Here is a 115,343-nt window from a genome sequence, read left to right on the forward strand (position 1 = left end):
AAGACTGCACTCAGCTAATAATGATCAGTCACCAGTAGAGTATGAAAATTCTTTAGGAAAAGTGTCCGGCTGGAGTTGACCAGAACAGGTAACCTCTTTTAATTTCATATGCATCCTGCAATTGATTCATTCGGGAATAATATCTTGCCTGTAGATCAAACTTTGATCAACCCACCTAAAACCATAACCACATGAAAAACAACATTTTTGTGTTGCAACAGCAACCTGAACAGCATCAGAATTGTGCAAGTGAAAATTGAATTAAATCAACGCAAGTTTTTTGACTAAAAATAAGTTTTTGAATTGGAAATGGAAACAATAATTTTGTTGTGAGATATTTTGGGGCTTTAAAAATTGAAATATTTCAACGCAAGATAAACAAATATTTTTAAGGCATGATCAAAATTAAATAAATATTTTATAAAATAATTTTTAACCGCTCAAAAATACAACAAAATAAGATCGATTGCGATCAATTGCTAATTCCTCAATTTTCTCATACTATCAATTTGTTCACATACAGAGATTAAACATGGCCGATGAAATTTTGACCATTCAAGAAGTCGCAACCTACTTAAAGCTAAATGAAAAGACGGCTTATCGTCTTGCAAGTGAAGGCAAATTACCCGGTTTTAAGGTGGGTGGAAGTTGGCGATTTAAGCGCGTAGATTTGGAAAAGTGGATTGAAGAACAAAAACAAAAATAAGGACGTTATATGATCCCTAGTTATCAAGAATTCATGCGCCCTTTTTTCGAAGTTGCTCATCAGGCTGCTCCCAAAGAAGTTAGATTAAGAAAAATAATAAGTCAGTTGGTTAATCAGGAAAATTAGCAAGGAGGTTAGATGAATATTTTAGTTGATCAAGTTCGGATTGCTGGATTTAGAGGGATTGCTAATTTAGAAATTTCTTTACCCAGAGTGGCAGTGCTTATTGGTACAAATAACTCAGGTAAAACTTCAATCATAAAAGCGCTACAACTCGCCTTGGGCGATTATTCGCGCTCTTTAACTGAGGAAGACTTTCATATTGATGGGGAAGATCATGGCAGTGAATCTATTATTGTCGATGTCAGAATTGTCGCAACAGACGAACATGGTAATAGAGTTCAAGCATTTGAAGCTGAATGGATAGAAGAGTTTGAAGACATTATTCAATCTGAAGCTGACGGCCATCAATTTGTTATTATTAGAACAAAATGTGAGAGAGACAAAGTAAAAGGCGGATTTTTAACCTCTCGATTCTGGATGGGAACATGGCCCGATTTTGAAGGTTGGGCAGATGTAAAAGTGATATCTAAACGACAAATTAGAAAACGTTACGATGCACTGCCTTTTATTTCCATTGATGCCCAGCGCGATATCCATCAAGAGTTAAGAGAGAAAACATCTTACATAGGCAAAGTACTTTCAAGTATTGAGTATGATGAGAAAGATGTTGAAGAACTTGAAAAGATGGTCGCTGACATTAATGAAAAGGCAGTTGCTAAAAGTGAACCTTTATCTGAACTTAAAACTCACCTCGACTCATTGAGTCAGTCATTTGAAGGCAATGGTCAAACAGAAATTACGCCTTTCCCTAAAAAAATTAGAGACTTGTCTAAGCGTTTTACAGTCCACTTTGGAGAACATGCAAGTAACTCTTTCTCAATGGAATACCACGGCATGGGCACGCGAAGCTGGGCATCAATGCTAACGGTTAAAGCATTTACCGAGCTTTCGGCTAAAAAGCATGCGGAAGAAGTTGAACCGTTTTTTCCAATCATTGCAGCGGAAGAGCCAGAAGCGCACTTGCACCCGAATGCACAAAGAACTCTTTATCAGCAGTTAGCAGATTCTAGGGGACAGGTCCTCGTTAGCACTCATTCGCCATTTCTTGCAGCTATGGCGAACCTTCCAGACCTTCGTTCTATGGTGAAAGTTGATGGAAAAAATTGCGTTAAGCAGCTTTCCAACGCCTTTGACCCTGAGGACCTACTGATACTTCAACGCGAAGTTATGAGATTTCGGGGGGAAGTATTATTTGCAAGAGCAATTGTACTATTTGAAGGTGTCACAGAAGAACAAATTGTTCCTGCTATGTTTGAGCACTATTTCGGTTTTTCATCCTTTGTTGCTGGCGTCACATGTATCAGCGTTGCAGGTAAAAACTATGCTCCATTCATTAAGTTGGGGTGTAGTTTAGGTATACCTGTATGTGTTGTTAGTGACAATGACGGCAATACCAAGTCTTCTGTTGAATCGCAAATTGCTAATATTAAGAAAGATACTGGGTTAGAACTAAACGCCCAAGAGTTCCAAATTTACTTCTTATCCGATGGTAATGATGTTGAGGCTGAGTTAGTTAATATTCTAAAAATCAACCCTGAGTTGATTGAAGCCTTAGTTCTTTCCGAAACAAAAGGTTCAAATAACCCCAGATATGTAGAGGCGAAGCAGAAGGAGCTTTCTACTCTTGATAGTGAAGCCTTGTTGGAAAAACTTAGGGGTGCCAAAGCATCTTATGCAGGTTTTCTTGCTGATGTTATTTTTAGGAATCCACAGAAAAGAGAAAAAGATACTCTCGTACCAAATGCTTTTAAAGCAGCATTTGAGCAAGTTAAAGGTTGGATATCAGTATGATAAGTCTTTCACCAGCACAAGCGAATATTGTCAAATCTCCAATAGGCACTCCTATACAAATACTAGCATCTGCTGGTTCAGGTAAAACAAGAGTATTGACTGAGCGAATTCGGTTTATTCTGGAAAACACCAAAAAAGATAGAGTGATTGCCCTTACTTTTACTAATAAAGCTGCTGAAGAAATGCAGGAGCGCTTAGTTGAAGTGGATGACATTGAAGATCGAACTTGGATTTCTACCGTTCATTCCGTTGCTCAGAGAATACTGGAGCAATATGGGCATACCCTAGGCTTACCTTCTGAGTTACACATTTACGACAGAGATAAAGACCGCATGGAAGTGTTTCTTCAATCACTAAGAGATGAAGGTGTCGATATTGACACGTATCTCAACATTGAAGATTCGAAAGAAAAGAAAAACCGCCAACAAGTCATGCAAAATTATATGGATACTTTTTCCATAATAAAAAGAGAACTGTTAAGCCAAGGGGAAGCAGATGAACGCTTTGGTGTAGAAAGTGGCGTTTGGAAAATTTATCAGGATTACCAAAATGCATTGTTAGCAAGCGGTGGTATTGATTACGATGATATCCTCATCTATGCCCATAAACTACTACTGACCCAAGAGTGGATTGCTGACTTATACCGCACAAAGTATAAACATATTTGTGTGGATGAAGCGCAAGACCTTAACAAAGCTCAATACGAATTTATAAATGCGTTTTGTGGTGAAAAAATTAAAAGCATCTTAATGGTGGGTGATCCTAATCAAATGATTTATGGGTTTAATGGCTCATCGGAAAAGTATCTCTTAACGCGATTTGTTGAAGACTATCAGCCCACTCAATATCAACTTACAGAAAATTATCGAAGCACAAAAGCGGTAATTAATGTTGCTAATAAGATCAAACCGCTTTCACAAACAGAACATGAAATGGCGTTAAATGGCGTGTTTCATAAGCAATCGTGTGATGATGAATATGTTGAAGCGCTATGGGTCGTTAATCAAATTAATGAGTTGTTAAAGCTGGGCATACACCCAGAGATTGAAGGAAAAATATCTCTTAAGAATATGGTTGTAATAGCAAGAAACCGATTCGTATTTAAAGCTATTACTGAGGAACTTGAGCAAAAGAATATACCTTACCATTTCAAAAAAGGTGAACGCCAAACAGAACCAACGTCGCTATTTGGCAAAGTGCTCGATTTTGCACTTCGTCTAAAACTAAACCCTAAAGATTGGGTTGATGGTAAAAAGCTATGCGCCATTCTCAAAGTAACCCCACCTGAAGATTGGGGTAATGAAAACTATTTGAGTGTATGGGCAAACGATGTACTAAATTCAGAAATACTGTTTTCTGATCTTCAATCAAAGCTGTTGACTCAAATCCAGAATCTAGATGCTGATGAACCAAACATTCCAAAGTTTCACAAAGAGTTAGTGGCTGAACTTAATGTATTAGCCAACGATGAAGCCTTAGAAGATAAAAAACCAGAAATTGAACGTAGCTTAGCTGAGCTAGAAGAATTTAGAAATTCTTGGACTCGCTTCAAATCAAAGGGGCTTGGTAATTCACTACAAGCATTTAGAAATGCGCTTGCTTTAGGGCAATTGGCAGAAACAGCTCAGGGAGAAGGAATAACACTGAGCACAGTTCATACGATGAAGGGACTAGAAAAGGACATTGTATTCCTAATTGGTATGGTTGAGGGCGTTTTCCCTGACTATAGAGCCAAGACAGCGCAAGAAATAGAAGAAGAGAAAAACAGCGCTTTTGTAGCAGTAACAAGAGCTAAAAGGTGGCTTTATATCACTTATCCTCAAAAAAGGACGATGCCTTGGGGTGATATTAAATTTCAGTCGCCATCTCGATTTATAAGGGAATTATAAAAATGAATATTCTAAGCAAAGCAATTTTTGAGAAAAGAGCCTGATGAGCAAACAGATCGATAAGGAAATCATAACGGTAAAAGCACTATTGTCTTTGCCAAACTTAAGCATTCCGGCATATCAGCGCCCTTATAAATGGTCTCAAACAAACTTGGCTGATTTGCTAAGTGATTTAAAGGTATATCGAGAGAAATCGGCATACCGATTGGGGTCAGTGGTATTTCATAAGCACATAGATAGCGACAAAGAAGCACTTGATATCGTTGATGGACAACAGCGGACATTAACCTTATTGCTATTAGTAAAAGCCTTGTTAGAAGAGCGCTTCACTGGTTTAAAACGGCAAGATGTTAAAGAAACTCTGATCACACTGACTGAGCCAATTAATAGCTTTTTAGCGCGACAAACCTTTGATAGTGATATTTCGCATCGAAATTTGCATCAAAACTTTATGGCGGCAAAACGTGCTGTTGCTCGCAGTGACTTTACTGAAGCGGATATTGATTTTTTATTAAACCGCTGTGAAGTTGTGACCTTTGTTCTAGATGATGTATCCGAGGCATTTCAGTTTTTTGATTCACAAAATGCCAGAGGCCGAGATTTAGACCCTCATGATTTGTTAAAAGCGTTTCACTTGCGTGAGTTTTCACAAAGCGAAAGTCAACTTAAAGCTGACTCGGTACGACATTGGGAAAGCTTGGAAAGTGATCAGTTGGCGCGACTGTTTGCCAACTACTTGTTCCGTATTCGCAACTGGGCACAAGGTAAATCGGCACAGTATTTTAATAAATCAAAAGTAGGTTTATTTAAGGGCGTGAATCTCGATCAAGTTGGACTTTACCCCTATGTAGAACCGCTTCGCATAGCCCACCATTTTGTAGATAACTACAACGGGCAGTATCAGCGCCATATTGATCACCAACATATGCATTTTCCTTTCCATTTAGATCAGATGATCATAAATGGCAGGCGCTTCTTTGAAATGACCAGCCATTATCAACATAAGATTAATGAGATAGTTAGCGATGAGCGAAGTGGCAAACCAAAGGCTAAGAATAGTGAAGATAAAAGCCAAACTATTCGCATATTGGATCACGAGTTAGAACCATTAGCCAGTAAGATTCTACACACTCTAAACACCTACCGTTCTCGAACCCGCACAGGGGATGGTTATATTCGCACTCTATTTGATTGTGCAGTGATTTTTTATCTAGATAAGTTTGGCGCACATCAGCTTTCGCAAGCGATAGAGAAGCTGTTTATTTGGGCATATAGCTGCCGATTACAAATGCAAGTCGTGGGTATAGAGCGCATGGATAAACACGCTCTGACACAAAATGTATTTGAATGTATAAAACAAGCGGTGCAGCCAAGTGATGTTTTAAATTGGCCGTTAGCCACATTAAAAGCATCTGATTGTAAGGGAACCAAGCTGAGTGAGATCACAAAGCTGTTTAAGGACATGAAGTACTATGAGTAATACGCAAGCACCATACCAGCAATACAATGATGGAACTGCAAGTAAAGCAATCACCAGCTTTAGCGTTAAAGCATTACTTTGTGATACAAGCCGCTATTTAGTCCCTATGTACCAACGTAACTATGCGTGGGGTGAAGGTGAAATAAACCAGTTAATCCAAGACGTATTGGATTATCAGCAAAGTAAACCCAATCAAACTTACTATATTGGCACACTGGTAGTGTTTGAGCGTAAAGATGGCAGCTTTGAAGTAATAGATGGGCAGCAACGTTTTACCACGCTCACGTTATTAGCTTTTGCTCTTAAACGCTTATCTTCTACAAACAAAACGACGCTTGATATGGGCTGGTACAATGCACCCAATCTCAATTTTGAAAGCAGACAAAAATCATCGGATACCTTTACAAGCCTAATTCAAGGTGTTGCACTAGAACACTTAAAAACTGACGACTATAACCTAGATGTGGTGAATGGATTCTCGTTACTTGAAAAAGGCTTATTGGCTCTGGGTGACAAGCTAGAAGGTTTTTGCAAATACCTGTTCAATAACGTAGAAATAGCGCGTGTATCAGTTCCAAAAGATACCGACTTAAATCATTATTTTGAAGTCATGAATAATCGCGGTGAACAGCTCGAAAAGCACGAAGTTGTCAAAGCTAGGTTAATGTCAGTATTAAATGAAATTACTGACCCTTATGAACGCGAACACAGTATCCTGCTACTGGGCAAAGTATGGGACGCAACAGCGAATATGGAGCGTTACGTTCAATATGGCTTTAGCCCAGAAGAAAGGCATCTTGTTTTTGGTAAAGACGATTGGGGGCAATTTACAACAAGGTGCTACGCTGATTTAGCTACAAGTATTGGCGAAGTAACCACTCAAAAGAGCGAATCCACTCAATCTATATCGCTGTCGCTCAATGAGATATTGGCAACGCCACCTCATTCATCTTCTAGCGCCGATGTAACGCTAACACCAGAGCGCTTTAATAGCGTCATTAATTTTTCTAATTTCTTACTGCATGTTTTGAGAGTGTTAACAAAGCAGGATATCGCATTAGACGATAAGCGTTTGCTAGAGCAATTTGATGCCTATTTAAAAGGCAACAGCAGTGACAATATTAGTGCGGTAAAAGACTTTGTATTCGCATTACTCAAGTGTAAATACCTCTTCGACCAGTACATCATTAAACGTGAATTTAATGATGGCAAAGATAAGTGGAGCTTGAAGAAGCTGCATTTTTATAACGCTAAAAGCCAGAGCTACATTAATACTTTTGATGACAGCGAAGAACAGGATGATGAAGATGGCTTTGAAGGGATAAACCGTCAACTTTTAATGTTGTTAAGTGCTTTGCATGTTTCCACACCGACATTGGTTTATAAGCACTGGTTAAATGGCGCGTTGTTCCATTTATTCAATATGGATGAAATTACTCCTCGCCTGTATTTACAAAAACTCGAAAACTTAGCTCGCCAATTTGTATATGGACGCTTTTTAAGCGAATCACCTTCTGATTACTACCAAATGATTTACCAAAACTCGCATTATTCAGCGTTAGATCAAAACAATCAGCAAACTATGGTGAGGCTACACTATGGCGCGATTGAAAATAACTTAGTGTTTAACTATCTCGATTATTTGTTGTGGTGTGATGGTATTCAAAACAAAAAGGATGATGTCATTACACAGTTTGAATTTGCCTTCCGAAGCTCTGTTGAACACTTTTATCCTCAGCATCCACTTAATGGGCACAGAGTACTAGCCGATGCAGACCTGCATAGATTTGGTAATTTGTGTTTGATCAGTCACAGCAAAAATTCAAAGTTAAGTAACTTACAGCCAACCGCTAAGCGCGATCATTTTAAAGCCGCCATTGCAGATAAAAACATTGATACCCTAAAATTGTATGAAATGATTGAATTAATGAATACCGCTAACGAGTGGAATGAAACTCAAATAGCTGAACATGAACAATCCATGTTAGCTGTATTGGTTAACGATTCGAAAAATGACTAGACTAACTCCAATAATCTTTATAACAGATAAACTTCTTAGTTCTTTGTTTTTATTATAATTATCATTTGACTTCACTAAATAACCCAAACAGAATTTTACGTAAAAAAAGTTCAAACAAACTGTTTGCTAATCACAATCACTTATTTAGTTCACAGCTTAAAGTAAAAGACAAAAAAGCGAACCATCTCTGGTTCGCTTTTTCATTTTTACTGACCTCAAAACTCAACTATCGGTGGCAAACTTTATTTGAGTTGCAAACTTAATTCCGATAGTTGCAATCTTTATTCGAGATCGACAATTCAAAAGTTAGTCGCGGTAAGTCTCAACTGCTGGGCATGAACATACTAAGTTACGGTCGCCGTATACGTCATCTATACGTGTAACGGTTGGCCAGAACTTGTCTTTAGCTACCGAAGGCACTGGGAAGGCTGCGTAAAAACGGTCGTATGCGCGGTCCCATTCGTTACCTAATACATCAGCTTGTGTATGCGGTGCAAACACAAGTGGGTTGTTTTCGATTGACCATTCGCCAGAGATTACTTTGTCGATTTCGCCTTTGATTGACACCATTGCTTCGATAAAGCGGTCTATCTCGCCTTTTGACTCAGATTCAGTTGGCTCAATCATTAACGTGCCCGCTACTGGGAACGACATAGTGGGTGAATGGAAGCCGTAATCTTGCAAGCGCTTAGCTACGTCCATTTCAGTAATGCCTGATTGCTCTTTAAGTGGGCGTAGGTCAACAATACATTCGTGCGCAACGCGGTTGTTACGGCCACGGTATAAAATTGGGAAGTGCTGGCTTAATTCGTGCGTTAAGTAGTTAGCATTCACAATCGCCATTTCAGTGGCTTGTTTTAAGCCCTCTGAGCCCATCATGGTAATGTAAGCCCATGAAATAGGTAAAATAGCGGCTGAACCGTAAGGCGCTGCTGATACTGCACCGTTGTTAATGTTTGTACCCGGTACGTTAATTACGCTGTGGTTTGGCATAAATGGCGCAAGGTGCGATTTAACACCAATTGGGCCTACACCTGGGCCGCCGCCGCCGTGTGGAATACAAAATGTTTTGTGCAAGTTTAAGTGCGATACATCTGAGCCAATAAAGCCTGGGCTTGTTACGCCTACTTGCGCGTTCATGTTTGCGCCGTCCATGTAAACTTGGCCGCCGTGCTCGTGCACAATGTCACAAATTTCGCGAATGGTTTCTTCGTAAACGCCGTGTGTAGATGGGTATGTGATCATAATACACGATAAGTTTTCAGACACTTCTTCTGCTTTCGCTTTTAGGTCGGCCATGTCTACGTTACCGTTTTTATCGCAATCTACCACGACAATTTTCATGCTAGCCATTTGCGCAGATGCAGGGTTAGTACCGTGTGCTGAGCTTGGAATTAAACATACGTTACGGTGCGCATCGCCGCGTGACTCGTGGTATTTACGAATAGCAATTAAGCCTGCGTATTCACCCTGTGCGCCCGAGTTTGGCTGCAGTGAAACCGCATCGTAACCGGTAATGTTAACTAGCCAGTCGTGCAGCTCGTTAATCATTATTTGGTAACCTTCTGCTTGGTCTAGCGGGCAGAATGGGTGAAGGTTTGCAAATTCAGGCCATGTGATTGGGATCATCTCAGCGGTCGCGTTTAGTTTCATGGTACATGAACCTAGCGAGATCATTGAGTGGTTAAGCGCTAAATCTTTATTTTCTAAGCGCTTAATGTAGCGAAGCATGTCTGTTTCGCTGTGGTAGCTGTTAAAGTTTGGATGCGTTAGTATTTCGTCATCACGTACTAAACTAGCTGGAATAGAGTCGCTACCGTTTGCTTCAATATCGGCAGCAATAGCGTCTACACTCAGGCCGTGGCCTTCACCTAGTACAATATCAAATAGCTCAGCTACATCGGCGCGTGTGGTGGTTTCTGAAATCGAAATAGAGTACTCGCCGTTGTGGTTTGTAGCGAAGTTAACGCCTTTTGCAAGAGCACGTGCTATTACGTCATCTTTGCTGTCGCTTACAACTGTTAGCGTATCAAACCAGGTGCTGTGTTTAAGTGCGATACCTTTAGCTTTTAGGCCAGCAGCTAAAATATCAGCAAAGCGATGTATACGTTGCGCGATAGTTTTTAAGCCTTGTGGACCGTGGTACACCGCGTAAAACGCCGCCATGTTGGCAAGTAGTACCTGCGCTGTACAAATGTTTGAGTTGGCTTTGTCGCGGCGAATGTGTTGTTCGCGCGTTTGCATGGCCATACGCAGTGCGTCGTTACCTAGACGGTCTTTAGATACACCAATAATACGTCCTGGTAATGAACGTTTGTAAGCATCACGCGTTGCAAAAAATGCAGCGTGTGGTCCGCCGTAACCCATAGGTACACCAAAACGCTGAGCCGAACCAAGTACTACGTCAGCACCTAACTTACCCGGTGCTTTTAATAGTAATAAGCTCATAATGTCGGCAGCAACACAGGCAATGGCCTTTTTGCTTTGTACGCCAGCAATTAGGTCGGTTATATCGACTACTTCACCTGATGTAGTTGGGTATTGGAAAAGTGCGCCAAAAATGTCATGGTTAACGGCATCTTCTGCTTTACCTACAATGATTTCAAAACCAAACTGCTCAGCACGGGTGCTGACTACGTCGATTGTTTGTGTGTGTACGTCGTCGGCAATAAAAAAGGCATTAGCTTTTTTAGCTTTAGATACGCGTTTTGCAAGACCCATTGCCTCGGCAGCAGCGGTTGATTCGTCAAGTAACGAGGCACTTGCTAAATCTAGGCCTGTTAAATCTAGGGTCATAGTTTGAAAGTTTAATAACGACTCTAAACGCCCTTGCGCAATTTCTGGTTGGTACGGCGTGTACGCTGTATACCAGCCTGGGTTTTCTAGTACGTTACGTAAAATTACGTGCGGTACATGCGTTGGGTGGTAGCCTTGGCCAATGTACGATTTGAAAACTTTATTTTTGCTTGCTACCGATTTTAAGTAGCTTAGTGTTTCAACTTCAGTACGGCTTTCGCCAACTGTTAATGGCTGCGCTAAGCGAATGCTTGCAGGTACAGTTTGGTCGATCAGCTCTTGCACACTTGATACTTCTAAAGCACTTAGCATATCGCTTACTTGTGCTGGGCTTGGCCCAATGTGGCGGCGAATAAAATCTTGCTTTTGCTCTAACTGTTCAAGAGATTTGGCGTTTGACATGCGTCTAGATTCCTATGATCCTAAATACTAACGGGTAATTAGTATTGGTTAAAATATGTGATGATTTAATAACTTACTATGTATGGGGAGTAGGCCGTTAAATCATAAAAGCCCCAAAAACAGTGAATGGGGCTTTTGTCATCTACTTAGAGTATTACTCTTCGTCGATTGTGTTAGCGTAGTCTTCTGCGCTAAGTAGGTTTTCAAGCTCTGACTCGTCAGTTGCTTTAATGCGGAATAACCAGCCGTCACCGTATGGGTCGTTGTTAACCGTTTCTGGTGCGTCTTCTAGCTCTTCGTTAATCGCTACAATTTCGCCGCCAATTGGCGCGTAAATGTCTGATGCAGCTTTAACCGACTCTGCTACTGCACAGTCTTCGCCTGCATCTACTTCGTCGCCTACTTCAGGTAGCTCTACAAATACCATGTCGCCAAGCAGCTCTTGTGCGTGCTCAGAAATACCCACAGTAAATGTACCGTCACCTTCGTTGCGAACCCACTCGTGAGAAGAGGAGTATTTTAAATCGCTAGGGATATTGCTCATTATTTTGTTCCTTTGGTTTATATTGGGAGGATACCAATCACAAAATTATTGTGATTGGTATAACCAAATTTTTAAATGATTGATTTGCCGTTACGTACAAAGCTAGGCTTTACTACTTTAACGTTAACTAATTTTTTGCGCATTTCTACTTGGGCTGTATCCCCTGTTGAACGCGGTACACGTGCAAGGGCTACACTAAAACCAAGCGTTGGTGAGAAAGTACCTGAGGTAATAACCCCTTCTCCACCTTCAACGATTACTTTTGAGCCGCTACGCAATACGCCTTTTTCTTCAAGCACTAGGCCAACAAGCTTGTCGGTGCTTTTTTCAGCGCGTTGCTTAACAAGTACGTCACGACCAATAAAGTCACGATCTTCTGGTTCCCATGCAATAGTCCATGCCATGTTAGCTGCAAGTGGCGATACGCTCTCGTCCATATCTAGTCCGTAAAGGTTCATACCTGCTTCTAAACGTAGCGTGTCGCGTGCACCTAAACCAGCAGGCTTCACACCTGCATCTAGCAGTTGCTGCCATAAATCAGCTGCTTGCTCGTTCGGTACTACAATTTCGTAACCGTCTTCGCCAGTATAACCCGTTGTGGCAATAAATAAATCACCCACTTGTACACCAAAAAATGGCTTCATTCCTTCAACTGCGGCTTGTTGCTCGGCATTTAAAAGTGTGGCTGTTTTTGCTTTTGCGTTAGGGCCTTGTACTGCAATCATTGCAAACTCTGGGCGCTCAGTAACGGTTACTGTAAAGTCGGCAGATACCTTAGCTAAGTGCGCTAAATCTTTTTCGCGGGTGGCAGAATTTACCACTAAGCGATAAAAGGTTTCGCTAAAGTAGTAAATAATTAAGTCGTCGATTACGCCGCCTTGCTCGTTAAGCATGCCAGTGTAAAGCGCTTTACCTGGGACAGTTAATTTTGCCACGTCGTTTGCTACTAACTTACGTAAAAATGCTTTTGCCTGCTCGCCTTCAACATCCACAATCGTCATGTGCGATACGTCAAACATACCTGCATCGGTACGCACGGCATTGTGTTCTTCTATTTGTGAGCCGTAGTTGATTGGCATTTCCCAGCCATGAAAATCAACCATTTTTGCGCCTGCTTCAAGGTGCTTAGCATGTAGTACAGTTTTAGAAGTCATAACATTCCTTCACTTTTAAATTAACCCTGTGCGGGCGTGGCTTAAATAGGTTTAACTAAACAGGCAAACATAGTTATGTTTACCGGTTATTTTATGTATTAAGCAGCTTGGTTTTGCATTAGTGCAAAACCTTGTGCTTGTAAGTGCTGTTGCCATTTTTGTAGTGCTTGTTGCTTGGCGACTAACACAAAATGTTGCTCGTCGTTTTTGTCTATTGCAGTAATAAATACATCACCGCTTTGTGCGCCATAGCATAGTTGCGGGTTTGATAAACGCAGCCCTGGCGTTAATTTAAACGCGCTAATTAGGGCATCAAAGGCATTTTCTCCACACAGCGCAAGGGTTGCAAGGTCGCTACGTAGTACATAGTCAATATCAAAACGAAGTTGTTGTTCGTTTATAAGTGCTTGTAATTGCAAGCTTGCGCTATATGGCAATACAAATCTAAATGCGGTTTCGCTAAAGTAATAAACGGCAAAGCTATAGTCTGAATTTAAATCGCCATCAAGCGTGCCTTTTAGGCCTAAGCCGCTGGCTGTAAGCTTTGTTAGATCTAACCCTAAAATAGTGCTTAAAAATACACTGGCTTCACTGCCACTAAAATCCATTACAACCAGGTTGTTATTAGCTTGCACGGCATTAGTCACTGCACTTGCAGCATTGCTGTGGCGGGCAAACATTATTGGGTTAAAAGTCATAACAAACACCTGTGTATTTTTGATACCAAAAGTATATTGCGCCACTGTGACAACAACAAATTGTAATTATTAATCAATTGATAAATAATACTTATATATATGGCTATATAAATTGTAATTTTAAATATGAAAAACATATCAACCGACAGTTTGCGTACCTTTGTAATGGTTGTTGAAGTAGGTGGATTTGCAAAAGCCGGCGACCTGCTGGGCTTGTCGCAGCCTGCGGTAAGCTTGCAAATTAAACGTCTTGAAGATTTACTCGGTTATAAATTATTTAAAAAACAAGGCCAGCGCCAAGTGCTTAATCAGTACGGTGAGCTACTTTTGCCTATGGCAAAACAAATGATGCAGTATAACGATGCTATTTTGCAGCAATTCACCTCAGAGAGCATAACCGGTAAGGTGCGCTTGGGTATTCCTAGCGAATTTGCTGCGCGTATTTTGCCCTCTATCATTGGTGACTTTGTTTCGCTTTATCCAGAGGTATCGTTAGAAGTTAAATCACGCTTGAGTAAGCATTTGCTGTCGGCTTCAAGGCAGGATCAATTTGATCTTGTTTTAGCGCTTAACGAGCGCCTTAATTCAGACAAGTTTCCTATTTTTATGCAAGATGAGCTAGTTTGGGTGGGCGATTTAGCGCAGGCTAAAAATGAGGTAGTTACCTTAGTAACTGCGCCCGAGGGCTGTATTTATAGGCGCCGTGCTACCGATGCACTTAAAAGCGCTGGTATTAAGTATCGTATTGTATACAGTAATGCCGACTTAACTGGGTTAATAGCCGCCATAAAAGAGGGATTAGGAATTACTGTGCTGGCTAAAAGCACGGTACCAAGCGATCTTAATTTTCAGGCACAAAGTAAACATTTACCTGCCCTTGGTAGCATAGGCATTAGCTTAATAAAAAGCGGGGGGGAGTCAGAGCACGCAGTAGACAAACTCGCTGAGTTTATAGCCTTACGTTTAGGCTATTAATCTACGTTTAATACTAATTTAACAGCCTGAAAATAAAAACGCCGAGATTAAATAAACCGCGGCGTTTTACTCATTTTGCGTTAGGTTTTTACCAATACGCAATATAATAGAGCAACTTAGTTATTTGCGTTACGTTGGCGTAGCACTTCAAATAAACAAATACCCGTTGCTACCGATACATTTAAGCTAGACACAGTACCTGCCATTGGAATTTTAACTAATACATCGCAATGCTCACGCGTTAAACGGCGCATGCCCTCACCTTCTGCGCCCATTACAATGGCCATTGGCCCAGTCAGGTTTGCATCAAACACGTGGGTGTCTGTTTCGCCCGCAGTGCCCACAACCCATACGCCTGCATCTTTAATTTCACGCAGCGTACGTGCAAGGTTTGTTACCTGAATAAGCGGTACGGTTTCGGCTGCGCCACAGGCTACTTTACGTGCTGTGCCGTTAAGCTTGGCCGACTTATCTTTAGGTACAATAATGGCGTGTACGCCTGCAGCATCGGCACTACGTAAGCAAGCACCTAAATTATGCGGATCGGTTATGCCATCTAACACCAATAAAAACGGCGTGTCTTCGCGAGCAATGATCTCATCTAAATCTTTTTCGTTATAAACACGCGCTGCTTTTACATTAGCAATTATACCTTGGTGTTGCTCACCGTTTGCTTTGTTGTCTAACGCTTTTCGCTGCATAAATTGTACAGAAATACCAAATTTACGTGCTTCATTAATAATCGGGGTTAAGCGCTTATCATCACGGCCTTTTAGGGCGTAAATTTCTAAAAAACGCTCTGGCTCTTTTGCTAAAATTGCTTCAACAGAGTGAAAGCCAAAAATTAATTCATTACTCACGTATTATTTGCTCCTGAGCTATTACGTTTACGGGCGTTTTTGCCTGGTCTTTTAGGCTTTTTAACAGCCTTTTTTTTCGATTTTTTCTTAGCGGTGGTTTTTTCAGCGGCTTTTTTACCGGCTGGCTTTGCGCCAGACTTACCTGCAGGTTTACCTTTACTTTTGCTGGCTGGTTTTTTACCTGCTTTAGGTTTTTCATCACCTGATGTGTTTTTTCCAGGGATTTTACCCGCTTTAAGCTGCGATCTTACACTTGCCGGTACATGGCTTGGTTTACCGCGCCCTTTAGCTGCACCACGGCGACGGGCGTATCTATCTTGAGCTACATCACCACTGAGCGTTAAATTTATACGGCGCTCATCTAAACTTACCGAAGCCACTTGCACTGTTACTTTATCACCAAGGCGGTAAACGGTATGTGTATGCTCACCAATAAGAGTGTGTTTTGCCCCATCATGATGGAAGTATTCATCACCTAAATTAGTAACATGGATCAGACCATCAATTTGTAAGTCGTCTAGGCGTATAAATAAACCAAAGTTAGTAACGGATGAAATAACCCCGTTAAACTCATCACCCACGTGGTCTTGCATAAACTCACATTTAAGCCAGTCGGCAACTTCACGCGTTGCGTCGTCTGCGCGGCGCTCGGTGGTTGAACACTGCTCGCCTAGTTGGTCTACTTCATCATCGGTGTACGCGTATGCCCCCGATGTTTGCTGACCTTGTGCTTTTATTACCGCTTTAATTGCACGGTGTACCACTAAATCAGGGTAACGGCGAATCGGTGAGGTAAAGTGGGCGTACGCAGGCAGCGCTAAGCCAAAGTGGCCTATATTGTCTGGCTGATAAACCGCTTGCTTCATAGAGCGAAGTAGCATGGTTTGAATAAGCTCGGCCTCTGGGCGGTCGCCTAAACGGGCTAACACTTGGGTAATTTCTTTCGGTGTTGGCTCATCACTTAATGTGCTTTGAATGCCAAGTTCACTTAAAAACTGCGTAAAGTTACCTAGTTTTTCTTGATCTGGCTCATCGTGCACACGGTACAAGGCGCTGGCTTCGTGTTTTTCTAATAATTTAGCCGCCGATACGTTGGCTAAAATCATACATTCTTCAATCAATTTGTGCGCGTCGTTACGAACAACCGGCACTATTGATTCTATTTTACGGTGTGCGTTAAATACAAAACGCGTTTCGAGTGTTTCAAACTCAATAGCACCACGGGTTTGGCGCGCCGACTTAAGCGCCATATACATTTGCTGTAAATCAGTTAAATGTGGCACAACAGGTGCGTATTCTTCGCGTAGTTTTTCATCGCCTTGTAAAATGGCATTTACTTTGGTGTAAGTTAAACGTGCATGCGAGTTCATCACCGCTTCGTAAAACTTATAGCCCGAAAGCTTACCTGCATCTGATACCGTCATTTCGGCCACCATACAAAGGCGGTCTACTTTAGGGTTAAGCGAACACAAACCGTTAGACAACACTTTAGGCAGCATTGGAATTACTTGCTCAGGAAAATACACTGAGTTACCGCGAGCAATCGCTTCTTTATTTAGCGGCGTGTTCATACCTACATAATGCGATACATCGGCAATGGCTACCCATAAGCGCCAGCCGCCAGATTTTTTACGCTCACAATATACGGCATCATCAAAGTCGCGAGCGTCTTCACCATCTATGGTGACCAGTGGCAGGTCGCGTAGATCTACACGGCCTTGTTTGTCGGCTTCTTCAACAAACTCACCTAAATGAGCAACTTGCTCTTCCACTTCTTCTGGCCAAACATGAGGAATATCGTGATTGCGCAGTGCCACTTCTATTTCCATACCTGGCGCTAAGTGCTCGCCCAGTACGTCAATAATTTTACCTACTGCGTTCATGTTACGGCTAGGGTTTTGCGTAATTTGCACTTGCACCATTTGGTTATGGCGCGCGCCGTTTTCACTGCCTGGCAAAATAATAATATCTTGGGTAATACGTGGGTCTTCTGCTACAACAACGGCAATACCATGCTCAACAAAGTAACGCCCCACAATAGGAGCGCGCTCATTGGTAAGGACTTTAATTATGCGGGCATCACATTTTGAGCCTGAGCCACGCTTTGTGCCTTTAGCAAGTACAATGTCACCATGCAGCACCATGTTCATTTGATGCTTGGCTATAAACCAATCTTTGCTCTCGCCTTCAACTTCTAAAAAGCCAAAACCGTCTCTGTGGCCAATTACTTTGCCTTTAGTTAAACCGGCTTCGTCAATTAGGGCGTAACATTTAAACTTATTAAAATACAATTGGCCATCGCGCTCCATGGCACGAAGGCGGCGCTTAAATGCAATTTGGCGTTCGGTGTCGTTTACAGCTAATTCATCACAAAGTTGCGTGAAGTTAGCAGGTTTTGAACGCTCTTGAAGGTGAGTAAGTATAAACTCACGACTAGGGACTGGGTTTTCGTACTTTTCTTGTTCTCGGCTGAGATTTGGATCTTGGTTTGACATTCACTATCTTGTTAGTTGGTTATGTAGGTATTTTAACCCATATACGTAAAATGAGACAGGTAAAAGCGTATGAAACTTTTAATAAACCGTTTAATGAGTAAAACATACGCTCTATGGCCTTAATCATCACTTAATATAAGCGCGACTATAACCAGCCTTTTTGCTTGGCAATACGCGCTGCATCTACACGGTTAGTGGCGTTGAGTTTTGCGATAGCATCGGATAAATAATTACGTGTTGTGCCCTCGCTTATAAACAGCTGTTTGGCTATGTCGCTTGTTTTTAAGCCATCGCTTGCAAGCTTAAGGGCCTTGCGCTCTTTATCGGTGAGCGGGTCGGCGTCATCAAGCGCGTTAATGGCAAGCTCTGGATCTATCACCTTTTGCCCTTGCATTACTTTTTTAAGTGCATTGATAAGCTCATCACTGGGTGCTTCTTTTAAAATAAACCCTTTAACACCTAGGGCGAGCGAGCGCCTAATATAACCCGCTCGCGAAAACGTGGTCATAATAACCATTTTAATAGACGGGAACGTGGCCGCTATTTGCTCACTTAGCTCTATACCGCTCATGTGTGGCATTTCAATATCGGTTAAAATTATGTCTGGTAATGCTTCATCGGCCAGTGCTTTTATTGCATTAAAGGCATCTTGGCCGTTACTGGCTTGGCCTATCACTTCGATATTAAAATCAAGGCTTAACAATGCCCCTACTGCGTCGCGCACGAGTGCTTGATCTTCCACTAAATATACTTTGATCATTGTTAATCCTTAGCTGAAATTGGCAGCATTACGTTTAAAGTAAACTTATCGCCACAAGTAAACGTGGCATGGCCATTAAGTTGCTCTGCGCGCTCTTTAATACCATTTAAACCGTTACCTGCGTTTAACGTGCTGCAAGGTGCGTTATCAATCACACTTATTTGCAGCTGATGCTGTGTTTGCTCTATGTGTATCTCACAGTTTTTATTACTGCTATGACGTAATAAATTAGTGACTGCTTCTTTAATTATAAGCCCTGCGATCCCTTCTACTTTGGGAGGTAAAGTATCTAATACAACATTAAAGTTAACGTTAAAGTCTTGTTCTATTAGCCTTTGTTTTAGTTGTGCTATTTGACTTATTAAATTGAGTTGCTTTAAATCGCTCACGGCGTTTCTTACATCGCTAAGTAACTGTCTTGCTAGATCTGCTACTTGTGCTATTTCGTTATTGGCTTGCTCGTATCGCTCCCCTTGGTTTAGCTTATTAGCAAGTTCGGCTTTTAATGCAATAGATGAAAGTGAGTGGCCTAAAATGTCGTGCAGGTCGCGGGCTATTCGCTCACGCTCTGCAATAGCGGCTAACTGCTCTAATTGGTTTGCGCTTTCTTGTTCACGCTTTTTATGCAGGCGCTCTTTTTGGGTTGCAATACCAAAGGCCAGCAGCGCTCCTGATATTAATAAAGTGCCGGCTAAAAAGTATTTTATGTTTGCTATATCTGCCAAATAAGCACTTAACGCCACCGTAAATATAAGGCTAAAAACGGCATATAACCTGCTTTTTTTAACATACGATTCACCCGCTATAAACGCGATAAAACCATATAAAGTAGAGGTGCCTGTGGTATAAAATGTGGCGCTAAAACATACCAAAAGCATAACAATAAACAATGTTGTTATGTGCTTTGTTTCACAATGCATGGCTTTTACGTAAAGCAAAATAAATACAATATAAAAGGCCACGCTCATGACAATGGTATTGACTGGTAAGTTAGATAAGTTAAAAAGCGTGGGAAGTAAATAAAACCCAGTAAAAATTAGGGGCGCATATTCCCAAAACTTTTTATTACTGGGCTTTGAAAGCGTATTTGTTGTACTCATGCCAGTGCCCTTAGTTCATTATTTTTGTTTATAACACTATTTTTATTAATAAATATAAATAACACAAAAATACTAATGAGTATAAAGTAATCATTTATTGAAACACTAAAGCTAAATGATTCTAAAAACTCACTAATAGCGAGACTTATTAAAATTAACGTATTCATAGCCACCTCCCATTAAGATAAGTTAACTATGCCAAAGCCAAAAAATAATAAGCGTGTCAAATGTCATCAACTTTGCTGACATTTGTCATGTTTTAAAAATTTCATCCTGTGAGTTCGCACCCAGTGATAAGATAATAAAAAAAGGAGTTCTCATTTAAATGCAGCCACAACAGCAAAGCCTGATTTACTTACACATTGCCGTATTACTTTTTGGGGGCACTGCCCTGTTTGCAAAGTTAATAGGGTTAAATGCCATTGATATTACGGTGTACCGTACCGCTATTGCTGGTATGGCACTTTTAGCGATGCTGTATTTTCAAAAAAAACACATTAAGTTAAACAAGCCAAAAGACTACCTTATTGCGTTATTTTTAGGTGTGGCAGTAGGCATGCATTGGGTTACTTACTTTGCGGGTATGCAAATGGCGGGCGTAACCGTCGGCATGCTGGCTTTTTTTAGTTATCCAGTAATGACGGTGTTCTTAGAGCCCTTGTTTAATAAAAGCAGGCCCCAAGCAAAAGATATTGTAAGCGCAGCGGTGGTTGTAGTTGGTATATATTTACTCGTGCCCAGTGCCAATTTGGGTGACGATGTAACCTTAGGGGTTATTATGGGTGTGGTATCAGCGTTGTTTTTTTCGATTAGAAATATTACCCATAAACGTTTTTTTAGCCAATATGGCGGCCCACAAACCATGCTTTACCAAACCTTAGTGGCAAGTGTTATGCTTTGCGCTTTTATTGAAGTGCCGGTGTATGAGGTGAGTAACCACGACCTTATTTTAATTGCTGTGGCGGGTATTATTTTTACCGCTACACCGCACTCGCTATTTGCAGCGAGTTTAAAACACTTATCGGCCGCTACTGCGGGGTTAATTTCGTGCTTGCAGCCGCTTTACGGCACGTTGCTGGCTATTGTTATTATTCATGAACGCCCAACGCTACTAACACTTATTGGTGGAGCACTCATAGTCAGTGCAGCCTGCTTTGAAACGTGGTCTATTACTCAAAAGGCTAAAAAATGAAAATATTTGCGCACCGAGGGGCAAGCGGCCATTACCCAGAAAACACTAAAAGCGCTATTTTAGAAGCGTTAAATGTGGGAGTAGATGGTATTGAAGTTGATATTCAAAGTGCGCTTGATGATTATATGCTCATACACGACTCGTGGTTAGATAGAACCACCAGCGGGCACGGTAAAGTAAGCGACTTTACGGCGCAGCAACTAAGCCTGCTGGATGCCGGTAACGGCGAGCAAATTCCCACTTTACAGCAATTACTCGATTGGAATAACAATAGAACATTACTCAATATAGAGCTAAAACATACCTTTGAGCTTGAAAAGTTTGTCAGCATTTTAAATAGTAATATTGCTAAAGGCATTATTACTAAAGGTAATATTTTAGTGTCGTCGTTTGATCACCATCAAATTCATTGGCTAAAAAATAGGTTACCGTGGTTACAGATTGGCGCATTAACCTCATCAATTCCATTAGATTATGCACAGTTTGCACAAAAGCTTAATGCGTTTAGTGTTCATGTAGACAAAAGCTTTGTAAATAAAGCCTTTGTAGATGATGCCATAGCGCGGGGTTTACACGTTTACGCCTACACCGTAGATAGACCCGAAGATATAGATTTTATGCTTAAAATTGGGGTGCATGGTATTTTTACTAATTACCCTGCTCGGTCTAAAAAATATTTAGCAAACATTATTACTTGAGTTAACGGTAACTTAGTCGATAATCTCTAAATGGGGTAAGCAATAAATGAGTGGTGTAATGCAATTTTATAATTATATTGAGCAAACATTTTTTTATACGCTTACGCGTAAAATAGTGGGCAATTTAAGCTTTGTATTTTTGTTTCAGGCCATTACCTTATTTTGGTTATATAAAAGCTTAAGTGATCAGCACAGCACTAGCGCATTTTGGTTGTTAACCTTGGTTATTGTTGCAGGCTTTGCCTTTACTATTTTTTATATGCGCTATTTAATAGTGCGCCCTGTAAAAGCGATGTGCGACACATTAATAAACATAAACCAGCAAGAGGCTAATTTAGCCGCCAACTTACCGCAATTTTCGTTCGATGAATTTAAAGAACTAAGTACGCAATATAACTTATTTACTAACCATTTAAGTGATTTACTAAGTACAACTCATGCCAGCGCTAAAGCCAGCGAGCAAAGTAATGTTGATGTAAATACCGCTATGCAAAATACACAGCAATTAAGTGAACAGCAAACTCAACTAAGCCACACTATAATTAATGCGAGCAACCAAATAGTGCAAAGCTTAGAGGGCATAGTGAGTAATACTGATAGCGTGCATAGTGTTAACAGCGAGCACTTAGACTTTGTTAAGCTTTCGTCGCAAGAGCTTGCAAGCTTAGTCGAGAAAGTGTCGCTTATTGGTACCTTACTACAAAGATTTTCTAAAACGGTGTCTGGCCTTAAAGAAAACAGCGAAAACATTCGCAGCATTTTAAAAATGGTTGAGGAGTTTTCGGATCAAACTAATTTACTAGCACTTAACGCTGCCATTGAAGCGGCGCGCGCTGGCGAAGCTGGCAGAGGATTTGCTGTTGTTGCTGATGAAGTACGTACACTATCGGTAAAAGTAAGTGGCGCAACCCGACAAATAAGCGACTTTATTAATCAAATGAATGAACTAGTTAACGAAACTAACCAAGAAAGCGAGCAGTTAATTAGCCACTCTAGTACCGCACAAAGTGCCATTAGTAATACCTCTGAAGGGTTTAAAGCAATGCTAAGTGAGTTTGAACAAAACCAACAGCAGCTTCAGCAAATAGCAGATGCAGTGCATACTCTAGAGCAAGCGCAGCAACACACTCACCAATCAGTAGAGCAAATTGTTACTTTAGGCGAACAAGCTAAAAGCGCCATTGATCATGCACTAAGTAATAGTCAGCAATCTCATGCCCTTAGCCAGCAAACGCAGCAGCAGTTAAAGCGCTTTGTACAATAGCGATTACAAAACAATGCTGGGCTGTGAATTTCCTACTATTTTAAAGGCAACATTCAACAGCGCTTTATAAATATGGTAAATTACGCAGCTAATTATTTAAGTGTGTAATGTGTGTGAGTAACTCAACCCCCAACTATCAACAGCTAGCCAAAAATATTAAAACCTGGGGCCAAGAACTCGGCTTTAGTGAGGTTGGTATTACCGATATTGATCTATCTAAACACGAAGCACAATTACAGCGCTGGTTAGATGCAGGCTTCCATGGCTCAATGGACTATATGTCAACTCACGGCATGAAACGCGCTCGCCCCGCTGAACTAGTACCTGGTACACAGCGGGTTATTTCGGTGAAAATGAATTACCTGCCCCCTGATGCTAGTTTTGCCAAAACATTAAAAAACACCGAAAAAGCCTATATTAGCCGCTATGCATTAGGGCGTGACTATCATAAATTAATGCGCAACCGACTAAAAAAGCTAGGCCAAAAAATAGAACAAGCAATTGGCGATTACGGTTTTAGGCCATTTGTAGACTCCGCACCAGTACTTGAGCGTCAACTGGCTGAAAAAGCGGGATTGGGTTGGCGAGGTAAGCACTCTTTATTAATAAATCAAGAAGCGGGCTCGTGGTTTTTTTTAGGTGAGCTTTTTGTTGATTTACCGCTGCCAATTGATGCTGAAAATACGTTTGAAGGCTGCGGTAAATGCGTTGCTTGCATTACGCTTTGCCCAACAGGCGCAATTGTAGAGCCCTATGTGGTAGATGCACGTAAATGCATTTCTTACTTAACCATTGAACACCAAGGGCCTATACCTGAGAAATACCGTGCGTTATTGGGAAATAGAGTTTACGGCTGCGACGATTGCCAATTGGTTTGCCCATGGAACCGTTATGGTCAAATTACCGATGAGCAAGACTTTCACCCCCGTACGCAACTAAAAAATAAAGACTTAATTGAGCTATTTGCCTGGGACGAACCTACTTTTTTAAAAAATACCGAAGGCAGCCCTATTCGCCGTATTGGCCACGAACGTTGGCTTCGTAATTTAGCGGTGGGGTTAGGCAATGCTGATTTTAGCCCCAGCATTATTTACGCTTTAGAAAGCAAACATGAGTCTAGCTCGCTGCTAGTAAAAGAGCATATAGAGTGGGCGCTTAAGCAACAAAATAATAAACAACGAGAACAACTTCGTAAAACACAGCGCCTAATAAGAATAGTCGAAAAAGGCTTACCTCGTGATGCGTAAATCACTTATGTGAGCCTTTTTGTCTGAGAGGCTTATTTTTTAAGTAACAAAGACAAATCTTGTTCAATTTCAGCAAAGGCGGCTTTAACTTGCTTAACCGACTCTTCTCTGGCAATCGAATTTTGAATAGTTTCATCTACTTTTTTGTAAATAAATATCTCTTGATCTTCATCTAACCCCATTGTAGGTATGCGTATTTCAAGGTCTTCTTGTAACTGCTTAAATACTTTTTCGTTACTTTCTCGGTTTTCGTTAAGTAACCCAATTAAACCATGAAACTTACTATGCACCGTGCTGGCTACATCATTTAACTTTTGCTGCTGCGACTCAAGCATTTGCTTGGTCATAATTGCGCGCAGTTGCTGTTCAGTCACACTGACAATAAAGCAAACATGGTCACGAATACGCCCGTGTTTATCTGGGTCGTGATCTGGCATGTTAAGTATTAATAGGCTTATCATTTCGTAGTTCACTAATATACGGTGAGAGAACTCATGTAAGCGGCCTTTGTTTTTAAGCATGTCAAACAGCTCAACCACAATAGGCGAACACACACCATTAAGGGCAAAGTGCTCTATTGTGTCGTCATACCTAAATTCAACATTGCTTTGTAAGTCAAATGTTTGCAGACAGTCTATTAGGGCTTTGCCCAAGTCTTGCGGATTGTTAATAAACCCAATATTTTCAATGTAATTAACTATTTGCCCCATTTCGCTACTATTTGCCATAGCGTTAAATGCCGTAGATGTTGCATCTTCTACTTGTTTTTCGAGGCTCTGTTTTTCTATTAATACTTGATTTAAGTTTTTAAGTTTTGATTTAAGCTCATCATGCCCAAACGGCTTTACTATGTAATCCTCAGCACCTACTGAGTAGCCTTCCATACGCTCTTCAACCGTTCCTCTTGCGGAGACAAACATAACAATTATATGCGCTGTATTTGGATTTGCCTTTAATGCTTTACACACTTCATAGCCATTCATTTGCGGCATACTCACATCAAGTAAAATAACTTGGGGCATGTAGCCTTCTACCATGGCTAAACACTCAGGGCCGCTTGTGGCAACTTGTAATTCGAAATCAAGATCTTCTAAAATTTCTTCAATAATTTCTAGGTTGAAAGGTTCATCATCTACAGCAAGAATTTTAGTTAAGGCCATATTTTCATCATCCAATTAAATATCATTTAAACATTAATTCACAAATAATTAGCTATCTTGCACTGCTAGCTTATCATCGGCTAAATGCTCATCTAAATCTATTTCTAGGGGTACCTGAATCCTAATTGTTGCACCACCATCGCTATTATTACTTGCCGTAATTTCACCTTGATGAAGCGCTACAAATTCTCTACAAAGCGCAAGTCCTAAACCTGTACCTCCAGCGCCACTATTTGTTTTGCTGCTTTGTACAAATTTAGTAAACACGTGCTCTAATTCATCCTCGGGTATACCTATTCCATTGTCTATTACATCAATAATGGCACTGTTTTCATCAGCCATTAAGTTCACTTGAATACGACTTTTAGGTTCACTAAATTTAAGTGCGTTACCTAAAACATTGCGCAGTAGTTGATTTATTTGCTCTTCATCACACTGCACAACCACTGGCCCTGGCTTTGAAAAAACAATTTCAATTTCTTTTTCCATCGCTGTACCAGATACATCATCAATACTGGTTTTAATAATACTTTCAATATTGTATGGGCGCGGATTAAAAGGAAACTTCCCTACATCCAGTTTTGATAAATCAAGTAAGTTATTTAGTAGCGAAAGCAAACGCTCGCCGCTACTTTCTATACGCGACAAATACTTTAAAAGTTTATCTTTAGCAAAATCGCCTGCTTCTAACTTACTCAAACCAAACCGAGAAAAGCTCAATATAGAGTGCATAGGAGTGCGTAGCTCATGCGACATGTTTGCCAAAAATTCTGATTTACTTAAATTGGCGGCTTCGGCTACATTTTTGGCGTGCTCTAACTGAGAAGTGCGCGCGCGTACTTGCTCTTCAAGTAGGTCTTTAGCTTCTAAGAGCAATTCTTCTTTTTCTTTTAAATGCGTGACATTTTTAAATATAACCGCTAACGCTATTTCGCCATGGTGGTCAATTTCGTTAAATGAGCCAACCAGTGGAATATACCCACCATCTGTTTTTTGCAAACGCAGATCGCTGCTAAACTGGCGATTACTGTTTAATGTTGTGATCTTATTTTTTATTTCAGCACTTGATTCCTCATCTAAAAATTCAAATACAGAAAAACCCGCGAGTTTGTCAAAGGGCAGCTTAAACAGCCTTAAGCAGGCATCGTTTGCTTCAATTACTTTGCCGTTGCGCTCAAATAACATAATGGCGTCTGGCGTATTTTTATAAATAACTTGTAGTAGGCTGTCTTTTTCAATTAACGCATCAACAGTATCTTGTAAACGCTCTACAAGCTCCGCATTTCGGCGTTTTAAAAGCTCTGTTTGCCACAATTTATGTACTGATTGCAGCAGAACACTATCGGTGAGGGGCTTTATTAAAACATCTTCAACCCCTTTACGAATCGCCTCAATCATTGAAACTTGCTCAGGGTGTGCAGTAAATAATAAGCAGCGGCAATCTGGCTGAGACATTTTAATAGCAGAAAAAATATTTAAACCGGTACCATCTTCAAAGCTAAAGTCACTAATTAAAATATCTATACTATTATTATTGGCCACTGCCACTGCGTCTGTTGCGCTGGTTGCGGTTAGCGTTTTGATATGCGCGCCGACTAAATTACTTTTCATTTTTTCAAGGCGCTCGGGTATATGATCAACAAGTAAAATAGTAGGAAGTTTTAAAACATGGCTAGAGCCAAGCTCTAAGAGGTTTTCAAGTAATGAGGTAATTTCTTTATTTGAGAAAAACGGATAAATAACCGTTGCATCTGGTACAAGTTTATTAAGCTCACTAAAGGCGGTAAGTTGTTCGCCGCTTTCGGCTTTAGGGGCAAGTAAAACGCAGCGGTCTTGTGAGATTGTTTGAGCTAACGACTTTACTACTTCACACGGCACTCCGTAGGCACCAATTACCAAATCATACTGGCTGGTGTTAGAGTATAAATCGATCATAGAGTAATGAACGAGCTCAGCCTCACAACCTATTAATTCTAGTAAAACTTTTACTCTCATTGCGATAACACTGCTGCTATCTACAATTAAAATTTTTCGACTCATTAAGCCACACTATCGTAAACACTTTATATGTTAATAGCGTAGCCTATAATTTCTTAGTTGGTATAGGTTGTTAGACTTAATTTTAATTTTTTTACCGATAAGCTCCACAACTATTTTGGTAGATGCTTGCCGAAAATAGTTAAGCTATAGTGTGTATTGTCCATTACCGCGATATTTGGCAACTCTCCCCATACGCTAAATCCGAAATGCTTAAATAGCTTAATACTTGGTAAATTGTGGCTAAAAATAAAACCAAGCAACACTTCAATTTTTAGTTGTTTAGCCTCTTTTTGCGCAAACTCCATCAACCTTTTACCAAGTCCTTTACCTTGTGCCGCTTTGGTAATATAGATACTTATTTCGACAGTGCCATCATATGCGGGACGCCCATAAAACGATTTATAGCTTAACCAAGCAAGTACTTGACCATTTTCGCAATAAACATAAATCGGGCGTTTTTTAGAGTGGCTATTAAACCACTCTAGCTTACTTTCTACAGATACTTCCTCAGTATCGGCGGTCACCATACGCGAAGCGATGGTTTCGTTGTATATTGCTACAATGGTAGGTAAATCTTCGATAGTGGCTAATCGTGTAGTCATAAGCGCTTAATATTGTTGATCACTTTTGTGCATATTAGCGTAAGATAGACCAGTCAAACAATTATAAATTTAGGCGTTGAGTATGTTAAAAAAAACGTTACTGGGGCTGAGTATTTTTATTACCAGCTTAAGTGCCCAAGCAAATGACACATTACCCCACAAACAACAGCCACAATGCGAAGACTTTACAAATGTTGAGTTTCGTAAACTGCGTTCGAAAGAATCCTTAAACTTATGCCAATTTAAAGACCGCCCTTTACTTATTGTAAATACAGCAAGTAATTGTGGTTTTACCTCTCAATTTGAAGGCCTAGAAAAAGTACACCAACAATACAAAGACAAAGGTTTAGTGGTATTAGGTTTTCCTTCTGATGATTTTTTTCAAGAAGAAAACGATGAAAAAGACATAGCAAAAGTGTGCTTTATTAACTACGGCGTCACTTTTAATATGTTTGCTGCCAGCGAAGTACGCGGCAGTGATGCAAACCCACTATTTAAACATTTAAACGCGCAAACCAGCTCACCTAACTGGAACTTTTATAAATACTTAGTATCGGCTGACCGTAAAACCATTAAACGTTTTAACAGTAAAGTTGCCCCTACTTCAAAAGAATTAATTGATGCAATTGAAAATACGCTACTCATCAATTAAGTTTATACTGGTACTGCGCGTTAAAACTAACTAGACTGGCTTTAATGGTTAAATACACCAACTTTAAACAGGAGATTTTATGGCAGTGGCAAGTGCAAGGCACATTTTAGTAGACAGCGAAGCAGAGTGCTTAGATTTAAAAGCTAAGATTGAACAAGGCGAAGACTTTGCAGAGCTTGCAAAATCCTATTCAAACTGCCCTTCTGGTCAAGACGGCGGTGCACTGGGCGAGTTTGGCCCGGGTATGATGGTGCCTGAGTTTGATAAAGTCGTATTTTCAGCGCCCATTAACCAAGTACAAGGTCCTGTACAAACACAGTTTGGCTATCACTTACTAGAAGTGACAAGCCGCTCAGAATAACGTTGAGTTATCACAATATAAAAGCCGCTTATGCGGCTTTTTTTAGGAGCAATTATGAAACTTATAGGATCTACCCCGTCTCCATTTGTACGCAGAGTAAGAATGTGGGCAGCACAAAACAATGTTGACTTAGCGCTAGTAAACCTCGATATTTTTTCTGAGCAAGACCGCCCTACCTTAGCCAGTAACAATCCCGCAAGTAAAATACCGGTTTTAATTGATGGCGATTTAACGCTAAGCGACTCAACTATTATTTTGCGTTACCTCATCGCCAAGGCTAAAAAACCCCCACTAACTTGGTCGCAAGAACACCTACTTAATATTATCAACGCCTGTAACGACTCGTTAGTAGAATTAGCACTTAGCAGACGCTCAGGATTTGATACTAGCGACGATAAATTATTTTTTAATCTGCAAAACGAACGAGTTGCACAAACATTAAGCTATTTAAATAATCATTTAAACGATGATGAATTTAAAGGCTGTGAATGCCTTAACATCAGTTTATACTGCCTACTTGATTGGATTTGCTTTCGTGAATTAACAGACTTTAGCCAGCACGCTGCTTTAGTCAGTTTTTATAACGACTATGGCACGCATCAAGCTGCAATAAGCACCGATCCTAGACTCTAAACAAATAAGGTAAACACATGAGCGATATTGAAATTGAATCACAACTAGTTAGCTTTGTAGAAAAAGTACGTTTAAGCGAGCAAGTGTGGGCGCTAGGTGGCGACGACGGCGGCTTTGTAGTGTGCGAATCTAACCAGTTTGCTGAAACAGATGTACTGCTTTTATGGGAAAGCGAAGAGGCTGCAAAGGCCCAGTGTAAAGAAGAGTGGCAAGAGTTTACGCCTGTAGAAATTAATTTAGATGAATTTTTAGATGAGTGGGTAGAAGATTTAAACGAAGACAGCGCATTAGTTGGTTTAAATTGGAATGACGACCAAGTGTGTGTAGAAATTGAGCCTGTTGGCTTAGCACGCGCACTAAGCGAATAATTATCGCTTTTTATATAATAGTGAATATAACACCTGCTTTTTAAGTAGGTGTTTTTGTTTGTAAATCGATACTCGCATGTTTATCTATTTTAAGTATAAAATATATCGTGTCATTAATTTCAAGGGATTACGTTGAAAACCCATCTTGGTCGCCGCCCTTTTTCAGCAATGGAACTGCATACGCTTTATAACGGCTACATTTATAGCGACTTTAAAGTAGCAAGAGAGCAAGCAAAGCATTGGCATTTTTGGTTGCCTTTAATTGCCTATTACAGTGGCGCATATAGTGATGAAATTGGCTGTTTAACGCTTGACGATCTTGAGCTTAAAAATGGCATTTTGTGTTTTAATTTTCATACTAATGGAAAAATAAAAGCGCGCTTGGTTCCGGTGCATCAAGCCTTAGTTGATGCAGGGCTTAACGACTTTATTGCCTTTGTTAAAGCACATAATCACACACGATTGTTATTTGATTTACCAGCTAAGTCAGGCCGTTATAGCGAAAAAGTGCGCATCTGGTTTACAGGTGAAGGTGAGCGTGCAGGTTATTTGCAAAAATGCGCGATTCCCACTGTTGATCAACTCGGTATGAAAACCGCCATAAGTAGCCTGCGACTTAATTTTGAGCAACAAGTACGTATTTATGCATTACAAGCGAATTCAAAAGATGCTTTTAATTATTTAATGGGATTTAACGAATACCCTAATGAAAAATTTGACGATGTAGCCCTACTAAACACTGTAATACAGCAAATTCGTACTATTAATCCACAACTGCATTGGCAGCGCTTTAACCAGCGCCAAAGTCACTGACACTATTTGTTACTATTTTAAATCCAAGTAGCTACTTTATTAAATTACTCTCGTAAAAAAAGCTGCTAGGATATCTAAATCTCAACTTTTAAGGGCATAGAAATGCCTATTTGAGACAGTTTCTAACAACAACAATCTAGGGATCACTATGTTTTTAAAAAGCCTATTAACAGTAAGCGTTGCTTTAGCAATGACTACTGCCAACGCTAACGAGTTCGTTATCGAAAAGCTTGCTAAACCAAGTTCACAAAAGGTGTCGTTAACACTCGACCCAAGCCAAGACACCTTTACAGGGATGACAGAAATAGCCCTAGAAGTGTTAAAACCCACTCATTACATTGAACTTAACGGCGTGGCTTACGCTGTTAAAATGGCGCAGTTATTAGGCAATGAAAACTGCGACTTAAACAACGAAATGCTAAAAACAGAAAAAGTAAAATTTAGCTGTGATGAGAAAATTCAACCGGGTAAGTACACCCTTAAAATAGATTTTTCGGCGCCGTATAATCGCCAAAGTGTGGGCTTATACAAAACAATTGATCAGGGCACACCTTATTTATTTACTCAGTTTGAAATGAATGATGCGCGCCGAGCCTTTCCGGTATTTGATGAACCAAGTTATAAAATACCGTTTCAATTAACGATTACAGCGCCAACGTCTCAAAAGGTTTATGCCAATACGCCAGAGCTTAAAACCACAGTCAATGGCGATATGACAACACATTACTTTGATAAAACGCCCCCTATTCCTTCTTATTTAGTGGCTATGGCCGTGGGCCCTTTTGAAGAGCTTGAAATAAAAGACATGCCAATTCCAGGGCGTGTTATTACCCCGCAGGGTAAAATTCATTTAGCTGATTACGCAAAAGAGAACATGCCCAAAGTACTTGCTGCACTTGAGGCGTATTTTGGTATTCCTTATATTTATAAAAAGCTCGACTCGGTAGCCGTACCCGAGTTTCCTTTTGGTGCAATGGAAAACTCAGGCCTAGTCACCTACCGCGAAGATATATTACTGGTTGATTTAGCAGCCGCTACACGCAGTAAAAAACAGCGTAATGTGTCGATTATCGCACACGAGCTGGCTCACCAATGGTACGGTAACTTAGTGACTATGAAGTGGTGGAACGACTTATGGTTAAACGAAGCATTTGCTAGCTGGATGGCAGCAAAGATTACTAAACAGCTTAATCCTGAATTTGAATCTCACCTTGATTTACCACAAAACAACGTAATGGCATTAGATGCTCGCTTAAGCACTAAGCCTATTCGTAAACCGATTAAAACCGAAGCCGATATTATGGATGGTTTAGGGCTTGCCTACAGTAAAGGTAGCGCGGTGCTTGCTATGGTTGAAAACTGGATTGGTGAAGAGGCATTCCAAAAAGGGATTCAAAGTTATCTAAAAAAATTCTCATATAAAAACGCCGAAGCAGCCGATTTATGGGAAGCACTTGGTAAAGCGTCTAATAAAGATGTTGCCAGTGTTTTAAAATCATTTATTGAACAGTCTTCTTTTCCGCTTGTAAATGTAAAACAAGACGGTAAAAAAATTACTGTATCGCAAAGTCGCTTTGCTAATGCCGGTGTAGATGCTCCTGCACAGCTTTGGAATGTCCCTGTTGGGATAAAATATGGCGCTGGCAATAAAGTAAAAACAGCCAGTATTTTACTTAATAAGCAAAGCCAAACTTTGACGCTTGATTTTGAGCCAGAGTGGATTTACCCCGATGAAGGCGCACTAGGTTATTACCGCTGGGTAATGGACGATGCGCAGTTTGACTCACTGATAAAACATGCGCCGCAAGCACTGAATGATCGTGAGCGTTTAGCGCTGCTTTCTGCCACTGATGCACTGCTTGATGCAGGTGTAATATCGGCCGCTAAACTAATGCAAACTCTAGAAGTATTTGTAAGCGATGATCACCCTCGTGTTGCTAATACAGCGCTGGGCTATTTAGTATCGCAAAAAAATACCTTTAAAGATGAAAGCAACGAAGCGTTATGGCCTGAGTTTATTCGCAGTGCAGTAATGCCTGCAGCTAAAAAATACTCACTTGAAGCACAAGCTGGCGAAGACGGTGCTGTATCACAACTACGTGCAGGTGTTGTGTCCTTACTTGGTTTTGATGGCGAAGATCAACGCGTGATCAGCAAAGCAAAAGAGCAAACGCAAGTGTACTTAAACGATCCGCAAAAAGTGGATCCGTATTTAGCAGCTACCTACTTAAAACTTGCCGCCTATAATGGGGATAAAGCCTTACTTGATCAATTTATGGCAACCTTTAAAACCACTAAAGATCCACAAGTACGCACAAACATGTTGGCAGCAATGGGTTTTATGGGCAAGCCCCAGTTACAAAAGCAAGTGTTAGCTTATACCCTCACTGACGACGTAACGGCATCTGACATGCGTACTATTTTAGCAGGTCAAAGTTATAGCGAGTCACGCCAAGCACTATTTATTGAGTGGATATACAACAATTACGACAAGGTAACACAAAGCTTACCGCCGTTTTTTGTACCTAACTTACCGTACTTTACGACCGCGCGTTGTGATCAACAAAGTTTAGCAACCACGCAAGCATTCTTTAAAGATAAAATTGAAGAAACACCGGGCTATGCGCGTACCTTAAGCAAGCTTGAAGAAAGTACTAACGACTGTATTGCGCTTAAAGCGCGAGAGCTTGCATCAGTTAATGACTTTTTAAAAAGCAAATAAGCTTAATTAACAGTAAATATGCATAATTAAAAAAGCCGCTGAGTTATCCACTCAGCGGCTTTTATTTACCCGTTAATAATCTGTGTTAGCTTGGCAATAAAGTCTTTTGCTGCTTGCGCTGAGTTAATTTTAAAGGCCACACCATAGTGAATCGGCTGCGCACTTTTGTGAATACGTGTAGGAAAGCGCGTCATCTCGCTACTATGAAAATAACCTTGTACTCGTGTTACCTCATCAATTGTTGCAAAGTCATCGCTAAACACCTCAAAGGCTGGGCGAATAATTATTTTGCCTTTACCCGCTTCGCTGTGGGCATAAATGGCTTCTTTAGAATTTGCTAACATGTACTCAGCAATGTTTTTAATTTTAAAGTTACTTCTGCACTTTAACTGAATGAGCTGCTCTGTTAACTCATCTGAACTATACGCCACGTGGTGCTCCCTTTAATGTTTAATAGTGCATTACATTAGCCTATACGCGCCGCAAAGTCCGAATTATTTTACATCGCATACAAAGGCAAGTTTGTCGTTTTTATAACTCATTCTTGTTATGTTTGTCTCGCAATACGGGCTTAAGTTAAGCCATTGAGAAACTTCATTGGTGCCGCTTAAACTACGCATATATACACGGTTTTTAACCGCATAAGCCACTGTATTAGCATCTTTTAAAATAAAGTCTTGTACTTGCTCTGGCAATCTTAGTAAATCTTCCACCTGTTTAGATTGGGGGTTAAAACTTGCTAAAATATGCTGATCATTTTTTGTGTAACTAAATAAAAATGTTGCGGTTTTACTGTTATAAATAAGCGTGCGACCTATGTTGCTTGCTACCACCTCGCCTTTTGCCGCAGCAACCGACGTATATTGCAATGTATGTGGCTCACCTAAAATAAACATCACTAAGTCGCTTTGAGTGCCCCATGCATGGTAGCCAACAGGTTCAATCCAATCAAAAATACGGCTCGGAGCTTGCTCAGTATCGAGTGGGTATTGCCACAGCTTTTGTTTGCTATCTTGCTCTACCACAATGGCCGATAAACTTTGTTTTGAGGGCATAACAGTGGGCGAATATTCGCTCACTGGCGTATTTGTTATGTTGCTTACTTGTTTAGTTACTAAATCATAATAGGCAATATCGGTTTGACTTTGCTCGCTTGAAATAACTTCGTGCGTAAAATAAATACCTTGGTTTGTTAAATAAGGCTGGTTGTTATAGCTGTTCTTGTCGCTCACTATACTTACTTGCATACCGTAAGGTGTATTTAAATCGGCCAACAAAATTTGGCTTTTTGGCATGCTAGCCTGTGCATTCGCTAGGCTTAGCGCCGCTATAGAAGCTAGCCCAAGCCATGGTTTAATAAGTTTCATGCTTTCTCTCGTTTTAATTTTAAGCACCTCATGATAACGTTATTTGCCGATGGCGTCACTTGACCTCAGTCAGTCAACTCTTTATAACTGTCTTGGTCCTAAAAAAGAGAAAAAACATGTCTGCTAAACATCCTATCATTGCAATAACCGGTTCATCGGGTGCGGGTACTACAACCACCACCAATGCAATTAAACATATTTTTCGTAGCCTTAATATTGATGCGGCTTTTATCGAAGGAGATAGCTTTCATCGTTACACACGCCCAGAAATGGACAAAAAAATACGCGAGGCACAGCAAGAAGGTAAGCACATTAGTTACTTTGGCCGCGAAGCCAATGACTTTGGCGCATTAGAAACCTTATTTAGCAACTATGGCGAAACAGGCCAAGGCAAGTTACGCCGATATTTACACACCTTTGATGAAGCCGTGCCTTATAATCAATTACCGGGGACGTTTACCCCTTGGCAAGATCTTGAAACAAACACTGATTTAATGTTTTACGAAGGTTTGCACGGAGGCGTGGTTGATCAGGATCACGATGTGGCTAAGCACGTAGACTTGCTTATAGGCATGGTGCCAATTATTAACCTTGAGTGGATCCAAAAATTGATCCGCGATACGCAAGACCGCGGCCACTCTCGCGAAAAAGTAATGGACTCGATTGTACGCAGTATGGATGACTACATTAACCACATCACACCGCAGTTTTCGCGCACCCATATTAACTTTCAACGTGTGCCAACGGTTGATACGTCAAACCCATTTAGCGCAAAAGATATCCCTTCACTTGATGAAAGCTTTGTAGTTATTCGCTTTAGAGGAATTGATGACGTTGATTTTCCGTATTATTTACAAATGATTGAAGGCAGCTTTATGTCGCGTATAAATACCCTTGTGGTGCCAGGCGGTAAAATGGGTTTAGCAATGGAGCTGGTGCTTACCCCGCTTATTAAAGACATTATTGTTAAAAAGCGAGCTCTTGAAAACCTAGCCCCTTTAGATATACCCATTTAGACCCTCTTTTATGATTTACACTTCTGACGTACACTGCTGCTTTTGCTAACAGTGAGGGAAAACGTGTCGCACTCATTAAAAATTATTGTGGGCTCTAAAAACCCAGTAAAAATTAACGCTGCAAAACATATTTTTGCAATGTACTTTCCTAGTTACGAAATTGATTGCCAAGGCGTTGATGCTCCCTCAAATGTTCCCGATCAACCCATTGGCGAAGAGCAAACCCGTATAGGCGCACAAAACCGAGTTACTTACTGCAAAAATATATACCAAGCAGATTACTACTGTGCAATGGAAGGCGGTGCAGAGCAATTTAGCTATGGGGCTGCAACCTTTGCCTATGTTGTTATTAGTAATGGCTCTGAGCAAGCGATAGGACGCAGCAGTAACCTGCCGTTACCGCAAGTGTTATATAACGCGCTATTAAAAGGTGAAGAGCTTGGCGATGTGATGGATAAAGCATTTAACACCCATAATATTAAGCAAAAAGGCGGCGCAATAGGACTACTTACAAATAATCATGCAACCCGACAAAGCACCTACACCCAAGCGCTTACCTTAGCTATGGCGCCTTTTTTACACCCTAGCCTTTATCATCAGGAAGTTTAATGAAATACAGTTATGTACTGTTTGATGCAGACGAAACACTATTCAGATTTGATATTTTAGCGGGTATGACCCGCATGTTTAAAACGTACAATATTGAGTTTACTCAAGCCGATTACATCCATTACCAAAAAACCAATAAGCAGCTGTGGATAGATTATCAAGATGGAAAAATTAGCGCCGATTACTTACAAGTAACCCGCTTTAACGAGTGGGCTGTAAAATTAGGGGTCCCCGCTAAAGAGCTAAACGATGCATTTTTAGATGCTATGGCACAAATTTGTGAACCTTTACCCGGCGCCGTAGCGCTGTTAAATAAACTAAAGCCACATGCTAAATTAGGCATCATAACCAACGGCTTTGCCCGCTTGCAAACGGTGCGTTTAGAACACACAGGTTTAAAAGAGATGTTTGATTGGTTGGTTATTTCTGAACTAGTAGGCATTGCTAAACCTAACAAGGCTATTTTTGAGCACACATTTAAGCTTATGGGTAATCCAGATAAAAGCAAAATATTGATGGTGGGCGACACTGCCTCTAGCGATATTTTGGGAGGCAATAATGCCGGTATTGATACCTGTTGGCTACAGCACCCAGGCGAGCAGTTACCTGAAGGCATAACTCCTACTTACACAATAGCTAACTTAGATCAATTGCAGTCTATTCTTAAAATTTAGCTAAATTAAAAGCAAAAAAAATGACGCTGTTAGCGTCATTTTTTATAACTGTTTGTGAGCGTGTATTTTTAAAAAATACTAAATTAGGCAGTCGCTAATTCAAGGCCGGGTGCAGGCATCGTAACAGGCGTTTCAAATGTTGCCCACTCCCATGCTGACTCAGTTGCCATAATTTTGCGAAGTAACTTGTTATTTAAATCGTGACCCGATTTATAAGCCGTTACTTTACCTAGTAGGTTATGACCTGTCATAAACATGTCGCCCACACAGTCTAATATTTTGTGTTTTACAAATTCATCGCTGTAGCGCAAACCATTTGGGTTTAGTACTTTAAAGTCATCAAGTACTACTGCGCTGTCCATGCTGCCACCCAGTGCTAGGTTATTAGCATGCATGTATTCAATATCTTTCATAAAGCCAAACGTACGTGCACGGCTAATTTCTTCAGTAAAGCTTTGCGCAGTAATATCTAAACCAATGCGCTGACGGCTTTCGTTAATGGCCGGGTGATCAAAGGCAATTTCAAAGTCGATATGAAAACCATCATACGGTTCTACTTCGGCCCATTTATCGCCTTCTTCAATACGTACTTTTTCTTTTATACGAATAAAGCGTTTCGCAACATTTTGCTCTTCAATGCCGCCTTTTTGTAACAAATAAATGAACGGTAATGCACTACCATCCATAATCGGCACTTCTGAGCTATCTAATTCAACAATTAGATTATCAATACCCATTGCAGCAACCGCTGCAATTAAGTGCTCAGTCGTTGATAAGCGAACACCATCTTTGTTAATTAAACAGGTACATAATTGCGTATCACCAACGGCTTCAGGTGTTGTTTCAAAATCAACAACCGGATCAAGGTCCACACGACGAAATACAATCCCGGTATTTGCGCTCGCAGGTCGGAGAGTTATTGTGACCTTCTCACCTTTATGAAGTCCAATTCCTATGGCTTTGACTACTTGTGCAATCGTACGCTGTTTAATCATAGGTTCGCTCACTTTTAAATCAGTTACAGTTAGACGGCGGAGTTTAACATAAATCCTTTTGCCTTTCAATATTTGTACACATTTCAAACAAAAGCATTAGTAAATGTTAATCAGCCTGCTTACGTAAAAAAGCCGGAATATCAAAATAATCTCCGCCTTCTGATTTATCCGCTTTTTTACTGTTTTGCGCTGATGAACTTGCCGTGTTGCTTGAGCTTGTAGATGGCGCTTGTTCTTTGCTTTCTACTTGCGTGCTTGGCGTCGTTTCTTCAGTGCTTGTGCCTTGGCTTGCAAAGCTTGGTACGTACATGCTGCTAGATTGGTTTGATGAACTTGCTACATCAGAGCCTGATGCCTTTTTAAAGCCGTTATCAACAATACCAAACTGCGGACGACGATCGCCGCCTAGCCCTGTAGCAACCACGGTTACACGTAACTCGTCGCTCATTTCAGGGTCAATAACTGCACCCACAACCACAGTTGCATTTTCAGACGCTAGCGCTTTAACGTGGTTACCCACAATTTCAAATTCTTCAATCGCGATGTCCATACCCGCGGTAATGTTAACCAAAATACCTTTAGCACCGGTTAAATCAACGTCTTCTAGTAATGGGCTTGAGATAGCCGCTTCTGCAGCTTCTTGAGCACGATCTGGGCCTGATGCAGAAGCTGTGCCCATCATGGCAGTACCCATTGCTGACATTACGGTACGTACGTCGGCGAAATCCACGTTAATTAAACCAGAACGTGTAATTAGCTCCGCAATACCTTGAACCGCACCAAAAAGTACATCGTTTGCTTTAGCGAAGGCATCTAACAGTGTAGTCCCTTTGCCTAAAACTTTAAGCAATTTATTGTTCGGAATTGTAATAAGTGAGTCTACAATTTCTGACAATTCGTTAATGCCTTGTTCAGCCGCTGCGGCGCGTTTTTTACCTTCAAAGTCAAAAGGACGCGTTACTACAGCAACCGTTAAAATATCGAGCTCTTTAGCAATTTTAGCAACCACAGGTGCAGCACCGGTACCTGTACCACCGCCCATGCCGGCAGCAATAAATACCATATCTGCGCCTTCAAGGCTGGCACGAATGGTTTCTGCATCTTCTTCAGCCGACTCACGACCTACTTCTGGGTTTGCGCCTGCACCTAACCCTGAGGTAATTTGCGTGCCTAGTTGTACGGTAATATCGGCAGCGGAATTACGTAATGCTTGTGCATCCGTATTTGCGGCTATAAAGCGCACACCTTCTATTTGTTGTTTTACCATGTGCTCAACAGCGTTACCGCCGCCACCGCCCACGCCAATTACCTTAATTACAGCTTCTTCGCTGTGTTGTTCCATCATATCAAACATGTTTACTCTCCGACTTGAGTACTTTAAAACTCACCTTGGAACCATTTAGTAATGCGGTTCCACCAATTATTATTATCCTCTGCTTTCGACTTTTGTGCATTCATCGATTGCATAGTGCGCCCGTATTGTAACAAACCTACAGCGGTTGCGTACGAAGGATCGTCTACGTAGTCTGTCAAACCAACTATCCCGATTGGTTTGCCTATTCTCACTGGCATTTGGAAAATGTCTTCAGCCACTTCCATTGCGCCAGTCATTTTAGCAGTCCCGCCTGTAATAACGAGGCCTGCCGCAATTTGGTCTTCTAAACCTGAGCGACGAATTTCTTCCATCGCTAGCTCAAATAATTCTCTAAAACGAGGCTCTACCACTTCAGATAAAGTATGACGCGACATTAAACGTGCTGGTCGCCCGCCTACACTGGGTACTTCTATGGTGTCTTCGTTACTGGCCATTTGGCTACTTGCGCATGCATATTGTACTTTGAGTGACTCAGCATGTGATATAGGTGTACGAAATATTTTTGCAATATCACCGGTTACTTGATTGCCCGCCACCGGAATCACTGAAGAATGACGCAATGCACCATTAATATAAATAGTGATATCCATTGTACCACCACCAATATCGAGCACCGCTACGCCAAGCTCTTTTTCATCATCAGTTAATACTGAATAACACGATGCGAGTGCGGTAAATATAAGCTGATCAACCTCTAAACCACAGCGCTCTACGCATTTTTCGATATTTTTAGCCATATCGTTTGAACAAGTAATAATGTGTGCACGTGCTTCCATACGCACGCCGCTCATACCAAGGGGGTTTTTAATACCCTCTTGCATATCAATGCTATATTCTTGCGGTAATGCATGCAGCATTTTACGCTCAGCCGAAATAGGCACAGAGCGCGCTATATGAATTACATTTTCAATGTCTTCATCAGTTACTTCGGTATTATTAATTGCAACCACGCCGCTTTCGTTTTGACATTGTATGTGTTTGCCAGAGATCCCTAAGTACACTGAGCTAATACGACAATCAGCCATTAATTCGGCTTCATCTATTGCTCGGCGAATCGACTCAGACACTAAGTTTAAATCGTTTACGCCGCCTTTATCCATACCATGAGATACTTGGCTGCCCACACCAACAATGCTGAGCTTGTTATCTGCGGTGATTTCACCTACCGTGGCCACCACTTTTGAGGTACCAACGTCTAATCCAATCACTAGGTTTCTTTCTGCTGACTTAGTCATGCCTTACTCTTATTTTGTAATTGCTGTTCTTGCACAGGCTTATAGCTAACTGCAAGGCCGGTATCATAGCGTAAATCTATTGCATCTATTTGTGCATCTGCACGCTTTTCCATGCGCGGGTACACATCTATAAACCGCTGTACTCGCTTTGCTTTATCTTTGCGCCCTAAATTTAAGCGCACACCATTATCTAACCACAACTGCCACGAAAAACGCTCCGAAAGTGCCAAGCTTTTTAATGTTAACGCATTTACCTTTAGCATTTCGTCAAATTGCTTAAAAGCAATCCACGCTTCTTTTTCGCTACCCTCTGGGCCATAAAGTTGCGGTAAATCATTGGCAAGTTTATCGCTGCTTGCTTCAAAAGCATCGCCACTTTGGTTTAGCAGTAAATCGCTATTCCAATGGGCTACGGCTTCGTGTTCAACTACGTACACTTGTATTGTATCAGGCCACTGCTTGCGAACCGATACGGTTGCAACCCAAGGTAAATCTTTTACTAGTTGCTGTACGCGTTTTACATCTAGCTCAAAAAAACTGCTTAAATCGGCCTTTTTTATTGCTTTTATTATGGCCTTTTCGTCAGTGTATTTGGGCTTTCCTAGCACCGTTAAGTGCTTTATTTGTGCATCTTTGTTCTCTACTAGCCAATCAGATACACCGGTCGTTATTTGCACCAGCCCTATCACTACTACTAGAAAAAAGCTCACACCAAAAATTAGCGACCAATTAAAGTTAAGTTGCTGTTTTAACTGTTGAGCTTTTTCTAAAAGGGTGTGCATATTAAAGCGTTTGCTCCAAAATGCGAATAACTAATTGCTCAAATGTTGCCCCGTTTGCTTTTGCCGCCATGGGCACCAGCGATTTTTCGGTCATGCCAGGGACTGTATTTACTTCTAACAAATAAAAATTTCCCTGCTCATCTTGCATCGCATCTACACGGCCCCAGCCGCTTGCACCTACTAACTCAAACGCTTCTAATGACATAGCTTGTATACACTGTGTATCTTGCGCCGATAAATCGGCAGGGCAATGATACTGCGTTGTGTTTGACTGATACTTAGCTTGATAATCGTAAAAGCCATTTGGGGTCGTCATTTCAATAACAGGTTGCACTGCGTCGCCTAATACAGTCACTGTAAACTCGCGTCCGGTTATCCACTGCTCCACTAACACTTGGCTATCAAACTTAAAGGCGTGTGTTAGTGCATCTTCAAGCTCTTGAGCGGTACTTGCTTGCGCCATACCTATGCTTGAGCCTTCGTGTGATGGCTTCACCATTACTTTTTTAAACTCATCCATAATGGCTTTTGCATCAAAGCCTTTTTTAGCATCAACAACTGCATAAGGCGCTGTGCTTAGTCCTGCAGATTTAAATAAATGCTTACAACGGACTTTATCCATTGCTAAGGCTGAACCCAATACATTACTGCCTGTGTATGGCAAGTTCATAAATTCAAGCGCACCTTGCACTGTTCCATCTTCGCCACCACGGCCATGCAATGCAATAAAGACACGATCTATGTTTAACTCTTTTAATTCCCACAATGAACGATTTTGCGGGTCAAAAGCAATGGCATCAACACCAGCATTTTGTAGTGCATTAAGCACTGCTTGCCCTGAACGTAGTGACACTTCACGCTCTGCTGAGTTACCCCCTAGCAGTACTGCTACTTTACCAAATTGCGCGTTTTGCTGCGTCATACTTCACCTTGCTTTAATTTTTCAACCGACATACCTGTTGCCGCTAATGTTTTAACCAATTGTCCTATATTACCAGCGCCTTGCGTTAAAACTAAGTCGTTATTTTGTAAGTTATCGGCCAGCACACCAGCAAGCTCTGCGCTCGTTGCTACGTGTAGAGGCTCTTTTCCGCGTTGACGTAGGCTGCGGCACAGGCTTTTACTGTCTGCGCCCACAATAGGATCTTCACCGGCACTGTACACATCTAGTAATAAAAGTTGATCGACATCAGCCAGTACTTTTACAAAGTCTTCGTATAAATCGCGTGTACGGGTAAATCGGTGTGGTTGATAAACCATAACTAAGCGTTTTTCTGGCCAGCCTTCGCGTACCGCTGCAATGGTGGCTGCAACTTCTGATGGGTGATGTCCGTAGTCATCCACCAGCATGACATTGCCGCGCTCATTTTCAAATTCACCGTAGTGCTGAAAACGACGTCCTATGCCTTCAAATTTTTGCAATGCCTCTAAAATTGCGTGGTTAGCAATGTTTTGATCTTTAGCCACTGCAATTGCCGCCGTGGCATTAAGTGCATTGTGCTTACCCGGCATGTTAAGCGTAGCTGTTAGGCTATCGCCATTCTTATTAGTCACTGTAAAAGTACAAGTACTTGCTGATTGACTAAAATCGCTCATGCGGTAGTCGGCATCTTTTGACTCGCCATACGTGATTACAGGGCGAGCAAAACGTGGGATCAACTCACTGGCTACCTGCGAGTCTATACACACAACGGCTAAGCCATAAAATGGCAGGTTATGAATAAAGTCCACATAAGTGTCTTTCATTTTCTCAAGGCTGCCGCCATAGGTTTCCATGTGATCTTCTTCAATATTGGTGATCACCGATACCATTGGCTGTAAATGTAAAAACGATGCATCGCTTTCATCTGCCTCAGCAATTAAAAAGTCGCTCTTACCTACTTTTGCGTTACTGCCTGCGCTATTTAATAAGCCGCCAATAATAAAGGTAGGATCAAGTCCTGCTTGAGCATAAATGCTGGCAATTAAACTCGTTGTTGTGGTTTTACCATGTGTGCCCGCAATGGCAATGCCATGGCGAAAACGCATTAATTCGGCAAGCATTTCTGCACGGCGAACTACCGGTATACGTGCCGCTTTTGCTGCAATAATTTCAGGGTTTGTTTCGTCAATAGCACTTGAAACAACAACGACGTTGGCATCTTTTACGTTGTTTTCGTGATGGCCTATAAATACTTCAGCACCTGCTTTAATTAAACGTTCGGTCATTGCGCTGTGCGCTATATCTGAGCCTGTAATACGGTAGCCTTCACAAGCCAGTACTTCGGCAATGCCGCCCATACCCGCACCGCCAATACCAATAAAATGGATGGTCTCTATTCGACGCATAGCAGGTCGAGTTTGTTGTTCTTGTATTGACTTATCTTTCACTTATTTTCTCTTATTTGTTACTTGCTCACAGTGCGAGGCAACGCTTGCTGTGGCATCTAAAATGGCTTGCTGCTTAGCATTACTGGCCATTTGTTTAATTAATATAGGCTTTGCCAAATACGGGGTTAATAGCTCAACTATCGAGTCTTTATTAAACTGGGGCTGAGGCATTAAAAGCGCGCCACTTGCGGTTACTAAATACTTTGCGTTAGCGGTTTGATGATCGTCTACCGCATGTGGAAACGGCACAAACACAGCCATTTTACCCGCGGCGGCGATTTCACTAACAGTCAGTGCACCGGCACGGCAAATAACAATATCGGCCCACGCGTAGGCGGCGTCCATATCATCTATAAATTCAGCAACTTTTAGGTCTTCATCTGCAATGTTGTTTTGCGCATACGCGCTTTGTACGCTCTCAATATGGCCTTTACCTGTTTGGTGCCACACTTTAATTGGCGCTGTTTTAGCAAGTAAACTAAATGCCTCTGGCAGTGTTTGGTTAAGCACTTGTGCGCCTAACGAGCCCCCCACCACTAAAATATTTATAGGGCTTGAAACATCACGTTTAGCGACATTAGCAACGCTTGCACGTACTGGATTACCGACTAATTCAGCTTGCCCTGGTGCAAAGGCACTTGGAAACGCAGCAAGTACTTTGTTAGCAAATTTTGCCAACCATTTGTTGCTCATACCTGCCACTGCATTTTGCTCATGAATCACCAGTGGGATACCTAAACTTTTAGCCGCTATCCCCGTTGGTCCAGTTACATAGCCGCCCATAGCAAGCACAACATCTGGTTGCTGAAATTTCAATACCTTACGCGCTTGCAATATTGCATTAAGTACCATGAATGGAGCTTTAATAAGACGCTTTAAACCATTACCGCGAACGCCTTTTACATTAATAAAATCAATCTCAATGTTATGCTTTGGTACAACATCCGCTTCCATTCTGTCTGGCGTGCCTATCCAGCTTACTTGCCAGCCTTGCTCTTTTAAATAATCGGCTACAGCAATACCAGGGAATATATGCCCACCTGTACCACCAGCCACAACTACTAATTTTTTACTCATCGTTTACCTCCGCGTGAGGTGGCTTGTTTGGTTGCCATTTTAGTTTCAAAATCAACACGCAGTAAAATACCGGTGGCAATCGTCATGATTAATAAACTTGAACCACCATACGAAATAAACGGCAAGGTTAACCCTTTAGTCGGTAATAACCCTGCACTGGCGCCTACATTAACCATGGTTTGAAACGCAAACCAAATGCCAATAGCAAACGCAAAATAGCCTTCGTATTCTTTGCCACACTTTAACGCTTGCTGACCTATTAAAAGCGCCCTAAATACAAACACAGCCAACACACATAAAATACTTGCTACACCTACAAGGCCTAGCTCTTCACCTATAACAGCAAAAATAAAGTCGTTATGAGCCTCGGGTAAATACTGTAACTTTTGAACGCTGTTACCTAACCCTTGGCCAAACCAGCCCCCTTGGCTGTAGGCCATAAGCGACTGCACTAACTGATACCCTTTTCCAAATGGGTCTTCCCAAGGGTCTAAAAAGCCTACAACTCGCGCCATTCTGTATGGCTCTACAATAATCAGTAATACAACAAGCCCTATGCCCGTTAAAATGAGTACAAAAAACTGCCACAGCTTCGCGCCGGCCAAAAATAACAGCCCCACTGTTGTTACAAACATAACTACTACGGTCCCTAAATCGGGCTGCAATAAAATGAGTAAGGCATACACCGCAAATACAGCAATAGGCTTTGCAAAGCCTTTAATATTTTCTTGTACTTCTTCACGCTTTCTTACCAAGTAGCCAGCTATATAACTGAAAAAGTATAATTTGGCGGCCTCAGCCACCTGAAAACCAACAGGTCCAATGGGAATCCAACGTTTTGCGCCGTTAACTTCGCGGCCTATAATTAATACTGCAATAAGCAGCACCATGCCAAGCAATAACAAATACGGGTTTGAGCGCTTCCACCAATCCATAGGGACACTGGCGGCAATCCAAAATAAAATAAATGCCATTGCTAAAAACAGGCTGTGGCGAATGGTAATATGGTATGAGTTATCAAACAGCCTTTCGGCTGTAGGCATAGAGGCACTGGTCACCATTACAAAACCCACACCTATAAGCATGAGCATGCAATAAAGCAGTGGCACGTCATAAAGCTGTGCTGAAGGTTTTGGAGTGAGCGTTTCTTTTAAATCGGCAAAGGCAATCATATTAGCCCTTCCTTAACGCATTGCACAAAGTCATCACCGCGTTGCATGTAGTTGTTATACATATCAATGCTGGCACAGGCAGGCGCAAGTAACACAATATCGCCGCACTTACTGAGCACTTTAGCCAGCGATACCGCCTCTTGCATTGTGTTTACTAAGTGCGATTTACTGCTCAGTGCAGCAAGTTTATCTGCATCTTTGCCAAAGCAAACAAGTGCTTTTACATGATTTTTTATATAAGGCGTTAACGCACTTAAATCAGCGCCTTTGGCATCACCACCGGCTATTACAATTAGGTTTTCATGAGCTGAGGCCAAACTATCTATAGCTGCTATAGTAGCACCCACATTGGTAGCTTTAGAGTCGTTAAAATATTTGACCCCATTTTGCTCACCAACAAACTGACAACGGTGCGCTAAACCATTAAATTGGCCAAGCGCTGCAGTATATTGATCTTTACTAATATCAAACGGGCTTAATAACGCCATTACCGCCAGTGTATTTAAGTAATTGTGCTTACCAACTACCGAAAGCGTGCTAACAGGTAAAAACGCTTCACCTTTTACTATAAAGTGCAGCTTATTATTATGTTGGGCTAAGCGATAATCACCTTGGTCGGTGCCAAAACTCATTTGTGGCGCTAAAGAGTGGCGAATAGGCTGAGTTTGAATGTCATCTGCGTTTGTTACTAAAAGCTCAGCATTGTTATAAATACTTAATTTAGAGTCGATATAGGCTTGGTAACTGTCGTAACGATCTAAATGATCTTCAGATATATTTAATACCGCTGCGCTTATTGGTTTTAAGCTCGAGCAAGTATCCAGCTGAAAACTTGAAAGCTCCAGCACATAAACATCAAAATCATCGTTTAATAAGTCAAGTACCGCAGTACCAATATTGCCACCTAATGCCACTTTGTAACCTGCAGCTTTAAGCACTTCATACGCAAGCGTAACAACGGTTGATTTACCATTAGAGCCTGTGACAGCAACAACGGGTTTAGTATTTATACGAGCAAACAGCTCAACATCACCAATGACCTCAACGCCTGACTCTATTGCTTGAGCAATTGCGGGGATTTTTAAGCTAAGCCCAGGGCTTATGATGATCATGTCGGTTTTACAAAGTGTAGCGTTCCCTAAGTCACCAAAATGCGTATCAAGCTCAGGTGCGTGTTCGCTAAGCCAGTCCACACCTGGTGGCGCAACACGGCTATCAACAACCTTTGGTGCAAAACCATGAGATAATAAAAAACGTACAATGCCCAGACCGGTTACACCGAGTCCGAGCACTGTTATATGTTTGTTTTTTATCTCGTTTAAATACTGCATTTATCGAATCTTTAATGTCGCAAGGCCAGCAAGCACTAGCACAATTGAAATAATCCAAAAGCGCACAATAACACGTGGCTCTGGCCAACCTTTTAACTCGTAATGATGATGAATAGGCGCCATTCTAAAAATGCGCTGTCCGCGTAGTTTATATGAGCCAACCTGTAAAATTACCGATAAGGCCTCCATTACAAACACACCGCCCATAATAATTAGCAGTAATTCTTGGCGTACTAAAATTGCAATTATGCCTAGCGCGCCGCCAAGTGCCAAAGACCCTACATCGCCCATAAACACCTGGGCTGGGTACGTGTTAAACCATAAAAAGCCTAAGCCCGCGCCAACAATAGCGGTACATACAACCACAAGCTCACTGGCAAGCGGTAAATGCGGGATATGTAAATAAGCCGAAAAATTAATATTACCGGTCAAATAAGCAATGATGGCCAGTGCGGCAGCCACTAAAATAGTAGGTACAATCGCTAGGCCATCTAAGCCATCAGTCAGGTTTACCGCGTTTGAAGTTCCCACTAATGCAAAATAAGTAATCACAATGTATAACAAGCCTAACTGTGGCAATACATCTTTAAAAAATGGCACAACCAATGAGGTTTCTGATGCGTGTGTACTGGTGGTATACAATGCAGTTGCAACCACTAAAGCAATAACCGATTGCCAAAAATACTTCCATTTAGCAATTAGTCCTTTAGGGTCTTTGCGTATTACTTTACGGTAGTCATCTATAAAGCCAACTAAACCTAATGAGCCAATTACAAATAAAGTTGCCCATACGTATTTATTCGATAGGTCAGCCCATAATAAGGTGCTGGTAAATATGGCGCCTAAAATGAGTAAGCCCCCCATTGTAGGAGTGCCTTTTTTAGATAAGTGAGATTCTGGACCATCATCACGCACTACTTGGCCAATTTGCATTTTTTGTAATGAGCGAATGAGCTTAGGGCCAAAATAAAGCGACATCATTAACGCTGTTAATATACCTAAAATGGCGCGTAGGGTTAAATACGAAAAAACATTAAAGCCACTGTAATATTGAGTTAAATACTCTGCCAGCCAAACTAACATTATGATACTCCATTGATGGCTTGTTGCTGGCCATTTACTAAATCGGTTACTAATAATTCCATGCGAGAACTGCGCGATCCTTTCACCACAAGTGTGGTTTTACTATTTGTATTATTAAGACTGGTTTGAATTTGCTTGAGCATTTCTTCGCGATTAGAAAAATGACGATTTGGCTTATCAAACACATCGCTTGCATATTTACTTAACACACCCAGCGTATACAGCTCATCTATACCTTGCTGTTTGGCGTATTCACCTACTTCTTGATGGTAAGTTCTGGCATCTTCACCAAGCTCTCCCATATCGCCAAGTGCGAAAATACGGTGCCCTTGAATATCACTTAATAAATCAATGGCAGCTTTTACCGACTTAACATTAGCGTTATAGGTGTCATCAATAACAGTGAGTGAGTCACTCACTTTTATTAAATTTACACGTCCTTTTACATCCCCCATGGTGGCAAGTGCTGTGGCTATTTCTTCAAGCGATACGTCAAACTCGCTCGTTAAAGCCGCGGCAATAAGCGCATTGCTTACGTTGTGCTTACCTGGAAGAGCAAGCGTTACGGGTACTTTTTGATCTGGTGTACACAATAAAAAGCTCGCGCGAGCGTTTTCGTCTAGGCTGATATTTTCAGCCCAAATATCAAGTTTTTCAGTACTTGAAAAACACTTAACAGTGCGCCCTTTTAATTTATCAAGCCAGTACTGGCTAAATTCGCTATCGCAGTTAACAATGGCAACGCCATCCTCTTTTAGGCCATCAAAAATCTCACCTTTTGCCTTAGCAACGCCCATTAGGCTACCAAAGCCTTCTAAATGCGCAGCAGCGACATTACACACCACAGCTACATCGGGTTTTGCCATGGCGGTTGTATAAGCAATTTCGCCTAAGTGGTTGGCACCAAGCTCTATAACAGCAAAACGGTGCTGTGGCTCTAAACGTAATAACGTAAGTGGCACGCCAATATCGTTATTAAAATTACCTTTTGTAGCAAGCACATCTCCATGCACCGATAAAATCGCAGCGCACATTTCTTTTACCGTTGTTTTACCTACGCTGCCCGTAATAGCAATGGTTTTAGGATTAACCTGCGCCATAACTGCTGCACCTATATTGCCTAATGCAATACGGGTATCGCTAACAACAAACTGCGGTATATCTACATCTACTTTGTGCTGCACAATAACGCCAATAGCGCCTTTTTGTTTAGCATCAGCAATAAATTTATGGCCATCAAAATTAGGCCCTTTTAACGCTAAAAACACCTCTCCTTCGCAAATACTGCGGGTATCGGTATTAATATTTACTACATTGAGATTATCACCTGGATAATCGGTTGCTAGCACATTTGCCAGCCAATCAAAATCCATTGGGATCATTGAGTTATCCCTCTTACTGCTTTTTTTAGTTGTTCTTTTACATAACTGCGATCGCAAAAGTCGATACGTTGATCGCCAATAATTTGGTAATCCTCGTGGCCTTTGCCAGCAATTAAAATTACGTCATCCGCATTTGCATTTTCTATTGCATAGCGAATGGCTTTTGCTCTGTCAGCCTCTAAATGGGCTTTTTCAGGCTGCGATAAGCCCGCAGCTACATCTGCTAAAATAGCATCTGGGTTTTCTGAACGGGGGTTGTCGCTGGTAACAATCACCTTATCTGCATTTTGCTCTGCCGCTTGTGCCATTAAAGCACGCTTGCCTTTATCTCTGTCGCCGCCACAGCCAAAAACACAGCTAACCCCACCAGGCACATGCTTTTGTAATGCCTGTAAAGCCAATGCAAGTGCATCGGGGGTATGAGCGTAATCAACAACGCACGTAGGTAAATTCACTTCGCTAAACGCTTGCATACGCCCTGCTACAGGGTGCAAATGTGCGCATCCTGCAGCTAATTGCTCAAGCGGGTAACCGAGCCCTAGCAATGTTGCCAGTGCTGCCGTTAAATTATATAAGTTAAACTCACCAAATAGAGGCGATGTTACGTTAATGTCACCCCAACTTGTGCTCAATTGCGCCGAAATACCATTTTTAGAGTATTCCACATCAGAAAAATAAACATAACGCGCATCTTGCGGCGCTAAATTTTTCCGACCATAACAAATAAGGTTATTAAAACTGTATTTTTCAAGCCATTGCTCTGCTTGCCCATCGTCTTGATTTAGTACCACAAGTTCGGGGTCAAAATCGCGAAAAAGCATTAGCTTAGCGTCGCCATAACTTGCCATATCACCATGGTAATCAAGGTGATCACGCGATAAATTAGTAAACACCGCCGCTTTAAATTGGCATTGAGCCACGCGCTGCTGCACTAATCCGTGCGATGAAACCTCCATCGCGACAAGCTTTTTATGCTGCTGCTTTAAGTCATGCAATATGTGCTGCAAATCAACAGCCGAAGGCGTGGTATTAATAAGTGGCGTTAGTGTATCTGGGTGGCCATAGCCTAATGTGCCTATAATGGCCGAATCTGTACTACAAAACTGCGCTAAATGCGCCATCATGGCTGTTGTTGTTGATTTACCATTAGTGCCCGTTACGCCAATTAAATCAAGTGACTGGCTTGGGTTTTCATAAAATTGGCTTGCCAGCTCTGGGAGCTTTTTATCAAGCTCTGTTACTAAATAAAGAGGCTCAAATTCAACGTCAAATTCGCACAGTCTATCGGCAATAATGGCTATAGCACCATTTTCGATTGCTTTGGCAATAAACTGGCCGCCATCAAGTGCATGGCCTTTTATCGCCACAAATACATCACCTGGTGTTACATCACGGCTATCAAGGCGTAAATTTTTAACTAGCTGCGAAGGTGCATCTATGTCGATGTATTTTAAAATAGCCTTTAAATCACGCATCGTTATCTTTACCTTTTACGTACGCCACTTCTTCCTTATCAGGGGCTACGTTTAATATTCTTAATGCGTTAGAGACGATTTCTGCAAATGCAGGGCCTGCGGTGGCACCTCCATAGTACACATCGCCGCCAGGCTCATTGATCATCACTACCACAGCCAAGCGTGGGTTACTTGCCGGCGCTACACCTGCAAAATAACCTACGTATTCATCACCGTAACCACCAGCAACTGCTTTTTTAGATGTACCAGTTTTACCTGCTGCACGGTAGCCATCTACTTTAACGTTACGCGCTGTACCGTCTTTTTCAAACACGCTTTCCATCATGTGAACAACGGCTTCTACGTCTTTTTGTTTAAAAATACGTTCACCTTCTGGCACACCATCTTGCTTTAAAATAGTAAGTGGGCGATTAATCCCACCGGCACCTAACATGGTGTAAAAACGGGCCATTTGCGCCGTACTTACCGAAATAGCATAGCCAAACGATAACGTGGCAATTTCAAAATCAGACCAGCGGCGGTTTGGGTAAAATAAGCCGCTGCTTTCGCCAACCATACCTGTGCCCGTATCGCTACCAAACCCAACTTTTTGATATAAACCAACTAAGTAATCTTTAGGTACTTGTTGCGTTACTTTAGCCACGCCCATGTTTGATGAGTACTTTAAAATTTCACGAAGCGTCATTTCACCGTGGTTACGGGTATCTTTTACTAAACTGCCGCCTAAACGCATCCAACCTGGGTAGGTATCAATGGTGTCGTCGGCTTTAATTACGCCGTAGTCTAGCCCAGCTAAAATGGCTAGTGGCTTAACGGTTGAACCTGGTTCAAACAAATCGGTAATTGCACGATTACGACGTTTATGAGGTTGTGCGTCGTTTAAGTTATTAGGGTTAAATGATGGGCTATTTACCATGGCCAGTACTTCACCAGTTTTAACATCAACCACCATGGCTGACCCTGAGGTCGCTTTATACGTGAGCACGGCAGATTTAACTGCTTTATAAGCAATCGCTTGAATGCGCTGATCGATACTTAGCTGAATGTTTTCTGGCTCTACACGTTCACGCTCATCAAGTACTTCAACTTCGCGCCCTTGGGCATCTTTACGAATAGTACGGCGACCTTCTTCGCCCGTTAAGGCATTTTCGTAAAGCTTTTCAATACCTTCTATGCCTTTTCCATCTATATTTGTAAAACCTATGATGTGCGCTGTTACCTCTCCTGCCGGGTAATACCGTTTAGACTCATCTAATAAATGAATACCAGGTAAACGTAATTGGCTAATGTAGTTGGCAACAGCAGGGGTTACTTGGCGCTTTAAATACACAAATCGACGGGTGGGATCGTTTAATAACCGCGAGTTAATTTTGTTAGGATCAATACGTAATACATCTGCCAGCTCACGCCAGCGTAGATCATTTGCGTAGTATGCTGAAGTTCGTTTATCTAGCTCGGCTACATTTTCAGCCAAGGTTTTATGATCTTCACCGTTTTTGCGCGCCTGTTTTATAACTTTAGCAACAAGCGACTTATGCAATGCTTTAGGATCGGCATACACACTAACGACTGGCACACTAACAGCAAGCTCTTTACCTTGACGGTCGAAGATCATTCCGCGTTGTACATGCAGTTTTTCAACGCGTACGGTGCGTTTATCGCTTTCTGAACGGGCTTTATCTGGCTCAATAACTTGTAAATAGGCAGCACGCGACACCAGTGTTACAAACACTAAAAACACCACAGTGCATACCAGCATAAAACGCCATGTGATTAAGTTATTGACCTGCTTTTTGCCGCGATTTCTCATTGTATTATTATTACCTGTTCGTCCTGACTGGTAGGGCGCTTCATTTCAAGCTGTGTGGTAGCCACTTCTTCAATGCGCGCATGCTGCGAATAGAACTCTTCTTCTACAAGTAAATAGCGCCACTCTAAATCAAGTTCATCACGCTCTTGTAAAAGCGTATCTTGTTTAATTAGCTGCGCACGAGCAGAGTGAGTAACCTGCACGACCGCAAGGCTTGAAGCGAATATCACAACCAACAAGGCCGAGGTTAGCTTATTAGCTCCTAGGCCTTTTAATATTTCTAAAAATAAATTGGGTTGGCGATTATTCGCTTTAGTGTTCATCCAAGCCTCTGTGCAATCCTAAGTACTGAGCTGCGAGAGCGTGGATTACGCTCAATTTCTTCAGCACTTGGTTTAATAGCTTTACCCACTGCTTTTAACGTCAGGTTTTTATTTATTTGTGCGTCGGTTAAAGGCAGACCTCTGGGTATCGCTTCTCCCTTACTCTGTTTTCTAATAAATTGCTTCACAATTCTGTCTTCAAGTGAATGAAACGAAATCACCACTAAACGCCCACCCGGCTTTAAAACTTTTACAGCGGCTTGCAATGCGGTTTGAATTTCTTCCAGTTCACTGTTTATGTAAATTCTGATTGCCTGAAATGTACGTGTGGCTGGGTGTTTAAATTTATCTTTTACAGGCACCGCTTCATCGACTAAATCGGCAAGCTGTTTGGTTGTGGTAATGGGTGTGTGTTCTCTAACTTCTAGTACTTTATGGGCTATACGCTTGCCAAACTTTTCTTCACCGTAGGTTTTAATTACATGGGTAATGTCTTCAAGTTCAGCTTCGGCCAGCCATTGTGCTGCACTGCGGCCACTTGTTGGGTCCATACGCATATCGAGGGGGCCGTCTTTCATAAAGCTAAAGCCACGCTCTGCGTCATCAAGTTGAGGTGAAGAAACACCAATATCTAACAAAATGCCATCAACTTTACCTAACAGATCGTTTTGCTCTGCAACATCGTATAAATTGGAAAAGCGGGTGTGAGCTATAGCAAAGCGACTGTCATCAGCAAATTTTTCAGCCGATTTTATCGCTTGAGGGTCTTGGTCAATGGCTTGTAAACGCCCTTGTTCTCCAAGGCGAGCAAGTATTTGACCCGAGTGTCCGCCACGTCCAAAAGTACCATCCATGTATATGCCGTCTGGCTTAATTGCAAGAGCATCGATGGTTTCGTCCATTAATACGGATACGTGTTCAAATTGCGCAGTCATTAGCTTGTGTTTGCCTTTTTTAGTGCCGTTAGAGTGTGAAATTATCTAAATCTTGGTTTGCTTCAAAATCGCCAAGCCTTTCCAGCTCAGTGTCTTGGCGCATTTGTTCGTGCCAACGCGCTTCATCCCAAATTTCAAATTTATTCATTAAACCAACTAGCATGATCTTTTTGCCAAGTTCTGCGTGGCTACGCAATGAAGGCGCCAGCAAAATCCGACCATTTTTATCAAGTTGATACTCTGTGGCATTACCTAACAACATACGTTGCATTCGGCGAGCACGTGGATTCATATTAGAGATTTTAGACAAGCGGCTTTCTATTTCTTGCCACTGTGCAAGAGGATACAACCATAAACACGGTTCGTTTAGCGCAATGGTACATATTACCGTTCCTTGATCTTCAGACAGCAAAGCGTCTCGGTACTTAGTCGGTACCGCAAAACGTCCTTTATCATCCAAGCTCAGTGAACTAGCGCCACGAAACATAAAAAGCCTACTTTTAAATTGTGTAATCGCGTTTCGATTAATTTGATCCAGTTAGATCCACTAAAAACCACTTTTTACCACAGTGCTCCAGTTTAGGGCTTGACAAGCCTTTTTGTCAAGTAAGCTGACCAGCTTTAACGTCTCGCTAAGCTAGAAAAAATAAGGCTTTACGCAAAGCGATTGAATTACGTGGGAAAAAGTGGAGGTAGTAGATAAAATTTTTTTTAAGCGTTACTAATAACGTTTGGTTTACATAATTTGCTTACTGAATAATCAATGAATAATTACAAAAAAATGAATCTAGGGCCTGTTGACCTTTAAGGATTATAATTTGTTCAATCTAGGGGGCATTTAATCGCGGCGTGAGGTTTGTAACCTAGTGGGCTAAGTAAAAACCGAGTAACAGAGAGTAAATTGCCCTAGGCAGAACCCTTCGGGCAGCGCCTGTTTGACATTTATACGTCGTTATCGCCTATTTATGGGGAATAACCACACTACATAGGCTCTACCTTGCCTAAATCCCAAACAGACTGCTGCAAATTAAACTTCGAAAGGTAAACAGGCCATAGTTTATAGCCATGTAAAATTTACTTAGCACGGCAGCAATACTTACTTCATGCTGCTTTTTATTTAACCTACCGCATCCTACAAAAAACAAATAAAATCAACTAAATCAGCCTATTAACCCACTTCTTAATAATTGGTTTAATCGTTGCATCTGCTATAGCACCAGTTAAATTTTTATTTTATTTATTAAGGATTGATTATGGCTACTGCAACAAATACAAAACCGAATACTGAAACAAACATGAAACCTGATCTTAAACAAAAAGAAAGTGAAGCTCCGCTTACAGAAAAGGCAACCTCTGTGGCACATGATGCGGTAGATGCGCTTTCAAGCAAGGCTTCGATTGCTGAATCTAGCGTTCGCAAAGGTGCTTCAAGCTCTGCAGAAGCGCTAAGTGAAAAACAGCTTATTGCCCGTGAAAAATTATCTGAGTGCAGCGCTAAAACGCGTGCTTTTGCTTCAGAAAATCCACTAGCGACTGCAGGTATTGCTTTTGCGGCTGGTATGCTTGTAACGTCATTATTTCGTCGTAAGTAAAAATAATGAGTAGCTCACAAACAACAGCAACCACGGACGGTAATGCTCAAAATCAAACGACTGAAGACCCTACTCAAAAGGACGATTGGCAGGATCATATAGCAAAGATCATTGAATACTCTGACCAGCTCAAGGAGGATTATAAAACGCAAGGAAAGCTTACCCACCAACTTGCAAAGGCTGAGTGGAAGCTGTCGTTACGTTCAATGGCGTTGATCACTATATTTTTAGGGTGCTTTGCCAGTGGTTTGATTTTGTTGTGGGCCGGCTTACTAGGTGCAATTGGTTACGGTGTATACGATTTATTTGGCTCAGTTTGGCTGAGTTTTGCTACGGCTGCACTCGCGCAGATAATCTGTTTAGTTTGGCTTTGGCGAAATACCGTTTACCTAAGCAACAAAATTGGTTTTAGTAAAACGATTAAAAGTATTAAGCAACTTTTAAATCTTTAAGGAAATAACCATGCTCGTTAATTTTCTAATTAAAGAACCTAATGAGAACGTTGACACGTTAAATAAACAAATGGATTTACAGCACGCATTAAAGCGCCAGCACCATGCAGCAATAAACTACCGCTTTAAACGTTTTGCAGCGACTAAGGTAGGATTGGCCTCTGCTTTTTTAGCTGGTGCAACGCTGCAGGCAGGTAAAAGTGAAAACAGTTTTGTGCGTAAATACGGCTGGCTAGTAAAATTATTTGCATAGCAGCAATTGCAAGCATACACGCTTTTTTATGAGTGCAATTGCTACTTATTGTGCTGTACTCAAATAGCACTTAGCCTAACGACGATCTGTTATGGTTTTGGCTAAAGTTCAGGGCAGGCCCTTTTGGGATAACTTGCGTTGGATTAATCATTTTGTGGCTAAAATAGTAATGTCGCTTAATATGCTCAAAGTCTACCGTACTGGCCACTCCCTCTATTTGGTATAATTCACGAACATAGTTACTGAGCGCTGGGTAGCTTTCTATAGTGCGTAAATTACACTTAAAATGCCCTACATATACGCTGTCAAATCGGATGAGTGTTGTAAATAAACGCCAATCTGCCTCGGTTAATGTGCCCCCCATCAGGTAACGATTTTTACTTAGTATGTCCTCTACTTTATCAAGTGCTTTAAATAACGCAGTAAATGCATCTTCGTATGCTATTTGCGTGGTTGCAAAACCCGCTTTATATACCCCGTTATTAATATTGGTATAAACAAGGTCGTTAATTTCGTCAATATCAGCTTGAAGTGATTGCGGGTAATAGTCATCCGGATTATGAGTAATCTCGTTAAATGCACTATTAAACATACGAATAATATCTGCAGACTCATTACTAACAATTTTATTTTGCTGCTTATCCCAAAGTACAGGTACAGTTACTCGCCCACTGTAATTTACATCGTGCTTAGTATAAATTTGATGTAAGTATTCACTATTAAATAAATCATCGCCGCTACTTAGCTTATTTATATCAAAGCTCCAGCCCTTATCTAACATATCAGGACTGACGACCGATACGCTAATAACATCGCTTAGGCCTTTTAGCTGTCTAAATATAAGTGTGCGATGCGCCCACGGGCATGCTAAGGAAACATATAAGTGGTAACGATTTGCTTGCGCTTTAAATCCGCCGCTTCCTGTAGGCCCGGGGCTACCATCTTTTGTGATCCAATTACGAAGCTTTGCTGCCTCGCGTTTAAATTTACCATTATTCGAGTCAGTGTCGTACCATTTATCTTGCCATTGGCCATCAACTAATAAACCCATAATAACCTCCTCAGTTAACGATTAAATGGTGCCAAATTCACCGTTTTGATAATCACGCACCGCTTGTTTAATTTCCTCTTGCGTGGTCATTACAAACGGGCCCATATGTGCAATAGGCTGCTCAAGCGGGTTACCCGCTAAAATAAGTATTCCCGCGCCTTTTTTTGAAGAAACGTCAATGTCACTGTTTTCATTTAATATAAGTAACTTGCCAGCATTAAAGGTTTGCCCATCACCCGAAATAAGCTCGCCTGTATGAACATAAATCATTACTTTACGCTGTTTAAGCCTTGCTAACTGTATGCGTGTATTGATAGGGAGAGTAACATTAGCCAGTGCGGCATTGGCCGCTAAGCTTTGCAAACTCGACGTTAGCGTGTAATTGTCAAACTGCCAACTCCCCGCAAGTGCAGTAAAGATAACGCCTTGCTTGTTAGTTACTACAGGAGCTGGATTTTGTGTTGTGTCTTGATAGCGTGGCGCACGCATTTTTTCGTCGCTGGGCATATTGATCCAAACTTGAAAGCCATGCAGCCCCTCTTTTGTATCTGCCAATGGCATTTCACTGTGCATAACGCCTCTACCTGTACTCATCCACTGTACATCGCCAGAGCGGATCGCTTTTTTATTGCCCATTTGATCTTGGTGCTCAAAACCACCTTTAATAATGTATGTAAAGGTTTCTATGCCACGATGAGGGTGCGGGGGAAAACCACCAATATAGTCACTTTCATTATTAGACTTTAGCTCATCAATCATCAAAAAGGGGTCGAGATATTTGCCATCAAAACCAGGTATTCGGCTGATATTTACACCATCCCCATCTTGTGTTGCATAAGCTGTTAACACTTTTGCTATATTCATATTTAAAATACTGTAGTAGATTAATTAATGAGCTTATTAAAACATTGATAAAACCAGACAACCATGTCTTTAAATCGAGTAAATCGTTCTAATTTTTAGAAGCCACCTTGATAATGGCGATAATTCGGTTATGTTGCATAATAGGCTTAATGATTAAAAGCTCAGGCTTGGGCTGATTTATAATAACTTTTTAATACAACCCTATATTTTGTATGGTTATTTTCAGCTTTTATGTCTACAATCATTTTTTAGGAACATAAAGTCCAAGGAGATCTTATCTTTACTTCATCGCTTAAAAGCCAGCTCTATAGATTACTTATCCTGCTTAGCATTCCGGGCGCTGCAGTGACGGTATTTACGCTATGGTATGAGCGTGATGCTGCTATAGAAAAAAGTGAAGAAAGAATAGTAAATATAGCTAAGCAATTGACACAGCATCAAAAAACGATGGTTGATGATGTTAAACGGGTGACTATTTATTTAGCCGATAAAACGGCAAAAAGTAACACGCTCCCTAAGACCTGCCCTGGCTACTTTTATGAAATAAAAGCCCTGTATAAAAATATTGCAAATATAGGTATTGTTGATAAAAACGGCGACCTTCAGTGTGTAACAAATGGGCGTAGTAAGAATATTAATATTAGCGATCGTACTTATTTTCAAAATGCTATTAATAATAAAAGCTTTTCGGTGGGGTATTTTCAATACGACCGGAGTATTCAAGCGCAAAGTGTCAATTTTGCCTACCCGATTATAGACTCTAATAACCAACTAAAAGGCACACTAGTTACTGTTATAGCATTGAACTGGTGGAACATAGTACTAAGCGAAGCTAAATTACCTAACAACGCTAAAGCTGTTATTGCCGACTCTAACGGCTTAATACTCGCCAATTACCCTAATCAACCACGTGATTTAGGCCAAAAAATTACCGATGTAGATTTACTTCATGCTAAAAGCTCATTAACCGTATTTAAAAATGCAAAAGGCGAAAACCAAATTTTTCATCGCTCAGTTATATATGAAGACGGGCATGGTAATAATTTAGACATTCATATAGCTGTTTCAGTTGAGGATTTTATTAATAAGGTTAATGAAAGCTTTGCTAAAACTATTTTTGCATTTTTATTGGCTATTGCCTTATTAGTATTACTTGCTAGGCGTTTAATTAAACAAAGTATATTTAAACCTATCGCTAATTTAACTAAAGCCACTGATGAGCTTGCAGATGGTGCTATGCCTAAACATATTAAAAAGCCCAATAGCCCAGAATTAAAAGCACTTTACGACCGTTTTGCTGTTATGGCGCAGACCCGACTATCTGCAGAGGCAAAATTAAAAAACAAGCACAACGAATTAATGAGCTTATTAAATGCTTTACCCGATACCTACATACGTATAAACACCCAAGGTGAAGTACTTTATATTGGCGGGCATATTAGCCCTGTGCTAAGCGTTGACCCTAGCTCCGCGCTTAAATTAGCTGATGTACTGCCTAAGGCCAGTGCCGAGCTATTACTTTCTCATTTAGGGAGTTTGCAGAGCTCGCAAACACTCGAGCTTTCATTAAGTAAAAAATCTAAAGAGCACTTTTTCGAAGCAAGAATTAATACCCTTACTAATAATGAATACATTATTGTGCTTAGAGATATTAGCCAAAAAAAGGTCAACGAAAAAGCACTTCATTTAGCGTCGCTTGTATACAGTAATAGCAGTGAAGGGATGATGATTACAGACCCTGATGGCGTTATTTATGATGTAAACCCTGCGTTTTGCGAAACAACTCAATACAGCAAAGAAGAAGCAATTGGTAAAACCAGTCGCATTTTAGCGTCGGGTAAACATTCAAAAGCATTTTATGAAAAAATGTGGGAAGAGCTCAGGGAAACTGGCCGTTGGCAAGGTGAGATAATTAATCGCAAAAAGAATGGCGACACCTATACCGAATTTCTGATCATAGATACCGTTTACGACGATAAAAACATGCCTACTCGCCGGGTGGCTATATTTACCGACCTAACAGAAAAAAAACAAGCCGATGAAACCATATGGCGAAAAACTCACTTTGATCACTTAACCGACCTACCTAATAGGTTAGAGCTTAAAGAGCGTTTAAATAAACGCTTTGAAAATGTAACTGATGAAACGTGCGAACTTGTCGTGATGTTGCTCGATATTGATCACTTTAAAGATATTAATGACACGTTAGGCCATCATTATGGTGATAATCTACTTAAATTAGTTTCTCAGCGAATAATTCAAGCAGCAGTAAACGCTAGCTTTGTTGCGCGTATTGGCGGGGACGAGTTTGTAATTGTTTACGATCAAGTTAAAAGCGCTCGCCATATAAACCAAATTGCCAGCAATGTATTGCAAAGTCTTTCATCAAGCATACAGCTTGAAGACGAAGAGCTGTTTATCAGCGCCAGTATGGGTATTGCATGCGCACCTAACGATGGCCAAAGCACAGAGCTGCTATTAAAAGCTGCCGACCAAGCCATGTATAAGGCTAAAAATAACGGCCGTAACGGGTTTGAATTTTTCTCAAAAGATATGCGTATTCACGCACAAGCGCGTATGCAGCTTTTAAAAGATTTACGCTCCGCCATAGAGCTTGAACAATTTGAGCTATTTTATCAGCCTATTGTGGCCTTAAATGATTTACACATTCACAAAGCCGAAGGGCTTATTCGCTGGCACCACCCTAAAAAGGGGTTAGTCTCGCCGGCGACATTTATACCGCTTGCAGAGGAAACTAGGCAAATAAATGCGCTGGGTCAATTTGTATTTACTCAAGCAATACACACCCTAAAAGAAATAAACACCACTATGGGTGAGCAATTTCAAATTAGTATCAATGTTTCGCCTGTGCAGCTATCGACAACCGACAGCGGAATTGATGATTGGTGCGATATGCTAAAGGCTGCAAAACTGCCCGCTTCTTCCATAGTAGCTGAGATCACAGAAGGCCTTATGGTCAACCCAGAGCCACTCACACAAAGTCGCTTAAAAACACTAGTGCAATCAGGAATGCAACTGGCTCTAGATGACTTTGGTACTGGCTATTCATCACTTGCTTACCTGCAAGAAATGGATACCGATTACCTAAAAATAGATAAACGCTTTGTTGACAATATAAAAGCAGGAAGCCAAGAGCTTGCTTTATGTGAAGCCATAATTGTAATGGCCCACCAGCTTGGTCTTAAAGTTATTGCCGAAGGAATTGAAACGCAGCAACAAATGCAACTACTGTTAAAGGCAGGATGCGACTACGGACAAGGTTATTTATTTTCAAAGCCCGTGCCTAAAAAAGAGTTTATGTCATTGCTGATCAGCAAAAAAATGGTAATTGCCAATAATAAATAAGCCATTACGCAATAAATAGTGTATCTACACGGTCAGGTTATTTAATTAATAGTAAGTAGTAACAAGGTTTAAAATGGCAAAGGCAACACTCGAGCAATGGAGAATGTTTAAAGCTGTTGTAGAACATGGTGGATTTGCTGGTGCTAGCACCGCAGTATTTAAAAGCCAATCAACCGTGCACCATGCAGTACAAAAGTTAGAATCTGCATTACAAGTAAAGTTGCTTGAAGTAAAAGGCCGTAAAGCGTATTTAACCGATAACGGTAAGCTTATATTACGCCGCGCCGAGTTTTTAATAGACGAAGCCAGTAAAATAGAGTCGGTTGCCGCAACGTTGAGCGAAGGCATTGAAAGCACATTAAAAATAGCGGTAGATGAAGTGTTTCCGCAGCATTTATTGTATCAAGCGCTACGCCATATTAATGAGCAATACCCACTGGTAAAAATAGAATTAATAGAGAGCGTACTTAACGGCGCAAACGAATTACTTACAAATGCAGTGGTCGACCTAGCTATAACCTCTATTGCGCTTTATGGTATTAATTGCCATAGCCTGTGCGATATAGAATTTATTGCTGTTGCGCACCCTGACCACCCCTTACATCAGCGCACTGAGCCTCTAACCTTCAGAGAGCTTAAATTACACAGGCAAATAGTTGTTCGCGATTCAGCCACTCTCACCAGCCACGACGATGGCTGGCTTGGCGCTGATATGCGCTGGACAGTAAGCCACTTACGTAACTCTATCGATATGGTTAGCCAAAACTTTGGTTATGCGTGGTTGCCTAGTGCGCAGATTCAACCCTACCTTAAAAACAATACACTTAAGCCCCTTAATTTAGAGCAAGGAACAACCCGCTTCCTAAAGCTTTACTTAATGTGCAACGACAGTGACCGTTTAGGTCCTGTTGGCCAAGCATTTACTCAGCATTTAATAAGCTTGTGTAATAACAAACACAACTAAGAGTTTGTTGGTTCATCTACATCAAGGTGATCAGCTACATAGGCGCCGCGTTTACCGCGTTCTTTAGCGGGGCCTTTGGTACTATCTTTCGCTGTTTGTTGTTCGGTTGCCGCATTGATTACCGCCCCAAGCGTAATAATATAGGCACTTATATAAAGCCACATTAGCATAATCACTACCCCACCTAACGAACCATAGGTTTCGTTGTAGCTTGCAAAGTGAGAGACATAAAACGAAAAACCAATTGAGGCTAAAATCCATAATACAGTCGCAATACAAGAGCCAAGAGTGATCCACCGCCATTTAGCGGGTTTTCTGTGTGGTGCATAGCGATACAAAAGCACCAATGCAAAGTTAAACATAAAGGCGAGTAATGGCCACGATATTAACTTTATTAGTAAGTCTATACTTTCTTTTAAGCCTACCAAATTAAGTACTATGGGCAAAATACCTATAATTAGCAAAGCAAAAATAGCCACTAAAATAGCCCCTACCGAAAATAAAAAACGCACAACTTGAGCATGAAAAAATGAGCGTTTTTCATATTCATGATAACTAATATTACACGCCGTAATCAGCGCCTGACTGCCTTTGGAGCTACTCCATATAGTTAGAATAAGTGTACCAATTGCACTTAAGCTTAAACTGGCGTTAGAGGTTTGAGCTAAGCTCGAGACCTGCGATAAAATTAAATCGCTGGTGCTTTGTGGTAATAAGGTAACTATTTTACTCAAGTGTTCACTAATATCGGTGGGCGATGAAAAGTACGCATACACAGAAACCATGGCAGCAATAGCAGGAAAAATGGCAAGCAAGGCATAAAATGCAACGCCCGCTGCAACCAACGATAAGTTATCTTGGCTCATTTGCTTAAAAATGCGTTTGGCTATGTCCCACCAGCCGACAACTGGAATGTGTACTGGTTGCTCGGCATGTTGCCCTCGTTTTGCTTTGCTCATCATCTACTCCTTTTTAGCCTATTATTGAGCAAAAAGTCTGCCAAGCTGCACGCTTAACATTGGTACTAAAATTGCTGATTGTAAGATTATTACAAATTTTAGGTAAATCCCCATGAACAGCCCTATAACCATGCTAATTGCACTGAACACCACGGCTGTTAATGCCTTAAACACCGAACAAAACGTGCTAAGTTGGCAGTATTTATATAGCCAATGCTTGCAATTACTTCACGCAACAGCGCAAATATTACCCACTCTTTTATTAGGTTTTATTCTTTTAACTCTTAGCTACTTTGTTGCAAGTCCATTGTCTAAGCTATTAGTAAAGCCACTTCATTATATGACCGACAGTAAACTTGTACACCTTGTGGCCAAACGCGGTATTAGTATTTTAATTTTATTACTGGGTGTGTATTTATTTTTACGTTTAGCAGGGCTGACCGAATTTGCTATTGCCATTATGAGCGGTACCGGGTTAATAGGCTTAATATTAGGCTTTGCCTTTAGAGACATAGCAGAGAACTTTATTGCTAGTTTACTATTGAGCGTACAGCGGCCATTTAAAATAGACGATGTAATAGAGGTAGATGGCCGCTTAGGGGTGGTTAAAAAGGTCACAGCCCGCGCAACCACCTTAGTTGATTACGATGGCAACCATATACAAATACCTAATGCCACGGTTTACAAAAATACCATAAAAAACCTAACAGCAAATCCAAAAATGCGTGCAAAGGTGGTGATTGGTATAGGTTACGATAACGATATTCGTTATTGCCAAACACTCGCACTTGAAATCGCTAACAAGCAAACGGGTGTGCTTAGTGAGCCACCAGCCCAAGTACTGATTAACAATTTAGGCAGTTCAACAATTAACTTTAATCTATTTTTTTGGGTTAACAGCGAACAGCATAGCCCTTTAAAAGTGGCCTCGCAGTTAATGCGTGAGCTTGTAACCGAGTTTACTAATCAAAGCATTAGCATGCCTGATGATGCACGTGAGCGTATTTTACTCAGTACACCCGATGAGAGTGATACACAAAAGCCCACCAGCAAAACTGAGCAGCCTTCAACTGCTCAGCAAACCACTAAACAGCTGCAACAACAAAATGAAACCCTTGATGATGTAAGTAGCGATACCGACGAAATTCGCGACCAAGCTGAAAAGTCGCGCGATCCTGAACAGGGTAAAAATATTATCTAAGTTCAAGGTACAAGAAAAAATACAGCCATAAATAGCCTATTTATAACTTAATAATGTTTTAAACTCTTTCAAAATGAGAAATATGATTAATTAATGCAGGGAGTATAACTTTTGCTATATCAATAACAAAAGTTATACACCAATCAACCCATTGATTTTAAACGAGTTATTTATAAACCATCATTTAAGCCGCCTTTAACCCGCCTTTCATTATTAATAATTATTCAAAAAGTTATATTAACAAACCACCAACTTAAAACAATAAAATCAATAACATTCAATACGTTATTAACAAAACAGTGCTTGGCATTATTAATGCAATAACAATAATCTAACAACTTTAGAGCTTAATTATGCACGTGTACAAACAACCCCTATCTAAAAAGGCTAACGAGCGCTTACCCATATCATTGCAAGTCCCTTGTATGACCTGTGCACGTACCTGTGCGGTAAGCGTATACGCGTTGACGTCCTAAGCAAAAGTTAAATAGCTCCCACTAAAATTATAAATAATTGGAATAACATTATGACCAGTACAACAAGTATTAATAACAACGAGCCTAAAAAAATGGCGCTCTGGCTAAAAATACTCATAGGTATGATAACGGGTATTATTGCCGGCATGCTGCTTGGCAATAATGCTGAATATATAAAACCCCTTGGCCAGCTATTTATTAGCGCCATAAAAATGTTAATTGTTCCTCTTATATTTTGCTCATTAATTGTTGGCGTTACCTCAATGAAAGACACCACCAAAATGGGTCGTATTGGTGTTAAATCAATCGTATTTTATTTAGCCACCACCGCCGTAGCTATTTCGATTGGTTTAGGCCTTGGGCTGTTGTTTGAACCTGGCGCAGGCTTAAATATGGTTGCAACCACTGTGGCTGATGCTAAACCTAGCCCTACCCTAGTAGACACCATTGTCGGTTTAGTACCTAAAAACCCTGTAGGCTCACTCGCTTCAGGTAATATATTACAAATTATTGTGTTTGCGTTGAGCTTAGGCATTGCTTTAAACCTAATTGGTGAAAAAGGCGAACCCGCTAGCAAAATGTTTGAAAGCCTAGCCGATGCAATGTACAAGTTAACTGAGCTTGTAATGAAGCTAGCGCCATACGGTGTATTTGCATTAATGGCGTGGGTATCTGGCAAATACGGTCTGGATGTATTACTACCACTTATAAAGGTAATTGGCTTAGTGTACCTAGGCTGCATTATTCACGTTTTAGTGTTGGGGGGCGGCTTTGTAGGCCTACTAGGTAAGCTTAATCCACAGCGTTTTTATAAAGGTATTATTGAAGCGCAAATTATTGCTTTTACTACCACAAGTAGCTCAGGTACCTTACCTGCCAGCATTAAATGCGCCACCCAAAACTTAGGTGTATCGCGTACTGTATCAAGCTTTGTACTGCCAGTAGGCGCCACTATTAACATGGATGGCACCGCTTTATACCAAGGTGTGTTAGCGCTGTTTATTGCCCAAGCCTTTGGTATTGACCTCACCACAACAGATTACTTAACCATTATTGCTACGGCCACTTTAGCCTCTGTGGGCACCGCCGGTGTACCCGGCGCTGGCCTTATTATGCTTTCACTTGTACTAACTACCGTTGGCTTACCTCTTGAAGGCATTGCAATAGTTGCAGGTATTGACCGAATTTTAGATATGGCGCGCACCACCATAAATGTAACAGGCGACTTAATGGTTACTTTATTAATTGGCAAAAGCGAAGGCGAGCTTAACGAAACCCTTTACAACCAAAACAACACAGCGGCTCAACCCGCTAAGCAATAACCCTCGTTTTAGTAATTTTATAGAGAACAAACCATGACTAGTAAACTGATATATTTACCCGTTGCACTAGGTGTTATTGCCTTAGCTAAACCTGCTCATGCAGATATTACAATTGAAGGTTTAAATGGCCTTGAAGCCGTTAAACTATTTGGCGATATGCGTATGCGTTTTGAGCGCACCGAAGGCGATACAATTGACTCAACAAGCCGCGCTCGTTTGCGTGCCCGTTTTGGCATTAAATACGCGGCGACCGAAAACTGGTCAGCACAAATGCGCTTTAGAACAACCTCAAGCCAGCACGATTCAACCCACCAAACCTTTGGCATCACCGATACCAGCGATAACGATGACTTTGGATTAGACCGCGCCTTTATGAAATACACAGGCCTTAGTAACACCCAAGTATATATTGGTAAAGCGGCCCCCGTTTATATGCACTCATCAGAGCTACTTTTTCGTGACGATATAGCGCTCGAAGGTGTACAAGCAAATTGGAGTAACAACGCGTTTAGTGTTAATGCAGGGCACATCATCCTTGAAGAAAATGTTGATAATGGCGAAGGCAAACGCGATGCCAGCTGGCAACAGCTTCAAGGTGTATACGCTACTGAATTTAATAACGTAAAAGTGAAAGCAGGTATTGGCGGCATTTTTGTAAGTGCCTCCGATACGGCGTACGCCAGTGCTGAGTCAGGGCTTGATGATGACCAAGCGGGTAACGTAATGACCTACAACCTTGATGTACGCTATGGCCCAGTGCGCTTTGCAGCCGATTACTACACCAGTGAAGCCGACACTGAAAACACCGCCTATACCGTACACGCACGCTATCAAATAAATAAAGAGGTTGGCCTGCGATTTTATGTGCTACGTACCGAAGCCTATGCATTACCGATGAACGGCGCGTTTACGCAAACCAATACGCCGGGCTCGTACACCAATATTAAAGGCACACGCGTACAACTAGATTATAAAATTGCAGATAACTTAAATGCCGATTTAAGGTGGTACAGCGTGGATAATATTAATAACGATTTACCTACAAACAACAATGGCCGCGATCGCATTCAAGTAAATCTAAACATGAAGTTTTAAGCGCTCTCTCCCAACCAAATAAAAGCGATTTAATAGCTGTTATTAAATCGCTTTTATTTTTAGCAGTAAAAAGACATAACCTACCTAGTTAGCATCAAAACTCATGGATAACTTATTTTTAGTTACCTTATAATGCAAATAAATAAGACCTAAAATCATGCCAAATTCGTTAGTACCTAATTTATATAAAATTAAAATACAGACTATAGTCCCTCTCCGCCAAATAAAAATAACCATTTTGCAGCTGTAAAAGGAACATACACACCATTTTTTTGTATTGCTTACACAATTAACTAACGGACCTAACACAACTAAAAATGCAGAGGTTTACACACTTGCTCAACAAACAAAACGCTTGGTTTTATGTTCTAAAAATAGCGCTACTAAGCCTGATGGCGATCAATAGCGTAAGCAGTTTAGCGCAGACTAATTTAACTGAGCCTAAACAAATTATAGTGGGCGGCGATTTTAACTACCCACCCTATGAGTTTATTAACGAAGATGGCGAGCTTACAGGTTATAACGTAGAGCTTAGCCAAGAAATAGCGGCGGTAATGGGGCTTAATATAAAAATAAAGCTGATGCCTTGGGCCGAAATAAGAGCCGAGTTTGACCGCGGAAATGTAGATATTTTACAAGGTATGGCCGCCACACCCGAGCGCACAGACCTATATAAATTTAGCCCGCATACCTTTGTGAACCACTCTATTTTTGCGCGTGACAATAGCCCTAAAATTACCAATTACACAGAGCTTGAAGGCTTTCGAGTGATTGTTCAAAATAATGGCTCAGCTTTTGATATGCTAAAAGACTCTGGCCTAAAAATAACACTAATACCCGTTGAAACGCACGCCGATGCTCTGCGCTTGCTTGCCTCTGGGCGCTATGATTTTGCTGTAGTTTCAAACTTACCTGGTTTGTATTTAAGTAAAAAACTAGGGCTATCAAATATTACGGCTATTTCTAGCCTAGAAAGAAACAGGCTTTATGGTTATGCCACTAAAACCGCAGATGAAGCACTGTTATCGCAATTTACTCAAGGTTTAGCTATTTTAAAAAATACCGGTCGCCAGCAAGAAATTTACGACAAATGGTTTGGCCCGTTAAACGTGTCGCCGTGGTCAAAAGCTGGGGTAATCGCAGGTATATGTGTAGTGGTGCTGCTACTCATTAGTATCGTGGTGATAATATGGAACAAAGCACTGCGTAAAAAAGTAGAAAGCCGTACCAAAGCGCTACAAGCGCAGCAGTTACAGCTACTTCATGCAGATAAAATGGCCTCCTTAGGGGTGTTGGTTTCGGGAGTGGCCCATGAAATTAATAACCCGTGTAGCATTTTAACTTTGAATTTTCCGTTTATAAAAGAAGCCTTTGAAGATGCAACAGACATACTCGATGAGCACCAAGCACGCCAAGGCGACTTTCTTATTGCGGGTGTAAGCTACCCACGTTTTAAACAAATGTTACCAGAAATTTTAGACGATATGCACATCGCCAGTAACAAAGTAAAAGGCATAGTAGAGGATTTAAAAAGCTTTGCGGTAAAAGGTGAAACATCACACGAAAAAACAGAGCAATTAGATTTAAACTTACTAACAAACCGCTCTATTCGCTTAGTTACAAACCAAATTAAAAACGCTACAAACCACTTAGAGGTTAACCTAGCCAATTCGCTACCTTTGTTTAAAGGCAGCGGCAGTCGCATCGAACAGGTAATCGTTAATTTGATTTTAAATGCTTGCCAAGCGCTTGAAGATAAATCGCAAAAAATCATTATCACCAGCTATTTCCATACTAAACACAATCACGTTGTGCTGAGCATTGAAGATCAAGGTGTAGGTATTGATCAACAGCACTTAATTAAGCTTACCGATCCGTTTTATACCACCAAACGGCAATCCGGTGGCACCGGTTTAGGGCTGTCTGTATCAGCTGGGATCGTGGCGGATCACCAAGGCCAACTCACCTTTAAATCAACGCTCGGTAAAGGCACAAAAGTAAAGCTTTCACTACCCTTATTACAACACGAGAGTGAACTATGAATACTAATTTATACCCTAGTTTTGAGGTCCTTATTTGTGATGACGACAACAGCTTTCTACGAAGCATATCGTTTGCAATAGAGCGCTACTGCGGCATTAACAACATTGTACAATGTAACGATAGCCGCGATGTAATAGCCAAACTAAACCAAGGAAATATTCGTGTTGTATTGCTTGATTTAAACATGCCACATATCAGTGGTGATGAGCTTATAGCGCAAATTACCGAGCTTTTTCCACACATTTCGGTGGTGATCATCAGTGGCATTAATCAAGTAGAAGCCGCTGTAAAATGTATAAAATTAGGCGCTTATGGTTACCATGTAAAAACAGAAGATCCCGAACGCCTAAGTAATAGCATAATGCAGGTGGTGCGTTTTCAAGAGCTAAACTTAGAAAACCAAGCCATGCGTGGCTACCTACTAGAAAATCAAACAAGCCTGGATCCTGCGTTTTCTAAAATTATTAGTGTGGATCATCAAATGCATTCGGTGTTTAATTACATCCAATCTATATCAAACAGCCAGCAGCCTATTTTAATTACCGGCGAAAGTGGCGTAGGCAAAGAGCTCATAGCCAGAGCAATTCACGAAACCAGCGGTTGCAGTGGTGAGCTTGTGTGTGTAAACGTAGCCGGCCTTGATGATAACTTGTTTTCGGATACCTTATTTGGCCACAAAAAAGGCGCGTTTACAGGCGCAGAGCAAGCCCGTAAAGGGATGATAGAACGTGCATCAGGCGGGATATTATTTCTTGATGAAATTGGCGATTTAAACCTCGCCTCACAAGTAAAGTTATTAAGGCTTTTGCAAGAAGGCGAATATTACCCAGTAGGCAGCGATACACCAAAACGCATTAATGCGCGCATTATTGCAGCCACTCACCAAAACTTACTCACTAAAAAAGAAAATGGCGAATTTAGAAACGACTTATACTACCGTTTAAAAATTCATCATGTGAATATTCCACCACTTAGGGAGCGCAAACAAGACATCCCTTTACTGCTAGAGCATTTTTTAACGCTTGCCGCACAAGAATTTAATAAACCGATGGCAAGTATTCCAAAAGAATTATTAATTTTACTCGAAAACTATACATTCCCTGGCAATATCAGAGAGCTGCGCGCCATGGCCTTTGATGCAATGAGCACCCACCAAAGCGGCGCACTATCTATGAAAGCGTTTGAAAGCGTACGCAGCGCCGTGCCTGCATTAGATATGCATGCCCAGCTTTCAAAACCGCTGTTTGAGTCGTCATCCACTTTGCCTACACTAAAACAAGCGGCAGAGTTATTAGTCGCAGAGGCAATGAAGCGCGCTAACTCAAACCAATCATTAGCAGCCCAGTTGCTTGGTATATCGCAACCAGCACTCAGTAAGCGACTTAAAAAAGGCCAGCCAGAACCTTAAAAAACAACACAATACTTAATCAAATTTTAGGCACAAAAAAGCCCGCAGCGTTAACTGCGGGCTGTTTTGTTGAATGAGTGAGTTAGCCATATAAGCCGGGTTCTGTCCTTTCCGAAGAAAGTGATAATCATTCGTCTAGGCCATAAATCGCTCTATGGCTCAAGCAACCTACCCGGTTCTCACGTGGGCCACGCGTTCATTATTTAAAATGATAGAACCCTATTTGGTCTTGCTCCGAGTGGAGTTTACCTTGCAACCGACTATTACTAGCGGCCCGGTGCGCTCTTACCGCACCCTTTCACCCTTACCAACCCGAAAGTTGGCGGTCTCCTCTCTGCTGCACTTGTCGTGGACTCACGCCCCCCAGCCGTTAGCTGGCACTCTGCCCTGTGGAGCCCGGACTTTCCTCCCCCTGATCATTTTCGTCACAGGCAGCGATTATCTTGGCTAACTCGGCGCGCAGTATACATGAGCTGCGCCTTGTACGCAGTAAAGATTTACGCTTTTTCGTCAATAATTGTTTTATACAGGGCGTTTTTCTTCATTCCAAAGTATTCTGCAACAATTCCACAGGCTTTTTTCATCGGCATTTCGCTTTCAAGTAGCGCCAGCATTTTACGCGCCTCGGGTGGGATATCGTCCACAAGCTTAGGTTTGCCTGGCAACATTAAAACAATTTCGCCACGTTGCTTAGTGGGATCATCAGTTAAAAATTGCTTAAGCTCACTCACTGTGCCGTTAAAAAAGGTTTCAAAGGTTTTGGTTAGCTCTTTTGCAAATACCACTTGTTGCTCATTACCAAGTGCCGCTTCTAAATCATCTAGGCTTGCCATAATACGGTGCGTACTTTCGTACATTATGCTGGTAATGCCTGAATTAACAGCCTCAATAAAAAAGTCTTGCCTTGCTTTGCTTTTAGCCGGTGTAAAGCCAATAAACTGAAAACGATCGGTTGGTAGGCCCGAGCAACACACCGCAGTAATCGCAGCACACGCACCAGGCACGGGCGTTACATGTGCGCCTTGCTCGCGGCACAAGTTTACTACGGCATAACCAGGGTCGCTTATTAGCGGCGTGCCGGCATCTGATACCAGCGCGATATTTTTGCCTTCGTTTAGCCAATCAATAATCTGCTGCGCTTTTTGTTTTTCGTTATGGTCATGTAATGCAAAGGTTTTAGCCTTTATACCAAAGTGGCTTAGCAGCTTACCGGTGTGGCGCGTGTCTTCAGCAGCGATTAAGTCAACCTGCGATAATGTCGCGATGGCACGCTGGCTTAAGTCGTCATAATTGCCAATTGGGGTGGCTACAATGTAAAGAGTGCCAATTTTCTGTGAATTCTCCTCATTTAACATTGAGGTCTCCTGCGTCAGTCAGTAATATAAGCAAATCGCGTTAACGTATTGGGAAATCATTGTGCGACTTAAACTTGTTAGTCTATTAATTATATTGTCAGGGTTATCGGCCTGTAGCACAACCGAAAAACCAACTAAAAATAGCGATAGTACTAATGCCAGTGCGAATGCGCTGCAAAATCAAGCAACCAGTGCCGATGCTATTTATAAATTAGCCTTAAACCGCACCGGTGCAGACAAAATTCAATTACTTTACAGTGCCCGAGATGCCGCAATTTCGGAGCAAAGCTGGCCATTACTTGAAAATATTTGTAATGAGCTTGAGCAAACCCCAAGCGTTGATAAAATTCAAAACCGCTTATACATTGCTTATGCGCAAAAGCAGCAAAATAAAAACGATCAAGCACTCGTTATTTTACAATCGCTCGACGGCCAACTTAAACAGCCTGAGCACTTTGCTTGGCATCAATATTTAACTGCTAGCATATATGCATCACAAAACTTTCCTAAGCGCGCTGCACCTTACTTTTTTAGGGCCTCAGAAACAGCGAATAAAAACAATATTGAAATTCCTTCATTGCAACAAGCGCTTTGGGATAACTTAACTAAGCTGTCTTCTTATGCGCTAGAGCGCTTTAATCGTGGCTCTGTTATTCAACAAGGTTGGACTAATTTAGCTTTGTACCACCAGGTATATGCAAATAGCGGTGTAGAGCTTGACCAAGCCATTAATAACTGGCGTCGCCGTTACCCAGGGCACCCTGCAGTGGCTATTTTACCAGAGCAAGATGAAGCACTAGTCAACCTAGCTCCAGTTAACATTGAGCGTTTAGCTGTACTTTTACCGCAATCAGGCGCCAATGAGCGTTTAGGTGACGCCCTTAAAGCAGGTATTTTAGCAGGGCTTGATAAGCAAACTATTAGCGATACCGTTTTTATTGATGAAAACCTCTCAACTCAAGCGTTAAACGAGCAACTAAGCCAATTTAATCCAGACTTTGTGATTGGGCCATTATTAAAAGCGAATATTGATAAACTTGCGCAAGCTAAAACACTTATCGATACGCCAACATTACACTTAAATACGTTTGATGGCGAACGACTCTCGCTGCAACACTACTTTTTTGCTTTAAACCCTGAACATGAAGTACAGCAAGCGCTGGAGCACTTTTTAGCTAAAGGTTATCAAAAGCCCATGCTATTAGCGCCTAATAATGCTAATGGTCAACGTTTGGTAGATTACTTTAATATTCAGTGGCAGCGCTATAGCGAAACCAAACCGCAAATTGGTTTTTATAACGATAACAAAGACATGCCAAACACAATTACAAGCTTGTTAGAGGTCGATAAATCTAAGCAGCGTATTAAAATGGTTAAATCTTTATTTAAACAAGAAGTAGAAAGTGAAACCCGCTCACGTAGCGATATCGATGCTATTTACATTTTAGGTGATGCCATAGAAACACGCCTGATAAAACCTTATTTAGATGTAAATGTCAGTACTTTTGCAGAGCGTATTCCATTGTACGCTAGCTCAAAAAGCCACAGTAAACAAATCGATCGTACCGACAAAGGCGATTTAGAAGGACTTTACTTTACAGAGCTGCCCTGGATGCTTAATTCAACAGTTAAACAGCATAATTTACGCAACCAATACAACACGTTGTGGCCTGAAAATGCCGATATAAGCCAGCGCTTATTTGCTATGGCTTACGATGCAGTGTCGGTGCTAAGTGATATTAGGCAGCTGAGCATAATGCCCGGCAATAAGTTTACAGGCTTAAGTGGAAAGCTTTCGGTTAATACCAGTGGGCACATAGAGCGTACGCTTGATTGGGCACAATACACAAATAGACGCATAAAAGCCGTACAACTAGAAACAAAGCAGCCCGTACCTTTATTTATGCAATCAGCCAACGAAAGCACTTCGCTTACGTTTGATTAATCTGGAGCGGCTATGTCGTGGTTTAAAGCGCTGTGGCAAAATAGCCGAGAAAAAGGCCAGTACTATGAACGCCAAGCAGAAAAATACTTAATCCGTGAGGGGCTAACGCCTATTGAGCGTAATTATTATTGCCCCTTTGGTGAGCTTGATGTGATTATGAAACACGGCGATACGCTTGTATTTGTAGAAGTTAAGTTTCGTAAAAACAATGCCAGAGGCGGTGCAAATTATGCCCTTGGTGCACAAAAACAAGCGCGATTAAAACGTACTATTTATCACTACTTGGCAGCAAAAAACTTAACTAATCAGCCTATCAGAGCCGACTATGTAGCCATTACAGGTCAAGGGGCTGGCAATATAAACTGGATTAAAAACGTACTTTAGAATTATCCACAAACAGATTAGTAAAACGTCCAGCAACATACAAAAATGACGAATAAATTATTGGTAGTCTATGCAAGATACAATTAAAGAAATTTTCACAGAGAGCATTCAAGTACAAATAGCAGCAGGCGAAGTACTGCCCAGCGCACTTGAGTCTGCGGCATTTACAATTGCACAAAGTTTAATTAATGGGAATAAACTTCTTTGCTGTGGCACAACAAACTGCCATATGTTAGCGCAGCACATAGCCGGCGTATTAGTTAATCACTACGAAACTGAGCGCCCCTGTTTACCTGCTATTGCGCTATCTCAAGAAAACATTAATTTAGGACAAAATAGCCAGGTGGATGAGCATGATACCTTTGCTCGCCAAGTACGCGCCTTTGCACAACAAGGCGACTTACTACTTGCGCTTGCCATTAATGGTAACGAAAAACATATTATTTCTGCTGTAGAGGCTGCACTTACTAAAGATATGAAGGTCATAGTGATGGTAGGTGATGACGGTGGAGAACTTGTTGGCTTATTAGGCCCTAATGATGTAGAAATTCGTACGCCTTCTAAGCGACCTAGCCGCATTATTGAATCTCACTTAGTTAACTTACATTGTTTAAGTGAACTGGTTGATTTAACTCTTTTCCCGCAGGATGAAAATTATGTTTAAACGCTCTCTTATTGTTTTAGGTACTGTTGTTTTACTGCAAGGCTGTGCAGCCGCAGTGGTTGCAGGAACAGCTGGTGCAGTAACTGCAGCAAATGATCGCCGTACAATTGGCTCTCAAATAGATGATAATAATATAGAAATTAAAGCCAGTATTGCGCTGAGTGAAGTTGAACGATTAGAAAAGTTTGCTAATGTAGACGCTATAAGCGTAAATGGCATTGTTTTATTAGTTGGGCAAGTTGCCAATCAAGAAATGAAAAACCAAGCTCAGCAAAGCATTGAGGGGCTTTCAGGTATACGTAAAATACACAATCAAATTAGGATTGGCTCTAATATTGGTATTACCACACAAACACACGACTCATGGTTAACTTCTAAAGTAAAAGCGCAGCTGCTAACAGCGAAAGATATTCCAAGTAATAATATTAAAGTAGTAACAGAAAATGCTGAAGTATTTTTAATGGGCTTAGTATCTGAGTCTGAGTCTAACCAAGCGGTTAATATTGCACGCAATGTATCGGGTGTAGAGCGCGTTATTAAAGTGTTTGAATATTTATAAAAGCACATAAAAAAAACCGCTAAATTAGCGGTTTTTTTGTATTTAAACGTTACTTAATAACGCGTAAATGCGAACCTTTTTTCTTTTCTGGCTTTTCTGGCGGCGGAGTCTCATCAATAAGTTCATCTGATGTCTCTACACTTTCAAGCTCAGGTGCAAAATCGTCTTCGTCCTCTAAAAACTCTTCTGCGGTAAAGACTGTTCCTTCGCCATTTTCACGCGCATAAATAGCAAGTACTGCACCTAAAGGCACATATACCTGCATTGGCTGCCCACCAAAGCGCGCATTAAAGCTTAGCTGCTCCATATCTAACGAAAACCCAGTTACGGCTGAAGGGCTAATATTAAGCACTATTTGGCCATCTTGTACAAACTGCGTAGGCACTTGCACTGCTGGGTAATCTGCGTCCACCACTAAATGCGGTGTGCACTCGTTATCTACGATCCAATCAAAAAAAGCACGTAATAAATAAGGACGATTAGGCGTCATTATAAACGGATCTCACGCTCTGCTTCAGTTAAAGAAGCTTGGAATGACTCACGCTCAAATAAGCGTATCATGTACTCTTTTAGCTCTTTAGCGCCAGAGCCATTAAGCTCAATACCAAGCTCTGGTAAACGCCATAATAGCGGTGCTAAGTAACAATCTACTAAGCTAAACTCTTCACTCATAAAGTAAGGTGCTTCGTTAAAGATTGGTGCAATTGCAAGTAGTGCTTCTGTTAGCTCTTTACGAGCTTGTTCAGCATCTGCAGTATTGTTATTGATTTTTTCAGCTAAGCTGTACCAATCAGTATCAATACGGTGCATCATTAAACGGCTACGACCACGCATTACCGGATAAACAGGCATTAGTGGAGGATGAGGGAAACGTTCATCAAGGTATTCCATGATGATGTTTGCCTGATATAAGCCAAGCTCACGGTCAATCAGTGTCGGTACTGTACCATAAGGGTTAATTTCGTGAAGTGCCTCTGGCAAGTTATCCTTTTCAGCCAAATGAATATCTACACTTACACCTTTTTCTGCAAGTACAATACGTACTTGGTGGCTATACATACAGTTAGCACCAGAAAAAAGGGTCATTACAGGGCGCTTATTGGCAGCTACGGCCATGCCTATACCTCCATTAAATAACTAAAACAGCAATAGGGGCTTAAGCCCCTATTGCAAAATTACCTTGTAAAATGCTCAAATTAATGAACATCTCTCCAGTATTCTTTCTTAAGCATAAATGCCAAGATAAACAGGATAACTAAAAACCCGATTACCTTAATACCTAACGCTTCTGACTCAAGGCGTGTAGGCTCACCTACATACTCTAAGAAATTCGTTAAATCACGAACAGCTTGATCGTATTCATCAACGCTTAGCTCGCCCTTACCATCTGTTTCAGTACCAACAACCTTGATGACTGTTTCACCGTGTTGTTCTACTTCTTCAGTAATAGGTGTAGGTAAACCTTGTAGCTCTTGAAGAACATGTGGCATACCTACTGATGGAAATAACGTATTATTAACACCAAACGGACGTGATTCGTCTTTGTAAAACGATTTTAAGTAAGTATAAATCCAATCACTACCGCGCACACGCGCCACATTTGTTAGATCCGGCGGAGCCGCTCCAAACCATTTTGCAGCGTCATCTTTAGTGATAGCGTTAAGAATATGACCACCTACTTTTGAACCGTCAAAAATTAGCTGCTCTTTACCAAGCTCTGTCGGAATACCAATATCGCGGAAAGTACGTTCATAACGTTGGTACTGCATTTGGTGACAACCAAGGCAGTAATTCATGAACAACTTAGCGCCGCGTTGCAAAGAAGGTTGATCAGATATATCGTTACCCGCTTCCATTAAAGGAACTGACGGCCCTGCAGCCATAACCATATTAGGCAGCAAGTTTACTGATAAAGCAAATATACCGATAATTAGCTTTTTCATCATTTCGTTAACCTCTCAGGCAATGGCTTAGTTTTTTCATTCTTACTGTATACAAATAACAGTACGAAGAACATAAAGTAAGTCACAGTACAGACTTGAGAAATTATCGTTTTCAAGTCAGTTTGTGGAGTTGCACCCACCCAACCTAAAAGAACGAAAGTTACAACAAAACCTGCAATGTTCCACTTGTGGAAGCCACAACGGTAACGAACCGATTTAACACGACCACGGTCAATCCAAGGTAACAATGCTAGTACCACTATAGACGCACCCATAGCCGCAACACCCATTAACTTGTCTGGGATAGCACGAAGGATTGCATAAAATGGCGTAAAGTACCAAACAGGGAAAATATGCTCAGGTGTTTTAAGTGGATTTGCCGCTTCAAAGTTTGGCGCTTCAAGGAAGAAACCATTCATTGCAGGCATAAAGAATACTACCCAACAAAACAAAATCAAGAAGCCAACAACACCCACAATATCTTTTACTGTGTAGTATGGGTGGAACGGTATCGCATCAACAATATCTTTCTTGCTGGTGTAATACTCATGGAATTTAAATTTAGGCTTATCTTCTTCAGCTACAGTGCCTTTTTTGCGTTTTATTTCAACACCGTCAGGGTTGTTAGAACCCACTTCGTGAAGAGCAACAATGTGTAAGAACACTAAGATAACAATAACCAATGGTAGGGCAATAACATGTAATGCAAAGAAGCGATTAAGCGTTGCACCCGATATTACGTAGTCACCACGGATCCAAAGTGTTAAGTCATCACCAATAACCGGGATAGCCCCAAATAGTGAAATAATTACCTGTGCACCCCAGAACGACATTTGTCCCCATGGTAGTAAGTAACCCATGAAGGCTTCAGCCATTAACGCTAAGAAAATAAACATACCAAATAGCCACAGTAATTCACGTGGTTTTTGGTAAGAACCGTAGATCATGCCACGGAACATATGCAGATATACAACGATAAAGAACGCAGATGCACCCGTTGAGTGTAAATAACGTAATAGCCAACCGTATTCCACATCACGCATGATGTACTCTACTGATGCAAAAGCGCCCTCAGCAGATGGAACAAAGTTCATCGTTAGCCAAATACCTGTAAGGATTTGGTTTACCAGTACTAACATAGCTAGTGAGCCAAAAAAGTACCAGAAGTTAAAGTTTTTAGGTGCTGGGTACTGTGCAATGTGCATGTTCCAAACACGTGTCATTGGGATACGGTCGTCAATCCAACCAATCAGCTTACCAAACATTAGGCTACCCCTTTTTCTTCGCCCACTAAAATAGTGGTATCATCAAGAAAAGTATAAGGTGGTATTTCTAAGTTTAATGGTGCTGGTACTGATTGAAATACTCGTCCAGCCATATCAAATTTAGAACCGTGACACGGACAGAAAAATCCATCGTCAGTGCCCTCAACTTTCTCACCAAAGTTACCTTGTAAGAAACCTGGCGAGCACCCTAAATGCGTACAAATACCCACAGCGACAAATATCTCTGGGCGTAATGAACGGTAATCATTTGTTGATGATTCTAGTTGTTGTGGCTCTTGCGATTGCGGATCACGAAGTTTACCTTCATGTTCTTTCATCTGCTCAAGCATTTTAGGGGTACGTGATACAACCCATACAGGTTTACCACGCCACTCGACACGTATTAATTGCCCTGGCTCAAGTTTGCTGATATCTACTTCTACAGGCGCACCCGCAGATTTAGCTCGCTCACTTGGATTCCAAGACGCAATAAAAGGAACAGCAGCCCCAGCCGCACCAACACCACCTACAACAGAGGTAGCTATGGTTAAAAAGCGACGTCGGCCATTGTCTACAGGCGCATTGCTCATCCACTTATCTCCACTATGATTCTCAACACTTGCTATATTGAGAACATCAGTTACAGCAGGTTAATTTTTCAAAAATTTTAAAATAGAAGCGATCATAATTAAAACCCTTGATTAAAACAAGGTTATTCACAGCCTCACGCTCGAATAACCCGACTTGATCAACAGGTTGATAAAGTAAGCTCGAGAATAAAGCCGAATGACTATAATAGCGCTTCTGTAAAAACAATATACTGACCAAGATCAACCCCACTAAGAGGAAACAGATAAACTGTACATGGTGATGTTGAACTTGCTCATACTACTTGCCAGCCAATTGTAGCAAAAAATTCCACCAATTAACTGATGGATTTACACTAATTACGATAATTATTTAACTTTTTTGCAGTGAAATGGGTATTTTTTAACTTTCGTACATTAAATACGCGGTAATTACAAAATATGATCAGCGCCTGGCCTTAAAAAAGGCGGCTGGAGGTAGGTAAGTACTTAAATTTAAATGCCAAAAACAAAAAACCCAGCATAAGCTGGGTTTTTGAATTCTTGATAACGTAAAAATTAACGTTTTGAGAACTGTGGACGCTTACGCGCTTTCTTAAGACCCACTTTCTTACGTTCAACTTTACGTGCATCACGTGTAACAAAACCTGCTTTACGAAGTTGTGGACGTAATGACTCGTCAAACTCCATAAGTGCACGAGTGATACCGTGACGGATAGCACCAGCTTGACCAGTTGTACCACCACCGGCAACGGTGATGTGAAGGTCAAATTTTTCAGTCATGTCAACAAGCTCAAGAGCTTGACGAACAACCATGCGTGCTGTTTCGCGACCAAAGTACTCTTCTAAAGAGCGCTTGTTGATTACGATGTTACCAGTGCCTGGGCGTAAGAATACGCGAGCACTTGAACTTTTACGACGACCTGTACCGTAGTATTGATTTGCCATGATAGTGCTCCTTAAATGTCTAGAACCTGAGGCTGTTGTGCAGCATGGTTGTGCTCAGTACCTGCGTAAACTTTAAGTTTACGGTACATTGCGCGGCCTAAAGGACCACGTGGCAACATGCCTTTAACAGCTTTTTCGATGATCATTTCAGGCTTTGCAGCTTGAAGTTTATCAAAAGTAGTAGACTTAAGACCACCTGGGAAACCAGTATGAGCGTAGTACACTTTATCTTTGAATTTGTTACCAGTTACAGTAACTTTCTCAGCGTTGATAACGATGATGTAATCACCAGTATCTACGTGTGGAGTGTATTCAGCTTTATGCTTACCGCGTAGGCGATGAGCGATTTCAGTAGCGATGCGACCTAAAGTTTTACCTTCAGCGTCAACTACGTACCAGTCACGTTTTACTGTTTCTGGTTTAGCAACAAACGTTTTCATTTATAAAAATCCAATGTTTTTCAATTAAAACCACAGGCAGTTATTATTAACTACCGCTCTAAGTATGCTATAACCCCTTCGAGTTTTAGACTTTAGCGCCGCTCACAAGTGGCTAAACTATATGAGGACATAGAACGCAACGTGGCAGACGCGGGAGTATACCAGCACTTAAAACACATTGCTACCGAGCGGTTGTTTTTTCCACAAGAAAATTACAAAAATTTATGTATTGATATAAAAACACAATAAAGCCGGTTAAAAGAGTTATTACGCGCTTATAAACTGGCGCTACGATAAATGCTCTTTTGCTAAATACTCTAATGACTGCATTTCTTGAAGGCGACTAATACAACGTTTAAATTCAAAGTTAAGGTTGCCCTGCGTATATAGCTCAGTAATTGGCTTTTCAGCCGAAATAATCAAGGTGACATGGCGCTCGTAAAATTCATCCACTAAGGCTATAAAGCGCCTAGCTGCATCGTCATTATTTTGCCCAAGCTGTTTTACATTAGAAAGTATAACGGTGTTATATAAACGGCTAATTTCCATGTAATCGACTTGGCTACGTGCGGTTTCGCACAATTCGCTAAATTCAAACATCACTACACACTTAGCCACTTTGCGTGTGTTGATTAAGCGCCCTTCTATTTCTATGGGTTGGTCACATTCCCCCGCCTCTGGCGAGAGTTTATCAAAATATTCAAATAAGTTTTTATCGGCTTGCTCATCTAATGGGCTGTGAAATATTTCGGCTTGCTCAAGGGTACGCAAGCGATAATCAATACCAGAGTCTACGTTTACTATTTCTGTGTTCGCTTTTACCAGTTCAATGGCCGGAATAAAACGCGCACGTTGCAGGCCGTTTTTATATAAATCATCAGGTACTATATTAGAGGTAGCGACTAATACGATATTGCGTGCAAATAATGCCTGCATTAAGCCGCCGAGTAACATGGCATCGGTAATATCTTGCACAAAAAATTCATCAAAACAGATAATGTCGGTTTCGGCTTTAAATATGTCGGCAACAATTTCTAGCGGGTTACTTTTATTATTGAGTTTTTTTAGTTCATCGTGAACTCGGTGCATAAAGCGATGAAAATGCACGCGCATTTTACGCTCACCTGGCAGTGCCTCATAAAAGGTATCGACTAGATAGGTTTTACCACGCCCTACACCGCCCCAAAAATAAAGCCCTTTTATTGACTCAGGTTCGTTTTTATTAAACAACTTTGCAAAAAAACCTTGCTGCTGCGGTTTTTTATTTGTCAGGTCATCGTATAAACGTTGTAAATGGCGCACTGCATTTTCTTGTGCTTGGTCATGTACAAAGTCATCGCGCTTAAGATCTTGCTGGTAAGTTTGCCAAGGAGTCATATCTAATTACATTTTAAACACAGTTTAATTTGCTCAGCATATTAACACGCATCTTAACTCGGGGTATATTACCTACAGGATGATTTATATTTGAATCAGGCATTATTAGATATTTTTTCCCAAAGGGGTAAAGTTATGGGCACAGTTACGTGGGTAGGTTTAATTGTCATTACTGCTGTAGTGGCATTTTTTGTTGGTGCATTCGTTACTAAAAAACAATTTAAACAAGATGAATTAAAAGAACAAGCAGAGCAAGCACAAAACGCGCTTGAGCAGTATCGCCAAGATGTGGCTGATCATTTAGCAAGCACGGGTAAGCTTGTGAATAAAATGAAAGAAAATTACGACCAACTACTCAGCCATGTTGAAGAAACTAATCAACTATTACTTGATGATAAAAACAAAGCCCCTAGTGAGCCGTTTTTCTCTAAAGAAACAACTGAGCAATTACAAGCGTCTTTAAAAGAACGCGAAGTTGACCGTTCATCTGCACAGGCACAACCTGCCGATTACGTATCGGGCGAGTCTGGTTTGTTTGCAGGACAAAATAGCGATTCAAAAACAGTAAAAGCCTCTTAATATACGATGCACGCTAAAATGTTAGTGCTATCTTGAGGAACTTTTTTTTGACCCCATAGTCTTTAAATGTAACAGCTTTATATTTAAATTCGAAGAGGCTGCTTATGCAGCCTTTTTGCTTTTCCTGTGATGTGGAGTACACCCTGACTATGAAAATGAAATTATCACTTATTAGTGCTGCAATCTTATCTACAAGCTTATTATTAAGCCCTATGGCCTCTTATGCAAAACTACCTATTGCTGTTAACGGCCAACAATTACCTACACTTGCGCCTATGCTTGAGCAAATTACTCCAGGCGTTGTGAGCATTCAGGTTTCTGGGTCAAAAGAAGTACGTCGTCGTGCAGACCCCCTTGAATACTTTTTTGGCAACCCTCAACCACGTAGCCAAAAACGTCAATTTAGTGGGTTAGGCTCAGGGGTTATTATTGATGCCGATGAAGGTTATGTCGTAACAAATAATCACGTAATTCAAGATGCCGAAAAAATGGTGGTGACGCTAGAAGATGGCCGTGAATTTGAAGCGACTAAAATAGGTACAGATAAAGAGTCTGATATTGCATTATTACAAATAGATGCAGATGATTTAACCGCGGTTAAACTCGCTAATTCAGATAAATTGCGTGTCGGCGACTTTGCAGTGGCCATTGGTAATCCATTTGGTTTAAGCCATACCGTAACCTCAGGTATTGTAAGTGCATTAGGGCGTAGTGGTTTAAATATTGAAGGCTATGAAGACTTTATTCAAACCGATGCGGCTATTAACCAAGGTAACTCAGGAGGCGCTTTAGTTAATTTAAATGGTGAACTCATTGGTATTAATACTGCTATTTTAGGTGCCTCGGGAGGAAATGTAGGTATTGGCTTTGCTATTCCATCAAATATGATGAAAAACCTAGTCGACCAAATTATTGAACATGGCGAAGTTCGCCGTGGCTCACTGGGTATTTCTGGCCGCCCACTTGATGCAGGCCTTGCAAAAGCACAGCAACTTGACGTTAAACAAGGGGCTTACGTTATGCAAGTAATGGATGATACCGCAGCAAGTAAAGCAGGTATTAAAGCTGGCGATGTTATTATTAGTATTAATGGTAGCGATATTAGTGGCTTCCATGAGCTGCGTAGCAAAATAGCGACTTTAGGTGAAGGCCGTGAAGTTAAATTAGGTATTTACCGCGATGGCAAAGTAAAAACTATTAAGGTGACCCTTGATGGCGCATCGGGTGTAACAGCTGCAGGCGATGAACTGCATCCTGCATTCCAAGGTGCAACGCTTGAAAACGTGCAAAAAAATGGCACTAAAGGTATTGAAGTAGCCACAGTAGATCCGCGCTCTCCTTCGGCACGCGTAGGTCTTGAAGAAGGTGATATTATTGTACAAGTTAACCGCCAACGCGTAGAAAACATTCGTCAAATGAACAAAATTATCGAAGATACCCAAGGTAATATTGTACTTGGCGTTAAACGTGGCAGAGAGTCTATCTTTGTACTTATTCAATAAGTAACACACTATAAATAAGCAATAAAAATAACAGCAGCACTTGCCGCTGTTATTTTTTTTGTGCCATCATAAAGAATTGCTCACTAACAATAAGAATCTCGTGCTGAAATTACTAAAATTTGTACTTCCCCCCTTGTTTGTCGGTTTAGGTATCGCTTTTTTAGTGGTTTTTTTCAGCCCTAATATGCGCGCCTCTTTACTCCCTAATGTTCCCTTGCCCAGTGCTATGAGCTCAAATCATCTTAGTTTTTCTGACGCGGTTAAACGTGCTGCACCGTCGGTGGTAACCATTTTTTCGGAAAGTATTTCTAAAGAGCCTAGGTATAAGCAACAAAACACCGTTCAAGAGCTGGGCTCTGGGGTTATTATGACCCAAGATGGTTACATTTTAACTAACTACCACGTCATAAATAATGCAGATCAAATTTTGGTTATATTAACCGATGGCCGACGCTTTTTTGATGTGCAGTTAATTGGCTTTGACACTATTACCGACTTAGCCTTATTAAAAATTAACGCCGATCACCTGCCCGTTATTCCGGTAAACGACAATTACACCACAAGTGTAGGCGATGTAGTACTAGCCATAGGTAACCCACTCAATTTAGGGCAAACCATCACCCAAGGTATAATCAGCGCCACCGGTAAACAAAAAATTACCGATAGCCCTTACAACAACCTATTACAAATGGATGCCGCTATAAATGTAGGTAACTCTGGTGGCGCCTTAGTTAATTCTAATGGTGATTTAGTGGGAATTACGTCTGCGCAGTTTAAAACCCGTGAAAACCTAAATATCCAAGGAATATTTTTTGCTGTTCCCTATTCGCTGGCTAAAGAAGTAATGGCAAAGCTGATACGCCATGGCCGTGTAGTACGTGGTTATTTAGGGTTTGAAGGCACGGCTGTTGATAGCACAGGCAAAGAAGTAAACGACAGTCTAACACCGGTTGCAGGCATGCGAATCACCAATTTAGACCCATTAGGCCCTGCATGGCAAGCTGGCATTGAAGAGCAAGATATTGTTATTAAAATTGCAGGATTAAGCGTTGCCAACCCGCAAAAAGTACTCGAAAAAATAGGCAATACACAGCCCGGTAAAGAAATAGAATTTGAGCTGTATCGAAACGGTAAAATAAAAAAAATAATGGTTAGAGTTGCAGAACTCGAGACTAAACTCTAACCAAAGTGACAATAAAAAGGTCGGATAGCAATACGCGTATCCGACCTTTTTTATGTCTAAAGTAAACTGTCTTTAACCCAGTGTGCTTAATTTAACGAGCAAGTTTGCCCTCACCTCAAAGCAAATAAATATTATTGCGAATGGGTATTAGCTACTTCTGCGCTTAATATTAGCGCCTAAGCCACTGAGTTTATCTTCAATGCGTTGATAGCCTCGGTCTACGTGGTAAATACGATCGACTACCGTTTCACCTTGCGCCACTATACCGGTTAAAATTAAGCTTGCAGAGGCACGTAAATCAGTTGCCATTACCTGAGCACCACTTAAACTTTGCGTTTCACCACAAATAGCCGTGTGCCCTTCTAAACGAATATTAGCGCCCATGCGTTGTAATTCAGGTACATGCATAAAACGGTTTTCAAAAATGGTTTCGGTAATTGTTGCACTGCCATTAGCCACTACATTTAACGCGGTAAACTGCGCTTGCATGTCGGTTGGAAAACCAGGGTGAGGCATGGTTTTAATATTAACGGCTTTAAGCTCACGATTACGCATATCTAAATAAATGCTGTCATCGTTTACTTCAACTAATGCATTCGCGGCACGTAATTTTTCAATAACAGGCTCAAGTGAATGATAATCTGTTTTTTTACAAAGTACTTCGCCTGCAGCCATTGCTGCTGCAACTAAAAAAGTGCCTGTTTCAATGCGGTCAGGTAAAATACTGTGCTCACAGCCGCCTAAACGCTCTACGCCATCAATTTCTATACGGCTTGTACCTGCACCAGTAATTTTTGCACCCATTGCAATTAGGCAATTGGCAAGGTCAATAATTTCAGGCTCGCGTGCTGCGTTTTCAAGTACCGTTTTACCATCGGCAAGTGCTGCGGCCATTAGTAAGTTTTCGGTTGCGCCAACACTCACCATTTCCATAAAAATTTCAGCGCCTTTAAGACGACCTTCTACTTTTGCATTGATATAACCGTTTTCAACGTTTATTTGCGCGCCCATGCGCTCTAAACCTTGAATATGTATATCAACTGGGCGGGCGCCTATTGCACACCCACCAGGTAGCGATACCTGCGCCTCACCAAAACGTGCCACTAAAGGCCCTAGGGCTAAAACAGAAGCGCGCATCTGCTTAACTAAATCATAAGGAGCAAGCGTTTTGTTAACGGTTGCACCGTCAATGTAGAGTGTATCGCCTTGCCAATTTACGGTCGCGCCTAAGGTGCTTAAAAGCGCTTCGGTGGTTACAATATCGCGAAGGCGAGGTACATTCGTAAATGTACTCTTACCGTCGCCAAGCAATGCAGCGAACAAAATTGGTAATGCGGCATTTTTAGCGCCAGAAATAGTTACTTCACCAGCAAGTGAAGTGCCACCTTGAATTACAAACTGATCCATTAAGAGGCCTTAACTATTGAGGTAAAATAAATTTTTGTTCACGCTTCCACTCAGTTGGCGTAAATGCACGAATTGATACAGCGTGAATTGTACCGTCTGAAATAGTATTCATTAATGGGCCATAAACTAGCTGTTGCTTTTTAACGCGGCTTAAACCGTCAAAGCACTCACCTACCGCAATTACTTCATAATGGCTACCATTGGCTTTTACTTTTACTTCAGATAATTGAAGTTCATCGCGTAATAACGTTTCGACTTGGCTAGTTTCCATAACTCTCACTCAAATAAAGTTGTTACCTGACCTAATTGCATTAAATTTTGCAATTGCTCAGGTGGGTTTTGCAATTCAAGGCGTGTGCCCTGTTGCTTAAATTCAGCAAAAGAGTGAATTAACCAAGCTAAGCCCGCTGTGTCAACCCTCATGACCTCACAAAGGTCAAAATAGATGGTTTTATGCTTACTTAATGACTGGACGTTCAGAAGCGGTTCATTGCCAATTGAGCTGCGGGTAAGTTCACCACTTACCCTATAATGCTGCTCATCAACTTGGCTAATTGCCAATTTAGTCATTGCTGTTGTTGCCTCTAAATTGCACAGGTAGCTGACTCTTTTGCTCTAGTAATTTGCTTACATGCGCAATACCCTGCTGGCGCAAAATACCTTGTAGCTCACTTTGTTTTGCATCAAGTAAGCTAATTCCTTCTGCAATCATATCGTATGCACGCCACTCGCCACTGCGATCTTCACGCACTTTAAAATCAATTTTTATGTCAGGTTTACCATCTTCAATGATTTTAGTTTTTACTACAACCACATCTTTTCCTTTAAATGGTTGTGCTGCACCAAACTCAACATGTTGGTCTGTATATTGAGTAAATACCCCAGCGTAAGTTGCGACTAAATAACTTCTAAACGCACCAATAAATTCTTGGATGTCTTTTATCGCTTTGGCTTTTTGCGCTTCATCTTTAATCGCACGTACTTTAGACACTTCACTACCTAATACGCGTAATGCTGCATATTTGTAGTCTATGTAAGGCATTAACTCTTCTTCTACAATAACACGAAGGTATTCTTTATCTTTAACGATAAGCGGTTGATCTTTTTTAATCCGCTCAAAAGTATGCTCTGATACTTGGCGTACCATTTTATTAGGATCTGTCAATTTTACTTCGGCTGCGCTAACACTTTGCACAGCAAGGGTTGCACCAAGTGCAATAACGGCTAAAAACTGTTTCAACATAATAATTACTCACTACCTTGGTTGAATAAAAACTGCCCAATTAACTCTTCTAAAACAAGTGCAGACTTCGTATCTGTGATTGAATCACCATCACCTAGCGCTTTGCTTTCTACGCCAAATAACTCGTCGATTGCTTGATCTTGCGCGTTTTCGGTCACTGTTTCACCTAAACAGCGTTGTTCTGCTGCGTTAGGAGAAATAACAGGGTGAATACCTAAGTACTGCTCCCCTAAAATTCCCGATGTTAAAATTGAGATTGAGCTCGTGTCTGAAAAACGACATAAATACTGTGCATCAATAGTCATATTGACCACAGGCAAAAACTCCTGCGGATGGACATAAATAGATTCAACACGCCCAATTACTACGCCGCCTACTTTTACCGGCGCGCGTGCTTTAAGTGAGCCAATATTTTCAAACTTTGCATTTAGCGTGTAGGTTTCGCCCGACCCGCTAATACCCGAATTAGCCACTTTAAGTGCTAACATTGCAAACGCTAAAATGCCTAATGCGACAAAAAAGCCAACTAAAATCTCTAATTTCCGTGAATTCATTATCTATACCCTATTAGCTGGTAAACATTACCGCTGTCAAAATAAAGTCAAACCCTAATACTGCCAGTGATGAGTGAACAACTGTTTCTGTTGTTGCTTTACTGATCCCTTCTGAGGTTGGAATACAATCGTAGCCCTTATAAAGCGCAATCCAGGTCACTACCATGGCAAATACAAAACTTTTGATCATGCCGTTTAATACATCTTCTTGAAACGATACTTGCGATTGCATTATCGACCAAAAGCTGCCGGTATCTACGCCTAACCAATCAACCCCAACTAAATGAGCACCGATAATGGCAACCGCAGAAAAAATAAGTGCAAGCAATGGCATACTAATAAAACCAGCCCAAAAACGCGGAGCAATAATGCGCTTAAGAGGGTCAATGGCCATCATTTCTAGTGAAGAGAGTTGTTCGGTGGCTTTCATTAAACCAATTTCTGCGGTTAGTGCACTGCCGGCGCGCCCCGCAAATAATAGCGCGGTTACCACAGGACCTAATTCACGTAACAAACTAAGCGCAACTAATGGGCCTAAGCTGTCTTCGGCACCATAGCCTACTAGTACGGTATACCCTTGCAGCGCAAGCACCATACCAATAAACAAACCCGACACCATAATAATTAATAATGATTGCGAACCAACCATATAAAGTTGTCGTACTAACAGCGGTGTGCCTTTTTTAAAGTTAGGTATATTCCACAGTGCATTAAAAAGCATGGTGGCAGAGCGCCCTAATGCTGCAAAACGCCCTAGCGTTTTATGACCTAACTTTTGAAATAAATCCAACATTAAGTGTTTTCTCCTAACAGCTCATCAGCATACGTTTGTGCTGGGTAATGAAATGGCACAGGCCCATCCGATAACCCTTTTAAAAACTGCTGTACTAATGGAGATTCATGGTTTCTCATTTCATCCGGTGTCCCTGCCCCTATTACGCCTTGGTCGGCAATAATAATAACGTGATCGGCAATACTCATTACCTCCGTCACATCGTGGGTTACAATAAGGGATGATAAACCTAGCACTTCATTTAATGACTTAATAAGCTTTACCAATACGCCCATAGATATTGGGTCTTGGCCGGCAAAAGGCTCATCATACATAATGAGCTCTGGGTCCAGCGCAATAGCACGTGCAAGTGCTGCTCGTCTGGCCATACCACCAGAAAGCTCAGAAGGCATTAAGTCTTTAGCGCCGCGTAAACCCACTGCTTGCAGTTTCATTAATACGACTAGTTTTATTAACGCTTCACTTAACTTGGTATGCTCTCGCAGAGGAAATGCAATGTTGTCAAATACCGACATATCAGTAAATAACGCACCGCTTTGAAACAGCATGCTCATTTTGGTTCGTGCCGCATATAACTCTTTGCGCGACATTTTAGGAATACTGCCACCTTCGAATAAAATATCGCCGGCGTCAGGCTTAAGCTGCCCACCAATTAAGCGTAGCATTGTGGTTTTGCCAATTCCGCTTGGCCCCATAATCGCTGTTATCTTACCTTTAGGAACACTAAAACTCATATTTTTATATATGGTTCTATCGCCTCGCGAAAAGCTAACATCCTTGACTTCTACTATTGATTGCGACAAGTCGCTCTCCGTAACAATGTTCACTCGTGCTCCTATTTTAAGGGTTTTTTAACCAAGATGGAAAAAACAATTCGTAAGATTTTGTAATACGCCTACAAAAAGCGCTGTAAGGCTGAAGTAAATTGCCTTAACCTTTGCTTAAGCGCATAAAATTCGCACACTGCTATAGTAGACCCCACTCTTTTGCTTATACTTTCATGTTGGCTTTTGTTACTATTCGCGCCATCTGTATTTTGAACATCTGGCTTAACATAATGGTTACCTCGTTTGTTATTTTAATTCTTGGTTTTACTGCACTTGTATGGAGCGCCGACCGATTTGTATACGGTGCGGCTGCGCTTGCTAAAAACTTTGGAGTGCCCACTTTAATAGTTGGCTTAACGGTTGTTGCTATGGGTTCTTCGGCCCCTGAAATGATGGTGTCTGCATCGGCTGCTCTGGCCAATAAAACCGACACAGCGGTAGGTAACGCGGTGGGCTCAAATATAACAAATATATTACTTGTGTTAGGGATAACTGCACTGCTGCGCCCGCTGAGTGTTTCCTCAAGTACGTTAAAACGCGAAATGCCGCTCGTAATGTTGGCATCATTGGCTACGTGGTATGTGTTTTCAGATAACTACTTTTCACTCACCGAAGGTATCGCCTTATTAGTCGCTTTTATTGTGTTTATTGGTGGTTTAATTATTGTATCCCTACGAGCTAAAAACCAAGATGATCCATTTGTTTCAGAAGCATGCGATGAAGTCCCTAATGATGTTCCCACTAAAAAAGCAATATTTTGGCTTATTGTCGGTATGGTTTTATTGCCTGTAAGCTCCCATTTTTTAGTTGGTTCAGCTGTCGATATAGCAAAATACTTTGGTTTAAGCGATTTAGTTATTGGTTTAACTATTATTGCCATTGGCACAAGCTTGCCTGAACTTGCGGCTTCTGTTGCAGGCGTTCTTAAAAACGAAGACGATTTAGCGCTAGGTAATATTGTTGGCTCAAATATATTTAATATTCTAGCGGTATTGCCGCTTGCAGGTATTATTAACCCATCAGTGGTCGACCCATCACTTGCAAACCGCGACATACTTATTATGTTGGGTGCAACGCTTGCGCTTATTATTATGTCATTGAACTTTAGAGGTTCTCAGCGTATCAATAGAGTAGAAGGTGGTCTATTACTCATCGCATTTTTGGCGTACCAAGGTTATATTTTTAGTCAAGTAGGGTAACAATGGCACAACTAAACTTTATAGAGCAAGGTTTACGCGTATTAAACATAGAACGCCAAGCGCTTGCGGATATTAAACAATACGTTGATGAAAACTTTAATAATGCGTGTCAGGCCATGTTTGATTGCCAAGGCCGCATTATTGTTATTGGTATGGGTAAATCAGGCCATATTGGTAATAAAATTGCTGCTACCCTTGCCAGTACAGGCAGCCCTGCTTTTTTTGTTCACCCAGGCGAAGCAAGTCATGGTGATTTAGGCATGATAACCAAAAATGATGTGGTTATGCTTATATCAAACTCGGGCGAAACCAGTGAAGTACTAAATATTATTCCGGTGCTAAAACGCCTCGGTGCAAAAATAATATCGATGACGGGCAACCCGCTTTCTACTATGGCAACACTTGCCGATGTGCACGTATGCATAAAGGTAGAACAAGAAGCATGTTTGTTAGGTTTAGCGCCAACAGCAAGCACCACAGCCACTTTAGCAATGGGTGATGCAATGGCGGTTGCGCTTTTAGAAGCACGCGGTTTTACCGCCGATGACTTTGCACTCTCTCACCCTGGCGGCAGCTTAGGTAAGCGATTGTTGCTCACTTTAAAAGATGTAATGCACAGCGGCACAAACACCCCTATTATAGGTGTAACGCAAACAATTAAAGACGCGTTAATAGAAATGTCTGCCAAAGGGCTAGGCATGACTGCTATTGTAGATAACAATCAACAGCTTGCTGGCCTTTTTACCGACGGCGACTTACGTCGTATTTTAGAGCAAAAAGTTGATATACATAACACCGCTATTAACCAAGTTATGACTAAGTCATGCACCACCGCCACGGCCGATATGCTTGCAGCAGAAGCACTAAATATAATGGAAAATAAGCGGATTAATGGTTTAATCATAGTTAATGAGCAAAACCAGCCTGTGGGCGCCTTAAATATGCAAGACCTCTTAAAAGCAGGAGTATTATAAATGCAATTTAAAGATCTCTATCAACCGCTAAGCGATGATGCCAGAGCACGCGCCAAAAAAGTAAAACTACTCATATGCGATATTGATGGTGTATTTTCTGATGGCCGAATTTACCTCGGTAACCAAGGCGAAGAGTTAAAAGCATTTAATACAAAAGATGGTTTTGGCATTAAGGCACTGATCAATAGCGGTTTTGAAGTTGCGGTTATTACGGGGCGTCATTCAAAAATAGTGCAAGCTCGCATGAGCAGCTTAACCGTACAGCATATTTATCAAGGCCAAGAAGACAAACTTATTGCTTATCAAGAACTCAAAAACACTTTAAAGTTAACTGATGAACAAATAGCCTATATTGGCGATGATGGACCTGACATGCCCGTCATGGAGCGCGTTGGTTTTGCCGTCGCAGTAAACGATGCGCACCCGCTAATTAAACGCTTATCGCATTACACTACACAAATGCCTGGTGGCTTTGGTGCAGTGAGAGAGCTCACAGATTTACTCATGCTCGAAAACGGTATAGCACTTACTACACAAGGTACCAGTTCATGAATGCAGCACGCGTTATACTCAGTGTGTTATTCATCGGCTGTATGGTTTGGCTTTGGTACCCTTATTTTACGCAAAGCAATGTAGCACCAGAGCAAGAACCAGAAGTCATTGCAAAGCCTGATTACACCGCTATAGAGCTTAAGCAAACAACCTATGACGAGCAAGGTAAAATAAGCCATAAAGTTACCGCGGCTAAAATGGAGCTGTACCAACAACTTGGTTTTACATTTTTTGAAAAGCCTATTTTTACTTTATATAACGAAACACAAACATGGCGAATAAACGCTGACGAAGCAACGCTTTACGAAGATAAACAACTTATTTTAGAAGGCAACGTGGTTGCCAAAAATTTAGTTGATAACGCCATGATAGATAACATCAATGCCGACAACATCGAAGTCGACATTAAAGCGCTAACAATGCGCTCTGAGCAGCCAGTGGTTGTCACTGGGCCAAATTTAAAGATTGTCGGTAAAGGCCTTGAAGCCGATTTAAAAACCGCAGTAATAAAACTAATTAACCATACGCGAACAATATATTATGACCAATAAACTCACTAAAATACTTATTATCCCATCGCTGATGCTGGCATTTAGCGCTTCTGCTGCTGAGCCTGCTGCTCAACCGCCAGCAAACCAAATTTCTATTAGTGCAGACCGTCAAGAAGGTCAACTTAAAGAAAACGTAGGTATTTTTGAAAAAAACGTCGAAATTGTGCATGGGAACCGCAAAATTACAGCCGACCGACTCGAAGTACATAAACGTGAAGACCTAGGGGATAACAAACAACTGCTTATTGCCACTGGCAGCCCTGCCTACTTCGAAGAAAAACAAGACGATGGTACCGTAATGAGTGCCAGTGCAAACGAAGTACGTTACGACGTAGCAAAGCGCTTTTTAACACTTGTTGGGGATGCCGAAGTCGCGCAAGCCGGTCAAAAAATTAATGCTAAAAGTATTACCTACGATATGCAGCAGCAGCTTATTAGCGCAGAAAAAGACGAAAACTCAACGGATCGTGTCCACACAATTTTAGTGCCTGTTGAAGCAAATATTAAAGAAAAAACAGGTAACGAAGGTCAACCATGAGCACCTTAAAAGCAGAACTATTAGCAAAAAGCTATAAAGGCCGCCAAGTTGTAAAAAATGTAGGCCTTGAGGTAGAAGCCGGCAGCATAGTGGGCTTATTAGGCCCTAATGGCGCAGGTAAAACCACCACCTTTTACATGATTGTAGGGTTAGTACCTAGCGACAAAGGTAAAATATCTATTGATGATAACGACATCACGTTATTACCTATGCACAGTCGTGCTCGCTTAGGCATTGGCTATTTGCCGCAAGAGTCATCTATATTTAGAAAGCTAACAGTTTATCAAAATTTAATGGCTATTTTAGAAACGCGCAAAGAGCTAAATAAAGCCGCGCGAGAAGAAACGCTTAACAACTTACTTGATGAATTTAGCATTCAACATATACGTGATAGCCAAGGTATGGCGCTTTCTGGTGGTGAACGCCGCCGTGTAGAGATAGCCAGAGCACTCGCAGCGAACCCTAAATTTATTTTGTTGGATGAGCCTTTTGCTGGTGTTGATCCGATTTCAGTGTTAGATATAAAGAAAATAATAGAACATCTTAAAAATCGTGGCATTGGCGTATTAATTACCGATCACAATGTAAGAGAAACCCTTGATGTTTGTGAAAAAGCCTACATTGTTTCTCATGGGGAGCTAATTGCATCTGGCACCCCAGAACACGTATTAAATGACAAAACTGTACGCGATGTTTATTTAGGCGAGCAATTTAGGCTGTAACATTTAAGCCACACCTACAAGCATCTGCTAATATTAATTATAACAACATAAAAGGATTGTTAGAGATACATGAGGCAATCATTACAGCTGCGCATGGGCCAGCAACTTACAATGACTCCACAATTGCAACAAGCGATTCGCTTGCTGCAGCTCAGTACATTGGATCTCCAGCAAGAAATACAAGAAGCACTGGATAGCAACCCGCTATTAGAAGTAGAAGAGCAAGATTACACGGAAGAGTCGGCTGGAAAAAATGAACAAAAAGCAGATACGGATGATGTAACCGTAAGCGCATCGGCTGATGATACAACCAGTGAATACGAGCAAGACAGTGGTGAAGCTTTAAATAAAGACACCGTTAGCGATGATATGGCGATGGATGTAACTTGGGATGAGTACATGAGTGCAGCCCCTGCGGCATCTTCAGGCCCAATGCCAGAAGATGAGTCTATTTATCAGGGCGCCTCTACTGAAACGCTACATGAGTACTTAATGTGGCAACTTCAGCTTACTCCTTTTAGCCCCACTGATGAAGCTATTGCTATAGCCATTGTAGAAGCTGTAGATGACTCGGGTATTTTAACGCTAAGTTGTGAAGAAATTTTAGAAAGCTTTAACCAAGAAAACGATGACGACGTTGAGGTTGAACTGGATGAAATAGAAGCCGTTTTAAAACGTATTCAATTATTCGACCCTGTAGGTATAGCCGCGCGAAGCTTACAGGAGTGCTTGTGTATTCAGCTTAATCAGTTTGATAAAGACACCCCTTTTATAGAACAAACTAAAATGATCTTAACCGATCACATTGATCTATTAGCGGCACGCGACTATCGTACATTAATGAAAAAGACTAAGCTTAAAGAAGACGAGCTTAAAGAGGTCATGACTCTTATACATACCCTCAACCCAAAACCTGCAGATACAATAGTAAGGGAAGAGTCTGAGTATGTCATACCGGATGTATCAGTTAAAAAAATTAAGGGCCGTTGGGTGGTAGAGCTAAACCCAGATAGCATGCCAAAAATACGCGTAAATAGTCAGTATGCGGCCATGTCACGTACCGTAAAATCTAGTGGAGATAGCCAGTTTATTCGCTCTCATCTGCAAGAAGCTAAATGGTTTATAAAAAGTCTTGAAAGCAGAAACGACACGCTGCTAAAAGTAACAAACTGTATTGTAAAACAGCAACAAGCGTTTTTTGAACATGGCCCCGAAGCCATGAAACCAATGGTTTTAAACGATGTTGCTGAAATGGTAGAAATGCACGAATCAACAATTTCGCGTGTTACTACGCAAAAATATATGCATACGCCACGTGGTATTTTTGAGCTTAAATATTTTTTCTCAAGCCACGTAAGCACTGAAAACGGCGGCGAATGTTCGTCAACCGCAATACGTGCCTTAATTAAAAAGCTAATTGCCGCGGAAAACTCAGCCAAACCATTGAGTGATAGTAAAATTGCGGATATATTGGCAGAGCAAGGAATTAAAGTAGCTAGACGCACAATAGCAAAATACCGTGAATCGCTAGCTATTCCACCGTCAAATCAGAGAAAGAGTTTGATATAAGACGTAAAAAACAAAGAGGAAATGCTTATGCAACTAAACCTAACTGGTCGTCACGTAGAAGTAACTGATTCACTTAGAGACTATGTAAATAATAAATTTGCAAAGCTAGAAAGGCACTCAGATCATATTAGCAATGTGCATGTCATTCTCGATGTAGAAAAACTCAACCAAAAAGCAGAAGCGACTATTCATGTAAGCGGCGCAGATTTATTTGCCTCAACAGAGCACCAAGATATGTATGCTGCTATAGACTCGTTGATTGACAAGCTCGATCGTCAAGTCATAAAACATAAAGAGAAGCTTGCTAGACACTAATATTATGAAATTAAGTACATTAGTATGCCAGGACTGCAGCAAAGCTGCGGTCCTTTTTAGTAGTAAAAAAAGAATTTTAGAATTTATCAGTGAGCTGGCTCATGAAAAGCTCCCTTACTTACCGCAACAGGATATTCTTAATGCGCTAGCTAGCAGAGAAAAACTAGGTAGTACGGGTATTGGCCGCGGTATCGCAATTCCGCATGGCAGAATGGGTGGCGTAGAAGAACCGCTTGCGTTAGTACTCGTTAGTGACAAGCCTGTAAACTTTGATGCTATTGATAACTGTCCTGTTGATATTTTTGTTGCACTCATCGTACCAGATGGCGATAACCAGCAGCACCTAAAGACTCTAGCAACCATAGCTGATAAACTGAGCAATAGAGAATTTTGCAAACAGCTGCGAAACGCTAAAACCGATGCAGAACTGTATCAAGTAATTGTTGATCAATCGTAGTAAATACTAAGGGCTATAAATGGAGTTAATAATCATAAGCGGCCGTTCCGGTTCAGGTAAATCGGTTGCTTTACGTGTGGTTGAAGATTTAGGCTATTATTGCGTAGATAATATCCCGGTCAACCTGCTGCCCTCTTTAGTACGTAGTGTTTCAGATAACTATGACAAAATAGCTGTTAGTATCGATGTTCGTAATATCCCCAAAGAACAAGACGAGTTTAACGATATTCTCGAGTACCTACCGGACTTTGCTAAACCCACTCTGTTTTATTTAGACAGTGATGATCAAACACTCATAAAACGTTTTTCAGAAACACGCAGATTACACCCTTTATCCATCGATTCATTGCCGCTCGACTTAGCAATAAAAAAAGAAAAAGAGCTGCTTGATGTACTTGTAACCCGCGCAGACTTTATGCTTGATACGACTGATTTAAGTGTTCACCAATTGGCTGAGTCAATTCGCGAAAAAATACTCGGAAAAAAAGATAAACAACTAATTGTAACGTTTGAATCGTTTGGTTTTAAACACGGCATACCTAAAGAAGCTGATTATGTATTTGATGCTCGCTTTTTGCCAAATCCGCATTGGGAGCCTGAACTTAAACCGCTTACAGGTCTTGATCAACCTGTAAAAGACTTTTTGGCAAACCACAGCATAGTGCAAAAATTTACTTGGCAAATTCAAACATTTGTACAAACTTGGTTACCACACTTAGAGCGCAATAACCGCAGCTACCTGACTATTGCAATAGGTTGTACGGGTGGACAACACCGCTCAGTTTATTTAGCCCAAACTATAGGTGAGAGCTTTGCAATGACACATCCAAATGTAAAAATTAGGCACCGTGAGCAAGAAAAGTAACCTTAAAATAATAACCTGTTCAGTTTAGGTATAGTAATTTATGCGTTGTGAAGACACGTTTTTAATAAAAAATAAATTAGGCTTACACGCCAGAGCGGCAACGGTCCTTGCGCAATTAGCTGTGCAATTTGATGCTAAAATTACCTTACATCAAGATGATAAAGAAGCCGCTGGTGATAGCGTATTAGCCTTAATGCTACTCGAAAGTAGTAAAGGCAAAGAAGTTAAAGTTGTATGTGAAGGCCCAGACTCAGAAAAGGCTTTGCATGCGGTCGGACAATTAATCGCACAGCGATTTAACGAACAAGAATAAACGTTTAATTACCAAGCTTACTCATACATTTTTGCTTTATACCCTGATTTGTGTAGCTTGGTAAATGAATAGTGTTTAATTAGATTAATCACAATGCGGTTAATCGCCTCCCCTCGTATATAAAAAATTAGGATGCCAATGCCAGAAGCGTTTGAACAAGACTACCCACTGCAACAACTAAAACAGGTGACTAAATCACTTAATAGTGGGCAATTTGTTCAAGTAAGACGCATGCTAGCAAAAACGGCCCCGTGTGATACTGCCCTTTTACTTGAATCCTCTCCGCATAAAATTAGACGCATGCTTTGGCAGCTGGTTGACCCAGATGTACAAGGGGACGTGCTAGAAGAGCTCTCTGAAGATGTACGTTTAGGCATCATTGCCCAAATGGAACCTGAGCATATTGCCGCCGCCACTGAGGATATGGGCCACGATGATTTAGGTGAAGTACTACGTAGCCTACCTGACACCGTGTATAAAGATGTAGTTAGCGCGATGGACACGCAAGACCGTGAACGTGCGACACAGGCTTTATCATACCAAGAACGCTCTGCAGGCGCGCTAATGAACACCGATACGGTGACCATTCGCCCAGACGTTACACTTGATGTTGTACTGCGTTATATTAGGCTGCGAGGTGAGCTACCAGAAGGCACTGATGATTTATACGTTGTTGATAAGCACAACTGCTTTTTAGGTGCGTTATCACTTAGTACGCTTTTAACTAATCCGCCTGAAAAAATTGTTCAAGATTTAATGGATGAAGACTGTGAGTCTATCCCTATCTCGATGGATGAAAGTGAGGTCGCTCAATTATTTGAACGCCACAACTGGATATCTGCACCGGTAGTCGATGATAACGCACACTTGCTTGGACGTGTCACTATTGATGATATTGTTGATGTTATTCGTGAAGATGCTGAGCATAGCTTATTAAGCTTAGCGGGTCTTGATGATGAAGAAGATACCTTTGCACCTGTTTTAAAAAGTTCAAAAAAACGCTCAGTATGGCTTGGCGTTAACTTACTTACCGCCCTGGCTGCTGCCTTTGTGGCCAGCTTTTTTGAAAGTACCTTAGACATTCTCCCTATTTTAGCTGTACTCAATGGCATAGTGCCCTCAATGGGTGGTGTAGCAGGTAGTCAGTCCTTAACACTGGTTATTCGCGGTATAGCTGTGGGGCACATTAATCAAACTAACCAACGTTTTTTAATGGCTAAAGAATTGGCCATAGGCGCATTAAACGGGATTATTTGGTCATTACTTATTGCTGGTGTAATTGCACTTTGGCAGTGGGATTTTATGCTTGGCGGCGTGCTCGCATTTGCTATGTTTATGAATCTTGTAGTAGCGGGTGTTGCTGGCGCATGTATTCCTATTTTATTGAAAAAAATGAATATAGACCCTGCACTTGCCGGCAGTGTTGTACTAACAACTGTGACTGATATTGTTGGTATTTTTGCCTTTTTAGGCACAGCAACGTGGCTACTTATTTAGCAACCTAACCCTAGGTTAAGTAGCCACTATTAGTTAAAACGTAAAATTATATTGGTGAGCCTGGTGGCATTGGTAAATTAGTAAAGTTTTCAGGCCACTTACCAGCTTTTATAAACTGTTTAATTTGCTCTGCTAAATACTGCTTAAACGCGCTTTCGCCGACACTGGTGTTACTCAGCATTGAATTTTGATTGTACTCATCACTCAACTTAACTAAGTAGTAACGTAACTGCGCTTGCACCTCTGGGCTTACTTTATCGCTTGCCACTAAATCGGCTATATTTTTTGCAGTTAAAAACTGTACACGTTGAGTGACTTTACCTTTCATCGTATTAGGTGAAGACACATTAAACACGTGACTGTAAAGCTGCTCAAGCAACTCATCTAAGCTATAGAAATTGTAATTACGCACTTGTTGTTGAGCTAAACGATTTAAACGCTGTGGGTTTAATAATAAAGATAAGCTATGCTGTGCAGCGACTTCTGGTAAAGCCATTGCATCAAGTGTTAAACCTGTGCGTCCAGTTATGCTTTCGCGCGATTTAGACTCCCCATAGGCCTTTGGCGGAATAAGCGCTAACACTGACTCGGGCAAAATTAAATTAGCGGGTTTTAATGTGGATAAAATAGCATTTACCGCTTCTTGCTGCTGCGCTTTTGCAACCACTTGTGCGCCCTTAACAGGTGAATTGTCGCGTGTTTCGTACTCGTAATTAACCCCCGCTATAAGTTTAACTGCAGCCTCTACTTGATAGCGATGAAATAAATAGAGCGGCACAAGTTTTTCTTCTAACTGCGAAAGAGCATCGCCCGTTTTAATGTTGTTAATGCCAAATTGCGAAAGCGCTTTTTTACGTACATTAAGCACTCTAAGTAGCTCTTGCGCTGGGTTAGTACCGTTATCCCATAAGTGTGCTGTAGGGTGTGCACCGCCCTTAGCGCGTGCGTCACTGTCAGATATAAACTCAAGCCCCTTGGCTTTGTTCTCTTTTATTATTGCAGCAAGTTCAGCGCTTTCGTCCTGATTAGTAAAGTCGCTGTAACCATATTTAATAACTTGGGTATCCCATACACCCATACCACTTGCATAGCCTCGAGTTACGTCAAGTTCACCTTGCTCGTTAAAGCTAAGAAGTGGGTGTGGGTAATCCATAACCGAGGCTCTATCACCCACCGAAGCCGCAAAATTATGCGCAATGCCCAGTGTATGACCAATTTCGTGGGCACTTAACTGACGGATCCTATCAAGCGCCATTGCTTGTAGGTTTTTAGCTACCTCGTCCCCTTTTAAATAGGGAGCAGCAAGTGCTTCGGCTATTAATATATCTTGGCGCACACGCAGTGAACCAAGCGTAACATGGCCTTTTAATATTTCACCTGTGCGAGGGTCTATTACAGAGCTTCCGTATGACCAACCACGTGTAGCACGGTGCACCCACTGAATTACGTTATAACGGATATCCATAGGGTCTGCATTACTCGGCAGTACTTTTATTACAAATGCGTTTTTGTAACCAGCAGCACTAAATGCATCATTCCACCATTTACCGCCTTCTAATAAGGCACTTTTAACTGGCTCAGGAACGCCTGGGTCTAGGTAGTAAATAATAGGCTCTACGGGCTCACTTATCGGTAAAGTTGGATCTTTTTTAGCTAAACGGTGACGCGGTATGTAACGCACAAACATGGACTCATCAAGCGCAGCGGCATAGTCTTTATGCTCAATACTCCAATACCCTGATTGCGGGTCAAATTTGCGCGGCGTGTAATTATCATCGGGTAATTTAATAAGGGAGTGATGCATATGCACCGTAAGTGCATATGCATCGGCACTCACTTGGCGAACAAATTCACCCGGCTTTGTGCCTTTAAACGTTAATACAGCTTCAAGCTCGGTGTTTTTTACAAACGCCTTTGAGCGACTCATGTACACAGCACTGCGTGATTCATCAAGGCTAAAATTACCCTGTTTACGTGCAGCTAATTTTCGACTAACCCCGTGCACATCACTCAATAAATAAGGTGTATAGTCAATCAATGCGCTGGTTTTATCTTGTGCAACAACTTTAAAGCCCGCTAAGATACTTGATGCAAAGGCCTCTTTAATACTTTGTTGCTCGGCTTTATTATTGGTATTAGCACGATAGTAAGTATTTACAGCGCGCAGCATTACTTTATTGCCAAAACGCTCAAACTGCACAAGGTGCGTATTACCAAGTTGGCCTCTATCTAGACCAATATCGTTTGAGCCAACTCCATAAGGTAAGCTCTGCTGAAGTAAAAATTGCTGTTCTAATTTATCTACTTTTAAGAACACTTTGCCATTTTGTGTATCGTAATAAAACGAAAAGTACCCTGGAAAGTGATTCATTTGGGCAGTAAATTCATCTATAGACTTAATTGCTGCGTGCGCTTGGGTTATGATAGAGCACAGCACAGTAAAGAGTATGTAACTTATTAGTGGTATTTTTTTCATAATCTTATCTTTGTTATTGGCGTTTTAAGTACGATTAGGTAGCACCATTATTACAGTGCTATTTAAACAATACAGGTATTTAAGACGAAATTCAGCGCACTAAGTTAATCTCTCTCACATTTAGATTAGCTAGTACACGTTATCAGGAAAATAGAATGCGTAGACTCCCACCCGTATTACTAGAAGACGGTTGCCCTAGAGAACTTTTATCGTTAATTAGAACCATTTTAGCAGCATGTAAAGAAATATCGTTTCGTGTTGGCCAAGGTGCGCTTTCTGGCGTATTAGGGTCAACGCTTGATGAAAACATTCAAGGTGAAACACAAAAAAAGCTCGATGTACTCTCTAATCAGCTTTTAAAAGATATTTTACTGGAGTCTGGGGCAGTTAAAGCCATCGCCTCAGAAGAAGAAGACTACACAGTTGCAGGTAACCAAGACGCTAAATACATTGTGGCGTTTGACCCCCTTGACGGCTCATCAAACACCGACATAAACTCACTGGTTGGTACTATATTTTCGATTATGGAAGCGCCTGAAGGCTCAGATGCCGCCGATCAAAGTATATTTATGCAGCCTGGCCATAAACAAGTGGCTGCAGGTTACGTACTTTACGGCCCATCAACTATGCTTGCACTTACTACAGGTAAAGGCACACGCATGTTTACGCTAGATAAAACCCAAGGCAGCTTTTTACTAACACAAGATTTTGCCACTATTCCAGCTGATACCAACGAATTTGCTATTAATGCGTCTAACCAACGTCATTGGCAACCAGCAATGCAACGCTATATTAATGATTTACTCGCTGGCGATACGGGTCCACGCGCTAAAAACTTTAACATGCGCTGGATTGCTGCCATGGTTGGCGATGTGCATCGCGTACTTAGCCGAGGCGGCTTGTTTACGTACCCAACCGACACTAAAGATGCAAATAAACCCAACAAGCTACGCTTACTTTACGAAGCCAACCCCATGGCTATGCTAGTTGAGCAAGCAGGTGGTATAGCCTCAACGGGTACTGAGCGAATTATGGATATTCAACCTGATGCAATCCACCAGCGTGTGGCAGTCATATTAGGCTCTAAAAACGAAGTAGAAACATGCTTGGGATACCACAAGTAAACACTTTGTCAGTTGTTAAAAAATAAAATACCAAGCCGCATTTTATTTAAATGCGGCTTTTTTATGTATTCGCTATATATAACCGCAATAAGCCCACATCTAAAAATGTGAATCAGCCTAAATATCTACTCTTTTAATAATGCCAATAATTTTTCAAGTTTTTGGCGATCAAGCTCTCCCATTTGCTCGCTATTACTGAGCGCAAAAATAACCCCTTCGTATTCGCCGCTATCTATATCATCTCTAGAATCAACAACATTTGCCCATAACTCTAAATCATCCAGCTCTATTTCGTTATTTACACAGCGAGTTAGCACGTGAATCAATACCGGTTTTGTGAGTGTATAAATGGGGGCGCTTTCCTTTGCAGGAGTAGAGATAATCACGCTAATAGCGTCATCTCTTTGCTCACCAAAAGTAATAAATTCGGCCAATGCTTTTTGTATATTCATAATATTTGTTATTCTTGCTGCTCCACTGCTGATAAGAGTTAAAATGACGAGATTAAACTGCTCACAATGTCACACTACGCTTGATTGTAATGTAAACGATATAAACGCATGTTGGTGTAACCAATTACCTGCTATTTTACCGCTTGAAGAGTCAGCAACAAGCTGTTTATGCCCGCAATGTACACTTAATGAAATAAACGCTTATTTAGCGCATATTTATACGCAGCCAATAAAAGCACAAATTGAGTTTGCTAAAAAATTTAGAGGTAATGACCACTTAATAGAAGGGCTAGATTACACCATGCAAAGTGGCTACATGGTGTTTAGTAAGTGGTATTTTTTAAAACGAGGAACGTGCTGTAAAAATGGCTGTAAAAATTGCCCTTATGGGTAAATCACACATGTTAATAATTAATACGCAACTGAAAGAACTAATTAGCTGCAATATTGTTGAATTGAGCAAATTTATCTGCCCCTTTAAAACGTAACTCGATTGCTTTGATATGTTCTTCCTCTGCGTGCTTCCAAACGCCCGGCACACTATAAACATGTTTTAAATAGCAAAAAAACTTATCGCGCAGCTGCGGATCAAACTGCCATCCTTGAGCTACCTCTGCTACTTGAGCAGCTAAGCCCTCACGAGTTTCAGCATGCTTAACTAAGCCTTCTATATTATAACAGGCCTGTCCTACAGTAATAACACGCTTATTTAATAACAGCGCTTCTAAACCTACCGTAGAATTGATTGTTATTACCGCCTCTGCGCATTCAATAAGTTCACAGGTTTTATTCCCGTTTGCAAATAACCCAATGGGATCCTTATTGTATAAATGAGTGTAATGCTTATGCCATGAGGGGTGTTCTTTAAAAACGACCTTTAAACTAGGATCGTTCAACGCCTTCACTGCGCTTATAACCTCATCGTATAGCATTTCCATAGAATCAACCCATGGTGAAAAACTCGCTAATTGCGTATCGTGGGGCACTTGAAACGGCACAAAAATATAACGTTCAGGTATATTTTCAGCTGCAAATTCACAGCGTTTTTTATGATTTTCTCGTGGGACCAATGCTGGAGCATCAAAGTTTAAGGCATTATTTACATTAAAATTTAAATAAAAATCAGGATCTCGGCTTAGCGACGCATTAAAGTTGATACCTTGGGGGTCTAAACTAGTGGTTCCCGGAAGCAAACCATTTTCATAATAAAACTGCTTAATGCCCAGTGCCCTGGCAGCCATAGCAACGGTAGTGTTAGGCAGCTTATTACCATTCCATATAACGATTACATCAGGGTTAACTTCAGTTAATAAAGCTAAATATTTTGCATAACGTAAACGTTCAAAAAAGCGCAGCCCCGCCTTGTAAACCGCAGATACTAAAGCATTGTTCCAAAGGTTGTTACGGGCGCGCTTACGTTTTAGTTGTGCAGTAATAACATCGGTAAAATCAACTTTAAACGCTTTGGCTAAATAGTTTATAGCTGAAAGCTTTGGCGCCCCCATAACATGCAGTTGGCAATCCATACTCAGCTTTTTAAGTATTTTTTTATAGTACTTTGCGTGTACATTTTTGCGGGATATAAAGAGGTAAGACATACAAGCTGTGCGCGCCAATTATTGTTTATAGGGAAATAATACTAAGTGGACACTATTACAAAAGTAAGGTTCACTGCTACGGGTAAATAATTTACAGATGTTACCTAAATTTTTATTATTTTACTACGCAGCGGTGCCATCCTAGATAAAATCTCGTTTTGTACACTATGGCTAATATTTTGATCTTCCATCGCATTTACGAGCAGGTCCACCACATGGTTAAAGTCTTTCTCAGTTATGTGCATGCCAGTATGAATATCTACCATAGAATCACCTTTGTACTTGCATGGGCCATCAACGAGTGCACACATGTGCATAATAAAGCCCTCCCTAAAGTGGTCTATGTCGCTGTGCTCAAAGTAATGCAATACTTGATCATCATTACCTATTTGGTAAATAAAGCTGTCTACAATACGCGTAAGCCCCGCCCGCCCGTCAAGTTGTTGATAAAGAGATAAACGTGTTGAGCCTACACACCCAGCCAGCGCACTTAAACATAACCATAAAATAACCACGTTTTTCATTACCAATACCCTGTTACTGATAAGTACCACCCTGTTTGATCGCTCGCACCTGCAATGCTACCTAAATCTAAGTATGCGGCGGTAACACTCACATGCTTGTTTGGCATCCACGCAATAAACAAATCCTTCCAGTCTTGCTCACCTAAATTAAGGTTATTGGACTTTTGCCTATATTCAATACCAACAGCAACACTTCGGCTTAAAAATACTGCAGTGCTGCCTTCAAATAAAATTTTTGCATTATCATTTGCCCCACCATAGCCAAGTAACCCGAGTTGATTAGCTTCACTGTAGCGCGTTGTGAGGTTCCAAAACCAATTAAGCCCCCCTACAGCGCCTAAATGGAGTTTACTTGCTGCAAGGTAGTAATCGGTGCCGCTAGTATCCTTTGCCCCTACAAGAGTCGCAACAGCGCCATCATCAAGGGATTTATGCTGAACCCCTAAGCTCAATTGCGGCCATTTGCTATAAACTATATCGCCGTATAAGCGAATTTTAGCCCCCGTAATAGATTGCTCTATTTCGGTATCAAGTGCAGGGACGTCAAAGCGCTGTTGTGCATAGCTAAACTCTACACGATTAAATAAGTTAACTTGTGCTCCACACACATCTAATGTGTAATCGGTTACATCGGCATGACTACAAAAGCCATTTACAGAGAACTCGTCTTCACTGGCATAGCCTGCAAGCTGTGCCCATGGCACAATACCGCCGCCCCCGCTACCTTCTATTTGCGAAACCCCTGGGGTTGCTAACAATTTACCGTCGCTTGCTAACCCATAAAAACTCGAAGTCATTAATAGCCCTAGCAATAAACACTTAACTTTTTTCATAATATTCCTTTAGCCACTGTTCTAACAATTCTGCTTTTAAAGGCTTACTTAGGTAATACCCCTGAGCGTGATCACAATGCATAAGTTTAAGTAAATCTAACGAATCTCTGTTTTCAACGCCCTCTGCAACAACACTAAAGCCTAATTGATGCCCTAAGGTAATAGTCGACTGCACTATGTATTGATCCTTACGCGACTCATCTAACTTTAAAATAAAGCACTTATCTAACTTTAGCTCATCAATAGGTAGAGTTTTTAATCTGCCCAATGATGTTTGCCCTATGCCATAATCATCCAATGAAATTTTGACACCAATGGCTTTTAAGTTTTGTAACGCTTTTATGCCTTTTTCTTCGTTTTCAATCATGTCGCGCTCAGTCAATTCAACAGTAATAAGGGTTGGATCAACTTTGTATTTTTTTAATGTACGCACGAGCGCAGAGTGAAAGCTCGGTGAGGCAATATCTTGCGCCGAGACATTAATGGCAGCTTGCATTTCAATTCCTTTAGCCTGCCAATCAGCCACTTGAGAAACCACCGTTTTAACAACCCAAGATGTAAGCTCTACAATAAGCCCCGATTGCTCAGCTAAATCAATAAACAGCTCTGGGTTTACCCAACTGCCATCTTTACGCTGCCATCGGATGAGGGATTCAACTTTATTTATTTTTTTTGTGTGTAAATGCAACTTGGGCTGATAGGTCATAAACAACTGCCCATCATCATCGTTAATGGCTTGTTTTAGTTCATCGAGTATTTTTAAACGGTCTAAATGCGCTTCGTCTTCGCCATTTTGATAATAGTGAATACTGTCTTGGCTATCTGTTGCATTGTCTACAGCAATAAGTACACGGCGCATTAAGTCGTCGCTGGTAATCCCTTGTGTTGGGTACTCTACAACCCCTGCACTAAAGCGTAAGTTAATTTTTAGTGTTTTAATGGTATAGCAAGCTAAAAGCTGTGCCATTAAACCTACTATACCGCTTTTTTTCTCTCTAGCGGCGGCGCTTGGGAACACAGTTAAAAATTCATCCCCCCCAATGCGCGCATGAAAGCCGCCAAGTTCGTCCGAAAAACCACTAATTCGATTGGCAACGGCTTTTAAACATTCATCGCCTATCCGTGGGCCAAGTTTATCGTTTATATGCCGTAAGCCTTTTATATCTATAGCCACAAGGGTGTATTGTGTAGAGGAAGTAAGCTCATCGTCGAGCACTTCAAGCATAGCCGAGCGGTTATAAAAGCCTGTTAGCGAATCATGGCGTGCCTGAAAACTAATTTTTTGTTCACGTTCGTTAATATCGTTACCCATATTATCAAAGGCGTTAGCAAGGGTTGCTATTTCAGTACTTTGTTTAGAAGCATTAAATTCAAACGCGTAATTACCTTGAGCAAATTGTTTGGCTATTAGTGCAAGCTGCGACAGGGGAGTGATTAAGTTATTTGCCAGTAAACTACTGGTAACAACCCCCACTAGCATCGTTAGAATGGCCATAATAATTAACGTAAACAATAAGTTTTCAAAATCGTTATAGCTTTGTGTTAAATCAGCGCTAAGTAATATAGTTACTAAGTTTCCTTGCAGGGAGGGCAGCGTGATGTCTCGGTTTTTATATATAGGGTAATCACCAAACAAACGCGTTGTGGTGGTGGTATTAAAGTAGTTTTTAGGGGCAAAAACCTCTGGGCGCTCAAGTAAAGAGCTCCTTACTAAGTTATTTTCCTCAGCAATAAAACTGACATGCATTCCTGTTAGGTTTTTAAGTTCAAGAGCGACTTCGTCGTCAATTTTAAAACCCACTAAGCTGTAAGCAACGGTTCTAGGTGCCCTTACAGGTAGTAAAATAACTTGGTATAGCTGTTTATTAAGAACAACAAAGCTCGATTGCTCTGGCGAAGTTAGTAACTCATCCAGTAACGGCTTTAAGTTTTGAGGGTATAAATCGGCATGAGTATTGGCTGAAATTAATTTACCCGATAAATCAATCAGTAGCATAAGCTCTGCATCAATACGCTGACTGTGGTTAAACAACACACTACTTATGGTGCCCGCATCGCGAGTGGCAACCGCTTGCTTAAAGCCAAAGTCGGCTGTGAGTACTTTAGCGGCTGTCAGCAACAAGCTTTCTTTTGCGCTCAGATATTGCTTATATACATTTTGCGCCACGCTAATATTTTGATTTACTTTTTCTTCTTGAAATTTACTTGTGGACCACCAAAAACTAGCAATACTCAGCATAGTGGTCAGTAACACTAAGCCTACACACAAAACAATAATGCGGTTTTTTAAACTGTTAGTCATTACCGCCCTTAAACTTATTACCAAACGTATTTCTTGGGGCTGGGGTGGATGTATCTATTTGAATTATTAGCTCATTATTATTTATTGTTATCATTTTTTTATTTTCCAACGGTGCAGTTTGTAGCGCATGCCACACACTCAGCGTAGTCGGTAAAGAGGCTATGTCTAAGGTTAACTTACCCGTATTGTTGGTTTTATAAACGTGCTCACTATTGGCTACATAAATATAGCCAACCATAGAGTCATGTATATTACAGCCTAGTACAACAACACCTTGTTGATCAAAAGTAACGGGCTCTTTAGGTTGACCTGAATAGAGTTTTAGCTGAAATGGCTTGGCCTGAGAAAAAGAGTAAACATGATGGCGAATATTATCACTATTAGGAAAATTAACCTGCTGGCCTTTTTGCACTACCAGTAAATCGGGAAAAAACGCTTTATCTACTTGGTCCATTACTGCAACGGGTAACGAAGTGCGCTCATGCTTTGCCGCTTTATAAAGCTCAACGACCGCGTTTGGTAATGGCTGACCATGTTGATCTTGAATTACTAAGTCAATATTTGCACCCAGTACGCCTTGGCTAAAAAATAAAGTAGCGGCGAGTAAATAACCTCTTTTATTAAAAACTTGCTGCACTTGCCTAAACATAACAACACCTAAAAGTTAATCTTAGGTTAAGTTAATTAGAGACCAGCACTAATTGCAAGGAATATAGCCCAGTAACCAAAAATAAAGACTGGGCTTTGCTTATTTTAATACTTTAGTTGTACTATTTTACAATAAGGCCGTAATCAGTATCTAAAATATTAACCACTTCTTGGCGAGGATCTTCTGGAATAACAATCTCTTCGCCAATAATTTTACTCGCTATGCCTACATAAGTGTTAGACACCTCAAGCATCACCGATTCTGGTAAAATAAAGTCTTTAGCAAGCTGCTCGCGCTCACTCATACGGTCTTTATTTAATAGCACATCACTTTCTGGCACATTAGAAATTAATAACTGGCGGAATCCTTCTTTAGAGTTTTCGATTATTTTACCATCGCGGTACGCCGCGCCATCCCATATGCGTGAAGAATCAGGAGTACCCACTTCATCAATATAAATAAGCTGTTGGTTACCGTCTAAATCCTCTACATAACCAAACTCAAACTTTGTATCTACAAATATTTGATCAAGCTTTGCCAGCTCTTCACTAATTAGCTTAAAACCCTCAACTAATAGCTTTTCGTACTTAGTTACATCTTCAGCTGATTTAAAATTAAATACATTTAGGTTATCAGTGATGTTAGCGCGCGTAATGTTTACATCATCAACGGGTGGAATATCAACCACGCCCTCGATAATCCCTTTTGTAGAAGGCGTAATTAGTACGTTTTCAAGCTTTTGGTTTGCCGTTAATCCCTCAGGTAAATCTATGCCACAAAAGTTGCGGACTCCTTTGCTGTAATCACGCCACATGCTGCCAGTGATGTATTGGCGCGCAATTGCTTCTACTTTAACGGTACTTGCTTTGCGCACAATCCATACGTAAGGATGCGGAATGTCAACAATGTGGTTACCCGCAAGGCCAGCTTTATCAAATAACGTAAACCAATGAGATGCAACAGAGTTAAGCGCAATACCTTTTCCCGGCACGCCGTTTAAGCCATTCTCGCCTTGCCAAATACAATCAAAAGCAGAAATACGGTCTGAAATAACCATAATTGCAAGCTCAGTTCCTTGCGGAACTTTATAGTTTTTTTCTTTAATGAGGCGTGCGCTGTCTTCATCTGTTAGCCAATAAACCGAACGAACTTTACCGCTGTGTACGTCACCTTTAGTGCGAATGGGTAAATCATCGTTAATGTCTAAAACTTTATAGCTAGTCATGCTATCTCCGGGGTTAGGGGTGCTCAAAGAGCAAAGTATGGTATGGGGTTATAAGCACTATATAATAAATCAGCCTACCCTAAAGCTCAATCAGCACTGAAAACTAAATAACCTGACCCTTGGTTAAGAGATTTACTAGGGCGTGTTGAATTATGGTGATATCTAATTTATTTTCTCTAGCCAGAGGTTTTCAATGATAAAAAGGCGAATTTACGCGTTGATAGCTGCCCTATTGCAAGTAAATTCAACGGCGTTAGCGCTGAAAATAGCTGCTGGTTTATTATCCAAAGCTCAGGTTAAATAACTAAGCAATATTTATATGGCTGTAATAATGCGGTAAACTTAGCGTGCTAACTAGAGGAGTACCGCTTGAACTACCTAACCGCGACCGCAAATAAAAAATACCTAATGTATATTTCGCAAAATTATTCGTACGCTATTTTAAGGCCATTACAAGCACAAATTTTAGCGCATGGTGGTGAGGTACGTTGGTTTTTAGCGGGTAATGAGGTAAACCCTGACTTTTTAGATGATGATGAAAAGCGTTTAAACTCAATTCCCGCCATCCAGAAATGGAATCCAGATTTAGTTTTTATTCCTGGTAATATTGTTCCAAGTTTTATTCCTGGTAAAAAAGTAGCTGTTTTTCATGGTTTTAATTCAGGGAAACTAAATAGAAGAGGGAAAGAAGATCACTTTAATATTCGTGGATGTTTCGACTTATACTGTACACAGGGTCCCAATACCACCACCCAATTTAAAGAGTTGGCTCGACAATATGGTTTTTTTAAAGTAACAGAAACAGGCTGGCCAACATTAGACCCACTTTTTAGTAATACGCTAAACAACCCTTATGTAAATAATGATCCACGCCCTACACTATTAATTTGCTCTACTTTTTCACGAAATCTGTCACTAGCTCCCAAACTATATGAGAAAATCAAGCATTTTAGCCTGCAAGGGAAGTGGCGTATTTTAATGCAATTTCATCCTAAAATGCCCCAAGAATGGGTAGATAAATATAAAGCATTAAATAATAAAAACTTAACCTTTATAGAAACCGACAATGTGATCCCTCTTCTGAAAGCGGCAGATATAATGCTGTGTGATACATCATCGGTGCTATTAATGTTTTTATTACTAAGAAAGCCCGTTGTTACATTTCGAAATCAAAAGCCTCAGCCTCATTTAATCAATGTGACAGAGGCTGATAAAATAGAATCAGCAATAGAGCACGCATTAACGAGACCTAAAAATTTAATGCAGCATATTGAAAATTATTGCCTAGATATCCACCCTTATAGCGACGGTAAATCTAGTTTACGCGTGCTTAATGCAGCTAATGAGTTTTTACATAAAAGCGACAAACTTAAACCAAAGCCAATAAATTTAATTAGAAGCTTTAAAATGCGTAAAGACCTTAAGTATTGGGGTTGGTAAAACCACACTGTATGATGGAACTTAATAATATAACCTTTAAATGGCATAAAAATGATGCCAAGCCTACGCTAAATATCCCAACCCTTAGGATTGATAAAGGCGAGCATATTTTTTTACATGGTCCTAGTGGCTCTGGTAAGTCAACCTTACTTACACTATTAGCAGGTATAAACACACCAAGCAGTGGCAGTATACGTATTTTAAATTGCGATTTGAATACACTTAGCAATACGCAAAGAGATGCATTTAGAGCGGAGAATATAGGCTATATTTTTCAAAACTTTAATTTATTACCGTATTTGACCCCCATTGAGAATGTCACGCTTGGCTGTGAATTTTCAAAAAGCAGAAAACAAAAAGCCTTACAGCAAACAACAGAGTCTAAGCCAAGCTTACAAAAAGAAGCGATACGTTTATTAACAGCATTAGGTTTAAGTGAGTCATATCATAGTAAAGATGTTGCTTCGCTCAGCATTGGCCAGCAACAACGGGTTGCCGCTGCTCGCGCATTTATTGGCAGCCCAGAGCTCATAATTGCTGATGAGCCTACCTCGGCACTTGATACCGCAAATAGAGAAAGCTTTATAAAGCTGTTATTCGAACAGGCTAAGCGTGCCAACAGCACGCTCGTTTTTGTAAGCCATGACGAAGCATTGAAGCCGCTATTTAATCGTGCAATCAGCCTAGCTAGCTTACAGGAGCAGTTATGATCCTGACTAAATTAGCATATAAAAGTTTGCTTAACCGCCGAGCGAGTGTACTACTGACATTGTTTACCATTGCTATTAGCGTGATGCTATTACTCAGTATTGAGCGAATTCGCGTGGATGCAAAAACCAGTTTTAGTAATACCATCTCCGGTACAGACCTGATTGTCGGTGCCCGTACCGGCGACATACAGCTATTGCTTTCATCCGTATTCAGAATAGGCCATGCCAATAATGGGGTGAGTTGGCAAAGTTATCAGTACATCACAGCTCAACGTGGTGTTAAATGGAGCATTCCTATTAGTTTAGGCGACAGTCATAAAGGCCAAGCTGTAATTGGTACAACCCGCGATTACTTTACCCACTATCGCTTTGGTAAAAAGCAAACATTAAGTTTTCAACAAGGCCACGCGTTTGAGCGTGTAAACCAGGTGGTACTTGGCAGCGATGTAGCGAGCCGTTTAGGGTATACACTAGGTGATAGCATAGTAATCTCACACGGCATGGGTAATACAAGTTTTCACCATCATAAAGACAACCCGTTTACTGTAATTGGTATTTTAAACGCCACCGGCACGCCAGTAGATAAAACCTTGCACATACCTCTAGCTGCAATTGATTTAATCCATGGCGGCGTACATTCATCGAATGTTGAACATGGTGAAAGCGATGAGCACGATGAGCACGATGAGCACGATGAGCACGATGAGCACGATGAGCACGATGAGCACGATGAGCATAACAACCTAATCGGTGAACCAAATCAAATTACTGCATTTTTAATGGGCTTCGATTCACCTTTATATACATTGCAAATTAGGCGCAATATAAACCAATACAAAAAAGAGCCTCTGCTGGCCATTATGCCCACAGTCACCTTAAAAGAGCTGTGGCAAATGCTCGCCATTGTCGAAAAAGTACTCTTACTGTTTTCAGGCGTTGTTATATTGGTCAGTTTATTGGGCATGTTAACCACACTACTGGCCAATTTAAACCAACGCCGAAGAGAGCTTGCTATTTTACGCTCAGTGGGCGCAAGGCCATGGCAGCTTTTTACACTCATAAGCATGGAGTCGTTATTTACAACGTTATTAGGCTGCCTAGTTGGCTGTGGTTTATATTATGGCGTTATGCTTGTTAGTAGTAGCTATTTGCAAAGCCATGCAGGTATAAGCGTTAATATAGCCATGCTCTCTTACTATGAACTCACTTTAATAGGCGTTATTATGGCCGCTGGGTTTATAATTGGCTTAATACCCGCCACCCGCGCTTACTTTTATTCGCTTAGCGATGGTATGAGTATA

Annotated in this window: 110 protein-coding genes and 1 other RNA gene (1 of these 111 running past the window's edge); 53 read left to right on the forward strand and 58 right to left on the reverse strand. The window is 41.1% G+C overall.

Annotation, left to right across the window (positions count from 1 at the left end; all coding sequences use genetic code 11):
* Positions 1-532 precede the first annotated feature (532 nt).
* The 5 genes from mads1 to AN391_RS03635 all read left to right on the forward strand — a co-directional run bounded on the left by mads1 (position 533) and on the right by AN391_RS03635 (position 8,009).
* Positions 533-706, forward strand: coding sequence for a methylation-associated defense system helix-turn-helix domain-containing protein MAD1 (gene mads1, locus AN391_RS03615; protein WP_055014136.1), 174 nt, complete (start codon positions 533-535; stop codon positions 704-706).
* Between the two features lie 138 nt (positions 707-844).
* Positions 845-2,620 carry an AAA family ATPase gene (locus AN391_RS03620; RefSeq protein ID WP_055014137.1) on the forward strand — a complete coding sequence of 592 codons (1,776 nt, stop codon included), beginning with the start codon at positions 845-847 and terminating at the stop codon, positions 2,618-2,620.
* The gene (locus AN391_RS03625; RefSeq protein ID WP_055014138.1) at positions 2,617-4,509 is read left to right on the forward strand and encodes an ATP-dependent helicase; all 1,893 of its coding nucleotides are present in this window, start codon (positions 2,617-2,619) and stop codon (positions 4,507-4,509) included. The genes AN391_RS03620 and AN391_RS03625 overlap by 4 nt, the downstream gene beginning before the upstream one ends.
* A 43-nt stretch (positions 4,510-4,552) precedes the next feature.
* Positions 4,553-5,989, forward strand: a complete 1,437-nt coding sequence (locus AN391_RS03630) for a DUF262 domain-containing protein (protein WP_055014139.1) — start codon at positions 4,553-4,555, stop codon at positions 5,987-5,989.
* On the forward strand, positions 5,982-8,009 hold the full coding sequence (locus AN391_RS03635; protein WP_055014140.1) for a DUF262 domain-containing protein: 2,028 nt from the start codon (positions 5,982-5,984) through the stop codon (positions 8,007-8,009). The genes AN391_RS03630 and AN391_RS03635 overlap by 8 nt, the downstream gene beginning before the upstream one ends.
* Positions 8,010-8,315: 306 nt before the next feature.
* Here AN391_RS03635 and gcvP read toward each other — a convergent pair whose 3' ends face one another.
* The 4 genes from gcvP to AN391_RS03655 all read right to left on the reverse strand — a co-directional run bounded on the left by gcvP (position 8,316) and on the right by AN391_RS03655 (position 13,603).
* Positions 8,316-11,207 carry an aminomethyl-transferring glycine dehydrogenase gene (gcvP, locus tag AN391_RS03640; RefSeq protein ID WP_055014141.1) on the reverse strand — a complete coding sequence of 964 codons (2,892 nt, stop codon included), beginning with the start codon at positions 11,205-11,207 and terminating at the stop codon, positions 8,316-8,318.
* A gap of 154 nt (positions 11,208-11,361) precedes the next feature.
* A complete protein-coding gene (gene gcvH, locus AN391_RS03645) occupies positions 11,362-11,751 on the reverse strand; it encodes a glycine cleavage system protein GcvH (protein WP_055014142.1) in 390 nt (129 codons plus the stop codon).
* Between the two features lie 71 nt (positions 11,752-11,822).
* Complete coding sequence (gene gcvT, locus AN391_RS03650; RefSeq protein ID WP_055014143.1) at positions 11,823-12,905, reverse strand: glycine cleavage system aminomethyltransferase GcvT; 1,083 nt, start codon at positions 12,903-12,905, stop codon at positions 11,823-11,825.
* 98 nt (positions 12,906-13,003) lie between these two features.
* A complete protein-coding gene (locus AN391_RS03655; RefSeq protein ID WP_055014144.1) occupies positions 13,004-13,603 on the reverse strand; it encodes a hypothetical protein in 600 nt (199 codons plus the stop codon).
* Positions 13,604-13,729: 126 nt separating this feature from the next.
* Between AN391_RS03655 and AN391_RS03660 the strand changes: the two genes are divergently transcribed.
* A complete protein-coding gene (locus tag AN391_RS03660; RefSeq protein WP_055014145.1) occupies positions 13,730-14,578 on the forward strand; it encodes a LysR family transcriptional regulator in 849 nt (282 codons plus the stop codon).
* 116 nt (positions 14,579-14,694) lie between these two features.
* On the opposite strand, the gene rlmB is transcribed toward AN391_RS03660, so the two are convergent.
* The 5 genes from rlmB to AN391_RS20665 form a co-directional block, all read right to left on the reverse strand.
* The gene (gene rlmB / locus AN391_RS03665; RefSeq protein ID WP_055014146.1) at positions 14,695-15,438 is read right to left on the reverse strand and encodes a 23S rRNA (guanosine(2251)-2'-O)-methyltransferase RlmB; all 744 of its coding nucleotides are present in this window, start codon (positions 15,436-15,438) and stop codon (positions 14,695-14,697) included.
* A complete protein-coding gene (gene rnr, locus AN391_RS03670; protein WP_055014147.1) occupies positions 15,435-17,933 on the reverse strand; it encodes a ribonuclease R in 2,499 nt (832 codons plus the stop codon). Before rnr ends, rlmB begins: the two co-directional genes overlap by 4 nt.
* 145 nt (positions 17,934-18,078) lie before the next feature.
* On the reverse strand, positions 18,079-18,693 hold the full coding sequence (locus tag AN391_RS03675) for a DNA-binding response regulator (protein ID WP_055014148.1): 615 nt from the start codon (positions 18,691-18,693) through the stop codon (positions 18,079-18,081).
* Between the two features lie 2 nt (positions 18,694-18,695).
* Positions 18,696-19,793 (reverse strand): sensor histidine kinase, encoded by a 1,098-nt coding sequence (locus AN391_RS03680; RefSeq protein ID WP_055014149.1) that lies wholly within the window; start codon positions 19,791-19,793, stop codon positions 18,696-18,698.
* Positions 19,790-19,960, reverse strand: a complete 171-nt coding sequence (locus AN391_RS20665) for a hypothetical protein (protein WP_162838455.1) — start codon at positions 19,958-19,960, stop codon at positions 19,790-19,792. Before AN391_RS20665 ends, AN391_RS03680 begins: the two co-directional genes overlap by 4 nt.
* Positions 19,961-20,118: 158 nt before the next feature.
* Here AN391_RS20665 and AN391_RS03685 point away from each other — a divergent pair, with 158 nt between their 5' ends.
* The 4 genes from AN391_RS03685 (at position 20,119) to queG (ending at position 24,194) form a co-directional block, all read left to right on the forward strand.
* Positions 20,119-20,985, forward strand: a complete 867-nt coding sequence (locus AN391_RS03685; protein ID WP_055014150.1) for a DMT family transporter — start codon at positions 20,119-20,121, stop codon at positions 20,983-20,985.
* The gene (locus AN391_RS03690; RefSeq protein WP_055014151.1) at positions 20,982-21,683 is read left to right on the forward strand and encodes a glycerophosphodiester phosphodiesterase family protein; all 702 of its coding nucleotides are present in this window, start codon (positions 20,982-20,984) and stop codon (positions 21,681-21,683) included. Before AN391_RS03685 ends, AN391_RS03690 begins: the two co-directional genes overlap by 4 nt.
* A gap of 46 nt (positions 21,684-21,729) precedes the next feature.
* Positions 21,730-22,947, forward strand: coding sequence for a methyl-accepting chemotaxis protein (locus AN391_RS03695; RefSeq protein WP_055014152.1), 1,218 nt, complete (start codon positions 21,730-21,732; stop codon positions 22,945-22,947).
* Between the two features lie 113 nt (positions 22,948-23,060).
* Entirely contained in the window at positions 23,061-24,194 is a 1,134-nt protein-coding gene (gene queG, locus AN391_RS03700) for a tRNA epoxyqueuosine(34) reductase QueG (protein WP_055014275.1), read from the forward strand.
* Between the two features lie 32 nt (positions 24,195-24,226).
* Here queG and AN391_RS03705 read toward each other — a convergent pair whose 3' ends face one another.
* From AN391_RS03705 to AN391_RS03715, 3 genes are all read right to left on the reverse strand, one after another.
* Positions 24,227-25,354, reverse strand: coding sequence for a PleD family two-component system response regulator (locus tag AN391_RS03705; RefSeq protein ID WP_055014153.1), 1,128 nt, complete (start codon positions 25,352-25,354; stop codon positions 24,227-24,229).
* A 48-nt stretch (positions 25,355-25,402) separates the two neighbouring features.
* Positions 25,403-27,394, reverse strand: a complete 1,992-nt coding sequence (locus AN391_RS03710) for an ATP-binding protein (protein WP_055014154.1) — start codon at positions 27,392-27,394, stop codon at positions 25,403-25,405.
* Between the two features lie 110 nt (positions 27,395-27,504).
* Positions 27,505-27,996, reverse strand: coding sequence for a GNAT family N-acetyltransferase (locus AN391_RS03715; protein ID WP_055014155.1), 492 nt, complete (start codon positions 27,994-27,996; stop codon positions 27,505-27,507).
* 82 nt (positions 27,997-28,078) lie between these two features.
* On the opposite strand from AN391_RS03715, the gene AN391_RS03720 reads away from it, so the two are divergent.
* The 6 genes from AN391_RS03720 (at position 28,079) to AN391_RS03745 (ending at position 33,545) form a co-directional block, all read left to right on the forward strand.
* Entirely contained in the window at positions 28,079-28,648 is a 570-nt protein-coding gene (locus tag AN391_RS03720; protein ID WP_055014156.1) for a glutathione peroxidase, read from the forward strand.
* 79 nt (positions 28,649-28,727) lie between these two features.
* Positions 28,728-29,009, forward strand: coding sequence for a peptidylprolyl isomerase (locus tag AN391_RS03725; protein WP_055014157.1), 282 nt, complete (start codon positions 28,728-28,730; stop codon positions 29,007-29,009).
* 54 nt (positions 29,010-29,063) lie between these two features.
* Entirely contained in the window at positions 29,064-29,642 is a 579-nt protein-coding gene (locus AN391_RS03730) for a glutathione S-transferase family protein (protein WP_055014158.1), read from the forward strand.
* Between the two features lie 17 nt (positions 29,643-29,659).
* The gene (locus AN391_RS03735) at positions 29,660-30,010 is read left to right on the forward strand and encodes a DUF2750 domain-containing protein (RefSeq protein WP_055014159.1); all 351 of its coding nucleotides are present in this window, start codon (positions 29,660-29,662) and stop codon (positions 30,008-30,010) included.
* 132 nt (positions 30,011-30,142) lie between these two features.
* Positions 30,143-30,823 (forward strand): hypothetical protein, encoded by a 681-nt coding sequence (locus AN391_RS03740; protein WP_055014160.1) that lies wholly within the window; start codon positions 30,143-30,145, stop codon positions 30,821-30,823.
* Positions 30,824-30,971: 148 nt separating this feature from the next.
* Positions 30,972-33,545 carry a M1 family metallopeptidase gene (locus AN391_RS03745; RefSeq protein WP_055014161.1) on the forward strand — a complete coding sequence of 858 codons (2,574 nt, stop codon included), beginning with the start codon at positions 30,972-30,974 and terminating at the stop codon, positions 33,543-33,545.
* Positions 33,546-33,610: 65 nt separating this feature from the next.
* Here the strand turns inward: AN391_RS03745 and AN391_RS03750 are convergent, their stop codons facing one another.
* Positions 33,611-33,976 (reverse strand): hypothetical protein, encoded by a 366-nt coding sequence (locus AN391_RS03750; RefSeq protein ID WP_055014162.1) that lies wholly within the window; start codon positions 33,974-33,976, stop codon positions 33,611-33,613.
* Between the two features lie 63 nt (positions 33,977-34,039).
* On the reverse strand, positions 34,040-34,912 hold the full coding sequence (locus AN391_RS03755; protein ID WP_055014163.1) for a hypothetical protein: 873 nt from the start codon (positions 34,910-34,912) through the stop codon (positions 34,040-34,042).
* A 116-nt stretch (positions 34,913-35,028) separates the two neighbouring features.
* Here AN391_RS03755 and AN391_RS03760 point away from each other — a divergent pair, with 116 nt between their 5' ends.
* The 3 genes from AN391_RS03760 (at position 35,029) to yjjG (ending at position 37,211) form a co-directional block, all read left to right on the forward strand.
* Positions 35,029-35,928, forward strand: coding sequence for a phosphoribulokinase (locus tag AN391_RS03760; protein ID WP_055014164.1), 900 nt, complete (start codon positions 35,029-35,031; stop codon positions 35,926-35,928).
* A 63-nt stretch (positions 35,929-35,991) separates the two neighbouring features.
* Positions 35,992-36,537, forward strand: coding sequence for an inosine/xanthosine triphosphatase (gene yjjX / locus AN391_RS03765; protein WP_055014165.1), 546 nt, complete (start codon positions 35,992-35,994; stop codon positions 36,535-36,537).
* Positions 36,537-37,211, forward strand: a complete 675-nt coding sequence (gene yjjG / locus AN391_RS03770) for a pyrimidine 5'-nucleotidase (RefSeq protein WP_055014166.1) — start codon at positions 36,537-36,539, stop codon at positions 37,209-37,211. The genes yjjX and yjjG overlap by 1 nt, the downstream gene beginning before the upstream one ends.
* A gap of 83 nt (positions 37,212-37,294) precedes the next feature.
* On the opposite strand, the gene lpxC is transcribed toward yjjG, so the two are convergent.
* The 16 genes from lpxC to mraZ all read right to left on the reverse strand — a co-directional run bounded on the left by lpxC (position 37,295) and on the right by mraZ (position 55,043).
* On the reverse strand, positions 37,295-38,206 hold the full coding sequence (lpxC, locus tag AN391_RS03775; RefSeq protein ID WP_004589422.1) for a UDP-3-O-acyl-N-acetylglucosamine deacetylase: 912 nt from the start codon (positions 38,204-38,206) through the stop codon (positions 37,295-37,297).
* A 106-nt stretch (positions 38,207-38,312) separates the two neighbouring features.
* On the reverse strand, positions 38,313-39,560 hold the full coding sequence (gene ftsZ / locus AN391_RS03780) for a cell division protein FtsZ (protein WP_055014167.1): 1,248 nt from the start codon (positions 39,558-39,560) through the stop codon (positions 38,313-38,315).
* 23 nt (positions 39,561-39,583) lie between these two features.
* Entirely contained in the window at positions 39,584-40,816 is a 1,233-nt protein-coding gene (gene ftsA, locus AN391_RS03785; protein WP_004589420.1) for a cell division protein FtsA, read from the reverse strand.
* Positions 40,813-41,598: a cell division protein FtsQ/DivIB gene (locus AN391_RS03790; protein ID WP_055014168.1), complete on the reverse strand. Its 786-nt coding sequence runs from the start codon at positions 41,596-41,598 to the stop codon at positions 40,813-40,815. The genes ftsA and AN391_RS03790 overlap by 4 nt, the downstream gene beginning before the upstream one ends.
* Position 41,599: 1 nt before the next feature.
* On the reverse strand, positions 41,600-42,520 hold the full coding sequence (locus AN391_RS03795) for a D-alanine--D-alanine ligase (protein ID WP_055014169.1): 921 nt from the start codon (positions 42,518-42,520) through the stop codon (positions 41,600-41,602).
* On the reverse strand, positions 42,517-43,926 hold the full coding sequence (murC, locus tag AN391_RS03800) for a UDP-N-acetylmuramate--L-alanine ligase (RefSeq protein WP_055014276.1): 1,410 nt from the start codon (positions 43,924-43,926) through the stop codon (positions 42,517-42,519). The genes AN391_RS03795 and murC overlap by 4 nt, the downstream gene beginning before the upstream one ends.
* 42 nt (positions 43,927-43,968) lie before the next feature.
* The gene (gene murG, locus AN391_RS03805; protein WP_055014170.1) at positions 43,969-45,045 is read right to left on the reverse strand and encodes an undecaprenyldiphospho-muramoylpentapeptide beta-N-acetylglucosaminyltransferase; all 1,077 of its coding nucleotides are present in this window, start codon (positions 45,043-45,045) and stop codon (positions 43,969-43,971) included.
* Positions 45,042-46,217, reverse strand: a complete 1,176-nt coding sequence (ftsW, locus tag AN391_RS03810) for a cell division protein FtsW (RefSeq protein WP_055014171.1) — start codon at positions 46,215-46,217, stop codon at positions 45,042-45,044. The genes murG and ftsW overlap by 4 nt, the downstream gene beginning before the upstream one ends.
* Complete coding sequence (gene murD, locus AN391_RS03815; RefSeq protein ID WP_055014172.1) at positions 46,214-47,548, reverse strand: UDP-N-acetylmuramoyl-L-alanine--D-glutamate ligase; 1,335 nt, start codon at positions 47,546-47,548, stop codon at positions 46,214-46,216. Before murD ends, ftsW begins: the two co-directional genes overlap by 4 nt.
* On the reverse strand, positions 47,549-48,631 hold the full coding sequence (gene mraY / locus AN391_RS03820) for a phospho-N-acetylmuramoyl-pentapeptide-transferase (protein ID WP_055014173.1): 1,083 nt from the start codon (positions 48,629-48,631) through the stop codon (positions 47,549-47,551).
* The gene (murF, locus tag AN391_RS03825; protein ID WP_055014174.1) at positions 48,631-50,013 is read right to left on the reverse strand and encodes a UDP-N-acetylmuramoyl-tripeptide--D-alanyl-D-alanine ligase; all 1,383 of its coding nucleotides are present in this window, start codon (positions 50,011-50,013) and stop codon (positions 48,631-48,633) included. The genes mraY and murF overlap by 1 nt, the downstream gene beginning before the upstream one ends.
* On the reverse strand, positions 50,010-51,488 hold the full coding sequence (murE, locus tag AN391_RS03830) for a UDP-N-acetylmuramoyl-L-alanyl-D-glutamate--2,6-diaminopimelate ligase (RefSeq protein ID WP_055014175.1): 1,479 nt from the start codon (positions 51,486-51,488) through the stop codon (positions 50,010-50,012). Before murE ends, murF begins: the two co-directional genes overlap by 4 nt.
* Complete coding sequence (locus AN391_RS03835; RefSeq protein WP_055014176.1) at positions 51,481-53,298, reverse strand: penicillin-binding transpeptidase domain-containing protein; 1,818 nt, start codon at positions 53,296-53,298, stop codon at positions 51,481-51,483. The genes murE and AN391_RS03835 overlap by 8 nt, the downstream gene beginning before the upstream one ends.
* Positions 53,295-53,621, reverse strand: coding sequence for a cell division protein FtsL (gene ftsL / locus AN391_RS03840; RefSeq protein WP_055014177.1), 327 nt, complete (start codon positions 53,619-53,621; stop codon positions 53,295-53,297). Before ftsL ends, AN391_RS03835 begins: the two co-directional genes overlap by 4 nt.
* Positions 53,618-54,556: a 16S rRNA (cytosine(1402)-N(4))-methyltransferase RsmH gene (gene rsmH / locus AN391_RS03845; protein ID WP_055014178.1), complete on the reverse strand. Its 939-nt coding sequence runs from the start codon at positions 54,554-54,556 to the stop codon at positions 53,618-53,620. Before rsmH ends, ftsL begins: the two co-directional genes overlap by 4 nt.
* A 28-nt stretch (positions 54,557-54,584) precedes the next feature.
* Complete coding sequence (gene mraZ, locus AN391_RS03850; RefSeq protein WP_004589407.1) at positions 54,585-55,043, reverse strand: division/cell wall cluster transcriptional repressor MraZ; 459 nt, start codon at positions 55,041-55,043, stop codon at positions 54,585-54,587.
* Between the two features lie 766 nt (positions 55,044-55,809).
* Between mraZ and AN391_RS03855 the strand changes: the two genes are divergently transcribed.
* From AN391_RS03855 to AN391_RS03865, 3 genes are read left to right on the forward strand one after another with little or no spacing between them, the layout of a single operon-like run.
* Positions 55,810-56,148: a DUF883 domain-containing protein gene (locus tag AN391_RS03855; protein WP_082422669.1), complete on the forward strand. Its 339-nt coding sequence runs from the start codon at positions 55,810-55,812 to the stop codon at positions 56,146-56,148.
* Between the two features lie 5 nt (positions 56,149-56,153).
* Entirely contained in the window at positions 56,154-56,600 is a 447-nt protein-coding gene (locus AN391_RS03860) for a hypothetical protein (RefSeq protein ID WP_055014179.1), read from the forward strand.
* A 10-nt stretch (positions 56,601-56,610) separates the two neighbouring features.
* Positions 56,611-56,853: a hypothetical protein gene (locus AN391_RS03865; RefSeq protein ID WP_055014180.1), complete on the forward strand. Its 243-nt coding sequence runs from the start codon at positions 56,611-56,613 to the stop codon at positions 56,851-56,853.
* A 70-nt stretch (positions 56,854-56,923) separates the two neighbouring features.
* Here AN391_RS03865 and AN391_RS03870 read toward each other — a convergent pair whose 3' ends face one another.
* Positions 56,924-57,904 (reverse strand): glutathione S-transferase family protein, encoded by a 981-nt coding sequence (locus AN391_RS03870; RefSeq protein WP_055014181.1) that lies wholly within the window; start codon positions 57,902-57,904, stop codon positions 56,924-56,926.
* A 21-nt stretch (positions 57,905-57,925) separates the two neighbouring features.
* Positions 57,926-58,768: a pirin family protein gene (locus tag AN391_RS03875; protein WP_055014182.1), complete on the reverse strand. Its 843-nt coding sequence runs from the start codon at positions 58,766-58,768 to the stop codon at positions 57,926-57,928.
* 345 nt (positions 58,769-59,113) lie between these two features.
* On the opposite strand from AN391_RS03875, the gene AN391_RS03880 reads away from it, so the two are divergent.
* Entirely contained in the window at positions 59,114-62,134 is a 3,021-nt protein-coding gene (locus AN391_RS03880) for an EAL domain-containing protein (protein WP_082429294.1), read from the forward strand.
* Positions 62,135-62,207: 73 nt separating this feature from the next.
* The gene (locus AN391_RS03885; RefSeq protein ID WP_055014184.1) at positions 62,208-63,098 is read left to right on the forward strand and encodes a LysR family transcriptional regulator; all 891 of its coding nucleotides are present in this window, start codon (positions 62,208-62,210) and stop codon (positions 63,096-63,098) included.
* Here AN391_RS03885 and AN391_RS03890 read toward each other — a convergent pair.
* Positions 63,095-64,057, reverse strand: coding sequence for a YihY/virulence factor BrkB family protein (locus AN391_RS03890; protein ID WP_055014185.1), 963 nt, complete (start codon positions 64,055-64,057; stop codon positions 63,095-63,097). The genes AN391_RS03885 and AN391_RS03890 overlap by 4 nt on opposite strands.
* Positions 64,058-64,187: 130 nt before the next feature.
* Between AN391_RS03890 and AN391_RS03895 the strand changes: the two genes are divergently transcribed.
* From AN391_RS03895 to AN391_RS03915, 5 genes are all read left to right on the forward strand, one after another.
* Positions 64,188-65,258 carry a mechanosensitive ion channel family protein gene (locus tag AN391_RS03895; RefSeq protein WP_055014278.1) on the forward strand — a complete coding sequence of 357 codons (1,071 nt, stop codon included), beginning with the start codon at positions 64,188-64,190 and terminating at the stop codon, positions 65,256-65,258.
* Positions 65,259-65,784: 526 nt separating this feature from the next.
* Positions 65,785-67,056 (forward strand): dicarboxylate/amino acid:cation symporter, encoded by a 1,272-nt coding sequence (locus AN391_RS03900; protein WP_055014186.1) that lies wholly within the window; start codon positions 65,785-65,787, stop codon positions 67,054-67,056.
* A gap of 33 nt (positions 67,057-67,089) precedes the next feature.
* On the forward strand, positions 67,090-68,151 hold the full coding sequence (locus AN391_RS03905) for a putative porin (protein WP_055014187.1): 1,062 nt from the start codon (positions 67,090-67,092) through the stop codon (positions 68,149-68,151).
* Positions 68,152-68,543: 392 nt separating this feature from the next.
* The gene (locus AN391_RS03910) at positions 68,544-70,193 is read left to right on the forward strand and encodes a transporter substrate-binding domain-containing protein (protein WP_055014188.1); all 1,650 of its coding nucleotides are present in this window, start codon (positions 68,544-68,546) and stop codon (positions 70,191-70,193) included.
* Positions 70,190-71,602, forward strand: a complete 1,413-nt coding sequence (locus AN391_RS03915; RefSeq protein WP_055014189.1) for a sigma-54 dependent transcriptional regulator — start codon at positions 70,190-70,192, stop codon at positions 71,600-71,602. Before AN391_RS03910 ends, AN391_RS03915 begins: the two co-directional genes overlap by 4 nt.
* 75 nt (positions 71,603-71,677) lie before the next feature.
* Here AN391_RS03915 and rnpB read toward each other — a convergent pair.
* Positions 71,678-72,056: RNase P RNA component class A (rnpB, locus tag AN391_RS04450), an RNA gene on the reverse strand.
* Positions 72,057-72,099: 43 nt separating this feature from the next.
* Positions 72,100-72,957, reverse strand: a complete 858-nt coding sequence (gene rsmI, locus AN391_RS03920) for a 16S rRNA (cytidine(1402)-2'-O)-methyltransferase (protein ID WP_055014190.1) — start codon at positions 72,955-72,957, stop codon at positions 72,100-72,102.
* Between the two features lie 61 nt (positions 72,958-73,018).
* Between rsmI and AN391_RS03925 the strand changes: the two genes are divergently transcribed.
* The 4 genes from AN391_RS03925 (at position 73,019) to dolP (ending at position 76,509) form a co-directional block, all read left to right on the forward strand.
* Entirely contained in the window at positions 73,019-74,902 is a 1,884-nt protein-coding gene (locus AN391_RS03925) for a penicillin-binding protein activator (protein ID WP_055014191.1), read from the forward strand.
* A gap of 12 nt (positions 74,903-74,914) precedes the next feature.
* On the forward strand, positions 74,915-75,286 hold the full coding sequence (locus AN391_RS03930; protein ID WP_055014192.1) for a YraN family protein: 372 nt from the start codon (positions 74,915-74,917) through the stop codon (positions 75,284-75,286).
* Between the two features lie 70 nt (positions 75,287-75,356).
* Complete coding sequence (locus AN391_RS03935; RefSeq protein ID WP_055014193.1) at positions 75,357-75,950, forward strand: SIS domain-containing protein; 594 nt, start codon at positions 75,357-75,359, stop codon at positions 75,948-75,950.
* A complete protein-coding gene (gene dolP / locus AN391_RS03940; RefSeq protein ID WP_004589110.1) occupies positions 75,943-76,509 on the forward strand; it encodes a division/outer membrane stress-associated lipid-binding lipoprotein in 567 nt (188 codons plus the stop codon). The genes AN391_RS03935 and dolP overlap by 8 nt, the downstream gene beginning before the upstream one ends.
* Before the next feature lie 49 nt (positions 76,510-76,558).
* On the opposite strand, the gene AN391_RS03945 is transcribed toward dolP, so the two are convergent.
* The 8 genes from AN391_RS03945 to zapE all read right to left on the reverse strand — a co-directional run bounded on the left by AN391_RS03945 (position 76,559) and on the right by zapE (position 83,069).
* Positions 76,559-76,999, reverse strand: coding sequence for a ClpXP protease specificity-enhancing factor (locus AN391_RS03945; protein WP_055014194.1), 441 nt, complete (start codon positions 76,997-76,999; stop codon positions 76,559-76,561).
* Positions 76,999-77,625, reverse strand: a complete 627-nt coding sequence (gene sspA, locus AN391_RS03950; RefSeq protein WP_055014195.1) for a stringent starvation protein SspA — start codon at positions 77,623-77,625, stop codon at positions 76,999-77,001. Before sspA ends, AN391_RS03945 begins: the two co-directional genes overlap by 1 nt.
* A gap of 80 nt (positions 77,626-77,705) precedes the next feature.
* Entirely contained in the window at positions 77,706-78,455 is a 750-nt protein-coding gene (locus tag AN391_RS03955) for a cytochrome c1 (protein ID WP_055014196.1), read from the reverse strand.
* The gene (locus AN391_RS03960; protein WP_055014197.1) at positions 78,452-79,717 is read right to left on the reverse strand and encodes a cytochrome b N-terminal domain-containing protein; all 1,266 of its coding nucleotides are present in this window, start codon (positions 79,715-79,717) and stop codon (positions 78,452-78,454) included. The genes AN391_RS03955 and AN391_RS03960 overlap by 4 nt, the downstream gene beginning before the upstream one ends.
* Positions 79,717-80,307, reverse strand: a complete 591-nt coding sequence (gene petA / locus AN391_RS03965; protein ID WP_055014198.1) for a ubiquinol-cytochrome c reductase iron-sulfur subunit — start codon at positions 80,305-80,307, stop codon at positions 79,717-79,719. Before petA ends, AN391_RS03960 begins: the two co-directional genes overlap by 1 nt.
* Before the next feature lie 555 nt (positions 80,308-80,862).
* Positions 80,863-81,255, reverse strand: a complete 393-nt coding sequence (gene rpsI / locus AN391_RS03970; RefSeq protein WP_024600778.1) for a 30S ribosomal protein S9 — start codon at positions 81,253-81,255, stop codon at positions 80,863-80,865.
* A gap of 8 nt (positions 81,256-81,263) precedes the next feature.
* A complete protein-coding gene (gene rplM, locus AN391_RS03975) occupies positions 81,264-81,692 on the reverse strand; it encodes a 50S ribosomal protein L13 (protein ID WP_004589103.1) in 429 nt (142 codons plus the stop codon).
* A gap of 288 nt (positions 81,693-81,980) precedes the next feature.
* The gene (gene zapE / locus AN391_RS03980; protein ID WP_055014199.1) at positions 81,981-83,069 is read right to left on the reverse strand and encodes a cell division protein ZapE; all 1,089 of its coding nucleotides are present in this window, start codon (positions 83,067-83,069) and stop codon (positions 81,981-81,983) included.
* A 135-nt stretch (positions 83,070-83,204) separates the two neighbouring features.
* On the opposite strand from zapE, the gene AN391_RS03985 reads away from it, so the two are divergent.
* The 3 genes from AN391_RS03985 to AN391_RS03995 all read left to right on the forward strand — a co-directional run bounded on the left by AN391_RS03985 (position 83,205) and on the right by AN391_RS03995 (position 86,333).
* The gene (locus AN391_RS03985; RefSeq protein WP_055014200.1) at positions 83,205-83,648 is read left to right on the forward strand and encodes a YhcB family protein; all 444 of its coding nucleotides are present in this window, start codon (positions 83,205-83,207) and stop codon (positions 83,646-83,648) included.
* A gap of 149 nt (positions 83,649-83,797) precedes the next feature.
* Entirely contained in the window at positions 83,798-85,150 is a 1,353-nt protein-coding gene (locus tag AN391_RS03990) for a Do family serine endopeptidase (protein WP_055014201.1), read from the forward strand.
* Between the two features lie 100 nt (positions 85,151-85,250).
* The gene (locus tag AN391_RS03995; protein WP_055014202.1) at positions 85,251-86,333 is read left to right on the forward strand and encodes a trypsin-like peptidase domain-containing protein; all 1,083 of its coding nucleotides are present in this window, start codon (positions 85,251-85,253) and stop codon (positions 86,331-86,333) included.
* A 147-nt stretch (positions 86,334-86,480) separates the two neighbouring features.
* Here AN391_RS03995 and murA read toward each other — a convergent pair whose 3' ends face one another.
* Genes murA through mlaF form a run of 7 tightly spaced genes read right to left on the reverse strand, consistent with a single transcriptional unit; the run spans position 86,481 to position 91,133 of the window.
* Positions 86,481-87,740, reverse strand: a complete 1,260-nt coding sequence (gene murA, locus AN391_RS04000) for a UDP-N-acetylglucosamine 1-carboxyvinyltransferase (RefSeq protein WP_055014203.1) — start codon at positions 87,738-87,740, stop codon at positions 86,481-86,483.
* 13 nt (positions 87,741-87,753) lie between these two features.
* Positions 87,754-88,011 (reverse strand): BolA family protein, encoded by a 258-nt coding sequence (locus AN391_RS04005; protein WP_004589097.1) that lies wholly within the window; start codon positions 88,009-88,011, stop codon positions 87,754-87,756.
* Positions 88,012-88,016: 5 nt separating this feature from the next.
* Positions 88,017-88,310, reverse strand: a complete 294-nt coding sequence (locus AN391_RS04010) for a lipid asymmetry maintenance protein MlaB (protein ID WP_055014204.1) — start codon at positions 88,308-88,310, stop codon at positions 88,017-88,019.
* Positions 88,303-88,983, reverse strand: coding sequence for a phospholipid-binding protein MlaC (locus AN391_RS04015; RefSeq protein ID WP_055014205.1), 681 nt, complete (start codon positions 88,981-88,983; stop codon positions 88,303-88,305). The genes AN391_RS04010 and AN391_RS04015 overlap by 8 nt, the downstream gene beginning before the upstream one ends.
* Before the next feature lie 5 nt (positions 88,984-88,988).
* Entirely contained in the window at positions 88,989-89,537 is a 549-nt protein-coding gene (mlaD, locus tag AN391_RS04020; protein WP_004589094.1) for an outer membrane lipid asymmetry maintenance protein MlaD, read from the reverse strand.
* 13 nt (positions 89,538-89,550) lie between these two features.
* Positions 89,551-90,330, reverse strand: a complete 780-nt coding sequence (gene mlaE / locus AN391_RS04025; protein WP_055014206.1) for a lipid asymmetry maintenance ABC transporter permease subunit MlaE — start codon at positions 90,328-90,330, stop codon at positions 89,551-89,553.
* Positions 90,330-91,133, reverse strand: a complete 804-nt coding sequence (gene mlaF, locus AN391_RS04030; RefSeq protein ID WP_082422676.1) for a phospholipid ABC transporter ATP-binding protein MlaF — start codon at positions 91,131-91,133, stop codon at positions 90,330-90,332. Before mlaF ends, mlaE begins: the two co-directional genes overlap by 1 nt.
* A 254-nt stretch (positions 91,134-91,387) precedes the next feature.
* Here mlaF and AN391_RS04035 point away from each other — a divergent pair, with 254 nt between their 5' ends.
* The 12 genes from AN391_RS04035 (at position 91,388) to mgtE (ending at position 100,709) form a co-directional block, all read left to right on the forward strand.
* The gene (locus tag AN391_RS04035; RefSeq protein WP_055014208.1) at positions 91,388-92,356 is read left to right on the forward strand and encodes a calcium/sodium antiporter; all 969 of its coding nucleotides are present in this window, start codon (positions 91,388-91,390) and stop codon (positions 92,354-92,356) included.
* 2 nt (positions 92,357-92,358) lie between these two features.
* Positions 92,359-93,330, forward strand: a complete 972-nt coding sequence (locus AN391_RS04040) for a KpsF/GutQ family sugar-phosphate isomerase (protein WP_055014209.1) — start codon at positions 92,359-92,361, stop codon at positions 93,328-93,330.
* Complete coding sequence (gene kdsC / locus AN391_RS04045; protein ID WP_055014210.1) at positions 93,331-93,882, forward strand: 3-deoxy-manno-octulosonate-8-phosphatase KdsC; 552 nt, start codon at positions 93,331-93,333, stop codon at positions 93,880-93,882.
* Positions 93,879-94,433: an LPS export ABC transporter periplasmic protein LptC gene (gene lptC / locus AN391_RS04050; protein ID WP_055014211.1), complete on the forward strand. Its 555-nt coding sequence runs from the start codon at positions 93,879-93,881 to the stop codon at positions 94,431-94,433. Before kdsC ends, lptC begins: the two co-directional genes overlap by 4 nt.
* Positions 94,423-94,971 carry a lipopolysaccharide transport periplasmic protein LptA gene (lptA, locus tag AN391_RS04055; protein WP_055014212.1) on the forward strand — a complete coding sequence of 183 codons (549 nt, stop codon included), beginning with the start codon at positions 94,423-94,425 and terminating at the stop codon, positions 94,969-94,971. The genes lptC and lptA overlap by 11 nt, the downstream gene beginning before the upstream one ends.
* The gene (lptB, locus tag AN391_RS04060; RefSeq protein ID WP_004589086.1) at positions 94,968-95,693 is read left to right on the forward strand and encodes an LPS export ABC transporter ATP-binding protein; all 726 of its coding nucleotides are present in this window, start codon (positions 94,968-94,970) and stop codon (positions 95,691-95,693) included. Before lptA ends, lptB begins: the two co-directional genes overlap by 4 nt.
* A 69-nt stretch (positions 95,694-95,762) precedes the next feature.
* Complete coding sequence (locus AN391_RS04065) at positions 95,763-97,262, forward strand: RNA polymerase factor sigma-54 (RefSeq protein ID WP_055014213.1); 1,500 nt, start codon at positions 95,763-95,765, stop codon at positions 97,260-97,262.
* Between the two features lie 27 nt (positions 97,263-97,289).
* Positions 97,290-97,577: a ribosome hibernation promoting factor gene (hpf, locus tag AN391_RS04070; RefSeq protein ID WP_004589084.1), complete on the forward strand. Its 288-nt coding sequence runs from the start codon at positions 97,290-97,292 to the stop codon at positions 97,575-97,577.
* A 4-nt stretch (positions 97,578-97,581) separates the two neighbouring features.
* The gene (locus AN391_RS04075) at positions 97,582-98,034 is read left to right on the forward strand and encodes a PTS sugar transporter subunit IIA (RefSeq protein WP_055014214.1); all 453 of its coding nucleotides are present in this window, start codon (positions 97,582-97,584) and stop codon (positions 98,032-98,034) included.
* A gap of 19 nt (positions 98,035-98,053) precedes the next feature.
* Positions 98,054-98,899 carry an RNase adapter RapZ gene (gene rapZ / locus AN391_RS04080; protein ID WP_055014215.1) on the forward strand — a complete coding sequence of 282 codons (846 nt, stop codon included), beginning with the start codon at positions 98,054-98,056 and terminating at the stop codon, positions 98,897-98,899.
* 40 nt (positions 98,900-98,939) lie between these two features.
* Positions 98,940-99,212: an HPr family phosphocarrier protein gene (locus tag AN391_RS04085; protein ID WP_055014216.1), complete on the forward strand. Its 273-nt coding sequence runs from the start codon at positions 98,940-98,942 to the stop codon at positions 99,210-99,212.
* Positions 99,213-99,350: 138 nt separating this feature from the next.
* Positions 99,351-100,709, forward strand: a complete 1,359-nt coding sequence (gene mgtE, locus AN391_RS04090; RefSeq protein WP_055014217.1) for a magnesium transporter — start codon at positions 99,351-99,353, stop codon at positions 100,707-100,709.
* A 46-nt stretch (positions 100,710-100,755) separates the two neighbouring features.
* Here the strand turns inward: mgtE and AN391_RS04095 are convergent, their stop codons facing one another.
* Positions 100,756-103,185, reverse strand: a complete 2,430-nt coding sequence (locus AN391_RS04095) for a zinc-dependent metalloprotease (protein WP_055014218.1) — start codon at positions 103,183-103,185, stop codon at positions 100,756-100,758.
* Positions 103,186-103,340: 155 nt separating this feature from the next.
* On the opposite strand from AN391_RS04095, the gene AN391_RS04100 reads away from it, so the two are divergent.
* Positions 103,341-104,309: a class 1 fructose-bisphosphatase gene (locus AN391_RS04100; protein ID WP_055014219.1), complete on the forward strand. Its 969-nt coding sequence runs from the start codon at positions 103,341-103,343 to the stop codon at positions 104,307-104,309.
* A gap of 125 nt (positions 104,310-104,434) precedes the next feature.
* Here AN391_RS04100 and AN391_RS04105 read toward each other — a convergent pair whose 3' ends face one another.
* The gene (locus AN391_RS04105) at positions 104,435-104,761 is read right to left on the reverse strand and encodes a hypothetical protein (RefSeq protein WP_055014220.1); all 327 of its coding nucleotides are present in this window, start codon (positions 104,759-104,761) and stop codon (positions 104,435-104,437) included.
* Between the two features lie 43 nt (positions 104,762-104,804).
* Between AN391_RS04105 and AN391_RS04110 the strand changes: the two genes are divergently transcribed.
* Complete coding sequence (locus AN391_RS04110; protein ID WP_055014221.1) at positions 104,805-105,155, forward strand: DUF5522 domain-containing protein; 351 nt, start codon at positions 104,805-104,807, stop codon at positions 105,153-105,155.
* Between the two features lie 37 nt (positions 105,156-105,192).
* Here AN391_RS04110 and AN391_RS04115 read toward each other — a convergent pair whose 3' ends face one another.
* The 6 genes from AN391_RS04115 to AN391_RS04140 all read right to left on the reverse strand — a co-directional run bounded on the left by AN391_RS04115 (position 105,193) and on the right by AN391_RS04140 (position 111,892).
* Positions 105,193-106,287 (reverse strand): capsular biosynthesis protein, encoded by a 1,095-nt coding sequence (locus tag AN391_RS04115; RefSeq protein WP_082429296.1) that lies wholly within the window; start codon positions 106,285-106,287, stop codon positions 105,193-105,195.
* A gap of 176 nt (positions 106,288-106,463) precedes the next feature.
* The gene (locus tag AN391_RS04120) at positions 106,464-106,883 is read right to left on the reverse strand and encodes a group 1 truncated hemoglobin (RefSeq protein WP_055014223.1); all 420 of its coding nucleotides are present in this window, start codon (positions 106,881-106,883) and stop codon (positions 106,464-106,466) included.
* Complete coding sequence (locus AN391_RS04125) at positions 106,883-107,716, reverse strand: DUF3034 family protein (RefSeq protein ID WP_055014224.1); 834 nt, start codon at positions 107,714-107,716, stop codon at positions 106,883-106,885. The genes AN391_RS04120 and AN391_RS04125 overlap by 1 nt, the downstream gene beginning before the upstream one ends.
* On the reverse strand, positions 107,703-110,018 hold the full coding sequence (locus tag AN391_RS04130; protein WP_055014225.1) for an EAL domain-containing protein: 2,316 nt from the start codon (positions 110,016-110,018) through the stop codon (positions 107,703-107,705). The genes AN391_RS04125 and AN391_RS04130 overlap by 14 nt, the downstream gene beginning before the upstream one ends.
* On the reverse strand, positions 110,011-110,667 hold the full coding sequence (locus tag AN391_RS04135) for a methylamine utilization protein (protein ID WP_055014226.1): 657 nt from the start codon (positions 110,665-110,667) through the stop codon (positions 110,011-110,013). The genes AN391_RS04130 and AN391_RS04135 overlap by 8 nt, the downstream gene beginning before the upstream one ends.
* A gap of 121 nt (positions 110,668-110,788) precedes the next feature.
* Positions 110,789-111,892 (reverse strand): phosphoribosylaminoimidazolesuccinocarboxamide synthase, encoded by a 1,104-nt coding sequence (locus tag AN391_RS04140; protein WP_055014227.1) that lies wholly within the window; start codon positions 111,890-111,892, stop codon positions 110,789-110,791.
* Between the two features lie 369 nt (positions 111,893-112,261).
* Between AN391_RS04140 and AN391_RS04145 the strand changes: the two genes are divergently transcribed.
* The 3 genes in view from AN391_RS04145 to AN391_RS04155 are tightly spaced (at most 11 nt apart) and all read left to right on the forward strand, a layout consistent with a single transcriptional unit that may run on beyond the window.
* Positions 112,262-113,332: a CDP-glycerol glycerophosphotransferase family protein gene (locus AN391_RS04145; protein ID WP_082429297.1), complete on the forward strand. Its 1,071-nt coding sequence runs from the start codon at positions 112,262-112,264 to the stop codon at positions 113,330-113,332.
* Between the two features lie 11 nt (positions 113,333-113,343).
* Entirely contained in the window at positions 113,344-114,042 is a 699-nt protein-coding gene (locus AN391_RS04150) for an ABC transporter ATP-binding protein (protein WP_055014228.1), read from the forward strand.
* A protein-coding gene (locus AN391_RS04155) for an ABC transporter permease (RefSeq protein ID WP_055014229.1) crosses the window boundary here: on the forward strand, positions 114,039-115,343 show its 5' portion. The gene runs 9 nt beyond the window's last position; 1,305 of the gene's 1,314 nt are visible here — the first part of the coding sequence; the start codon lies at positions 114,039-114,041; the stop codon falls past the right edge of the window. The genes AN391_RS04150 and AN391_RS04155 overlap by 4 nt, the downstream gene beginning before the upstream one ends.

This window comes from Pseudoalteromonas sp. P1-13-1a, assembly GCF_001401875.1.
In the GTDB taxonomy this organism is placed as follows: Bacteria; Pseudomonadota; Gammaproteobacteria; order Enterobacterales; family Alteromonadaceae; genus Pseudoalteromonas.

Bases quoted from the DNA above. Each gene is read 5' to 3' on its own strand.
- kdsC (WP_055014210.1), top strand. From the start codon at position 93,331: ATGCAATTTAAAGATCTCTATCAACCGCTAAGCGATGATGCCAGAGCA.
- AN391_RS04015 (WP_055014205.1), bottom strand. From the start codon at position 88,983: ATGTTGAAACAGTTTTTAGCCGTTATTGCACTTGGTGCAACCCTTGCT.
- mraZ (WP_004589407.1), bottom strand. From the start codon at position 55,043: ATGTTTCGTGGCGCTAGTTCACTGAGCTTGGATGATAAAGGACGTTTT.
- ftsA (WP_004589420.1), bottom strand. From the start codon at position 40,816: ATGACTAAGTCAGCAGAAAGAAACCTAGTGATTGGATTAGACGTTGGT.
- murE (WP_055014175.1), bottom strand. From the start codon at position 51,488: ATGCGTGATTTAAAGGCTATTTTAAAATACATCGACATAGATGCACCT.
- AN391_RS04115 (WP_082429296.1), bottom strand. From the start codon at position 106,287: ATGGATTGCCAACTGCATGTTATGGGGGCGCCAAAGCTTTCAGCTATA.
- AN391_RS04140 (WP_055014227.1), bottom strand. From the start codon at position 111,892: ATGACTAGCTATAAAGTTTTAGACATTAACGATGATTTACCCATTCGC.
- AN391_RS04075 (WP_055014214.1), top strand. From the start codon at position 97,582: ATGAAATTAAGTACATTAGTATGCCAGGACTGCAGCAAAGCTGCGGTC.
- rapZ (WP_055014215.1), top strand. From the start codon at position 98,054: ATGGAGTTAATAATCATAAGCGGCCGTTCCGGTTCAGGTAAATCGGTT.
- AN391_RS04035 (WP_055014208.1), top strand. From the start codon at position 91,388: ATGGTTACCTCGTTTGTTATTTTAATTCTTGGTTTTACTGCACTTGTA.
- AN391_RS03715 (WP_055014155.1), bottom strand. From the start codon at position 27,996: ATGACTACACGATTAGCCACTATCGAAGATTTACCTACCATTGTAGCA.
- AN391_RS03625 (WP_055014138.1), top strand. From the start codon at position 2,617: ATGATAAGTCTTTCACCAGCACAAGCGAATATTGTCAAATCTCCAATA.
- AN391_RS04095 (WP_055014218.1), bottom strand. From the start codon at position 103,185: ATGAAAAAAATACCACTAATAAGTTACATACTCTTTACTGTGCTGTGC.
- mgtE (WP_055014217.1), top strand. From the start codon at position 99,351: ATGCCAGAAGCGTTTGAACAAGACTACCCACTGCAACAACTAAAACAG.
- murD (WP_055014172.1), bottom strand. From the start codon at position 47,548: ATGCAGTATTTAAACGAGATAAAAAACAAACATATAACAGTGCTCGGA.
- sspA (WP_055014195.1), bottom strand. From the start codon at position 77,625: ATGGCCGTAGCTGCCAATAAGCGCCCTGTAATGACCCTTTTTTCTGGT.
- AN391_RS03690 (WP_055014151.1), top strand. From the start codon at position 20,982: ATGAAAATATTTGCGCACCGAGGGGCAAGCGGCCATTACCCAGAAAAC.
- rnr (WP_055014147.1), bottom strand. From the start codon at position 17,933: ATGTCAAACCAAGATCCAAATCTCAGCCGAGAACAAGAAAAGTACGAA.
- AN391_RS03735 (WP_055014159.1), top strand. From the start codon at position 29,660: ATGAGCGATATTGAAATTGAATCACAACTAGTTAGCTTTGTAGAAAAA.
- AN391_RS03890 (WP_055014185.1), bottom strand. From the start codon at position 64,057: ATGAGCAAAGCAAAACGAGGGCAACATGCCGAGCAACCAGTACACATT.
- mraY (WP_055014173.1), bottom strand. From the start codon at position 48,631: ATGTTAGTTTGGCTGGCAGAGTATTTAACTCAATATTACAGTGGCTTT.
- ftsZ (WP_055014167.1), bottom strand. From the start codon at position 39,560: ATGTTTGATATGATGGAACAACACAGCGAAGAAGCTGTAATTAAGGTA.
- AN391_RS04130 (WP_055014225.1), bottom strand. From the start codon at position 110,018: ATGACTAACAGTTTAAAAAACCGCATTATTGTTTTGTGTGTAGGCTTA.
- AN391_RS04010 (WP_055014204.1), bottom strand. From the start codon at position 88,310: ATGACTAAATTGGCAATTAGCCAAGTTGATGAGCAGCATTATAGGGTA.
- AN391_RS03900 (WP_055014186.1), top strand. From the start codon at position 65,785: ATGACCAGTACAACAAGTATTAATAACAACGAGCCTAAAAAAATGGCG.
- AN391_RS03725 (WP_055014157.1), top strand. From the start codon at position 28,728: ATGGCAGTGGCAAGTGCAAGGCACATTTTAGTAGACAGCGAAGCAGAG.
- murC (WP_055014276.1), bottom strand. From the start codon at position 43,926: ATGCGTCGAATAGAGACCATCCATTTTATTGGTATTGGCGGTGCGGGT.
- AN391_RS03705 (WP_055014153.1), bottom strand. From the start codon at position 25,354: ATGGCCTTAACTAAAATTCTTGCTGTAGATGATGAACCTTTCAACCTA.
- AN391_RS03985 (WP_055014200.1), top strand. From the start codon at position 83,205: ATGGGCACAGTTACGTGGGTAGGTTTAATTGTCATTACTGCTGTAGTG.
- AN391_RS03730 (WP_055014158.1), top strand. From the start codon at position 29,064: ATGAAACTTATAGGATCTACCCCGTCTCCATTTGTACGCAGAGTAAGA.
- AN391_RS03745 (WP_055014161.1), top strand. From the start codon at position 30,972: ATGTTTTTAAAAAGCCTATTAACAGTAAGCGTTGCTTTAGCAATGACT.
- AN391_RS03930 (WP_055014192.1), top strand. From the start codon at position 74,915: ATGTCGTGGTTTAAAGCGCTGTGGCAAAATAGCCGAGAAAAAGGCCAG.
- murA (WP_055014203.1), bottom strand. From the start codon at position 87,740: ATGGATCAGTTTGTAATTCAAGGTGGCACTTCACTTGCTGGTGAAGTA.
- AN391_RS03855 (WP_082422669.1), top strand. From the start codon at position 55,810: ATGGCTACTGCAACAAATACAAAACCGAATACTGAAACAAACATGAAA.
- AN391_RS03790 (WP_055014168.1), bottom strand. From the start codon at position 41,598: ATGCACACCCTTTTAGAAAAAGCTCAACAGTTAAAACAGCAACTTAAC.
- gcvT (WP_055014143.1), bottom strand. From the start codon at position 12,905: ATGACTTCTAAAACTGTACTACATGCTAAGCACCTTGAAGCAGGCGCA.
- AN391_RS04065 (WP_055014213.1), top strand. From the start codon at position 95,763: ATGAGGCAATCATTACAGCTGCGCATGGGCCAGCAACTTACAATGACT.
- lptC (WP_055014211.1), top strand. From the start codon at position 93,879: ATGAATGCAGCACGCGTTATACTCAGTGTGTTATTCATCGGCTGTATG.
- AN391_RS03760 (WP_055014164.1), top strand. From the start codon at position 35,029: ATGTCTGCTAAACATCCTATCATTGCAATAACCGGTTCATCGGGTGCG.
- AN391_RS03905 (WP_055014187.1), top strand. From the start codon at position 67,090: ATGACTAGTAAACTGATATATTTACCCGTTGCACTAGGTGTTATTGCC.
- AN391_RS04110 (WP_055014221.1), top strand. From the start codon at position 104,805: ATGACGAGATTAAACTGCTCACAATGTCACACTACGCTTGATTGTAAT.
- yjjG (WP_055014166.1), top strand. From the start codon at position 36,537: ATGAAATACAGTTATGTACTGTTTGATGCAGACGAAACACTATTCAGA.
- AN391_RS04100 (WP_055014219.1), top strand. From the start codon at position 103,341: ATGCGTAGACTCCCACCCGTATTACTAGAAGACGGTTGCCCTAGAGAA.
- AN391_RS03865 (WP_055014180.1), top strand. From the start codon at position 56,611: ATGCTCGTTAATTTTCTAATTAAAGAACCTAATGAGAACGTTGACACG.
- AN391_RS03680 (WP_055014149.1), bottom strand. From the start codon at position 19,793: ATGAGTACAACAAATACGCTTTCAAAGCCCAGTAATAAAAAGTTTTGG.
- AN391_RS03695 (WP_055014152.1), top strand. From the start codon at position 21,730: ATGAGTGGTGTAATGCAATTTTATAATTATATTGAGCAAACATTTTTT.
- AN391_RS03990 (WP_055014201.1), top strand. From the start codon at position 83,798: ATGAAAATGAAATTATCACTTATTAGTGCTGCAATCTTATCTACAAGC.
- AN391_RS03895 (WP_055014278.1), top strand. From the start codon at position 64,188: ATGCTAATTGCACTGAACACCACGGCTGTTAATGCCTTAAACACCGAA.
- AN391_RS03860 (WP_055014179.1), top strand. From the start codon at position 56,154: ATGAGTAGCTCACAAACAACAGCAACCACGGACGGTAATGCTCAAAAT.
- ftsL (WP_055014177.1), bottom strand. From the start codon at position 53,621: ATGAACACTAAAGCGAATAATCGCCAACCCAATTTATTTTTAGAAATA.
- AN391_RS03675 (WP_055014148.1), bottom strand. From the start codon at position 18,693: ATGATCAAAGTATATTTAGTGGAAGATCAAGCACTCGTGCGCGACGCA.
- AN391_RS04005 (WP_004589097.1), bottom strand. From the start codon at position 88,011: ATGGAAACTAGCCAAGTCGAAACGTTATTACGCGATGAACTTCAATTA.
- AN391_RS03945 (WP_055014194.1), bottom strand. From the start codon at position 76,999: ATGACGCCTAATCGTCCTTATTTATTACGTGCTTTTTTTGATTGGATC.
- gcvP (WP_055014141.1), bottom strand. From the start codon at position 11,207: ATGTCAAACGCCAAATCTCTTGAACAGTTAGAGCAAAAGCAAGATTTT.
- AN391_RS03960 (WP_055014197.1), bottom strand. From the start codon at position 79,717: ATGTTTGGTAAGCTGATTGGTTGGATTGACGACCGTATCCCAATGACA.
- AN391_RS03885 (WP_055014184.1), top strand. From the start codon at position 62,208: ATGGCAAAGGCAACACTCGAGCAATGGAGAATGTTTAAAGCTGTTGTA.
- AN391_RS03835 (WP_055014176.1), bottom strand. From the start codon at position 53,298: ATGAGAAATCGCGGCAAAAAGCAGGTCAATAACTTAATCACATGGCGT.
- AN391_RS04040 (WP_055014209.1), top strand. From the start codon at position 92,359: ATGGCACAACTAAACTTTATAGAGCAAGGTTTACGCGTATTAAACATA.
- gcvH (WP_055014142.1), bottom strand. From the start codon at position 11,751: ATGAGCAATATCCCTAGCGATTTAAAATACTCCTCTTCTCACGAGTGG.
- AN391_RS03915 (WP_055014189.1), top strand. From the start codon at position 70,190: ATGAATACTAATTTATACCCTAGTTTTGAGGTCCTTATTTGTGATGAC.
- murF (WP_055014174.1), bottom strand. From the start codon at position 50,013: ATGATCCCAATGGATTTTGATTGGCTGGCAAATGTGCTAGCAACCGAT.
- zapE (WP_055014199.1), bottom strand. From the start codon at position 83,069: ATGACTCCTTGGCAAACTTACCAGCAAGATCTTAAGCGCGATGACTTT.
- AN391_RS03955 (WP_055014196.1), bottom strand. From the start codon at position 78,455: ATGATGAAAAAGCTAATTATCGGTATATTTGCTTTATCAGTAAACTTG.
- mlaD (WP_004589094.1), bottom strand. From the start codon at position 89,537: ATGAATTCACGGAAATTAGAGATTTTAGTTGGCTTTTTTGTCGCATTA.
- AN391_RS03720 (WP_055014156.1), top strand. From the start codon at position 28,079: ATGTTAAAAAAAACGTTACTGGGGCTGAGTATTTTTATTACCAGCTTA.
- dolP (WP_004589110.1), top strand. From the start codon at position 75,943: ATGTTTAAACGCTCTCTTATTGTTTTAGGTACTGTTGTTTTACTGCAA.
- AN391_RS04135 (WP_055014226.1), bottom strand. From the start codon at position 110,667: ATGTTTAGGCAAGTGCAGCAAGTTTTTAATAAAAGAGGTTATTTACTC.
- AN391_RS03660 (WP_055014145.1), top strand. From the start codon at position 13,730: ATGAAAAACATATCAACCGACAGTTTGCGTACCTTTGTAATGGTTGTT.
- AN391_RS04085 (WP_055014216.1), top strand. From the start codon at position 98,940: ATGCGTTGTGAAGACACGTTTTTAATAAAAAATAAATTAGGCTTACAC.
- AN391_RS04125 (WP_055014224.1), bottom strand. From the start codon at position 107,716: ATGAAAAAAGTTAAGTGTTTATTGCTAGGGCTATTAATGACTTCGAGT.
- AN391_RS03755 (WP_055014163.1), bottom strand. From the start codon at position 34,912: ATGAAACTTATTAAACCATGGCTTGGGCTAGCTTCTATAGCGGCGCTA.
- AN391_RS03620 (WP_055014137.1), top strand. From the start codon at position 845: ATGAATATTTTAGTTGATCAAGTTCGGATTGCTGGATTTAGAGGGATT.
- AN391_RS03795 (WP_055014169.1), bottom strand. From the start codon at position 42,520: ATGACGCAGCAAAACGCGCAATTTGGTAAAGTAGCAGTACTGCTAGGG.
- AN391_RS03630 (WP_055014139.1), top strand. From the start codon at position 4,553: ATGAGCAAACAGATCGATAAGGAAATCATAACGGTAAAAGCACTATTG.
- hpf (WP_004589084.1), top strand. From the start codon at position 97,290: ATGCAACTAAACCTAACTGGTCGTCACGTAGAAGTAACTGATTCACTT.
- AN391_RS03935 (WP_055014193.1), top strand. From the start codon at position 75,357: ATGCAAGATACAATTAAAGAAATTTTCACAGAGAGCATTCAAGTACAA.
- AN391_RS03875 (WP_055014182.1), bottom strand. From the start codon at position 58,768: ATGAATATAGCAAAAGTGTTAACAGCTTATGCAACACAAGATGGGGAT.
- AN391_RS03655 (WP_055014144.1), bottom strand. From the start codon at position 13,603: ATGACTTTTAACCCAATAATGTTTGCCCGCCACAGCAATGCTGCAAGT.
- AN391_RS03685 (WP_055014150.1), top strand. From the start codon at position 20,119: ATGCAGCCACAACAGCAAAGCCTGATTTACTTACACATTGCCGTATTA.
- AN391_RS04150 (WP_055014228.1), top strand. From the start codon at position 113,344: ATGATGGAACTTAATAATATAACCTTTAAATGGCATAAAAATGATGCC.
- AN391_RS20665 (WP_162838455.1), bottom strand. From the start codon at position 19,960: ATGAATACGTTAATTTTAATAAGTCTCGCTATTAGTGAGTTTTTAGAA.
- AN391_RS04120 (WP_055014223.1), bottom strand. From the start codon at position 106,883: ATGAAAAACGTGGTTATTTTATGGTTATGTTTAAGTGCGCTGGCTGGG.
- AN391_RS03635 (WP_055014140.1), top strand. From the start codon at position 5,982: ATGAGTAATACGCAAGCACCATACCAGCAATACAATGATGGAACTGCA.
- AN391_RS03710 (WP_055014154.1), bottom strand. From the start codon at position 27,394: ATGAGTCGAAAAATTTTAATTGTAGATAGCAGCAGTGTTATCGCAATG.
- mlaE (WP_055014206.1), bottom strand. From the start codon at position 90,330: ATGTTGGATTTATTTCAAAAGTTAGGTCATAAAACGCTAGGGCGTTTT.
- ftsW (WP_055014171.1), bottom strand. From the start codon at position 46,217: ATGATTGCCTTTGCCGATTTAAAAGAAACGCTCACTCCAAAACCTTCA.
- rsmH (WP_055014178.1), bottom strand. From the start codon at position 54,556: ATGACTGCGCAATTTGAACACGTATCCGTATTAATGGACGAAACCATC.
- mads1 (WP_055014136.1), top strand. From the start codon at position 533: ATGGCCGATGAAATTTTGACCATTCAAGAAGTCGCAACCTACTTAAAG.
- rsmI (WP_055014190.1), bottom strand. From the start codon at position 72,957: ATGTTAAATGAGGAGAATTCACAGAAAATTGGCACTCTTTACATTGTA.
- lptA (WP_055014212.1), top strand. From the start codon at position 94,423: ATGACCAATAAACTCACTAAAATACTTATTATCCCATCGCTGATGCTG.
- AN391_RS03910 (WP_055014188.1), top strand. From the start codon at position 68,544: ATGGCGATCAATAGCGTAAGCAGTTTAGCGCAGACTAATTTAACTGAG.
- rplM (WP_004589103.1), bottom strand. From the start codon at position 81,692: ATGAAAACGTTTGTTGCTAAACCAGAAACAGTAAAACGTGACTGGTAC.
- lptB (WP_004589086.1), top strand. From the start codon at position 94,968: ATGAGCACCTTAAAAGCAGAACTATTAGCAAAAAGCTATAAAGGCCGC.
- AN391_RS03870 (WP_055014181.1), bottom strand. From the start codon at position 57,904: ATGGGTTTATTAGTTGATGGCCAATGGCAAGATAAATGGTACGACACT.
- murG (WP_055014170.1), bottom strand. From the start codon at position 45,045: ATGAGTAAAAAATTAGTAGTTGTGGCTGGTGGTACAGGTGGGCATATA.
- lpxC (WP_004589422.1), bottom strand. From the start codon at position 38,206: ATGATTAAACAGCGTACGATTGCACAAGTAGTCAAAGCCATAGGAATT.
- AN391_RS04105 (WP_055014220.1), bottom strand. From the start codon at position 104,761: ATGAATATACAAAAAGCATTGGCCGAATTTATTACTTTTGGTGAGCAA.
- petA (WP_055014198.1), bottom strand. From the start codon at position 80,307: ATGAGCAATGCGCCTGTAGACAATGGCCGACGTCGCTTTTTAACCATA.